The 115343-nt window shown below is 47.3% G+C and carries 88 protein-coding genes, 3 pseudogenes and 1 riboswitch (1 of these 92 running past the window's edge); of the genes and pseudogenes, 43 read left to right on the top strand and 48 right to left on the bottom strand.

What is annotated here, in order from left to right:
* The 3 genes in view from K5Q99_RS02620 to K5Q99_RS02610 are tightly spaced (each overlapping or abutting the next) and all read right to left on the bottom strand, a layout consistent with a single transcriptional unit that may run on beyond the window.
* On the bottom strand, positions 1-397 hold the 5' portion of the coding sequence (locus tag K5Q99_RS02620) for a lipocalin-like domain-containing protein (RefSeq protein WP_220775955.1). Its footprint begins 827 nt before the window's first position; the window shows 397 of its 1224 coding nt (coding positions 1-397); it begins with the start codon at positions 395-397; its stop codon lies off the left edge, out of view.
* Positions 397-3051 (bottom strand): ABC transporter permease, encoded by a 2655-nt coding sequence (locus K5Q99_RS02615; protein WP_220775954.1) that lies wholly within the window; start codon positions 3049-3051, stop codon positions 397-399. The genes K5Q99_RS02620 and K5Q99_RS02615 overlap by 1 nt, the downstream gene beginning before the upstream one ends.
* Positions 3041-3733: an ABC transporter ATP-binding protein gene (locus tag K5Q99_RS02610; protein WP_220775953.1), complete on the bottom strand. Its 693-nt coding sequence runs from the start codon at positions 3731-3733 to the stop codon at positions 3041-3043. Before K5Q99_RS02610 ends, K5Q99_RS02615 begins: the two co-directional genes overlap by 11 nt.
* A 463-nt stretch (positions 3734-4196) precedes the next feature.
* A riboswitch (glycine riboswitch) is annotated at positions 4197-4322 on the top strand.
* Between the two features lie 249 nt (positions 4323-4571).
* Between K5Q99_RS02610 and K5Q99_RS02605 the strand changes: the two genes are divergently transcribed.
* The 3 genes and pseudogenes from K5Q99_RS02605 (at position 4572) to K5Q99_RS02595 (ending at position 12503) form a co-directional block, all read left to right on the top strand.
* Positions 4572-5930 (top strand): alanine/glycine:cation symporter family protein, encoded by a 1359-nt coding sequence (locus K5Q99_RS02605; RefSeq protein ID WP_220775952.1) that lies wholly within the window; start codon positions 4572-4574, stop codon positions 5928-5930.
* Between the two features lie 141 nt (positions 5931-6071).
* Positions 6072-11444 (top strand): PAS domain S-box protein, encoded by a 5373-nt coding sequence (locus tag K5Q99_RS02600; protein ID WP_220775951.1) that lies wholly within the window; start codon positions 6072-6074, stop codon positions 11442-11444.
* A gap of 43 nt (positions 11445-11487) precedes the next feature.
* Positions 11488-12503 (top strand): annotated as a pseudogene (locus K5Q99_RS02595) (response regulator).
* 92 nt (positions 12504-12595) lie between these two features.
* Here the strand turns inward: K5Q99_RS02595 and ygfZ are convergent.
* Positions 12596-13558, bottom strand: a complete 963-nt coding sequence (gene ygfZ, locus K5Q99_RS02590; protein ID WP_220775950.1) for a tRNA-modifying protein YgfZ — start codon at positions 13556-13558, stop codon at positions 12596-12598.
* A gap of 176 nt (positions 13559-13734) precedes the next feature.
* Positions 13735-14964, bottom strand: coding sequence for a phosphoglycerate dehydrogenase (gene serA / locus K5Q99_RS02585; RefSeq protein ID WP_012088338.1), 1230 nt, complete (start codon positions 14962-14964; stop codon positions 13735-13737).
* 154 nt (positions 14965-15118) lie between these two features.
* Between serA and K5Q99_RS02580 the strand changes: the two genes are divergently transcribed.
* Positions 15119-15727, top strand: a complete 609-nt coding sequence (locus tag K5Q99_RS02580) for a DUF2238 domain-containing protein (protein WP_220775949.1) — start codon at positions 15119-15121, stop codon at positions 15725-15727.
* A gap of 396 nt (positions 15728-16123) precedes the next feature.
* Positions 16124-16789, top strand: coding sequence for a helix-turn-helix transcriptional regulator (locus K5Q99_RS02575; RefSeq protein ID WP_220775948.1), 666 nt, complete (start codon positions 16124-16126; stop codon positions 16787-16789).
* Between the two features lie 172 nt (positions 16790-16961).
* Here the strand turns inward: K5Q99_RS02575 and K5Q99_RS02570 are convergent, their stop codons facing one another.
* The 10 genes from K5Q99_RS02570 to sfsA all read right to left on the bottom strand — a co-directional run bounded on the left by K5Q99_RS02570 (position 16962) and on the right by sfsA (position 26543).
* Entirely contained in the window at positions 16962-18452 is a 1491-nt protein-coding gene (locus K5Q99_RS02570) for a curlin (protein ID WP_220775947.1), read from the bottom strand.
* 14 nt (positions 18453-18466) lie between these two features.
* The gene (locus tag K5Q99_RS02565) at positions 18467-18886 is read right to left on the bottom strand and encodes a curlin (RefSeq protein ID WP_220775946.1); all 420 of its coding nucleotides are present in this window, start codon (positions 18884-18886) and stop codon (positions 18467-18469) included.
* A gap of 561 nt (positions 18887-19447) precedes the next feature.
* Positions 19448-19975, bottom strand: a complete 528-nt coding sequence (locus K5Q99_RS02560; RefSeq protein ID WP_220775945.1) for a DUF4124 domain-containing protein — start codon at positions 19973-19975, stop codon at positions 19448-19450.
* A 407-nt stretch (positions 19976-20382) separates the two neighbouring features.
* A complete protein-coding gene (panC, locus tag K5Q99_RS02555; protein WP_220775944.1) occupies positions 20383-21228 on the bottom strand; it encodes a pantoate--beta-alanine ligase in 846 nt (281 codons plus the stop codon).
* Positions 21229-21255: 27 nt separating this feature from the next.
* Positions 21256-22050 carry a 3-methyl-2-oxobutanoate hydroxymethyltransferase gene (gene panB / locus K5Q99_RS02550; RefSeq protein ID WP_106649539.1) on the bottom strand — a complete coding sequence of 265 codons (795 nt, stop codon included), beginning with the start codon at positions 22048-22050 and terminating at the stop codon, positions 21256-21258.
* Positions 22051-22106: 56 nt separating this feature from the next.
* Positions 22107-22595 (bottom strand): 2-amino-4-hydroxy-6-hydroxymethyldihydropteridine diphosphokinase, encoded by a 489-nt coding sequence (folK, locus tag K5Q99_RS02545; RefSeq protein WP_220775943.1) that lies wholly within the window; start codon positions 22593-22595, stop codon positions 22107-22109.
* Entirely contained in the window at positions 22595-24154 is a 1560-nt protein-coding gene (locus tag K5Q99_RS02540; protein WP_220775942.1) for a polynucleotide adenylyltransferase PcnB, read from the bottom strand. The genes folK and K5Q99_RS02540 overlap by 1 nt, the downstream gene beginning before the upstream one ends.
* A gap of 19 nt (positions 24155-24173) precedes the next feature.
* Entirely contained in the window at positions 24174-25088 is a 915-nt protein-coding gene (gene gluQRS / locus K5Q99_RS02535) for a tRNA glutamyl-Q(34) synthetase GluQRS (protein ID WP_220775965.1), read from the bottom strand.
* 143 nt (positions 25089-25231) lie between these two features.
* A complete protein-coding gene (gene dksA / locus K5Q99_RS02530; RefSeq protein WP_006082967.1) occupies positions 25232-25675 on the bottom strand; it encodes an RNA polymerase-binding protein DksA in 444 nt (147 codons plus the stop codon).
* 163 nt (positions 25676-25838) lie between these two features.
* Positions 25839-26543, bottom strand: coding sequence for a DNA/RNA nuclease SfsA (sfsA, locus tag K5Q99_RS02525; RefSeq protein ID WP_220775941.1), 705 nt, complete (start codon positions 26541-26543; stop codon positions 25839-25841).
* A gap of 177 nt (positions 26544-26720) precedes the next feature.
* On the opposite strand from sfsA, the gene pepB reads away from it, so the two are divergent.
* The gene (pepB, locus tag K5Q99_RS02520) at positions 26721-28013 is read left to right on the top strand and encodes an aminopeptidase PepB (protein WP_220775940.1); all 1293 of its coding nucleotides are present in this window, start codon (positions 26721-26723) and stop codon (positions 28011-28013) included.
* A gap of 177 nt (positions 28014-28190) precedes the next feature.
* Positions 28191-28700, top strand: coding sequence for a GNAT family N-acetyltransferase (locus tag K5Q99_RS02515; protein WP_220775939.1), 510 nt, complete (start codon positions 28191-28193; stop codon positions 28698-28700).
* 470 nt (positions 28701-29170) lie between these two features.
* On the opposite strand, the gene K5Q99_RS02510 is transcribed toward K5Q99_RS02515, so the two are convergent.
* From K5Q99_RS02510 to K5Q99_RS02500, 3 genes are all read right to left on the bottom strand, one after another.
* Positions 29171-30058 (bottom strand): phosphoribulokinase, encoded by an 888-nt coding sequence (locus K5Q99_RS02510; RefSeq protein ID WP_220775938.1) that lies wholly within the window; start codon positions 30056-30058, stop codon positions 29171-29173.
* A gap of 90 nt (positions 30059-30148) precedes the next feature.
* Positions 30149-30394, bottom strand: a complete 246-nt coding sequence (locus tag K5Q99_RS02505; RefSeq protein ID WP_220775937.1) for a YheU family protein — start codon at positions 30392-30394, stop codon at positions 30149-30151.
* Positions 30378-31421, bottom strand: coding sequence for a hydrolase (locus K5Q99_RS02500; protein ID WP_012088344.1), 1044 nt, complete (start codon positions 31419-31421; stop codon positions 30378-30380). Before K5Q99_RS02500 ends, K5Q99_RS02505 begins: the two co-directional genes overlap by 17 nt.
* 200 nt (positions 31422-31621) lie before the next feature.
* On the opposite strand from K5Q99_RS02500, the gene K5Q99_RS02495 reads away from it, so the two are divergent.
* Complete coding sequence (locus K5Q99_RS02495) at positions 31622-32128, top strand: TAT leader-containing periplasmic protein (protein ID WP_220592084.1); 507 nt, start codon at positions 31622-31624, stop codon at positions 32126-32128.
* A gap of 69 nt (positions 32129-32197) precedes the next feature.
* Positions 32198-33793 carry a GMC family oxidoreductase gene (locus tag K5Q99_RS02490; RefSeq protein ID WP_220775936.1) on the top strand — a complete coding sequence of 532 codons (1596 nt, stop codon included), beginning with the start codon at positions 32198-32200 and terminating at the stop codon, positions 33791-33793.
* Positions 33794-33938: 145 nt separating this feature from the next.
* Here K5Q99_RS02490 and K5Q99_RS02485 read toward each other — a convergent pair whose 3' ends face one another.
* Both K5Q99_RS02485 and K5Q99_RS02480 read right to left on the bottom strand, forming a co-directional pair.
* On the bottom strand, positions 33939-34604 hold the full coding sequence (locus K5Q99_RS02485) for a cupin domain-containing protein (RefSeq protein ID WP_220775964.1): 666 nt from the start codon (positions 34602-34604) through the stop codon (positions 33939-33941).
* A 116-nt stretch (positions 34605-34720) separates the two neighbouring features.
* A complete protein-coding gene (locus tag K5Q99_RS02480) occupies positions 34721-35503 on the bottom strand; it encodes an SDR family NAD(P)-dependent oxidoreductase (RefSeq protein WP_220775935.1) in 783 nt (260 codons plus the stop codon).
* A gap of 102 nt (positions 35504-35605) precedes the next feature.
* Between K5Q99_RS02480 and K5Q99_RS02475 the strand changes: the two genes are divergently transcribed.
* Positions 35606-35941, top strand: coding sequence for a winged helix-turn-helix transcriptional regulator (locus K5Q99_RS02475; RefSeq protein WP_220775934.1), 336 nt, complete (start codon positions 35606-35608; stop codon positions 35939-35941).
* Positions 35942-36074: 133 nt separating this feature from the next.
* Positions 36075-36221 (top strand): annotated as a pseudogene (locus K5Q99_RS02470) (GFA family protein); the annotation flags it as partial.
* Positions 36222-36298: 77 nt separating this feature from the next.
* Here the strand turns inward: K5Q99_RS02470 and K5Q99_RS02465 are convergent.
* A complete protein-coding gene (locus K5Q99_RS02465) occupies positions 36299-36760 on the bottom strand; it encodes a TIGR02444 family protein (RefSeq protein ID WP_220592090.1) in 462 nt (153 codons plus the stop codon).
* 51 nt (positions 36761-36811) lie between these two features.
* The gene (locus K5Q99_RS02460) at positions 36812-38725 is read right to left on the bottom strand and encodes an ABC transporter ATP-binding protein (RefSeq protein WP_220775933.1); all 1914 of its coding nucleotides are present in this window, start codon (positions 38723-38725) and stop codon (positions 36812-36814) included.
* A 253-nt stretch (positions 38726-38978) separates the two neighbouring features.
* Here K5Q99_RS02460 and K5Q99_RS02455 point away from each other — a divergent pair, with 253 nt between their 5' ends.
* The 5 genes from K5Q99_RS02455 to K5Q99_RS02435 all read left to right on the top strand — a co-directional run bounded on the left by K5Q99_RS02455 (position 38979) and on the right by K5Q99_RS02435 (position 44763).
* The gene (locus K5Q99_RS02455; protein WP_012088350.1) at positions 38979-39182 is read left to right on the top strand and encodes a YheV family putative zinc ribbon protein; all 204 of its coding nucleotides are present in this window, start codon (positions 38979-38981) and stop codon (positions 39180-39182) included.
* A gap of 809 nt (positions 39183-39991) precedes the next feature.
* Positions 39992-40681, top strand: coding sequence for a S1 family peptidase (locus K5Q99_RS02450; protein WP_220775932.1), 690 nt, complete (start codon positions 39992-39994; stop codon positions 40679-40681).
* A gap of 439 nt (positions 40682-41120) precedes the next feature.
* Entirely contained in the window at positions 41121-41978 is an 858-nt protein-coding gene (locus tag K5Q99_RS02445; RefSeq protein ID WP_220775931.1) for a pirin family protein, read from the top strand.
* 326 nt (positions 41979-42304) lie between these two features.
* Entirely contained in the window at positions 42305-43681 is a 1377-nt protein-coding gene (gene dbpA, locus K5Q99_RS02440) for an ATP-dependent RNA helicase DbpA (protein WP_106651764.1), read from the top strand.
* A 305-nt stretch (positions 43682-43986) separates the two neighbouring features.
* On the top strand, positions 43987-44763 hold the full coding sequence (locus K5Q99_RS02435; RefSeq protein WP_246604363.1) for a hypothetical protein: 777 nt from the start codon (positions 43987-43989) through the stop codon (positions 44761-44763).
* A 199-nt stretch (positions 44764-44962) separates the two neighbouring features.
* On the opposite strand, the gene K5Q99_RS02430 is transcribed toward K5Q99_RS02435, so the two are convergent.
* On the bottom strand, positions 44963-46510 hold the full coding sequence (locus K5Q99_RS02430) for a DEAD/DEAH box helicase (protein ID WP_220775930.1): 1548 nt from the start codon (positions 46508-46510) through the stop codon (positions 44963-44965).
* Positions 46511-47093: 583 nt separating this feature from the next.
* On the opposite strand from K5Q99_RS02430, the gene K5Q99_RS02425 reads away from it, so the two are divergent.
* From K5Q99_RS02425 to cyaB, 4 genes are all read left to right on the top strand, one after another.
* Entirely contained in the window at positions 47094-48140 is a 1047-nt protein-coding gene (locus tag K5Q99_RS02425) for a DUF3626 domain-containing protein (RefSeq protein WP_220775929.1), read from the top strand.
* Positions 48141-48479: 339 nt separating this feature from the next.
* Positions 48480-50432: a heme ABC transporter permease/ATP-binding protein CydD gene (gene cydD / locus K5Q99_RS02420; protein WP_220775928.1), complete on the top strand. Its 1953-nt coding sequence runs from the start codon at positions 48480-48482 to the stop codon at positions 50430-50432.
* Positions 50429-52180: a heme ABC transporter ATP-binding protein/permease CydC gene (gene cydC, locus K5Q99_RS02415; protein ID WP_220775927.1), complete on the top strand. Its 1752-nt coding sequence runs from the start codon at positions 50429-50431 to the stop codon at positions 52178-52180. The genes cydD and cydC overlap by 4 nt, the downstream gene beginning before the upstream one ends.
* A gap of 93 nt (positions 52181-52273) precedes the next feature.
* Positions 52274-52861: a class IV adenylate cyclase gene (cyaB, locus tag K5Q99_RS02410; protein WP_220775926.1), complete on the top strand. Its 588-nt coding sequence runs from the start codon at positions 52274-52276 to the stop codon at positions 52859-52861.
* A gap of 330 nt (positions 52862-53191) precedes the next feature.
* Here cyaB and K5Q99_RS02405 read toward each other — a convergent pair whose 3' ends face one another.
* Entirely contained in the window at positions 53192-53368 is a 177-nt protein-coding gene (locus K5Q99_RS02405; protein ID WP_063883827.1) for a helix-turn-helix domain-containing protein, read from the bottom strand.
* A gap of 93 nt (positions 53369-53461) precedes the next feature.
* Positions 53462-54205 (bottom strand): DUF599 domain-containing protein, encoded by a 744-nt coding sequence (locus tag K5Q99_RS02400; RefSeq protein WP_063883826.1) that lies wholly within the window; start codon positions 54203-54205, stop codon positions 53462-53464.
* Positions 54206-54934: 729 nt separating this feature from the next.
* Between K5Q99_RS02400 and K5Q99_RS02395 the strand changes: the two genes are divergently transcribed.
* The 3 genes from K5Q99_RS02395 to K5Q99_RS02385 all read left to right on the top strand — a co-directional run bounded on the left by K5Q99_RS02395 (position 54935) and on the right by K5Q99_RS02385 (position 58981).
* The gene (locus K5Q99_RS02395) at positions 54935-56494 is read left to right on the top strand and encodes an OmpA family protein (RefSeq protein WP_220775925.1); all 1560 of its coding nucleotides are present in this window, start codon (positions 54935-54937) and stop codon (positions 56492-56494) included.
* 100 nt (positions 56495-56594) lie between these two features.
* The gene (locus K5Q99_RS02390; protein ID WP_220775924.1) at positions 56595-58127 is read left to right on the top strand and encodes a hypothetical protein; all 1533 of its coding nucleotides are present in this window, start codon (positions 56595-56597) and stop codon (positions 58125-58127) included.
* Complete coding sequence (locus tag K5Q99_RS02385) at positions 58127-58981, top strand: hypothetical protein (protein ID WP_106649563.1); 855 nt, start codon at positions 58127-58129, stop codon at positions 58979-58981. Before K5Q99_RS02390 ends, K5Q99_RS02385 begins: the two co-directional genes overlap by 1 nt.
* A 198-nt stretch (positions 58982-59179) precedes the next feature.
* Here K5Q99_RS02385 and putA read toward each other — a convergent pair whose 3' ends face one another.
* The 4 genes from putA to K5Q99_RS02365 all read right to left on the bottom strand — a co-directional run bounded on the left by putA (position 59180) and on the right by K5Q99_RS02365 (position 65404).
* Positions 59180-62374, bottom strand: a complete 3195-nt coding sequence (gene putA, locus K5Q99_RS02380) for a bifunctional proline dehydrogenase/L-glutamate gamma-semialdehyde dehydrogenase PutA (protein WP_220775923.1) — start codon at positions 62372-62374, stop codon at positions 59180-59182.
* 258 nt (positions 62375-62632) lie between these two features.
* Positions 62633-63181: a TIGR04211 family SH3 domain-containing protein gene (locus tag K5Q99_RS02375; protein ID WP_037391127.1), complete on the bottom strand. Its 549-nt coding sequence runs from the start codon at positions 63179-63181 to the stop codon at positions 62633-62635.
* A 227-nt stretch (positions 63182-63408) separates the two neighbouring features.
* Positions 63409-64698: an inorganic phosphate transporter gene (locus K5Q99_RS02370; protein WP_220775922.1), complete on the bottom strand. Its 1290-nt coding sequence runs from the start codon at positions 64696-64698 to the stop codon at positions 63409-63411.
* A 25-nt stretch (positions 64699-64723) separates the two neighbouring features.
* On the bottom strand, positions 64724-65404 hold the full coding sequence (locus K5Q99_RS02365) for a TIGR00153 family protein (protein ID WP_105251552.1): 681 nt from the start codon (positions 65402-65404) through the stop codon (positions 64724-64726).
* 231 nt (positions 65405-65635) lie between these two features.
* Between K5Q99_RS02365 and K5Q99_RS02360 the strand changes: the two genes are divergently transcribed.
* Complete coding sequence (locus K5Q99_RS02360; protein ID WP_220775963.1) at positions 65636-67132, top strand: CYTH domain-containing protein; 1497 nt, start codon at positions 65636-65638, stop codon at positions 67130-67132.
* Positions 67133-67267: 135 nt separating this feature from the next.
* Here the strand turns inward: K5Q99_RS02360 and K5Q99_RS02355 are convergent, their stop codons facing one another.
* From K5Q99_RS02355 to K5Q99_RS02320, 8 genes are all read right to left on the bottom strand, one after another.
* Positions 67268-68092, bottom strand: a complete 825-nt coding sequence (locus K5Q99_RS02355) for an ion transporter (RefSeq protein WP_106651766.1) — start codon at positions 68090-68092, stop codon at positions 67268-67270.
* Positions 68093-68243: 151 nt separating this feature from the next.
* On the bottom strand, positions 68244-68573 hold the full coding sequence (locus K5Q99_RS02350) for a hypothetical protein (protein ID WP_220775921.1): 330 nt from the start codon (positions 68571-68573) through the stop codon (positions 68244-68246).
* A gap of 101 nt (positions 68574-68674) precedes the next feature.
* On the bottom strand, positions 68675-69328 hold the full coding sequence (locus K5Q99_RS02345) for a DUF4178 domain-containing protein (RefSeq protein WP_220775920.1): 654 nt from the start codon (positions 69326-69328) through the stop codon (positions 68675-68677).
* A 161-nt stretch (positions 69329-69489) separates the two neighbouring features.
* Complete coding sequence (locus K5Q99_RS02340; RefSeq protein WP_106649569.1) at positions 69490-70179, bottom strand: PspA/IM30 family protein; 690 nt, start codon at positions 70177-70179, stop codon at positions 69490-69492.
* Between the two features lie 11 nt (positions 70180-70190).
* The gene (locus tag K5Q99_RS02335) at positions 70191-70604 is read right to left on the bottom strand and encodes a YjfI family protein (RefSeq protein WP_007645549.1); all 414 of its coding nucleotides are present in this window, start codon (positions 70602-70604) and stop codon (positions 70191-70193) included.
* A 78-nt stretch (positions 70605-70682) separates the two neighbouring features.
* On the bottom strand, positions 70683-72407 hold the full coding sequence (locus tag K5Q99_RS02330) for a polyamine aminopropyltransferase (protein WP_220775919.1): 1725 nt from the start codon (positions 72405-72407) through the stop codon (positions 70683-70685).
* 4 nt (positions 72408-72411) lie between these two features.
* The gene (locus tag K5Q99_RS02325) at positions 72412-73311 is read right to left on the bottom strand and encodes a DUF350 domain-containing protein (protein WP_220775918.1); all 900 of its coding nucleotides are present in this window, start codon (positions 73309-73311) and stop codon (positions 72412-72414) included.
* A gap of 13 nt (positions 73312-73324) precedes the next feature.
* On the bottom strand, positions 73325-74299 hold the full coding sequence (locus K5Q99_RS02320; protein WP_220592109.1) for a hypothetical protein: 975 nt from the start codon (positions 74297-74299) through the stop codon (positions 73325-73327).
* A gap of 238 nt (positions 74300-74537) precedes the next feature.
* Here K5Q99_RS02320 and glnE point away from each other — a divergent pair, with 238 nt between their 5' ends.
* A complete protein-coding gene (gene glnE / locus K5Q99_RS02315; RefSeq protein ID WP_220775917.1) occupies positions 74538-77393 on the top strand; it encodes a bifunctional [glutamate--ammonia ligase]-adenylyl-L-tyrosine phosphorylase/[glutamate--ammonia-ligase] adenylyltransferase in 2856 nt (951 codons plus the stop codon).
* A gap of 117 nt (positions 77394-77510) precedes the next feature.
* Entirely contained in the window at positions 77511-78482 is a 972-nt protein-coding gene (locus K5Q99_RS02310; protein WP_220592111.1) for a GGDEF domain-containing protein, read from the top strand.
* A gap of 91 nt (positions 78483-78573) precedes the next feature.
* On the opposite strand, the gene K5Q99_RS02305 is transcribed toward K5Q99_RS02310, so the two are convergent.
* Entirely contained in the window at positions 78574-79533 is a 960-nt protein-coding gene (locus tag K5Q99_RS02305; protein WP_220775916.1) for a sodium-dependent bicarbonate transport family permease, read from the bottom strand.
* A gap of 138 nt (positions 79534-79671) precedes the next feature.
* On the opposite strand from K5Q99_RS02305, the gene K5Q99_RS02300 reads away from it, so the two are divergent.
* The gene (locus K5Q99_RS02300; protein ID WP_220775915.1) at positions 79672-80670 is read left to right on the top strand and encodes a LysR family transcriptional regulator; all 999 of its coding nucleotides are present in this window, start codon (positions 79672-79674) and stop codon (positions 80668-80670) included.
* A 182-nt stretch (positions 80671-80852) separates the two neighbouring features.
* Here K5Q99_RS02300 and K5Q99_RS02295 read toward each other — a convergent pair whose 3' ends face one another.
* Positions 80853-82478, bottom strand: coding sequence for a methyl-accepting chemotaxis protein (locus K5Q99_RS02295; RefSeq protein WP_220775914.1), 1626 nt, complete (start codon positions 82476-82478; stop codon positions 80853-80855).
* 686 nt (positions 82479-83164) lie between these two features.
* Positions 83165-84460: a cell division protein ZapE gene (gene zapE, locus K5Q99_RS02290; RefSeq protein ID WP_220775913.1), complete on the bottom strand. Its 1296-nt coding sequence runs from the start codon at positions 84458-84460 to the stop codon at positions 83165-83167.
* A gap of 282 nt (positions 84461-84742) precedes the next feature.
* On the opposite strand from zapE, the gene K5Q99_RS02285 reads away from it, so the two are divergent.
* From K5Q99_RS02285 to K5Q99_RS02255, 7 genes and pseudogenes are all read left to right on the top strand, one after another.
* Entirely contained in the window at positions 84743-85546 is an 804-nt protein-coding gene (locus K5Q99_RS02285) for a bactofilin family protein (protein ID WP_012586906.1), read from the top strand.
* 592 nt (positions 85547-86138) lie between these two features.
* On the top strand, positions 86139-87419 hold the full coding sequence (locus K5Q99_RS02280; protein ID WP_220775912.1) for an OprO/OprP family phosphate-selective porin: 1281 nt from the start codon (positions 86139-86141) through the stop codon (positions 87417-87419).
* A gap of 12 nt (positions 87420-87431) precedes the next feature.
* Positions 87432-88385 (top strand): tripartite tricarboxylate transporter substrate binding protein, encoded by a 954-nt coding sequence (locus K5Q99_RS02275; protein WP_220775911.1) that lies wholly within the window; start codon positions 87432-87434, stop codon positions 88383-88385.
* Positions 88386-88395: 10 nt separating this feature from the next.
* A pseudogene (locus tag K5Q99_RS22855) lies at positions 88396-88862 on the top strand (tripartite tricarboxylate transporter TctB family protein).
* Positions 88863-88864: 2 nt separating this feature from the next.
* The gene (locus K5Q99_RS02265) at positions 88865-90385 is read left to right on the top strand and encodes a tripartite tricarboxylate transporter permease (RefSeq protein WP_011623841.1); all 1521 of its coding nucleotides are present in this window, start codon (positions 88865-88867) and stop codon (positions 90383-90385) included.
* A gap of 15 nt (positions 90386-90400) precedes the next feature.
* On the top strand, positions 90401-92014 hold the full coding sequence (locus K5Q99_RS02260; RefSeq protein ID WP_107402563.1) for an ATP-binding protein: 1614 nt from the start codon (positions 90401-90403) through the stop codon (positions 92012-92014).
* The gene (locus tag K5Q99_RS02255) at positions 92014-92694 is read left to right on the top strand and encodes a response regulator (protein WP_106649583.1); all 681 of its coding nucleotides are present in this window, start codon (positions 92014-92016) and stop codon (positions 92692-92694) included. Before K5Q99_RS02260 ends, K5Q99_RS02255 begins: the two co-directional genes overlap by 1 nt.
* Before the next feature lie 37 nt (positions 92695-92731).
* Here K5Q99_RS02255 and K5Q99_RS02250 read toward each other — a convergent pair whose 3' ends face one another.
* Positions 92732-94357 carry a M16 family metallopeptidase gene (locus K5Q99_RS02250; protein WP_220775910.1) on the bottom strand — a complete coding sequence of 542 codons (1626 nt, stop codon included), beginning with the start codon at positions 94355-94357 and terminating at the stop codon, positions 92732-92734.
* Positions 94354-95772, bottom strand: a complete 1419-nt coding sequence (locus K5Q99_RS02245) for a M16 family metallopeptidase (RefSeq protein ID WP_220775909.1) — start codon at positions 95770-95772, stop codon at positions 94354-94356. Before K5Q99_RS02245 ends, K5Q99_RS02250 begins: the two co-directional genes overlap by 4 nt.
* A gap of 217 nt (positions 95773-95989) precedes the next feature.
* Between K5Q99_RS02245 and K5Q99_RS02240 the strand changes: the two genes are divergently transcribed.
* Positions 95990-96817, top strand: a complete 828-nt coding sequence (locus K5Q99_RS02240) for an N-acetyl-ornithine deacetylase (RefSeq protein ID WP_106649586.1) — start codon at positions 95990-95992, stop codon at positions 96815-96817.
* Between the two features lie 94 nt (positions 96818-96911).
* Here the strand turns inward: K5Q99_RS02240 and K5Q99_RS02235 are convergent, their stop codons facing one another.
* On the bottom strand, positions 96912-97826 hold the full coding sequence (locus tag K5Q99_RS02235) for a L,D-transpeptidase family protein (protein WP_106649587.1): 915 nt from the start codon (positions 97824-97826) through the stop codon (positions 96912-96914).
* Positions 97827-98705: 879 nt separating this feature from the next.
* Between K5Q99_RS02235 and K5Q99_RS02230 the strand changes: the two genes are divergently transcribed.
* Positions 98706-100436, top strand: coding sequence for a potassium/proton antiporter (locus tag K5Q99_RS02230; RefSeq protein ID WP_106649588.1), 1731 nt, complete (start codon positions 98706-98708; stop codon positions 100434-100436).
* Between the two features lie 90 nt (positions 100437-100526).
* On the opposite strand, the gene K5Q99_RS02225 is transcribed toward K5Q99_RS02230, so the two are convergent.
* Positions 100527-101453: an LpxL/LpxP family Kdo(2)-lipid IV(A) lauroyl/palmitoleoyl acyltransferase gene (locus K5Q99_RS02225; RefSeq protein ID WP_220775908.1), complete on the bottom strand. Its 927-nt coding sequence runs from the start codon at positions 101451-101453 to the stop codon at positions 100527-100529.
* Between the two features lie 103 nt (positions 101454-101556).
* Between K5Q99_RS02225 and hldE the strand changes: the two genes are divergently transcribed.
* The 4 genes from hldE (at position 101557) to K5Q99_RS02205 (ending at position 105183) form a co-directional block, all read left to right on the top strand.
* Complete coding sequence (gene hldE, locus K5Q99_RS02220; RefSeq protein WP_220775907.1) at positions 101557-102987, top strand: bifunctional D-glycero-beta-D-manno-heptose-7-phosphate kinase/D-glycero-beta-D-manno-heptose 1-phosphate adenylyltransferase HldE; 1431 nt, start codon at positions 101557-101559, stop codon at positions 102985-102987.
* Complete coding sequence (locus K5Q99_RS02215) at positions 102984-103811, top strand: hypothetical protein (RefSeq protein ID WP_220775906.1); 828 nt, start codon at positions 102984-102986, stop codon at positions 103809-103811. Before hldE ends, K5Q99_RS02215 begins: the two co-directional genes overlap by 4 nt.
* Positions 103812-103962: 151 nt before the next feature.
* Positions 103963-104442, top strand: coding sequence for a TetR family transcriptional regulator (locus tag K5Q99_RS02210; protein ID WP_106649592.1), 480 nt, complete (start codon positions 103963-103965; stop codon positions 104440-104442).
* A gap of 156 nt (positions 104443-104598) precedes the next feature.
* A complete protein-coding gene (locus K5Q99_RS02205) occupies positions 104599-105183 on the top strand; it encodes a hypothetical protein (protein WP_106649593.1) in 585 nt (194 codons plus the stop codon).
* 87 nt (positions 105184-105270) lie between these two features.
* Here K5Q99_RS02205 and K5Q99_RS02200 read toward each other — a convergent pair whose 3' ends face one another.
* The 4 genes from K5Q99_RS02200 to K5Q99_RS02185 all read right to left on the bottom strand — a co-directional run bounded on the left by K5Q99_RS02200 (position 105271) and on the right by K5Q99_RS02185 (position 110445).
* Positions 105271-106593: an alpha/beta hydrolase gene (locus tag K5Q99_RS02200; protein ID WP_220775905.1), complete on the bottom strand. Its 1323-nt coding sequence runs from the start codon at positions 106591-106593 to the stop codon at positions 105271-105273.
* 217 nt (positions 106594-106810) lie between these two features.
* Complete coding sequence (locus K5Q99_RS02195; protein ID WP_220775904.1) at positions 106811-107203, bottom strand: hypothetical protein; 393 nt, start codon at positions 107201-107203, stop codon at positions 106811-106813.
* Positions 107204-107422: 219 nt separating this feature from the next.
* Positions 107423-108907: a Re/Si-specific NAD(P)(+) transhydrogenase subunit beta gene (gene pntB / locus K5Q99_RS02190; protein ID WP_220592128.1), complete on the bottom strand. Its 1485-nt coding sequence runs from the start codon at positions 108905-108907 to the stop codon at positions 107423-107425.
* Between the two features lie 11 nt (positions 108908-108918).
* Positions 108919-110445, bottom strand: a complete 1527-nt coding sequence (locus tag K5Q99_RS02185; protein ID WP_220592129.1) for a Re/Si-specific NAD(P)(+) transhydrogenase subunit alpha — start codon at positions 110443-110445, stop codon at positions 108919-108921.
* A 418-nt stretch (positions 110446-110863) separates the two neighbouring features.
* Here K5Q99_RS02185 and K5Q99_RS02180 point away from each other — a divergent pair, with 418 nt between their 5' ends.
* The 3 genes from K5Q99_RS02180 (at position 110864) to K5Q99_RS02170 (ending at position 115233) form a co-directional block, all read left to right on the top strand.
* Positions 110864-112663, top strand: coding sequence for an assimilatory sulfite reductase (NADPH) flavoprotein subunit (locus K5Q99_RS02180; protein ID WP_220775903.1), 1800 nt, complete (start codon positions 110864-110866; stop codon positions 112661-112663).
* A 97-nt stretch (positions 112664-112760) separates the two neighbouring features.
* On the top strand, positions 112761-114458 hold the full coding sequence (cysI, locus tag K5Q99_RS02175) for an assimilatory sulfite reductase (NADPH) hemoprotein subunit (RefSeq protein ID WP_220775902.1): 1698 nt from the start codon (positions 112761-112763) through the stop codon (positions 114456-114458).
* Complete coding sequence (locus K5Q99_RS02170) at positions 114451-115233, top strand: phosphoadenylyl-sulfate reductase (RefSeq protein ID WP_220775962.1); 783 nt, start codon at positions 114451-114453, stop codon at positions 115231-115233. Before cysI ends, K5Q99_RS02170 begins: the two co-directional genes overlap by 8 nt.
* Positions 115234-115343 lie beyond the last annotated feature (110 nt).

The following is a 115343-nucleotide window of genomic DNA, read 5'->3' as shown; positions in this document are numbered from 1 at the left end:
CACTTTTGGGTGTTGCATCAGTTGCTTGCGGAGTTGCTGTTTGTGGATCTGTTGTGTGTGGAAAGGTTGCTTGCAAATCTGTGGGGTTAAGGGCAACTCTAAACTGCGTCCACTGAGCGCCGAGTTGCTCACCTGTTTCTGTGGTTAAATTGGCGGTCAGATACCACCATTCTTGGCGAAAGTGATTGTGCGCTAAGTGATCCCGCGGAAACTTAAATTTATAGCCGGGAACAACAGGGGCAAAGGCCAAATCATCTTGATTAGTTGAGGTTTTCCCCACCACATTGGCCATAGATTTGGACTGAGTATTTGGGGGCGATGGTGTTTTATCACAGCCGCCGAGAAGCATTAAGCCCACCACTGCCCACATAATACTGTTCAGATTGAATGTCTTCATCACAGTGTCTCCTGTTGCAGACTGGCGACCAGAGGTTTACGGGTTTGCCAATATAGCGGTAAGAGTACGGCTAAGGTGCAGGTGGTTAAGGCAATCAGTATTGCTTTGCCATAGGCTTGCCAATCCCAAATCATTTTTATCGTCCAGCCAAAGGCTTGCAAGGTGATCTTGTTGATGAGTAGGTAACCTAACAGCGCGCCCGTTGGCATAGCAAGTAGACAAGTAATCAGCACCACAATCAGCATCTGCATAAATACCATAGCGCGCAGCGCATTACGACTCACACCTAAGGAGTACAGCCGTGCCAGTGGCGCCTGCCTTGCCTGAGTTAACATTAAGCAGGCACTAAAAAGGCCAATTGCGGCGACAATCAGCGTTAAACTATTCAGCACTAAGGTAATCGAAAAAGTCCGCTTAAACATGGCGATAGCTTGGGTTTTAATCTTAGTTTGGCTGTAGATTTCAGCTTGGGATAAACCTAACTCAGTCGCCAGCTGGGCTTGTAGTTGATCGAGCTGTGCTTCGCTTATCCTACTGCCTTGCTCATTGCCATGAAAACTCGCTGCCAAACTTACTGGTAGTAAAGGTAACTGTGCCTTTTGCCAAAGTGGCTGGCTGATAATCACCTCGTTGCGGGTATTGCCGTGGTCATAATAAATGCCGCCGATAATGGCTTGGCTGTTACCGGTTTGTTTAAGTGCATCCAATGACACGCTATCGCCAAGCTGCAATTGATATTTAATGGCTAAGGGCTCGCTCACTAAGATCACGGGAGCATTAAAGTAGGATTGCCACAGAGTCGGTAGGCTTTCTTTTAGTGCACTAGTGTGCCGAGTCGAAAATTCATCGCGGCTGAGTAGGCTCACCGGAATCGTCTGCTCGCTCGGATTATCCGTCGAAACTGGCAGTGAAAGCTGGGCTTCAATCTGCCACTGCTGATAAAGACCGCTGACTCTAGGATCGTGCATCAATTGGGTTTGAATCGTGTCGATACGCTGGCTTGGTGGGCGGATATAGAGATCGGCATGCAAGCGAGTTTCAAGCCAAGTTCGCAGGGTTTGCTCGAAGCTTCCCACTAGGGTGTTCATTGACACATTGGCACTGAGCGCCAGTAAGATCGCCATCATTGCAAGGGAAAGCGGTGCGATAAGCTCGCGGGTTTCGGCGAGCAGATATTGCCATAATCCGGGACGTGCCAAGGGCATTAACGCACTGACGCCCCAATGCAATAATTGCGGCAACAATAAGGGAATAGCGATAGCGACGATGCCGAGCAACACTAAGCTGATGTTATAGCTTTGACTGAAAGGAAATAGCAGCGCCGCTACGGTCAGTAAGCCGCAGGCTAAGGCAAATTGAATGCTATGGGTTTTGCGGTGCGCCTGCATTTGCTGATAACGATTCGCCCCTTGTGCCAGTGCTTGGCGGGTAAGATCTAAATACAAGGGCAAGCAAGCCCCGAGTGCGGCAATTAAGGTGAGGGCAATTGCTTCAAAAAGCCAAGTCCATTGCCAAATTCCAGGGAGTAAATGGGCGCCATACATTTGCTCTAGGGTCATGGCGACCATAGGTTGCAGCCAGTGGCTGAGTTGTAAACCACTGATAAAGCCCAAACTTGAGCCTATGACCACCAACAAAATTAATTCGAACATTAGCGCCGTCATCAAGGCGCGGCGCTCGATTCCCTGTTGTAATAACTGCACTAATAGTTTTTGCCGTTTCATTAGGCTGTAGCGCACACCATTGTAGGCGATAAAGAGGCCGACAACGAAGGCTAACATGCTCATGGCATTGAGATTAAGATGAAAACTGCGGGTCAGCGCTATCAGCGCTTGGCCTTGATCTTGCTGGCTAAAACTGGCCTTTTGCGGCGTGATGCCTAAAGCGTCGAGTTGGGATTTTAGTTGAGGTAAGTTTTCTCGCTCGCTGAACATGGCGATATAGCTTAATCGGCCTTGCATGTTCAGTAATTGCTGGGCGAGGGAAATATCGGCCAAGATGGCGCTGCCGAGGCCAAAATTATCATCAATTGCAATGACATCTAAGGTGCTATTTTCTAAAACAAGTTTACCCTCTGGCGCTACTTTGTCGGCTAGGCTGCGGCTCATTATCACTGTGGGGGCGCCGTTGAGCAGATCGGCAAGCGGCAAGTCATTCATCTGCGGCGAGGTGGTTGAGTGCGTTTCAGTCGAGGCGTAACTTCTCGATTTTTGTAGCGTTAATGCGGCAATCAGATCGCTGCCTTCCAGTTGCCAAAACTGACCATTCTTACCGGAGATTTTGCCATTAACCACGGCGAGACTCTGACTTAATCCGGCCCGTCTTAAGTCGAAATAGACGGACTCATCTAAGGTGTTTTGCGCTAGGGGCGGCGTGAGTAGTACATCGGCGCGTTGACTCAAAAGCTCAGTCGCATCGCTATAGCTGCGCACGGCATTATCGTTGGTCGCTTTAACCCCAATAAGTAGCGTCACGGCCAAGGCGATACCGAGCAGAATGGCTCCTGCTTGTATGGGCGCATGGCGATAATGGGCGATAAACACCTTTAGGCTGAGCCACGTCAGCCTCAGCCAAGTTTGCTTAAGTTCAGTTTGCTTAAGTTCTATCTGCTTAAGCTCTGTGGGAGTCGCCTTAGTGAGCGGTTTATTGTTCATAGATAGCGACTGCACCTTGGGATAAGTGCCAACGTTTTTGCATAAAGGCGGCGCACTCTTCGCTGTGGGTCACCATTAAGATACTGGTTTGGCTTTCTCGCGCCAGTTCACACAGTAATGCCATGACTTGCTTACCCGATACATCATCTAAGTTACCTGTGGGTTCGTCGGCTAGCAGCAAGGTCGGTTTATGGGCTAAGGCGCGGGCGATGGCGACCCGCTGTTGTTGACCGCCGGACAGGGCTTCAACTGGGCGATGAAGTAATGGTAAGAGCCCGAGTTTTTCAACCAGATAGTCACACCAAGGCGACCATGGCTGCGCGGTTAAACTTAAGGAGAAGGCGATATTGTCTTTCACGTTTAGGGGCGTGAGTAAGTTAAATTGCTGAAACACAACGCCCAAGGAATCGCGCCTGAAACGGCTCCACTCTTTATCTTGCCAAGTGGAGGTGGACGCTTGTTCTAGCAATATTTCGCCCGAGTCTGGTGTTTCAAAACCGGCGATCAGGTTGAGTAAGGTGCTCTTACCGCTGCCGCTGGGGCCTGTGAGTGCGACGGTTTCACCCCTGTGGATCTGTAGATTGACCGCTTGCAGCACTTGATGATATTGCTCGCCATCGCGAAAGCCCTTGCTGACTTGGTTAAGCTTGGCGACCGGATTTGGTTTAGCGACGTCGGCCATTGAGCAACTCCTTTATATCCATTGGCGGCTTATGTGGTAAGCAGTGTTTGCAACATATCCTGGCTGCAATTTAGCATTGCAATCCCGTGTTCAAGATAAAGCATTTTCTATTCAGATAGATACTGATTTTTCCTGTAATGGGATCATAAACGGGATCATAAACGGGATCACAAAACATAAATCGTCACTTGCCGTAAAAATAGTCAATTGAATTAAATCCTCGACGAACTGTGAGCAAACGGCTTGAGCTGACGCCGCGTTTGTTGCATTCTGTGCGTCCTGTTAGCTTGGGAGTTAATCTCAATCTAACAATCCGTTCGGATGAAGGTAGCAGGAGAGTGGGGAATTGACCCCACACCGACGAGGCAACTTTGGTTTTATTTGAAGCGACGGTTTTATTGAATCGAATCTTCCCATAAAAACAAAGCACTCTTTCAGGTGCCGATAGGCGTGGACTGTTACTGGACGAGCCTCTGGAGAGACTACCAGTTGCACTCATTGTGCAATCAGGTGGCGCCGAAGGCGAAAGTGTCGTGGTGTTATTGAACCGCGACGCGAAACGCTCAGGCAAAAGGACAGAGGAGAGGATGACTGCACAGTCCCTGTCGTTTGTCGTCGTGGGCTATTTTTACCCTTTGCTTGAGATAGCGCACTTTTGCATCTATTAAAAGCACTCGTTTAGAGGACTCGCTTGCTGCGCATTTCGCGTTCAGCTGGGGCGATTCTCAGTCGAGATTAAGTAAAAATAGTTTGCAATAGCGTCCGACTGCGGCGCGTCACAGCCATTTCTTTTCCTCCTCCGTTTATTAATTTTGTTGTTTAATATTCGAGGAATATCATGAGTTTTCAAGCTTTTCTTGCCAGTATTAATGGCATCGTCTGGGGCCCAATCACCCTTTGTTTGCTGGTGGGCACGGGGATTTACCTCACTGCACGCCTCAAGCTTATCCAAGTTTTTCGTCTGCCTATGGCGCTGGGATTGTTATTTAAACCGGCAAAAGGTCATGGGGATTTATCGTCCTTCGCAGCGCTTTGTACTGCCTTGTCCGCCACCATAGGCACGGGCAATATTGTCGGTGTGGCGACGGCCATCAAAATGGGCGGTCCTGGGGCGTTATTTTGGATGTGGCTGGCGGCATTTTTTGGCATGGCGACTAAATATGCCGAGTGTATGCTCGCAGTAAAATATCGCATGACCGATGCGCGCGGGCAGATTGCGGGTGGCCCTATGTACTATATCGAGCGCGGTCTTGGTCTGCCTTGGATGGCGAAATTGTTCGCTCTATTTGGGGTTGGTGTGGCCTTTTTCGGTATTGGTACTTTTGCGCAGGTTAACGCCATCAGCGATGCGCTGACGATTGCCTTTGAAGTACCGACTTGGTTGACGGCGACCGTGCTGACAGTGCTCGTTGCCGCCGTTACTTTAGGTGGGGTTAAGCGCATTTCTAATGTGGCGCAAAAGCTAGTGCCTGCCATGTCGATTGGTTATGTGCTGGCCTGCGTGTGGATTTTAGTGGGATTTTCTGAGCAAATTTTACCCGCCTTAGGTTTAGTGATTGAATCGGCCTTTACGCCACTCTCGGCAGCGGGAGGTTTTTTAGGGGCGACAGTGGCGCAGGCGATTCAAATCGGTATTGCTCGCGGCGTGTTTTCCAATGAATCAGGTCTTGGTAGCGCGCCGATTGCAGCGGCTGCCGCTAAGACCAATGAACCCGTTGAGCAAGGTTTAGTCAGTATGACGGGCACCTTCTTCGATACCATCATTATTTGCACTATGACGGGCTTAGTGCTGATCATCACAGGTGTGTGGAGTGGTGAAACTGCGGGCGCGGCGATGACGAGCGCGGCGTTTGCCCTCGGCGGCTCAGCGGTTGTGGGTCAGTATCTGGTGACCATTGCGCTGGTGTGTTTTGCCTTCACGACGATTCTAGGCTGGCATTATTACGGCGAGCGCTGTTGGTACTACTTAGTCGGCGAGCGCGGTTTACGCTTGTATCAAGTGGTGTTTTTGGTGTTGATCGCGGGTGGTGCTTTTATCAAGCTCGATGTGATTTGGTTGCTGGCCGATACGGTTAATGGCTTGATGGCGATTCCAAACTTGATTGCCATTGTGGGCTTGAGGCATATCATCATCGCCGAAACCCAAAGTTATTTTGCCCGTATCTTACCGAATCAAACTTTAGAAACGGCTTCTTAGAGACGGCTTATTAGTGTTGTTAAAACAATAAATTACTTCACATTATTTTAACGTTCGCATTGTCGTCACTGGTTTCTTGGTTTACTTTATATGCACTATTTAAAAATAGTGCATATAAAATCGAGGACTTTAAGGCGACGCATGGACAAAAGTAAACTTCGTACTTTTCGCAGCAGAATCTTATCCCACATAGCCTTGCCTCTCATTTTAATCATGGCGAGCGTTTATGCTGTCAATGCTTGGTTTAGTTATCTCTCCACAGAGAATCGGCTTTACCATAGCCTTACGCAGGAGGCGAGTCACTCGGCTTCGCGTCTGCAATTGTTACTCGAGCACGCACAAGCTAATACCCAAGGCCTTGCTGATTTTATTGGTTTTTTGTCAAGCAAAGAAGATATGAATGACACTGAGAGCGTTAAAAGTGTCTTGATGAATCGACTCAAACGTAATCCTGATTTCTTTGGCTCCGCAGTCGCGTTTAAACCCAACACCTTCCCCAATCGCAAACTCTTTTCTCCCTATGTTTACCGCGACACCAGTGGTAGCGACGATCTCCATTATCTCGATATTGGTGCCGAGGGTTACGATTATACCGATGGCACTTGGGATTGGTGGAACAATGCCATCAATCAAGCGGCGGGCTACTGGTCAAAGGCATACTTTGATGAGGGGGCGGGCAATATTCTGATGGTGACTTATTCGGCTCCCTTTGGTGAGGCCGAGCATTATTTTGGTGTCGCGACGGTTGACTTAGCCTTAGATGGCTTGCCAAAGCAATTAGGAATTGCGCCTAATCGGCTGGTGGTTTTAGACGATCAAGGGCGACTGATTTATCATGTCGATAGGGAAAAAGTGTTGGCCACGACTTCAACACAGTGGCTCGATAAAAATAAATACAGGAATGCTGACTTTTGGGCCTTACAAGCGAAAGGACTTGATGGTCAGGCAAGGTTTGTTGACGATAAGGATGTGGTTTACCTCGCGAGTATTGCAACCGTTCCGCAGCTAAAATGGCGCGTCATAGTGCTAGCGCCAGAGCAAGAATTATTCAGTTCCCTGCTCGATGATATGGCATCCATAATACTCAATTTGAGTTTGCTAACCCTTTTATTATTGTTGACTTGCTATCTGGCCGCTAAGCGGCTGACTCGGCCCTTAGAGCTACTCGAGTCGGGTATCTTGTCCTTTGGACAGGGTAAAACCCAGCAGCTCATTGTACCTAAAGGTGCTGTAAGTGAGATTGTGACACTGAGCAATACCTTCAATCAAATGGCGGAATTACTCGCCGAACGTGAGCAAGCCATTCTTGATTCCCGTGGCAACCGCTTTGCTCGTTTGATTGATGGTATGAGCGATAAGTCTTTCTATTGTTCCCTCGGTCCTGACGGCCAGCTGGCACAGGTGAGTGAGGGCGTGACTAAGGTGCTGGGGATCTCCCCTGATCTGCTCAAGCGCAAATATCAAAGACTGTTTTCGGCCAATCCCCTCAATGAGAAAAACTGGCAATACACTGATTTGGCTTTAAAAGGCCAAAATGTTCCTTCGCATCAAGTGGAAATGCTGGATGATCAAGGGCATTTAAGAAGGCTCGATGTGTTTATGCAACCATTAATGTCTGACACCAATGAGTTAATGTCGGTGGAGATGTTATTTACCGATGTCACAGAGCAGTTCTCGGCGGCGGTCTGGTCAAATGCGGTACTGGAAGCCGCGCCCGAGGCCATGTTGATTGTCGATGAGCTAGGGCAAATCGTGTTCACTAACAGTCGCTGTCTGCAGCTATTTGGATACGAAACGGGCGCTATGCTGGGGTTGCAGGTTGAGGCGTTATTGCCGCAAGAATTGGGAGAAAGGCATGTACTTGAACGGCAAACATTCCTGCGTGAAGGCCGTGATAGAAGTATGGCAAATGCCCGTCATGTGCGGGCGTTAAAAGCCGATGGTAATGAATTTATTGCGGAAATAGCGCTGAGTATTCTTCCCACCGCCTTTGATGGACAAAGGCAAGTGGCGGCTTCAATACGCGATATGACACAAAAACTGGCCGTTGAGCAGAAGATCCGTGATAGCGAACAGCGTTTTCGTGGGCTAGTGACGAATATTCCCGGCGCTGTTTATCGGACTCGCATCGGGGATGTATGGTTCATGGAATATATCAGTGACAATATTGCCGAGATTACGGGTTATGCAGCGAGTCAGTTTATTGAAAATCGCCAACGTACCTTTGCTTCGCTGATTTTAGAGGAGGATAGGCCTACCTGTCATTTGCATATTGATAGAGCACTCGCGCAGCAAGAAACCTTTGAAGTGGAATATCGTATTCGCCACCGCGATGGCAGTATTCGCTGGGTACATGAGAAAGGTAAGGCGAGTTATACCGAAGAGGGCATTCCACTCTGGTTTGACGGCAGTATCGACGATATTACCGAGAGTAAACTCGCGCTGGTACAGTTAGAGCAATCGCGTCAACAGATGACCAATATTACTGAGTCTATTCCTTGCACTGTGTATCAATTGCAGTGGCAATCGCCCACAGACCGAAGATTTACCTTCCTCTCTGGTGCGGCAATGAAGATGCTAGGGCTGCATCGCGATGATCTGATGAGTAATTTTGACATCATAGCCGAGCGGATTTTTGACGAAGAAAGGCCAGATGTTGTGCGGGCATTGTCGGGTCAGAGTGAAGACAGACTGCAATGGATACGCGAGTTTCGTTATCGCCACCCCAATGGCAGCATACGTTGGATGGAAGCGGGCGCGAGCGGTCATTTGGGTGAAGAGGGTGCCATCACGTGGAATGGTTATGTGATGGACATTACCCAACGTAAAACCATAGAGCAAGAGTTAGCCCTCAGTGAGGCGCACTTTAAGGCGCTGTTCGATGGGGCGACCATTGGCATAGTCAATGTGGATATTAAAGGCGTTATTTTAGATTGTAATGACCAATTCTGTGCAGATATGGCGCTGTCACGTAACCATTTACGTAATACTGCTATTTTTGAGGTTCTCAGTGAGCAAGATCAACCCATAGCCAAGGCGCAATTTCAGGAGTTGGTTGAAGGTAAAATTGATCATTATCGCGGTGAGCGCAGTTTTATTCGTCCTTCCGGTGCACCTTTGTGGATGACAGTCAATGTGTCGGCATTGCTTGATGCCCAAGGGCAATTTGAATCGGCCGTGATCAGTATGGTCGATATGACAGAACTTAAATTGCTCTCAGATGAACTACTACTCGCCAAAGAGCAAGCCGATGCGGCCAGTAAAGCCAAGGGCGACTTCTTGGCGAATATGTCCCACGAAATCCGCACCCCAATGAATGCCATTATTGGCATGTCCCAGCTGTGCTTACAGACCGAGTTAGATAAAAAACAGAAGAATTATGTGGAGAAGATTGAGCGGGCATCGCAATCTTTGCTGTCAATTATCAATGATATTCTGGATTTCTCAAAGATTGAGGCGGGTAAGTTAGACATAGATTCAGTCCCATTTCAGCTCGATACTATGTTGGAAGATCTCAGCGATATGTTCTCTGAGAAAGCCGCCCATAAGCAGATTGAATTATTGTTCGCCGTTGCGCCCAACGTGCCTCGTTATCTGTTAGGGGATTCGCTGCGATTAGGCCAAGTGTTGATTAACCTGATGAATAACGCCATTAAGTTCACCGAACGCGGTGAGGTCTTGCTGTCGCTCAGTTTAGTTGAGCAGCAAGATGATGATGTCGTGCTGCGTTTTAGTGTGCGTGACAGTGGCATAGGCTTAACTGAGCAGCAGCAAGCAAAATTATTTAAATCTTTTACCCAGGCGGATACTTCAACCACCCGTAAATACGGTGGCACAGGTTTAGGTTTGGCTATTTGTAAGCAGCTCGTCGAACTGATGGGCGGGAAGATAGGGGTTGAAAGTCAGTTCGGTCATGGCAGCACTTTTTATTTCACAGTTAAGTTGCACATTTCCGATGGTCAGAAATTAGTCCTCGAACAAGAGCTTGAAGGCATGTCTGTGCTGGTGGTCGATGATAACGCGACCGCCAGAGATATTATGCGCACTACACTCGAAAGTATGGGCTTTAGGGTCGATACAGTGCGCTCGGGTGAAGAAGCGATAAACCGCTGTTTATTGCAAGCCTATGAAGTGGCGTTAATCGATTGGAAAATGCCTAACATGGATGGGCTGGAAACCGCGCGTCAAATCCAATTGCAGGCTCAGACTCAGATTCAGACTCAGACTCAGTCGCAATCTCAAACACAACCTCAGTCTCAGCCCAAAATTTTAATGGTCTCTGCCCATGCGGATCATGAGTTCCTCACTCAAATTGAGCAACTGGCTTTAGCGGGATACATCAGTAAACCCATCAGTGCCTCACGCTTACTCGATGGCATAATGAATGCGATTGGCCGCGAAGGCATATTGCCCGTGAGGCGCCGCACCGAAGAGTTGGCTCCGCAGTTGTTAGTGCCACTGCAAGGAAAACGTATCCTATTAGTGGAAGATAACGAGATGAATCTCGAAGTCGCCAGCGAGTTTTTAGAGCAAGTGGGGATTATTTTATCCATAGCGACCAATGGTCAAATCGCCTTAGACAAACTGTCGCAGCAGCATTTCGATCTAGTATTAATGGACTGCCAAATGCCGGTGATGGATGGCTATCAAGCCACTCAGGCGATAAGAAAAAGGCCTGAGTTGGCAAATTTACCTGTCGTCGCCATGACAGCCAATGCGATGGCGGGTGATAGGGACATGTGCATCAGGGCGGGCATGAACGACCATATAGCCAAACCGATAGAAGTGAATGTTCTCTATCAAACCCTGTTGAAATACCTCGCACCCGCATCAGAAACGGCTGCAGTAGATACCTTTACTCAATCGATATTGAGTAACACTAAGGGTGAGGCAGGCAATAGTGCAGAACAAACCGTATTGCTTAAGTGGCCAGAGCATCCAGAGCTGGATATCGATAGAGGTTTGCAACTGGTGCAACACTCGACGCGGCTTTATCAACGTATATTTGATCGTTTTGTGAGCAGTCAGCGTAATGTGGTGGAACAGGTTCGCAAAGCCATCGCGGCGAATCAAGTCGAAGATGCGGTGCGTATTGCCCATACCCTTAAAGGCTTAGCGGGCAATTTAAGCTCGGCTAAATTGGTGGAGTTAGCGCGTTTACTTGAGTTGCATTTAACTGAGAATGCGCCCTTTGAAGATGAGTTAGTTCAAATTCAACCGCTAGTGGCTTCTATTTGCGATGCGATTGAATACGCCAAACCCGCAGCGGTAAATCAAGCCGAACCCCAAGCCGTTGATTTATTATCTGCTGAAGATTTAAGGGCGGCATTACAGGCCTTGCGGCAGAACTTAGATGATGCCGATGCCAGTGCAGTGGCAAAGATTGATGCCTTAAAGCCACAGGTGAGTAGTGCAATGTGGCAAGCGTTAAGCCCTGCCTTGTCTATGATTAATCAGTACCAGTTTGATGAGGCGATCGACTTGATTGATGATGTCATTGCTCAGTTAGGATAAAAAAGTAGCACACTGAATTCAAACGCATGAAGTGGAGTTGTTAATGGAAAAGGCAACAATATTAGTCGTCGATGACACACCGGAGAATATCGATATTTTGATCGGTATTTTGGGTGATGACTATAAAGTCAAAGTGGCGATCGACGGGCCAAGGGCGTTAGCCTTAGTGGCAAAGTCGCGGCCAGACTTAATTCTGCTTGATGTGATGATGCCGGGAATGAATGGCTATGAGGTCTGCAAACTGCTAAAGCAAGATCCGCTGACCAGCCATATTCCAATCATTTTTGTGACTGCTTTATCTGAATCCTCCGACGAAGCCCAAGGGTTTGCTTTGGGTGCAGTGGATTACATCACTAAGCCCGTGAGTGCGCCTGTGGTTAAGGCGCGAGTGAAAACCCATCTTGCGCTCTATGATCAAAAACGCCTACTCGAACAACAAGTTAAAATCCGTACCCACGAGTTAGAAGAAACCCGTTTTGAGATCATCCGCCGTCTCGGTCGCGCCGCCGAATATAAGGACAACGAGACAGGTTTACATGTGGTACGCATGAGCCACTACGCCCGAATATTGGCGATAAAGCTTGGGTTACCTAGTACTTTCTGCGACTTAATTTTTAATGCGGCGCCGATGCACGATATCGGTAAAATCGGCACCCCCGATGCTGTGCTGAAAAAGCCGGGTAAGCTTGATGCCGAGGAGTGGCGCATCATGCAGCAACATGCCGCTATCGGCGCCGAAATTATCGGGGAACATAGTGTCCGTTATTGCAGATGGCCCGTCGTATCGCCTTAACTCACCATGAGAAGTGGGATGGTTCAGGTTACCCTAATGGCTTGGTGGGAGAGGATATTCCCCTTGAAGGGCGTATCACTGCGATTGCCGATGTGTTCGATGCCTTGACTTCGCAAAGGCCCTATAAACAGGCTTGGACGATCGAAGCGACGATGGAGTTATTTGACAATCAAGCAGGAAAACATTTCGATCCTAAGCTGGTGGAAATGTTTAAAGAAATCCTGCCTGAGGCGATCGCTATTCGAGATACTTATTTGGAAAACTGATACTCGAATGCTTGAGTACAAGATAAGTTAAAGGCGCCATTGGCGCCTTTATTCTGTTTCAATCTCTAATAGTATTTTATTAAATCAAAGCCTTACGCTTCGTCTAATGAGTAGGGAAGAGCTTGAATGGTTAAGCTTGATTGCTCATCATCGGCAAAACGCAGTTTAGCATCGCTTTCGGTATCGTTGGCAAGTACTGCGGTTAACAACACTTGGTTGCTGCGCTGTACAAACTCAATAATATGGCCGCCACGGCGAAAGCCATCTTCCATCGCGATTTCAAGGCCAGACTCAAGGCTGATTTGCTGATCAGTATGGCCGCGCAGAATATACAGGGCGCGTTTATTACCACCGCGATACTTCATCCGCGCTATGGTTTCTTGCCCCATGTAACAGCCTTTATTGAAGCTAATGCCGTTAACCGCTTGTAGATTGCACATCTGCGGTACGTATTGGCTGGCATGGCTGGCGGCAAGGTTGGGATAACCCGCGGTGATTTCTAACGCTTGCCAAGCACTGGCATCAAATACGCTTAGCTTTGATTTGGCCACTAAAGCTGCGGCAGCCTCTGGGGTTAACATTAAAATGAAACGGTCAGCGTCTTTTAAAATCGCGCCATGTTCAATGGGCGTGAATTCTTGATGAATGTCGCCAAAATGTTCGTGTACAAACAGGCTTGCTTGTTCACCGGCGACCCCTAGTAGAGTCCATTCAGCGGATGCATTGCTTAAGGTGGCTTTGCTAAACACGGCATATTTTTGTAACTGGGGTAAATCGACTTCGATGGTATCCTTTGGCATCAGCATAAAGAGCGCATCTTGGATGGCAAAGGTTCTGAAACTGGCCAGCATTTTACCTTTTGGATCGCAATGTGCGCCCCAGCGCCATTGATTATCGGCTAATGAGCTGATGTCAGTGGTCACTTGGCCATGGATGAAACTGCGGCCTTGTTCTCCAACCACTTTGATAAGGCCCATATGAGATAAGTTGGCAAGCATGAGTGGAGGCAAAGAAGCGTCCAGATCCCAATGGGGCGTAGAAACTGAAATAGTCATAGCGAGATCCTGAAAATGAAGGCGATGTGAGAGGCTAGATTGTAACGGAATTCCTGTTGGCTCAAAAGCATAAGGCGCACATATCTATGAATGATATGTGCGCCTCAGTCTTTGTTCTTTAGCCAAAACGCTTAATGCGGTTGGGCTTAACTATTAAACAGCACGCGGGTACGCAGTTAAAACAGCACGCGGGTACGCAGTGTGCCTTCAATGGCCTTTAACTCAACTAAGGCTTCTTCGGCTTGGTGAGTGTCGACTTCCATGACCACATAACCAATCTCAGCGGTGGTTTGCAGATATTGTGCGGCAATGTTGATGCCTTTTTCCGAGAAGGCTTGGTTGATCTTGATCAGCACGCCTGGACGGTTTTGGTGAATATGCAGTAAGCGTGAGGTGCCTTTATGCATAGGCAGCGATACTTCAGGGAAGTTAACTGCAGATACGGTCGAGCCATTGTCTGAGTATTTAGCGAGCTTGCCAGCGACTTCGATACCAATGTTTTCTTGGGCTTCAGCGGTACTGCCGCCCACATGCGGTGTCAGCAATACGTTATCAAGACCTCGAAGTGGGCTGATAAATTCATCGTCATTAGATTGCGGCTCAACTGGGAACACATCAATTGCCGCGCCCGCAAGGTGGCGCTCTTTGAGTGCGACCGTTAAGGCCTCGATATCGACTACAGTGCCGCGTGAGGCGTTGATAAAGATGCTGCCCTTTTTCATCGCCGCAAATTCAGCTGCGCCTATCATGTCTTTGGTTTGTGGGGTTTCAGGTACGTGTAAACTCACTACGTCAGCCTGCGCCAGTAACTGTTCCATTGAATGAATTTGTTGTGCATTGCCTAGCGGCAGCTTGTCTTCGATATCGAAGAACACCACGCGCATGCCCAGCGTTTCAGCCAGAATTCCAAGCTGAGTACCGATATGGCCGTAACCTATTACGCCTAAGGTTTTACCGCGCACTTCGTAGCTGCCAGCGGCGGTTTTCATCCAGCCACCACGGTGGGCGATGGCGTTACGCTCAGGGATACCGCGCATCAGCATAATGATTTCGCCAATCACGAGTTCGGCAACACTTCGCGTGTTGGAGAATGGTGCGTTAAATACTGGGATACCAAGGGATTCGGCGGTGGCAAGATCAACTTGGTTGGTTCCGATACAGAAGCAACCGATCGCGATCAACTTCTCGGCACGTTTCAGCACCTCTGCAGTTAATTGGGTACGTGAACGAAGTCCCACAAAATGTGCATCTTTGATGGATTCAATTAATGCTTCATCGCCTAATGAGGCTTTATGGTATTCGATGTTGGTGTATCCCGCACGCTCAAGTACATCGACCGCAGATTGGTGGACGCCTTCCAACAGCAGGATCTTGATCTTATCCTTGTCCAGCGAATGTTTCGCCATGATATGGGTACCCTCTAATTAATAGAAATGTTTCTTATGATATGCTGACAACCTTCACCCACCAAAATAGCACTTTTTTTACTCAGTGTGGAGGGCTAGATGGCTAAAGTTAATATTCTAAATTAAGAACAATATCGCATAAGAGGAAGAAACATTGAATAACAAAATCGCGTGGTGTGCTATTTACCTCTTAGTGCTCGTTTGGTCGGCGATAAATCCCGCAGATCCTTTCACTTGGTGGCTCGAAGCGGCTCCCGCATTAGTGGCTGTACCACTGCTATTTTTTACCCGCAAACGCTTCCCGTTGACGCCGCTGGTGTATGTTTTAGTGTTAGCCCATTGCTGTGTGCTGTTTGTCGGCGCGCATTACACCTATGCTGAAGTGCCATTATTCGACACGATTGCCCATTGGATGGGTTCAGAACGTAATAATTACGACAAGTTAGGTCACTTTGCGCAAGGTTTTATCCCTGCCATGCTAGCGCGTGAAATTATGCTGCGTAATCAAGCGGTCAAACCCAGTGCTTGGTGTGCGTTTTTGGTCACATGTTTTGTGCTCGCGTTTTCGGCGTTTTATGAACTCATTGAATGGTGGGTTGCAGTGGCAACAGGTGAAGGCGCTGAAGCCTTTTTGGGTACCCAAGGCTATGTGTGGGACACTCAATCAGATATGTTAATGGCATTAATTGGCGCAATTGTCGCACTCGTTTTATTGTCTCGTTTTCAAGATAAGCAAATAGCAGCACTTAAACTCAGACGCTAGTGGCCGTGAGTTGCTGATTGTTTCAGCTTGAGTCATAAGTTCATCCTTCCATAAAGCTTCTAACATGAGTGTGATGGCATTTAGCTGTCACACTTTCTTATTGCCTGGGTGTTATTTTTGTGTTGCAACTTTCGATGGGTGTCTTCATAGTTTGAAAGTACTAGATTTCGTGAGTCGGTTAAACCTAATGGAGTTTTATGCTGTTATTCCAATTATCTTCCGTCAGTTAGTCGAACTTACTAGGATTAAAGAGGGAATAGTACATTTGGGTGATGTTTTTCAGTCTTTAACTAGTCAGAATCAACTAGGTTAATGGAATGTTTAAAAATCTAACTAAAGAGGCTGGTCAAACATACCATTTTGCTAATAGAAAATACTTTTCAGGGAGGAGAGTCATTGAGCACAATTAATGAATTAGTTTTTTTACATCAAATGGCGGCACCATGTCATTTAGCGTTACTCGCTGAATCCATAGGCTTGAAAACTCGTATCGTTAAGCATGCGGCGGAATTAGATTTAGATAAGAGTCGTCGAAGTTTTTATCTGATCACCCAAAAAGGCGCTGCACTCGATAACAAGGGGATCCCTTTACTGGCTTCGCGCTTAGTGTCACATTTTCCCGTGGCGCTGTATCAAGTCGAGCGAGACTCTTTAGATCAAGAGTCCGCTATGTTACTTGGCATTCGAGGCATTTTATTTGCCGATCAACGTATGGATTTGATGTTAACAGGTTTACGTAAAATGGTGGCAGAGGAGCTATGGTACGACAGAACACTACTGAGTAAGATGTTCCGTCGTGTAGTACAAAAGCTTGATGGCAACAATGAGATGCCCTCCGATACTGTGGCTATGCTGCAGATGCTAACTTCCCGTGAGCGCACTATCATTCAATTTGTGTCGAGTGGCGCGAGGAATAAAGAAATCGCCCACCGATTGTGCATCAGCGAACATACGGTGAAGGCTCATATTTCCTCTATCTTCCGTAAAACCCAGTCCCGTAATCGTGTTGAGTTGTTGCGTTGGGCACAAACCTATCAGACTCACTTTGAGCTGTGCAGCTAGGTAGTTAAAGATATTGATCGTTAGCTTTTCGCTTTGAGTGGTTAATGTTAATAATTACTGGTTAATCAGAATAGAAAAGCGGGAATGTTTATTTAAACATTCCCGCTTTTTGTTCAACACCCTTTTGATAAACCACCAAAGAGTGTAGCTGTGGTGGTTTTAACAGGATTGACTAGTATTGCACTACAGTAGCAACGTTCATATTACCTGATTGATTAACGCTGATGCTGTTGTTATTACCAGCTTGAGAACCTAGTACTAAGTTATCGTTACCTGTTTGAGTGATCAACAGGCTGTTATTATCACCGCTTACTTCAAATGAACTACTTGCGTCACCACCAATCCAGTTACCGTTACCTGATTGAGCAATTTGTGCAGTGTTTTCATCACCTTCGATAATCAAATCGATAAGGTTAAGATCGCCATTTTGCAGTGCAGTGACATCGGCATTATTGTTGCCAGCAATGGAAATGACGGCTTCGTTTTGAGCGCCATCTTGCTCAACATCCACTTCGTTATCGCTACCTACTGCATCGACATAGGCAAAGTTAGTATCACCTTCTTGGCTAACTTCAATACTGTTATCTTGACCATCAGCAAAGGCAACGATTTCGTTGTTATTGCCTTTAGAAGATAAATCGAAGTCGTTATCTGTGCCGTAGGCGCCAAAGGTTGCGAAGTTAGCATCGCCTTTTTGTTTCAAGTCAACGTCGTTGCTATCGCCCCATACTTGGAACTCTGCACCGTTGACATCGCCTTTTTGAGTGATAGTAATATCATTATCATCACCTTGGATATCAGCCACTAAAGTATCGCCGATTGTGTTGCCGCTGCCATTTTGGGTAATATCGACAGTGTTGTCATCACCCGTAGTCATAGCAAGATAAGCTGTGTTGCCGTTACCTTTTTGATCCATTGAAATATCGTTGTCGCTGCCAGCAAGAGCGTAAACGAAGCCAACATGGTTATCACCTTTTTGGACCATGTCTACTGTGTTGTTGTCGCCTGCAATACCTTTAGCCGCGCCAAAGTTATTGTTACCCGCTTGATTAACAGAAATGTCGTTGTTGTTACCCACGTTAGCGGTTAAATCAAGGGCGATTAGACCCGCTTGGTTGTTGTCACCTACTTGGGTAATTTTTCCGTCGTTGTTGTTGCCTTCAACGCGGAATACTGCAAAGTTAGCATCGCCTTCTTGCTCAACAAACACGGTGTTTTCAGCGCCAGTGATTTCAACTTGGCTTTCGTTGACTTCGCCTAATTGGTTAACGACTACTGTATTATCGTTGCCAGTAGCATCATTACTGCTTTGGTTAAAGAAACCGTCTTGCGACACATTTACAAAGTTGTTGTCACCGACAACATTTGCACTTGCCACATGCCAATCAGCTTGTTGCGTTATCTGGACTTTGTTTTCAACACCCGTTGAATTGATAACGGCTTCATGCCACACACCGTCTTGGATAACGGTTGCGGTTTGATCGTTACCTGTTTGCACAACCGCTGCAGCGTTAAGGCCACCCGTTTGTGAGACTAAGGTGTCTTGGGCTTGGCCTGACTGTACTACGCTAATTTCGCTCACTGTACTGGCAGCAAAGGCTTGACCGCTTAAACCTGTTGCAATGGCCAAAGCAATAAGTGATTTTTTAGCTTGTGATTTCATGTGACGCTCCCTGTTTAATATTGAGTTATTGAGATTGCAGCACCGTCTGCAATCTGTTGAATCGAAAAATTGCCGCTTCCTAGCTGGTTCAGTTGCACGAGATTGTCATTGCCAATTTGTGTTACTGAAGCCGTATTTTGACTGCCCACTTGCAGTAGTTGCACTTCATTGTTTGAACCAATCTGTGAGATTAGCGCATCGTTTTCATTGCCGACTTGTGTCACATCGGCTTTGTTATCGTTGCCTGATTGGAACAGTAATCCTTGGTTAGCATTGCCTTGTTGCACCAGTTCGATAAGGTTATCGCGACCGGAACGTTCCAGTAATGCCTGCAGGGTTATAGGTAACTCATTGACATTCAGCTCTTGTGCTGAGGTCATACAACTACAGAGCAGGAGCAGCGGTACCAAAAAGCGTATAGAGGTATTTGGCACGGGTGACTCCTTGCATCAAATATCTTGGGCTGTCTAAAACAACAGACACTCCAAATTCAGCCCTGAAGATACGAGTCCCGTTAACATGTCGCAATTGGCCAAAAGGGTATTTATTACGCAAAGGATTCACAGCGGATAAATGATGAATGTATTGCTATTTAATTGATTAATATGTTTTTATCTGTTTTCTAGATGGTGTTTGTTTAGGTAGGGTAGTCTAGTTGGTCTAGTAGTTAAGTCGTATTCGTTACTAAGCAATCTCATCATTTTTAAACAAGGGTGCAACAAAATTAAGCAATGCATCGACTGTCGCGTGATATTTTTCGGGGAAAAAAATTATAGGAAATATTGTGGGAATAGTGTTGTGGGATTGACTCAATTCAAGAGCTATTTAGCGGTATTACAGCGTGTTAAAAGGTGAACTAGAAGGTTTGAACTTCGGCTGTCCTTAAAGAGTGATGAAGAGTCCATGAGCGGTTTAATGAGTTAAAAAATTCAACCATAGTGGTCGAATTCCTTGGTGAATGAGTGACAAGCTGAGCACTAACCTTTTATATGAGATCAGTGTTTCTCTGGCTCCTTCGATTCTTCAGGGGAGACCTCTGCACTGATCTGGCTTTTTCTATCCTTCAGTTGCTGCATTGCGCTGTTATTGTTCACAGTCAGCGCATTGAAGCGAGTATTGATATCGTCCATTTCGTTGATGTATTCAGGATCGCTTTTTTCTTTATTTTGCCAATAACGTTTACGCTCTAGTTTTTGTAATTCACTGGCGCGCAGAATTTCAAAATAGCAGTTCTCCTGTTTAAGTCGATAGATCTCGCCATCGAGTAATTGCAGCAATTTTTCTTTAGAAATGGTTTGGCGATTCAGTAGTGCTTGCAGGGGATCGACTGGAATGTCCCTTTTATCTGAGTCGACTTCTGTGGTGATCCCCAACTGATATTCGATTTTATGTTGGCTAAATTCCTGCGGGCAAGCGGTTTGGCTAAAGACAATTTTGTCATCTTTACGGCATTTATAAATGGTATTTGCCTGTACTGCACTTGGCAAAATAACACAGATTAGGGTGAGTATCAGTCTTACCATTAGGCCACAAATCCTTTGTACACTTGCATAGCGATTATGATTTAGTTCTTTGATTACAATCGATAAATAGTAAGCTTAATGCTTGCACCATTAAGTCTATTCAATCAGTGATTTATGCCTCGTCCCATGGGACGTTGGTTTTTTGGGCCATTAAACCTAAGGTATTAAAGTATTAGCTATATATCAGTAAAGGGGCAAATTTACTGTGTTTATTGTAGTGGCCAAGATTTTACTTATCGCTAACATCTGCATCATACTATGGCGTAAGTTTAGGGATAAAACCAGTTTTTTGACGATTCAATTTTTTGGCGCTAAGGTTGATTCTAAACGATAAATTTAATGGTGCGCGGCAGATTCAAAGCATAAAAAAGGGAGCGAGAGCTCCCTTTTTTGATTGACGCTAAGTATCAGCGATCGAACCTTAAGTTATCGATAAGCCGTGCTTTACCTATATAGGCGGCGGCTAAAATCACTAAGGCTTGATCCTGATGTTGGGCCTGTTCTAGCGTGTGAGCGTGGCGAATTTCGAGATAATCCGGCGTAAAACCGGCCGCGATTAACTTGGCTTTTGCTAGCTCGGTCACTTGTTCAAAACTTTCACCTTGCTTGATCCCAGTGGCCATGGCATCTATGGCTTGTTTTAGTGCAGGCGCTGCGGCTTTTTCTGCGGCAGTGAGGTAACCATTGCGCGAACTCATGGCTAAGCCTGAGTCTTCACGTATGGTATCAATACCGATAATTTCAATCGGTAATGACAAGTCTTCAACCATAGTTTTGATCACTAACAGCTGTTGATAGTCCTTATTACCGAATAGCGCCACATCGGGCTGTACAATGTTAAACAGTTTACAAACGATAGTCGCAACACCACGAAAATGTCCCGGACGGCTCGCACCACAAAGCACGTCGGAAATCCCTGGGACTTCGACATAGGTTTGCTGCTCTAGACCCTTGGGATACATCACGGCTGGCGTCGGGGTGAATAACAGTTCAGCGCCAGCGGCGGTGAGGGCTTCACTGTCGGCGGCCAGTGTGCGTGGGTAAGCATCTAAATCTTCGTTCTGACCAAATTGCATTGGATTAACGAAAATTGAGACCACCACATGGTCACACTTGCTCGCGGCTTCTTTGACTAAAGTAATGTGTCCCTGATGGAGATTGCCCATGGTGGGCACAAAGGCGACGGTTTCGCCCTTGGCACGCCATGCACGCACTTGGGTGCGAATATCATCAATATGGGCGCTAGTGATCATTGAGCCTTACCTTGCATAAATCGGTTATTAATTAAAAGTGTGTTCGTCGCCAGGGAATGTTCCTTGGGCAACTTCGTCGATATAGGCGCGCACGGCCGAGCGAATTTCACCAGTTTGTTTTAGGTAGTTTTTCGAGAAACGCGGAATATAACCACTTGAAATACCTAACACATCATGCATGACCAAAATTTGTCCATCGGTTGATGCGCCTGCGCCAATCCCAATAACCGGAATCGTTAAGGCTTGAGTGATCGCCGTTGCGAGTGGCGCAGGAATACATTCTACAACCAATAGTTGAGCACCGGCCGCTTCTAATGCTTTTGCTTCGTCGAGAATGCGCTGGGCATTTTCGGCGTCGCGGCCCTGCACTTTAAAACCACCAAATACATGGACTGACTGAGGTGTTAAGCCTAAGTGAGCACACACGGGAATACCGCGTTCCGTGAGCTTAGTGACAGTTTCAAGCAACCAGTGGCCACCTTCGACTTTGACCATGTTCGCGCCAGCCTGCATCAACTCAGTGGCGTTAACCATAGCTTGTTCTGGTGTGGCGTAACTCATAAAGGGCATATCGGCGATCAGCAGGGCACGTTCGATACCGCGACGGACACAGCGAGTATGGTAAGCGATATCTGCTGTAGAGACGGGCAGGGTATCGTCATGGCCTTGGAGAACCATTCCTAGAGAATCGCCGACGAGCAGCACATCTACACCTTCGCTATCGAACGCGCTGGCAAAACTGGCATCATAGGCTGTCAGTGCCGTGAATTTTCTACCTTCCTGTTTGTATTTCAACAGGGTTGAGCTAGTAATTTTAGACATATGGATGATCTTCAAACCAAATAGAAGTGGTGTTATAAGCTAACTGGGGACGGACTTCAATGATCAATGCCCAGTTGTTGTAACTCGGCCAACATTTTTGTATCGATAAGACTGCCGATTGCAGTGTTGCACGGCAGAATAAGATTTGGTGCGATTGCAGCTAAAGGCACGAGCACAAAGCTGCGCTCTTTCATACCGTAGTGGGGCACTTTGAGTCTGGGAATGTCAATATTCTCATTGCCGTACAAGAGTAAATCGAGATCTAAGGTTCTGGGCCCCCAACGCTCAAGACGCACTCGACCTTGGGTGTTTTCGATATGCTGCAATGCATCGAGTAAGGCTAATGGCTCAAGATCAGTATCGAAACTGACCACCGCATTAACATAATCGGGTTGCACGACATCGCCCATAGGCGTCGAATGATAATAAGGGGAAACCAGTAGACTATTGCCTAAGGCTAATGCGGACAATGCCGTGACGGCATTGTCCAATTGCGCCTTGGGATCTTCAAGATTCGCGCCTAATGCGACGTAGACGCGGGGCATTATTCAGCCGTTTTAACTTTAGGTGTGCCACTCGCTTTAGGTGTGCCACTCGCTTTAGGTGCGCTCGTCGGCGCTGAACCATCGGCATTCGGTGCACGAGGACGGCGACGACGTTGGGTGGCATTACGGTTGCGGTTTGGCGATTTACTGCCGCTACGCGCTATAGCTAAACGTTCTGTTTCATCGGCTTCGACAAATTGTTGCCACCAAGCGGCACTTTTAGCGACATTACCCGCTTCGACTTCGCCCCTGAGTAAGAGTAAATCGTATGCGGCTCTAAACTTAGGATGTTCCATCAGTTTAAAGGCGCGAGTGCCTTGGCTACGATCAAAGCGTAACTGTAACTGCCAAATGTCTTTTGCTGGCGTACTAAAGCGGCGTGGAATGCTAATGGTTTGGCATTGCTGCTCCATCACATCGCCCATAGCGGCAAAGAAGGCATCGTATAAGGTCAGGCCACTTTCAACGGCAATATCTTCGGCGCGTTGACGCAGTGGATACCAGAGAAGCGCAGCATAGAAGAATGAAGGCGTCACCGGCTTATCTTCGTTAACTCTTTGATCTGTGCTCTTCATAATGGCTTGCACCATTTTCATGGTCGTGCCTTTAGGATCATCTTTTAGCAGAGCGGCCACTTGCGGAAACAGCGGCGCGAATAGCTTGTATTCTTGCATCAGTTCGAAGTTGGCTAAGGCTTTGCCTGCAAAGAAGAGTTTCAGCACTTCTTCGTACATACGCGCTGCGGGAATATCTTTTAGCAGTGGCGCTAATTGTTTAATCGGCGCAGCTGTTACTGTTTCGATACCCATGTTGAGTTTAGTGGCGAAACGCACCGCCCTTAACATACGCACCGGATCTTCACGGTAACGGGTTTCTGGATCGCCAATTAATCTCAACGTACCCGCTTTGAGATCGGCCATACCGCCGCCGTAGCTGCGGATCGAGTAATCGCTGATATCGTAATAGAGGGCATTGACGGTAAAGTCGCGGCGCTCGGCATCTTCGTCGATTTCGCCATAAACGTTATCACGTAGCAAACGCCCTTCGGCATTGGCTTTAGATACTTTCTCATTGCTTTCGCCATGGTGACCACGAAAGGTCGCCACTTCGATAACATCGCGGCCGAAAACAATATGGGCCAGACGGAAACGACGGCCAACGACTCGGCAGTTGCGGAACAGTTTTTTGATTTCTTCCGGTGTCGCATTGGTCACTACGTCGAAATCTTTCGGTTCAATCCCTAAGAGTAAATCGCGTACACCACCGCCGACTAAATAGGCTTTAAAACCTGATTTATTCAGTCTGTATAACACCTTAAGGGCATTTTCGCTGATTTGTTTGCGCGAGATGGTATGGGCATCTCTTGGCACTAACTCTAAGCTTAACGCTCCAGAACTTTGTTCAGGCGTTGTTGGTTCAATCTGAGCTGGAGTCGGAGCGGTCGTTTTAGGCGCGTCTTCAAATAGCTGTTTGCAGAATTGGCTGATACGGCGAAAAATGGGACACCTCGAAATATGATCTGTTATTTGATTAAAAATCTGGCGGCTATCATATACCAAATGTGGCCTAATGAGTATATCAGGGCTCGATCAGTATCTCAGATTGTTGCGGTATAGTGGATAATTGAAATTGCCCCACGGCTTGAGCGAGCATTTGTGCCACAGAACCTTGGGTCTCAACGGGTTGTTGGCCTAAAAATGCCAGCGCCGCATTGAGACTCGACTGCGGATTAAGCGTATCAATTGCCTGTGCATGATTTTGTTTTGAGAGCTTAAAACCTTTACTTAAACAGGCGAGTGGCAAGTGCAACCATTGCGGTGCCGCTAAGCCAAAATGTTGATACAAACTCAGTTGGCGACAACTGGCTTCGATTAAATCACAACCTCGAACCACTTCAGTGATGCCTTGATAAGCATCGTCGAGCACCACGGCTAATTGATAGGCGTACAGGCCATCGCTGCGTTTGATAATGAAATCCTCGGCGGCAAAATGGCTATCGACGCAAATATGCCCCATGAGGTTATCGTCAAATTGCTGCACTTGCGCGGTATTGACTATCCGCACCGCCCCAGACTTAACCACATTTCTAGCTTGTGTTTGTGGCAAGCTGTGACAGCGGCCATCGTAGACGCCGCCCATGGCTTGAATTTGCTTGCGACTACATTGGCAGAAATAGGCTTTATCTTGGGCGAGCAGCGAATCTATTTGTGCTTGATAGGCCGCGGTGCGCTGGCTCTGATAAAGCGGCACATCATCCCACTCAAATCCATAGGCTTCTAAGGTGCGTAAGATATCATCGGCAGCGCCTTTGACTTCCCGCGGAGGATCGATGTCTTCAATGCGAATCAACCATTTACCCTGTTGCGACCGCGCACGCAGATAGCTGCCAAGGGCGGCGATAAGCGAGCCAAAGTGCAAGGCACCCGAAGGCGAAGGTGCAAAACGGCCGACATAGGGGCGAGAAGTTGAAGTTAGAGAAGATAAAGTCGCCATAGTACTGAGTAAGCAGCTAGTGTCAGTCAAAGTGGGCGTATTTTAGAGGGATACAAGGATAAAAGCGAATCGGGGTAAATTGGAGTGAGCTTAGGAGTTGTTAGAAACAAATAGGCGGGGAAATCCCCGCCCAGTATGCTTGATTAACCAGCCATTTGTTTCTCTTTGATCTCTGCAAGCGTTTTACAGTCGATACATTGATCGGCTGTTGGACGCGCTTCGAGACGGCGAATGCCGATTTCGATACCGCAAGAATCACAGAAGCCGAAATCGTCCTCTTCAATTTTTTGCAGTGTTTTTTCGATTTTTTTGATCAGCTTACGTTCTCTATCGCGAGCACGAAGTTCGAGGCTGAACTCTTCTTCTTGTGCTGCACGGTCAACAGGATCGGGAAAGTTTGCGGCTTCGTCCTGCATGTGGCTAAGAGTACGGTCGACCTCTTCACGCAACTGATTGCGCCAAGCTTCAAGAATTGTCTTGAAGTGACCCAGTTGCTTAGCGTTCATATACTCCTCACCCGGCTTTTCCTGGTAAGGATTTACACCTGCGATAGCGAGTACGCCAAGTTTTTTGGTGCCTTCAGGCATAACGCATCTCCTGTAATCATTTGCGTTTGTAGGGCGTCCTTAAGAACGGCCGCTATCTATAGCAGAATCTTCACATCGAGGCAAACTTTTCATTCTGCTTTGATTGAATTTTTTGACTATGTTCGCTAATTCAAATGAAATCAAATTTAACTCAGCCTTAACATCATACTCGTACATCGCAGGCTTGGGCTAGGTGAATATCAGTCGGGGACATTTCGCAGCGATAGGCAAGCACTTCCACTCCAGCTAACACAGCTATTTTCAGTAACTTAGCATATTCAGGGTCGATATGTGCTGCGGGTGCAACACTGAATATGTCACTGTGCTGCACCACAAACAGCAATACAGCTCTGTGGCCTTGACTCACCATGTGCATCAATTCACGTAGATGTTTTTGACCGCGTAGGCTCACAGCATCAGGAAAATAACCTTGGCCATCTTCGAGCAAAGTACAACTTTTGACTTCTATATAACAGGCGGGTTTTTGAGCACCCTGTAGCAGGATATCGATGCGACTATTTTCATCACCGTATTTGACTTCACGGCTTAGGCTGTCATAACCCGTTAGTTCAGTAATGATACCTTTATTGATGGCTTCTTCGGCTAAGGTGTTGGCCTGACCCGAGTGGATACCGATTAAGCCAGCATTGGGCGTGGTCATCAGTTCCCAGGTATGGGCATATTTACGTTTAGGGTTATCAGAGGTAGAAAACCATACGGTTTCACCGGGATACAGGCAATTACGCATAGAGCCGGTATTGGGGCAATGTAGGGTGATCTCACTGCCATCGCTTAGCTGCACATCGGCCAGAAAACGCTTATAGCGGCGCAATAAAATGCCCTGTTGTAGTGGCGGTGTAAATTCCATCGGTAGACCTATATCGGCTGTTCTAGGCCGCAAAGCCTAGCAAATTTCGCAAATGTTTACAGATTTTACCTGAGTAACTTCAGCCAATCGCTTTGCGTCATCGCCTGCTAGCAGTAAACTGCCGCCATAAAGTTTGTTCTGATTGTTCTAAAACGAATCGAAAAATAAGGATCCCTAATGAGTGAACTAAAAGTAACAGAATTAATGAAAGTGCAATTAACCAAAGAAGCACCAGCCGCCCACTGGGGCAAGGCTGATGTGACTTATACTGCCGACGGTGCGCAAATTCATTTAGCAGGTGGCGATGAGCTACGCCAAATTCAAATGGCGGCCCGTAAACTGCGCAGCCAAGGCATTAGCAGTGTGGAATTAGCTGGGCAGTTTTGGGATCTCAATAGCCAGTGGGGGTTTGCCCAAGGTTTCGCGACGGCAAAACCTGGTTATCAAATCCATTGGTGTGGTGAGGAAGCTGTACAAGCTGAATTGCAGCGCAGACTCGATGTGGCAACTTTTGCCCGTCAACTGATCAACGATACGCCTGAAAACCTATCACCAGTGAAGCTTGCCCAACAAGCGGCGAAATGGTTGGCTGACGTTGGCGGTGACAAAGTGAGCTATCGGATTATCGAAGGCGAAGCGCTGCTGGAAGAACAGTGGATTGGTATCCATGCAGTGGGCCGCGGCAGTGAGCGTCCACCAGCAATGTTAGAGTTAGACTTCAACCCATTAGCCGCCGATGCACCTGTGTCTGTGGCGCTTGTGGGTAAAGGGATAACTTTTGATTCTGGCGGTTACAGCATCAAAGCCTCTGAAGGTATGTTAGGTATGAAATGCGACATGGGCGGCGCGGCGACTGTGACTGCCGCGCTCGGTTTAGCAATCAAATCTGGCCTAAACAAACGCGTTAAGCTCTTCTTATGTTGTGCTGAAAACTTGATCAGTGGCCGTGCTTATAAGTTAGGTGATATTCTGACCTACAAAAATGGTGTAACAGTTGAAGTGGTTAACACAGATGCGGAAGGGCGCTTAGTGTTGGCCGATGGTCTGCAAGCTGCTTCTGCGACAGGCGCACCTTTTATTATCGATGCAGCGACCCTTACAGGCGCCGCAGTGATGGCAGTGGGTTCTAACTACAACGCGATTTTCTCGCCACAGACTGATGTGTTGCAACTGGCCCAGCAAAAAGCCACGAGTGTTGCCGAGCGTGTATGGCCGCTGCCGCTGGATCCTTGGCACAAAGAAATGTGTCCATCAGCCTATGCTGACACAGCCAACAGCCGCGCAATGAAAGGCGGCGGTGCCGGTGGGGCTTCTAATGCTGCCGGTTTCTTATGGCGTTTCGTGTCACCCGAAGCTAAATGGTTACACGTTGATTTAGCGGGCGCCTTTGAAGATTCTGCTTCTGCTATGTGGGGCGCGGGTGCAACGACCCACGGCGTATTGACTATTAGTGAATTGATTAAAGGCTAAGCCTAGCGCTAAGACTAAATCAGATAAGTTAGCTAAGATCCATTAAGGTTCTGCAGACTGGATTAAAATCGCCTACGGGCGGTTTTTTATTGGTTGAAAGATTAGGCCAATAGTTTACTTGGCGTTTCAGCGGCTTCATGGCATGTTATGGCTGAGCGTTTTTAATCGGTAAACATGATGATAACTATACGAAAAGCAACGAAAGCGGATGCTCAGGCCTGCTGGGATATCCGCAATGCAGCCATCAATAAAGGCTGCGCCGGATTTTATGATGTGGGCGATCTGATTATTTGGACCGAAGGCGAACTGACCGAGCAATTTAGTCGTATCGTCGATGCACATTTTTATGTGGCAGAGTTGTCCTCTGACGAGTTGGCGCTTAAGACTGTGGTTGGCACTGCTATGTTGGATGAACCCTATGCCCAGATAGAGGCGCTGTTTGTTTCCCCCGATGCTATGGGGCTTGGGGTCGGTAAAGCGCTACTGCAATTTATTGAAACCATGGCTTTTAATCAGGGCATTGCTCAGCTGAGGTTGGAATCGACTTTGAATGCGGTGGATTTCTATCGCCACTGTGGTTTTGGTGGTGAAGGTTTAGAAGAGGAATCGATCTACTGCTCGCCTAGAGGCATAGCCTTAGAGTGCAGGGTGATGTACAAGAATCTCGTACGCAGAAAATCAGTTTAAAATACAGGCTGACTCAAATACAGGTATGGAGTTAACTGTTTATTAAGAGGTTGCTGACATACCCGAGGGAATCAACAGATCAAGCATGGATGCGGAATTAACTCTGAAGCTTTAGAGTTTAAGATAAGGTTGCTGACATACTTAAGGTAATCAACAGATCAAGCATGGATGTGGAATTAACTCTGAAGATTTAGAGTTTAAGAGAAGTTTGCTGACATACTTAAGGTAATCAACAGGTCAAGCATGGATGTGGAATTAACTGTTCATAAGAGGTTGCTGACATACTCGAGGGAATCAACAGATCAAGATGGGGGAATTAACTCCCAAGAGTATGCCAACTATCGTTCTTTCGCCTGAAATCCCGATGTCGACAAGATTAGCGCTAATGGCTTAAATCAAACTTAATCTATTGCAAAAAAAAGACTTTATTTCCTTAGCCTTTAGTCAAACCCGCCCCAATCCGCTAGGGTTTAGTTCGCTTCTGGAGTATTGAGTTGCTGGCGTTTTTCCATCAAATCTTTAATCAAAGGCGTGAGGATAAGCTCCATCGCCAGCGACATTTTACCGCCGGGCACGACTAAGGTGTTGACCCGTGACATAAATGAACCTTGGATCATATTGAGGTAATAGGGGAAGTCGACGTTATTGATGCCGCGAAAGCGGATCACTACAAAGCTCTCGTCTAAGCTCGGAATATCTTTGGCGCTAAAGGGGTTAGAAGTATCGACCGTTGGCACTCGCTGAAAGTTAATGTGAGTGCGGGAGAACTGTGGCGTCATGTGCTTAATATAGTCATCCATACTGCGCACAATCGAGCCCATGACTTTTTCACGGCTGTGGCCGCGCTCCGATGTGTCACGGATAATTTTTTGGATCCATTCTAAGTTGACTATCGGTACCATGCCGATCAGCAAGTCCACATGCTGGGCGACATTGGCATCCCCGGTAACCACGCCGCCATGCAGGCCTTCGTAGTAGAGTATGTCGGTATTTTCAGGTAGCGGGCGCCATTGGGTAAAAGTGCCGGGCATCTGGTTAAAAGGCACTGCCTCATCGAAGGTGTGTAAATAGCTGCGGGTTTCGCCTTGGCCTGTGGCGCTGTAATCTCGAAAGCATTGTTCCAAGCGGGCAAAGTTATTGGCCTCTGGGCCAAAATAGCTGAGGTTGCGGTTTTCAGCTTGAGATTTGCGGATCATCACTTCCATTTCGGCGCGGGTAAAATGATGAAAGCTGTCGCCTTCGACAAAGGCAGCATTGATCCCTAATTGGCGAAAAATATGGCTAAAGGCGGTGGTAGTCGTGGTCGTTCCCGCGCCTGATGAGCCTGTAACTGCAATAATGGGATGTTTTGCTGACATTTTTTCTACCTAGCTAGGAACCAAAAGAGCCGCTTATGGGGAAGCGATAAAAACGCGAGTACTATTTATACGGTACAGAGGTAGGACTGGTCAATCTTGCTGCTGTGCTATTTGATCTGTCGAGCGTATCGCGAAGGACTCATCGTCTTCACTGTACTCTAATTTCAGCTTACCTTGTTTAAGTGCTTGTTGACATTGGACTATCGCCTGCGCCAGTTCCTGCTCATCGAGACTGGCAAAGCTGCCATCCTCCACTTGACCGAAGAGATATTCGCGGATCAAATTGGCCAGCGTTTCCTGCGGGAGTTGTAACAGGGTTTCATAGGGAATGAGCATCGGTGCTTCCTTGGGGAATATTGTCGCCGTTGATAGGGTCTACGCTAAGTGGGTCAACACTTTGATCGCCGAGTAAAAAGTGTAAAATCCGTCGCTCAAGATAGAAGCGCGGTTTCCAAGGTGTACCGCCCTCGATAAAGCCAACATGACCGCCATAGGGATGCAGTTCGTATTCTACATAACCCGATAATTGGTTTTGCTGGGGGATCACTTCATCGGTCATAAAGGGATCGTCCTTGGCATGGATGATAAGCGTCGGTTTAGTAATGCGGCTGACAAAGGGTAAACCACTGGCACGCGTATAGTAATCGTCGACGCCGTCAAAGCCGTGCAATGGCGCTGTGACTTTATCGTCAAAATCATAGAAGGTATTTAAACGGTCGACCTGCAACTGGCTCAGCGGCATAGAGATGGCTAAGTCGGGATCGTTCAGCTTATGGCTGATTTTCTGTTGCAACTGTTTGATTAAATAGCTTTGATATACTTTCGAAAAACCATTTTCTAAACGTTTTGCGCAGGCGGACAATTGCAGCGGCGCCGAGACAACCACTGCGCGAGCTAATAAACTGTCATCCTGATATTCGCCCTGATACTTAGTCAGCACATTGCCGCCTAAGCTGTAACCTACGGCTAATAAGGGCGATTGCGGATACGCGCTTTTCAGTGTCGATAGACTAAACTGTAAATCGTCCGTGTCACCACTGTGATAACTGCGCGCGAGGCGATTGGCCTCACCCGAGCAACTTCTGTGATGGTGCACGACGGCTGCGAGTTGCTGTTCTTTACAGGCTTGCAGTATCCGCCGCGCATAATGGGACTGAGCACTTCCTTCTAAGCCGTGGATGATCACCACGATCGGTTTGCCAGACTGCGGAAAATCCTGCCAATCTAAATCGACAAAATCGCCATCGGGCAACTCTAAGCGCTGCCGCTGTAATGCTGGTTTGGCCACTTTAGTGAATACGGGTAAAATCGTTTGTACATGGGGACTCTTGGCCCACCAAGGCGGCATAAAGGAATTTGGCATGGGTGTTTATCTTGGTATCGGCTATTGCTGAAAATTAAAACGTGTGTTTAATTTATATCCAAGCGACTTCAAAATGCTGAAATTCTTATTTTGAGGTCGCTTGGATATAAACTCGTGGGCAGTGTAGCACAATTGTTTTTTATGCTGATATTTAGGCCGACATTTAGATTGATATTTAGATTGATATTTAGGAGATAGAGATGAAGCGACGAACCTTTTTGATGGGCGCGTTTGCCGGTACGGCGGCGTTAGCCTTAGGGGTCAATCTTTATTCTCCTGAGTTTAGTTTGCCCGAGGACAGCGAAGGCAAAGATTATCGCTTGTTGTTTAGCGTGCTTTTACCAGTGATGCTCGACGGGGCCTTACCCGATGTGGCAACCCACAAGCTCGCGGCGCAAAATCGCACTTTAGATGCGATCAAACAGTCAATTACTGTGTTGCCCGATGAGCAGCAGACCGAGTTATTTGAACTGCTCGATATGCTCGAAAATCGCCTCGGCTTACTCGTACTGACCTCAAGTATGACACCGTTATTGATGCGCTCTCCCGCCGAGTTAACCGACATGCTAGAAACCTGGCGCCACAGTTATTTTGCGCTATTACAAACGGCTTATCTCGGGTTGCGGGAATTAGTGATGGCCAGTTACTACGCTTGCCCTGAACACTGGAGTCGCCTGCATTATGCCAAACCTGAACTGTTCAACTAGCTCGCCCGTTTGTAACCGAATCAAACGCCCAATAATAAGCATCTTACCCGCGACAGTGGAGCACTCAAGTTGGCAATCATAGATCCTATAGTGAATGGTTTAAACTCTGGTTGGTTGCACACTGATGCGAGCCAATTGCAAGCAAACCAGCAGTTTGAAGCCGATGTGATTATTGTCGGTACAGGTGCTGGCGGCGGTGTGGCGGCCGAAATCCTTACTCAAGCTGGGCTAAGCGTGATCATGATTGAGGCGGGACCGCTAAAATCCTCCAGCGATTTTAATATGGAAGAGCGAGTCGCTTACCCCAACTTGTATCAACAAGCTGCGGCGATGAAAACCGCCGACAAGGCGATTGGGATTTTTCAAGGCCGCGCAGTCGGTGGCTCAACCACAGTTAACTGGACCACTTCTATTCGCACACCGACCGAGGCGCTAGCTTTTTGGGCGCAACATAAGTCGGTTGCTGGGCTTAATCGCGAGAGCTTAGACCCTTGGTTCGAGCAGATGGAGCAGCGGCTCAACATTCATGAATGGAACTATGAGCCTAACCGTAATAATGCCGCCCTGAAGCAAGGTTGTATCAATCTTGGCTGGGAATACACAGTGATTAAACGCAATGTGGCGGGCTGTTGGAATACTGGCTATTGCGGCATGGGTTGTCCGGTCAATGCGAAGCAATCTATGTTAGTCACCACCATTCCCTCGGCACTTGAGAAAGGCGCGCAGCTGATCAGTCGCGCTAAAGTGACTAAAATTGAGCACCATAATGGTCAAGTCTTTGCGTTAAAGGCGCAGGCGCTAGATGTGAATTTACGACCCACTGACGTTGAGCTGTTATTTAAGGCCAAACATTATATTTTGAGTGCGGGCGCTATCCATACGCCGACGATTTTGATACGCTCGCAGGTGCCAGATCCCCACAAGCTTTTGGGTAAACGCACTTTTTTACATCCGACTTTGTTATCCGGTGGCGTGTTTGCCGATTCGATAAATGGCCATAGCGGCGCGCCGCAATCTATCTATTCCGATGAATTTGTGTGGAAGAATGACGCCGATGGTGAGCTGGGCTATAAACTCGAAGTGCCGCCAGTGCACCCGATTTTAATCGCCTCTAAAACTTTAGGATATGGCGCGAGTCATGCCGAGTTGATGGCGCAGTTCAATCAGTTGCAAGTGACTATTGCCTTAATCCGCGATGGTTATCATCCCGACAGTCAGGGCGGTGAAGTCCACTTAACGCCTAAGGGATTTACCTTAGATTATCCCTTGACCGATGCTTTTTGGCGGGCCGCGAGACGCGCTTTTGCCAGTATGGCGGAGTTACAATTCTCGGCGGGCGCCTTAAAAGTCTTACCGATCAGTGATGGTATGCCTTACTTATCTTCGTGGAAAGACGCCAAAGAAAGCATTGCGCAGATGTCACTCGCGCCACTGCGCACTATCGTTGCATCGGCGCATGTGATGGGCGGTTGTCCCTTCGGCGAAGATGAAAAGCTTTCTATGGTAAACAGTTATGGTCAGTCGCACTATTTAGAAAACTTGTCTGTAATGGACGGTTCTATCTTTCCGACCAGCCTTGGCGCTAACCCGCAGCTGTCGATTTATGGCATCACGGCACGTAATGCCACCGCACTCGCGCAAAAACTCACCGACGGCAAAGGGTGATGTTACCTTAGCCAATGATTCTGATGCTGAGTTGCAGAGAACTCAGCAGCAGATTAAGTTGCTGAAACGTATGCCGCAGCAACTTATGCAGACGTAATTTATGCTTGTAGAAACCTACGTTGCCTAAGACTATGCTCGCTGTGGCTTAGGGCTGAATCGCGCTAACAGGCAAATGACCTGTTTTCACTAAGATAATGGTTTCCTCTTCGACAAAAGGATAATGGCCGCTCATGTGCGGACTGCGTATCCAAGTGTGGCGCGGATATTCCCCTTGCTCATCTTGAAACTTGCCCGATAACACTAATATTTCTTCGCCGCCAAAATGCCGATGGGGTTGAAAGGTTTCACCCTTAGGCCATTTCACTAGCGCAGTATGTTCATGCTCGAATTCGTGTAGCGGCATCACTTGTAAGCCGCCTATGCCTTGTAACCACTCTGTCTGCAGAGTGTTCATCTTGACCACATCAAGATCTCGCGGATCGAATTGATTGAGTTTGACTAAAATAACGCAGCCTTCGTGGCTAAACGGCGCGTGTTGGCTCCCTGGTGGATGGCGAAGATAACTGCCTGCTGGGTAATCGCCGTTTTCATCGGAAAATACCCCTTCGAGTACAAAAATTTCCTCGCCTAGCGGATGCTTGTGAGTCGCAAACTGCGACCCCGCGTCGTATTTCACTATGCTGCTGGTGTGTCCAGACTCTTTAGCCTCCCGCTCGAGTGGTTTGCGCCAAACGCCTTGAGCAGGGCTTGGCAGCCAGGGTTGCTGCTGTGTATCAATAACGACACGTTCGCTAAAGTTCATATTGAGCATAGTGTTAGACATTATTTAACCTTAACTTAGAATTATGATTGTTTACTGTGTTCGTTGCGTCTTACTGCGCTCTGCGATGTTAGCTGTGTATTAGCATACTCGCTTTGTCTGCAATATTAGTTGCGTCCAGCCATCACGCCGCCATCAACATCCCAAATCGCGCCGGTCACCCAGCTGGCGTCGTCAGATAAAAGAAAACAAATGCTGTTTGCCACATCTGTCGGCGTACCGACTCGACCGATTGGGTGAAAAGTGTTGAAGCTTTCAATCACTTGGTCTAGCTCTGCCTCTGGGATAAAAGCGTTATAGATGGGCGTATTGACCACGGCGGGTGAAACCGCGTTGACGCGAATATGCTTATCCGCCAGTTCCATCGCTAAATGCTGGGTTAATGCGTGTAATCCGGCTTTGGCCATGGAATAGGCCGATGACGGCGTGGCTTTAACCGCTTGTTTTGCCCACATAGAACCTATGTTCACTATACTACCGCCGCCCGCATCGATCATCTTGTGGGTCACGGCTTGGGTGATCCTGAACAGGGCTTTATTTAACGCCATGTAGAGATCGTAATCAGCCTCTGAGTGGTCGATAAAAGATTTGGGATTAAAATAACCCGCTGCATTGACGAGGTAGCCGACTTTTTGCTCAAGCTGGCTGATGTGTGCGGTCAATCGATTAACATCCGCAGCTTGGTAAAGGTTGGCTTGAAAACCGTCGACGCGTAACTCGGCTGCTGGATGGGCATGTTTGATTGCAGCGACGGCTGCGGTGAGTTTATCTTGCTGATTGCCGACGATGAGCACTGATACGCCTTGTTCGGCTAATTGTTTCGCCGTTTCGAAACCTATGCCGCTGCTACCACCGACAATAATGGCGAGATTTGAGGTATTAAATTGCATTTTCTACTCCTAAGTATTATCAAGGTGGTAATCTTAAGAACTCAATAACTGTCTGAACAGTAAGTACAAATAGGTAAGGCAGGTACTTTTTGGTACATCTTTATGAATAGCAATGAAAAAATTATTTCACGCAAATCGCCCCCTGAGCGTTCTGCGCGTATGGTCGAGACGATTTATGGCTGTAAGTGGTCATTAACGGTTTATCAGCTGTTGGCCAGTGGGGTACAAAGACCGGGGGAAATGGTGCGCTGCGTTGAGGGACTTTCAACTAAGGTATTGAATCAATGTTTAAAAAAGAACATTGAATTTGGCATCTTAGATAAGGTCATTTATAACGAGCTGCCGCCGCGTGTCGAGTATCAAGTGACTGAGTTTGGCCAAAAATTTCTACATATTTTGGATGAGCTGGAAAAGTTACAGCAAGAAATCGATGCTTAGTTAACTTTCTTTTGTAGTGGCTTAATTTCGACAAGGTAAATCGCAGCGGTTTATTTTATCGAGATGAAGTGCTACTTGATGGAGCACTACTCGATAAAGTCTGCGGCTGGTCGGAAATGGGAGTGTGTATGCCTATCCCGATTACTCGACCTTGAGCATAGCGAGTCTGGACGATGCTAACCAAGTTCAGCCTAAGTACCATATTTACACTGAGAGCCAGCTGAACTGGTTGGTGATTGAGGATAACTGTCAACGCTATCCACAAGGCCGCAGCCGTTAGCGATTTGATGATCACTGGGTTGATTTGATCGAGCTAACTTTGCGGTGCTTGATTTAACGTGATTTGTTTGGATTAGATCAGGGGGCGATTAAGCCGATTTCGTTGGCGTCAATGTCACTGAGTCCAAACAGGCTTAAGTAGCTCACGAGATTTGTCGCTTGGCCGCTTGGGCTGAGTTCATTGAGTTTATTCAAGATGGTTCGCTGCGCTTTACGTTCCATCATTAGCTCAACGGCGAGCATCTGCTGATACTCTTGCTCATTTAGGCTGGACTTAGCGAGTTTACGTAATTTGCGGTAGGGCATGAGAAATCTTTCATCCCATTCACCCACAGCGCTCATCAGCGATTGCCATTGGTCCGTGCTGTATTGCTGCGGCCCAGACACATCCATAGTGATATCTAAATATTGTGCCAGTAGCAGTAGATTGACGTTCACTTGACAGCTATTTTGCAATTCGAGACAGAGCGCTTTGTTTTGCGCATAGCTCATATCACACCATTGCCAGAGTTGACTGTCGAACTGAGTTAAAACCGCCATACTATTTCCTTGTATTGCTGCTACTGACTTTTATGTAAAAGAACGCTGGAGTTATTGTTGCTCCATGACCTCTTGCTCCATTGCATCTATCTCTTCTTGCAACTCGAGCCATTGCATTTCACTGTCTTCTAAGGTTTGCGTCAAGCTCGTTCGTTCGGTTAGTACCGAGGTTAGCTTGGCTTTGTTATCTTGATCATACAATTCGCTATCGGCCAGCAAGTGTTCTAGCTCGGCGAGGCGTTCGCTCAGCTTTTGCTGTTCGGTTTCTAACTTAGTTTGTTTGCGCTTGAGCGGCGATACCTTTTGGCGGATTTCGGCCTCGAGGCGTTTTTGCTGCTTTTTATCGGCGGCAGGTTTGATCTCGTCGCTGGTGCTGTTTTGATTCGCGTTGGCTTTCGCCGCATCGAGCAACCATTGGTGATAATCGTCTAAGTCGCCATCAAAAGCACGCACTTCACCTTGATCCACCAGATAATAATCGCTACAGGTTAAACGCAGTAAATGCCTATCATGCGAGACAACAACCATCGCACCTTCAAAGGTTTGCAATGCCATGGTTAGGGCGTGGCGCATCTCTAAGTCTAAATGGTTAGTGGGTTCATCGAGCAGCAATAGGTTAGGGCGTTGCCAAACTAATAGCGCTAACACTAAACGGGCTTTCTCGCCGCCAGAAAAGGGGCGTACAGGTGAGAGCGCCATATCGCCATTAAAACCAAAACCGCCTAAGAAGTTACGCAACTCTTGTTCGCGGGCATTGGGCGCAAGACGCACTAAATGCTGCATAGGCGTATCGTCGAGGCGTAAAAATTCGATTTGATGCTGGGCAAAGTAACCGATATTGACGCCAGGATTAGGTTCATACAAACCTGTCATTGGCGATAATTGGCCCGATAACAGTTTGATTAATGTCGATTTACCTGCGCCGTTACGGCCAAGCAAACCAATACGCGCACCTGGTACTAAGTTTAAATGCACTTTGCTCAGGATTGGCTTGTCGCCATAGCCTATTGCGACTTGCTCCATCTTAATCAGCGGATTGGGTAGGGCTTCAGGAGCACGAAACTCCATATAAAAGGGGCTATCGGCTTGAGACGGCAACAACTCAGTCATGCGCTCTAATGCCTTTAAGCGGCTCTGCGCTTGTTTGGCTTTACTTGCCTTGTAACGGAAACGGTCAACGAAGGACTGCATATGTGCACGTTCTTTTTGTTGGCGTTCAAAGGCAACCTGTTGCTGCGACATACGTTCGGCGCGAATACGTTCGAAGGCACTGTAATTGCCTTTGTAGAAATTGAGTTTTTGATTTTCAACGTGGACGATTTCATCAACGATTTCATCGATAAAGTCCCTATCATGGCTGATTAAAATCAGCGTGCCTTGATAGGACTTAATCCAACCTTCGAGCCAGTACATGGTATCTAAGTCTAAGTGGTTGGTCGGCTCGTCGAGGAGCAATAAGTCAGAGCGGCACAGTAGCGCTTGGGCTAAGTTGAGGCGCATACGCCAACCACCCGAAAAGCTTTTCACTGGATTGCTTTGCTCGGCTTCACTAAAGCCCAGACCCGCTAACAATGAACCCGCGCGCGAATGAATTGCATAACCACCGATAGCGTCGATTTTGCCGTGTAAGAGTGCGATGGCATTGCCGTCGTTCTCTTCTTGGGCCTGGTGTAATAGGGCTTCTAATTGGCGATATTCGCTATCGCCATCGATCACATATTCCAGTGCCGAGACGTCGAGCGCAGGGGTTTCTTGGGCCACAGTGGCAATTTGCCAGCCAGAAGGCAGACTAAATTCACCTTTATCTAGGCTTAAGTGACCTAAAATTAATGCGAGCAGTGAAGATTTGCCTGTGCCGTTAGCACCGACTAAACCGACCTTATGGCCGGGATAAATCGTCAGAGAGGTCTCATCTAGCAGGGTTTTGCTGCCACGGATTAATTGCGCTTGGTTGATGCTGATCATTGACTACAACTTGGTTAGAACGTGAATTCGTCAGGGCACAGATAATAGCGTACAACCCCGTATCAAACCACAGACTTCCCCGATAACTCGGACAATTATTCGACTTTTCAGGACGATCTTAAGCGAATCGCATCACATCGACCTAAGGCCTCATACTTTCAGGTAACACTGGTATTCAATCATCAGTGTGGCAAAATAGCGGCAATTTCTTCGGCCGAGTCCCTTGGCCCTGCTATCTGGTCCTTTATCTATTATGACAAACACTAAAATCAAAAAGCGTTTCGTAGCCGGTGCTAAGTGCCCAAAATGCAGCGCCAAAGACAGCATTTTACTCTACAAAGAAAACGGCATCGAAACTGTTGAATGCACAGAGTGTGATTACCGTGAACAGCAAACCGATGAGAAGGTCACAGAAAAAGCCACCGGCGCTGTAATCGGCGTGTTTAAACCAGATTAGGTTAGAGTTTTAATTAGGTTGCTTTGATAGAGGACGCCTGTCCTCTATATTATTTTCTGCTTATACCTTTGTGAGTCAAGTTGTGCAAATCATTAATCACCCGCATTCCAGTGACTCGCCGTAAATATATCCCTATAGGCTCGACGGCGGCATCCATGCCGCCAACGGTCACCTTCATACGAGTGCTTAATTCAACTTATCCCTGAGTACACCAATCCTTAAACTAGCTCCCAAAAGGATTAATGTGTATCAGGCTCCTTGGTTTTTAATTAATGGCTGCCGCCATAAAAAGTTAGCTCTAATCTATCAGTCATTACGTAAACCGCAGGCCAAATTGGATAGACCTTTCGCCAAGGAGGAGCGCTCGTGCCTTGTATTAAATGTTAGTAAGGTCATTTGCCATTTTAATTGGGCTGATAAGGCGCAGTGGTTAGTGATGATTAACAACCAATATCAGACCGTACGCATGTCAGAATAGCCACGGCGCGAAGGGCGTTGCAGCAAATGTAGAAGCTTGTCTTATGGGCGTAAGTCGATGAGGGAGTGTTAGCTTGAATCTTGGCTGGAATACAGTGAACTACGTGAGTTAGTCATTTAAACGTGAGCCTAAAAGAATGATAAAGCTAAAGCAATATCAAGTGATTACCCATAAAGTTGTATAAAAAACAGCTACCGCAAAAAAGCAAATTCCTATAGCATCATTCACACCAATTTACACGGATATGGCAGCTGCTAAGTCCAACAAGCGATTTATGCCCTGCAAACAGCGCAGCGCATAAATACTAAGACGTTAGCACTCAAGGATGCATATGAATTACGGTGAGTATCAAATTCCTCTATTGATAGCAAAAATGCGCAACGAAGGTAACACACTACATTTCGACGTAGATCGCTATGCTGGTGTGGCATTTTTCATTGACGGTGAACAAGGTAAGATTGTCACTTGCAAACATATTGTTGAAATGGTTCAAGAGGGAGAGGCTTTACTTGGCAAAAATCTTATTTCTGGTGAAGTAGATGTTATCTACAATATTAAAGCACATCCATTATACGACTTTGCTACAGCTAGTTTTATAAAGCATCATTCATACAAAACCTTCCCACTATTGGATAGAGAGTACAATCCCGGACATGATGTAAGAGCTTTCGGTTTTACTAATATCGGTCGAGAAGGCAGTAATGTTAGAGTAAGCGCTCGTATGCTAAAGGGGTATATTGTCAGTCATGCGGACGAATCAGAACACCCTCAAGCAAGAACCACGAATGAGCTTTCGTTTCCTTCTCTTAAAGGGTTTAGCGGTAGCCCTTTGGTAAGCGAAGAAAACGGCGCGCTAGTTGGTATGTTATTCAGTAATCATGAGTCATCTATAGAAGTCCACTCTTTTATGGATGTAGAAGATAATGGTGAACAATTTAAAGAGAGTATTTATAGAATCATCGAGCTAGGATTGGCTCATTCTGCTAAAGATTTGATTCAGTTCATAGAGGATTTAGGCTAGTGCTAACAAACCAAATCAGTCGGATTTGCTACGATCTCCGCTGTTTGGAGCGTTAATACATAGAAATCTTAATCCGAAACTCACTAATTCGAGCTAGAAATCTAACTCGGAGATGTCTCAAAGTGTGCAGCCTAAGGCTTTTAAATCTACAGGTTACGCTAAAGCCAAAACGGTGAGCTAGGGTGATTAGTGAGACGACCGTCCGCCCCATGGACGGACTGTCTGTGAGTTGACGAGTCAATGCCATGGCAAACCTGTGTGAGTGGGTATCAACTGTCTACCGTTCTATTTTTTCGAATATTTAGGCCGTGATTTCGCGTTATTCTTTTGTAAACTTCCTTGTTATTCTGCCTCCATCAGCAAAGCGTTTGCGTCTTGTGTTAGCAGTATGATTTTGGCGTTTCACGCACCGCTTTGCTCAACCGATAGGAGAGCAGCAATGAAAGTATTAAGTCAGTTTTCCGCCAAAGCCGCGATGGATGGCGATGGGGTCAATATTCGCCGTGTCGCCGATTTTGTGACGACTAAATTTGATCCTTTCTTGATGATCGACGAAATTAAATCCGATGATGAACAAGATTTTATTGGCGGCTTCCCCGCACATCCCCACCGCGGGATGGAGACCTTCACTTATATTCGCAAGGGTGGCTTCGAGCACCGTGACCAAATGGGCAATGTGAAGGCGATTCGTGCCGGCGATGTGCAGTGGATGAGTACTGGGTTCGGGGTAGTGCACTCTGAAATGCCGCTGGCCGATGCGGTTGATGGTCTGCATGGATTTCAAATTTGGGTCAACATGCCCGCGAAAGACAAGCTGCGCCCCGCTAAGTATCAAGATACTGCGGGTAGCGTGAGCGTTGAAGCGGCCAATGACACGGGCGCTAGCTTAAAGGCCTTAGCGGGTGATTGGGGCTTTAAAGATCAACCACTGATTAGTGCGGCTATCCAAGGATTGGCTGGTGAGGCGGCGATTGCCGACTTGATGATAAACGCGAATGGTGAAGCGCAGCTCGATTTATCCAAACACGAGTTTGTCGCCTTGTACTTGTACCAAGGTGACTTAAGCAAGGGTGAAGATTCACAGTGGTCATATCATCAGGGCGAATTTTTAGTGCTCGATAGCCAAAGTGTGCTTAAGCTTAAAGCCGATGAGCGCGGCGCAGGGATGTTACTGTTTGCGGGTAAACCTATCCGTGAAAAAATCGTCCAGATGGGTCCCTTTGTGATGAACACCCAAGCGGAAATTCAGCAGGCGATTCGCGATTATCAAGAAGGGCGTTTCGGCCAAATCGCGTAATTTGTTAAATCAGCCGCGCTGAGCGAATTCTAAACCCAAACCTAAATTAGCCCTAAGCCCTGTATTCCTACAGGGCTTTTTGTTGCTGTTCACTCCAGCTATGTCTATTGCTTAAGGACTTGAGGTAAAAGCTGCGCTTTGTTGCTACAATAGCCGTGCTTTTGGGTTGAGCGAGCATAGCGCTTTATTCTTAACTCAAGCTAGCCTGAATCTTGATAGACCAGTTAAATCGATAAGTAACGCAATTTCAGTAACCTAGCAGCCGCTTCGTTACCCACCACAGGATATTCACCTTGAGCAACTCTGATACTAAGCCTAATCCATCAATGGCTTTTTCGACTCTTAAGCTAAAACCCGAACTGCTTGAGAACCTTTCTTCTATGGGCTACAACGAGATGACGCCAATTCAGGCGCAAAGTTTGCCACCCATTTTAGCGGGGCAGGATGTGATAGGTCAGGGTAAAACTGGCTCGGGTAAAACGGCCGCCTTCGGCTTAGGATTACTGAACAAGTTAGACGTTAAACGCTTTCGCATTCAAACCTTAGTGTTATGCCCAACCCGCGAGTTGGCCGACCAAGTGGCGCAGGAAATTCGTACCCTTGCCCGTGGTATTCATAACGTTAAAGTACTGACACTTTGCGGCGGTGTGCCTATGGGGCCACAAGTCGGCTCGCTGGAACACGGCGCGCACATTATTGTGGGTACGCCGGGTCGTATCGTCGATCACTTAGATCGCAATCGCTTAGATTTAAGCAATCTCAACATGTTAGTGCTCGATGAAGCCGATCGCATGTTAGAAATGGGTTTCCAACCCGCCCTCGATGCGATTATCGAACAAGCGCCACGTGAGCGTCAGACGTTGCTATTCAGCGCGACGTTCCCAGAGCAAATTCAATCGATTGCTAAGCAAATCATGTATGACCCAAGCATGGTTAAAGTGGAAGGTAATCACGACAGTTTAAGCATAGCCCAGCATTTTTATCGCTTAGACGATGACAAGGCGCGTATGCAAGCGCTGCAATTATTGTTGTTAGAACATAAGCCTGAAAGCGCAGTAGTGTTTTGTAACACGAAACGCGAAACCCAAAAAGTGGCCGATGAGCTTGAAGGTTTAGGCTTTAGCGTATTGGCCCTGCACGGTGATTTAGAGCAAAGAGACAGGGACGAAACCCTGCTACAATTTGCTAACAAGAGTGCCTGCGTATTGGTGGCGACCGACGTTGCTGCCCGTGGTTTAGATATCGATGCGCTGGATGCCGTGTTTAACTATCACGTCGCCTACGACACCGAAGTGCACATTCACCGTATCGGTCGTACTGGCCGTGCGGGCAGTAAAGGCGCCGCTTATACCTTCTATAACGACCAAGACGGTTACAAGATTGCCTTGTTAGAAGAGTATTTAGAGCGCGAAATTACCAGCGAATCACTGCCATCTGAAAGCCTGCTCGGCAACACGCCTGCAGCGCCAACCATGATCACTTTGCAGATCGATGGCGGTAAGAAAGAAAAACTGCGTCCAGGGGATATCTTAGGCGCGCTGACGGGCGAAAACGGTATCGAAGGCTCGCAGGTGGGTAAAATCCAAGTGACCGATTACCGCGCCTATGTGGCCGTTAATCGTAAGGTTGCCAAGAAAGCGCTGAACAAAATTACTGGCGGCCGCATTAAAGGGAAATCTTACCGCGCTTGGCCAATGAAGTAAGCTTGGCTTAGCTTGAGTTGAATCGTACCTCGATTTAATTCGCTCTATTTTTAAAGGGAATAAACTCAAGTTTATTCCCTTTTTTATTGGGTGATTAATGCAGTGACTGAGTCTGTTTGTTTTGTAAATGTTAATTCTGGCGGGGGTTAAGTAACACTTTGTATTTGTCTGCTGAATTGATATGCCCCTCAGCTTGCCTGTGGTAGAAGTGATTCTGAGTAAAAAATAAATGAGCAGATTAACGACTTTGTCAGGTGATAAGGCCTGCATCGGTTTGGAGTATTTATGTTTCGATAGGCAAAAAATTGTGGATCCAGCTGCAAGAGAAATCCTTTACGCCCAGAGTCAATGTGCCTCAGTATTTACTTGATGATCCGATTTATCAAGGCGGTGTGTTGAAGCAAAGCATGCTGAGCGCGCCAGAGCGTGATCCTAATAAACCTGTGACGGATGATGAGTATGGCTGGTCTGCCAAAATGTGGGAGCCTGCAGTACGTGCGCGTTATCAGCAATTGGTACGCCAGCTAGGCCAAGAGTTTGATGGGAAAATTGCGGGCATTAACTTTAGTGAAAGCTCAATTGATGTGGGGACTGAAAACGCCGATGGAACAACGACGTTCCCCAGTGATTTTAATCCTAAAGCCTATATCGATGCGATTGGCGAAAACATGCAAGTATTAGCTGAGTCATTTCAGCATTCAACCGCTATGGTGTATTTGAACTTTTTACCAGACGAATGGCTGCCATGGAATGACAAAGGCCATATGCGAGGTTTGTTTGCGCAAGCCAAAGCGCTCAATATGGGCGTAGGTGGCCCAGATTTAATGCCATATCGTAAAGGCCATATGGGACAGAGTTACGCCTTTATTAAAGAATATCCAGCGGCATTGGTGAAAGGCATGGCGGTGCAAGACGGTAATTTGCGGCAGATTAATCCCAAAACAGGTAAAAAGAATACTGTGCCTGACTTGCTGGATTTTGCACAAAACTACCTAGGGCTAGACTATATTTTTTGGGTTGAAGATGAACCCTATTTTACGGATGAAGTCCTGCAGCAGTTGCCCGATATTAAGGCGAATTAACTTAGGTTGCTGTTTAACGTTTTTTTTAGGTTGTTGTTTAAAGCGACGATTGTTCAAGCGAGTTATTGATCAATGTGTGGATAATGCGCTAAGCATCAATAAATAAAGACAAAAAAAACGCCCAATTCCTGACGGAGTTGGGCGTTTTTTTAGGGCTTAATGCGGCTAAATCGCCAAGCGAGTTCGCTCAGCGGGTGCATTAATCCTGTGAATGTCTTGGACGACTCGCACCGTTATTTGGGCGACGGGTATTTTTCTTTGGGCCATTGGCGTAAGGGTTCTCACCCGCTTGGCCACGATTTTCGCCAGAACCTGAACGGCTTTCACTTGGACGACTAGCGCCTGCGCTATTCGCACGGCCATCGTTTGAACGTGGTGGACGTGGTTTGGCTGAATCAGCACGAGGTGCGCTACTGGCTTCACCGCTGTGTCTTGGGTTCTTGTCGTTTGGCTTGTGGCCGCGCGCGACGTCACCGCTGCGTTGACCATCTTTATGCTCTGCGCTTCTTGGGGTGCCATCGCGTGAGCTAGGTTGGTTTGAGCTGCGGGTATTTCTACGGCTTGGTACTGATTTACCGCTGCTTTTTCCGCCGCCACCTAAACGTGACTCAGGCAATACATGGTTAAAGCCTTCAACCATTTCTCGGTCTAATACGCGATTGATCAAACGCTCGATATCGTTCAGCAGTTTGATTTCTTCGTTGCTCACCAGTGACACGGCTTGACCCGATGCGCCAGCGCGGCCAGTACGGCCGATGCGGTGCACATAATCTTCTGGCACGTTCGGTAAGTCGAAGTTAACCACTTGTGGCAATTGGTCAATGTCCAAACCACGGGCGGCGATATCGGTCGCAACCAGTACGCGAGCTTGGCCATTTTTAAAGTCGGCCAAGGCTTTAGTTCGCGCAGTTTGGCTCTTGTTACCGTGGATAGCGGCGGCTTTAATGCCCGCATCTTCAAGGCTTTTTGCCAGACGGTTAGCGCCATGTTTAGTGCGCGAGAATACCAGCACTTGTTGCCAATCGTTTTGCTTGATGAGTTGGATCAAGAGTGCCGATTTCTGGCTCTTATCGACGGGGCAAACCCATTGTTTTACTGTGGTCGCCGCCGCGTTACGTGGCGTGACCGAAATTTCGACCGGATTATTCACTAAGCCTTTTGCCAGCTCACGAATTTCATCGGAGAAGGTGGCTGAGAGCATCAGGTTTTGGCGTTGCTTAGGTAAAATGGCCAGGATCTTACGGATGTCGCGGATAAAGCCCATGTCGAGCATGCGATCGGCTTCATCTAATACTAAGATTTCAAGCTGGCTGAATTTCACCGCTTTTTGATTGTACAGATCCATCAATCGACCTGGTGTGGCGACTAATACGTCGACACCGTGGCGCAATTTCGCGATTTGTGGATTGATAGGCACGCCACCAAATATCACCGCTGAGCGCAGTGGTAAATTTTTACCATAGGTTTCAACACTTTCTGCAACCTGAGCCGCCAATTCGCGTGTTGGAGTTAACACTAATGCGCGCACTTGGCCTGCTTGGGCACGGTTACCTTTACTCAGGAGTTCGAGCATAGGTAGGGTGAAACCTGCTGTTTTACCTGTTCCTGTTTGGGCGGCCGCCATCACATCTTTGCCTTGAAGCACAGCTGGAATGGCTTGAGCTTGGATTGGCGAAGGTGTGTCGTAGCCTTGTTCGGCAACGGCTTTAAGTATCGGGGCCGATAAGCCCAGGGAGGTAAAACTCATAGATTGGTCTCTTGTGGCAACGCTTTGCTGCATTTATGGTCAATAGCCAGGTCTGCTGGCGGGCGTGCAGCTTACAGGATCGGGGCCCTAAGTGCCATCGAATAAAGACTTTTACAGCGGGTTTCATTCATATTGGCACATAAATCGCTTGTCAGCGGCTTTCACTCGGTCTCGCATATCTTTTAGGCGCAAGTTTCCTCAGTCGAGTTTGAGCTTATTGAGGGCGAATCTGCATTCGGTTAAGTGCTGTATTGTACTGGCAGAGGCTTTGGGGTCGGACTTTTACTGTTATTTTGGGGTGCGGTTGAGCCTAATGGACTCACCAAATGTACAGTATGGCTATCAGGCTGATTCAATCAGCTAAACAGGCCGGTTTAAAGTTAACTCGTCGACTCTTTTTATCTAAAAGTTAGAGTGAGTTAGCGCTAGATCACGCTAGATTAATTTGAGTGGTATAAACTCAAGGCGATAGGAGTAGAATTCATCAATATCTATTTTCTGCATGCTTGCGATGAGTCTCGTGTTTATTTTAGGATGAGCCAACGCGGGAAACGGTTAAACGCCTCTCATTTATAGGTGGATTATGACAGCGATACAGCATATTGAACGCCTTGCTCGAGGACGCAGTGAACAGGCCGTCGCTGTGATTAAAAATGTGCAACAGATGTCGAACATCCCCATGCATGAGATGCAACTCGCCCTCAAACAATTGCTCAACTGTGGCCGAATTGCGCTGCATTTTCACCCTGATAGAATCGACAGCCGTGGTATGACAGTAGCCGAAGGTTTGCTGCGCGATGGTCAATACCGCAGTCAGTTTGAGACCCATATTTCCAACGGTCAGTTATCCCCTGAGTTAGGTGGCCCAAGGGATCACTGGGAAAATCAGCTGTTTGGTGATGTGTATAAGGGCACTAAATCTCGGCCTAAATATGGCGCACTCGATCTAGGCATGTGGCAGGACGGCCCCGCGCCGCGTTTTGGTAGCTGCTATTTGCTGACCCACGCCAGCGTGTTGGCACGTTCGACCTTTTGTTATCTCGACTCGTACCGCAATCCGAAAGAGAAGGGCACGCTATCATGCTTCGATGATATTTTAGCGGCGCTACTGACCGAGAGTTTTGAGCGTCACTATGCCTTAGGCAAATCTGACTTTAAGCCGCTAAATGTGATTCATTATTTGGGACATCAGCTCAATACTTCCTTGCTGTCACGATTCGAGCGGCCGTTATCGAATAATCTCGATCATTATATCGAGGCGCAGATCCACGGTGATGTTTCCCTCGATGAAGATATCGCCATGCTGGTGGCCGATCCAAGTTTTAAAGGCACTGATATTGGCGCCAGCTTAAGTAAAATTTGCGACAGATATGATATCGAGCTGCAATATCATGATGGTTTTAGCCTACATACGGCGCAGATCCCGAGCGATTTTCGCGGGCCAACTATGCCATCGCTGGCTAATCGTATCGCCATAGAAGACAGAGTCGATGCCCATGCCATAGGTGTGGCCGCGCGGGATTTATATCATTCACCCCAGCATTGGCGCGACCGCGGTAACCGTGCCCAAGTCGCCCACGAACTTAAGTTACTTTGGCATGTGTTAGTGAAATACGGCGCAGTGCAGTGAGGGTTAAGTTCTGAATGCAAACTACAAGCTAACTTAAGGTTTGCTTGTGGCTTTTTGAATACTGACTGCTGCGATTTACTGAGCAGGGTTAAATACTTTAAGTTTCCCCAAACAGGCTAGTGCTAGGGAAAGTTCCGTTAACTCAGGGATTTGTTTATCTTTAGCTCGTTTTTGTGAGTCCGCTAGCAAAAGTCTGTGATAGGGTTTCATCTGTTGTAGATGCCTGCGATACTGCGCCCCTATCGGAACTTTTTAGCCGTTGCAAGCCCCGTAAACTGAGTCGTTATCGATAGCCGATCCTCGCTACGAGTCGCTTAATTGTTTTCTTGTTGGAGCACCATGGATAAGTCGTTAGAAAAATCCCTTCTTGTTTGGCTTAAAGCCCAGAAAAAAGCCTGTGGCTTGTTCCTTAAATTGTCGTTATGGCTTGGGATGATAAGCGCCGTCGCTATGGTGGCGCAGGCTTATATTATCGCGACGATTCTCGATGGCGTGATCATGGGGCAGCAAGTCATGCCGCTCACTGACAATGTCCAGATGGTCAGTTCCAGCGTGAGTATTGATACCTATACACCTCATTTTATTGCGTTAATCGCATTGATGTTACTGCGTGCCTTGCTGGCTTATGGACGTGAACGCGCCAGTTTTGAGGCGGGTAAGCGTCTGCGTGGTCATATTCGCGCGGCAGTAATGGACAAGTTGACTAAGCTAGGTCCGGCGTTTATTAAAGGTAAACCCGCAGGCAGTTGGGCTAGCATAGTGTTAGAGCAAGTCGAAGATTTACAAGACTTTTATGCCAGATACCTTCCGCAAATCAGCCTTGCTGGTTTTATTCCCATCCTCATTTTAGCAGCGGTATTCCCGATTAACTGGGCGGCAGGCTTAATCCTGTTACTCACTGCGCCGTTAATCCCTATGTTTATGATTTTAGTTGGCATGGGCGCTGCCGATGCAAATCGCAAAAATTTCAGTGCGCTTGCAAGATTAAGCGGCCACTTTATGGATAGATTAAAAGGCTTAAGCACCTTGAAACTCTTCCTCCGTGGTGATGCTGAGCTAAAGGTGATCGCCACTGCTTCGGAAGAGTTCCGTAGCCGCACTATGTCGGTACTGCGCATGGCTTTTTTAAGCTCGGCGGTATTAGAGTTTTTTGCGGCGGTTTCGATTGCTGTGCTGGCGGTTTATTTTGGTTTCAGTTATTTAGGTCACTTAGATTTTGGCTACTATGGCGCCCATGCCAATATCAGCTCGAGTACAGATCCTCAAATAGTCGGTATTCCTTTTAGCCTGTTTACTGGGCTGTTTATTCTGATTTTAGCCCCTGAGTTTTATCAACCGCTGCGGGACATGGGCACCCATTACCACGCTAAGGCGCAGGCCGTCGGCGCGGCGGAAGCCTTGATTACTTTGCTCGAACATCCCGAACCTGAGTTTGTCGGCCAAGTGCGCATCGATAGCATAGAAACCCTGAGTGCCGACAATCTTGAAGTGTTCAGTGTCGATGGCACACGTTTACTTGGCCCGTTGAGTTTTGAGTTAAATGAGGGTGAACGCTTAGCCTTAGTTGGCCCAAGCGGCGCGGGGAAAACCAGTTTACTCAATGCCTTATTGGGATTTCTACCCTATAAGGGACATTTGCTGATCAATGGCCATGAGTTATCCGCATTAGACTTAGCCCATTGGCGCCAGCATTTAGCTTGGCTGGGCCAAGAACCGCAGTTATTCCACGGTACTGTGCGGGATAACGTTGCTTTAGCCGACCCCACTCTGCCCGATGATAGACTGTGGCACTTGCTGGCAGAGGCCAATATCAGCGACTTCGTTAAGGCGCAGCCATTGGGTTTAGATGCCCCAGTCGGTGAACAATCCTCCGGTTTATCCGTTGGCCAAGCTCAACGTATTGCCTTAGCAAGGGCGCTTGGGCAGCAGGCGAGTTTGTTTGTCCTTGATGAACCCACAGCCAGTTTAGATAGCCAGAGTGAGCAGGCGGTGAGTTCTGCGCTGAATCGCGCCATGGCGGGTAAGATGTGCATTATGGTGACCCACAGATTAGATCAGTTAGATCAAATGGATACTATTCTTGTGCTCGATAAAGGCTTGATAGTGCAGCGGGGCGATTACACCACTTTGTCTGACACAAACGGCTTATTCCAAACTTTACTGCGTGAAAATATTGAGTCCGTGGCGGATATTGAACTTGTACCGTTATCGGCCAGCGCCAGTGAGACGCAGCTTGATAGTGACGCTCCACTTGACATTGCCGCCGAGCCCACTAAAGGAGAGGCCCAATGAAAGTGCTAATCCCCTTTATTCGATTGTTCTCGCGCCAGTGGCTAATGATGTCCGTGGGCTTGCTGCTGACCATTATTACCTTGATGGCTGGCATAGGTTTACTGTCACTTTCGGGCTGGTTTCTTTCCGCTACAGCGGTCGCAGGTTTGACGATAGTCACGGCGCAGTCCTTTAACTTTTTCACTCCTGCTGGCGGGGTACGTTTCTTATCCATTGCCCGTACTGCTAGTCGTTATGGTGAGCGTTTAGCGACCCATGAGGCAACCTTTAAGTTGCTGACTGAGCTTCGCGTTTGGGCGTGGCAAAAACTCTTACCGCTAAGTGCTAAAAATCTGCAGGGGCTACGCCGTGGCGACATGCTCAATCGCTTAGTGGCCGATATCGATACCCTAGATCATCTATATCTGCGACTGCTCACGCCTATGGCGGCATCACTGCTGATGACTGGGCTCTTGTATCTGTTTCTTGCTTGGTTCGATGCCAAGTTGGCCCTGAGTCTCTGCCTATTTTTAGTCGCCGTTTGGCTGGTGATGCCACTGCTATTTTATCGCCTTGGGCACATGCCGAGCCGCACTATGCTCGAAACTAAGCGCCATTATCGGGTGCTGTTGCTTGATATGCTGCAAGGCCAAGCCGAACTCAGCCTATTTGGCGCCAATGACAGATTCAGGCAAAAACTAAACGAGGCTGAGGCAAATCTGTTTAAAAGCCAAAGTGCGATGGCCAATATCACAGCGCTCAGCCAAGCCATGTTGATCCTCTCCACTGGCTCAGCCTTGATCATGATGCTTTATTTAGCCGCTCAAGGCGTGGGTGATGCTGTGCCGCCGGGCCCTATGTTTGCGCTTATGGTGTTTGCCACTATGGCCTGCGTTGAGATGATGATGCCGATCGCGGGCGCGTTTCAGCATTTGTCTGGCTGTGTATTGGCGGCGACACGGATTAACGAAATCACCGAACAAGAGGCAGATATTCAATTTGTTACCGATACTGGCCTTAAGGCAAAATCCGGCGCATTGCAGATTGAAGATATCCACTTTGGTTATCGAGACGATCAACACGTGCTGCAAGGTTTGTCCCTTGAGATAAAAGCGGGGCAAAAAGTCGCGCTACTTGGGCCAACGGGTTGCGGTAAGTCGAGTTTACTGGCGCTGATTACCCGCGAGTGGCAAGCGCAGCAAGGGCACATAAAGCTCGATGGCCATGCACTTGCAGAGTACAGCGAGCGCGGGCTTAGGGATGCGATGACTGTGATTAGCCAACGCATCTATTTGTTTGCGGGCACTTTACGGGAAAATTTAGTAATAGCCTTACCAGTTATCGAAGGCGAGAAACGCACGGCCCACGACGCACGTTTGATTGATGTGTTACAGCGGGTTGGGCTTGGCGCTTTACTCACGGGTGATAAGCCGCTGGACAGGTGGATAGGTGAAGGTGGACGTCAGCTTTCGGGTGGCGAGCAGCGCCGTATTGGTGTTGCTAGGGCACTGCTGCGTGATGCGCCGCTGCTATTGCTCGATGAGCCAACCGAAGGGCTAGATAAACGCACCGAGCGAGAGATTTTAAGTTTACTGTTTGAATTTGCGCAGGATAAAACCTTACTGATGATTAGCCATCGTTTAACTGCTATGGCGAAGATGGATCAGATTCATCTACTCGGTCAGGGTAAGATTATTGCGTCTGGCACTCACCAGGGCTTAATTGAAAACAGTGCAGAGTATCAGGCCTTATACCAAAGACTCGCTTAAGCCTGCTGTATTCAAGGCGTTAATGCTCAAACCTTTGACGCTCAATATGATGAATAGCGATATATTTTACCCATTAAAAGCGGATATAAATCGATGAACTCTGCGATGCCTGAAGCGTTAGCCCCACAAATTAATGCTCATTTTAATGGTCAATTTGAGGTCGAGCTTAAATACCGCTTATGGGATCGCCACGCTTTTTTCGCTGCCTTGCAGATGAGAAATCCTGAGGTCATGCTCGAAGATAACCTTGAGCATGACTGTTACTTTGATCTGCCATCACAGTCACTTAAAGGTGAGCACAAGAGCTTGTGTATCCGTGAGATGCAGCCATCGGGGATTATGCTGTGGATAGTAAAGGGGCCAGAGAAAGACCGCTGTGAAGCTGTGAATATCACCGAAGCGACCAAGGCAAAAAGTATGTTGCATACCTTAGGTTATGAGTGCGTATTGGAAATTAAAAAGCGCCGCAGCATCTATTTTCTGGGTGAATTTCATTTAACAATCGATCATATCGAAGGTTTAGGGGATTTTGCTGAACTCGCGATTATGACCAATGATGAAACCCTGTTGCCTAAGTATGAAGTTCAATTGCAACAACTCGCTGCCGATTTGGGCTTAAGTGAAACGCAGCGGGAGTGGTTATCCTATCGGCAGTTGCAGCAGGCTTTAAATAATAAGTAATGGTTCAATCTTTTGGATTAACAGCTTGAGGCTTAATAGCTTAAAGTTTCATCGCTTAAGTTTAATGGCTTGCACCGCTAAATTCGGCTAACCAATCCCTTGCAACAAACCGGAATGGCTTAGTTCAAATCCCTTTGAGTTTTACTGTCCATGTTGTATTCATAGGTTGTTTTCATTCGTTATCGACGGCTTAAACTTAAGCCTTGTCATTAAACTTAAGCATCACCTTTAAAATTCAAGCTACTTTCAAAAACTTAGACTCAAAATTAAAATCAAACGATTTAAGCAGCGGTTACCCCGCTTTACTTGCCATGACTTGCCTAATGCGTTTTAGCCTAAGCGTTGTGAAAAGGCGAGATAGCGTTTCACTTCCGCTTCAGGGAATTTTAATTCGTCACCTTCTTGAACACTCGAGAGTAAATTCTCCCGAGCGAAGCGTTTGATGGTCGCAGGTGTTTTATCTAACATTTTGCACACTTCATCTAAGGTTAATAAGTTATCGCTCATAGCACTCTCCCAGTATTTCAATAGAAACATAACCCAAAGAGTATAGAACAATAATTTCAACCCAGATGACGCCTGCAACCTAAACCGCTAAGGTTATGACTCTATTTTGTGGTTACGAGCCGCTTCCCGGACTTGATTCTCTATTTGCAGATGGCCTTTTGCCGCAGTAATAGCTTGAACCGCGCGGGACTTAAATTCGCGGCGATATAAGGTCGCGACCACAAATAAGCTGGCCGAAATAAACAGTATCGGGTGCACAAACCAGCACAATACCGCCATCGAAAAGTAATAGGCGCGTAAGCCATAGTTATAGGAGTGCGCCGCTTGATCTTGTACCGTCGCCATCTGTCTTGCGTAGGCTTTGAGATTGTCGTTCGAGCCATCGCTGTCTAAAGGACCCGCGCCTATCATCACGTTCACAAAACCGTATTGGCGCATCGACCAAGTAAACTGGAAGAAAGCCATCACAAAAATGCCGACTAACAGCGCGAGTTTGACTTGCACCAACGCATGATTCGGTGGCGTGGCGAAGGGAATGGTGGCAATAACACTTTCTAGTCGCTCAACTTGTGCAAATAAGGTCAGCACACCCGCGAGTACAAACAGCGTAGTCGAGGCAAAAAAGGCTATATTGCGCTCAAGGTTGGCCAGCAGCGCCGCATCACCCACCCGCACGCCGCGGGTCATCACCTCAAGCATCCAGTAAATTCTATGCTTATGCAGACCACGGGCAATACAGTCGGTATCTTTCGCCTTACGACGAGCAAAGGCGGTATAGCCAGCCCAAGAAACGATAAACCACACCAATGCAGAAATATCTAATAGCGAAAATGTCATAGTTGCCTTGAGAAAGTGACTTTGAGAAAGTAAAAAATCGGTTGATTGAGTGCGATTATGAAGGTTTTTATCTCTTAGGCGCAATCCCCTGGTATCACTTTGAAATCCATCCTATTAACAATTTGAAGCCGCTCACATTGGTTTGAAGCCTCTCGCTGAGTGATACTCAGTTTTGAGGAAAATTCTTGTAAGGTAAGTGAGTGATAAGAGTGTGTTGGGGCACATTGAATACTCACCAAGGTTGTTGTAAACGATGAATAAATGGCTCAGTCCAACCAGTGTAAGCCGAACATGCCAAGGATAGGGTAACTTAATCCGCATGGGTGTTTCACATTAACAGGCGCAGTGGTACGGATTTCATTAGGGGCGCAGCCAGACTGTTAAGTCCGTATATATGGCAGTACAACCGCTTTTAGCGGTAATGAGTCACATCAATAACAATGGTAGGAGTAAAGCAGTTAAACAGAAAACTAAGGCCAAAAAGCCTTCGGTGAGCAGAGTATTGTCTTGGCTCATTGGGAGCGTCCATATATGGCGTTAAATTGTGTTAAATTGAGTAATTTAAATATCTTCGATATAAAGTTGCTCATAAATTTCAGTCTTAATTAATATTTCGTTTACACCAGTATCAACTTTAGATTGACTTTTTAGGGTTAATTCCTTCTAATTCTTACTTAATTTATTGCATCTAAAATTCAATTTTGAATTTTTAAAAGGTTAGGGATGACTATGAAGTCAAATTTGAAATCCATATCGCTTGCCGTTGCTGGTGTATTATCTCTTAGTAGTTGCGCTATTACTCAATCTGTCGAAGACAATAAAGAAACCGTTATTGGCTGTGCAATTGGCACGGGTTTGGGTGTGCTTATTGGTAACTACTTAGGTGGAAAAGAAGGAATGGTGTATGGCGGTGCCGCTGGTGCCGCGATTGGTTGTACCGTTGGTTATGATTTCCAACAAAAGCGTGAAGCATTAGAACAGTTAGCGAAAACAGAAAATCTTGATATTCAATTTACTTCAATCAGCGCTTCGAAAGCATCCAATGAGCAGCAAAGTAGTTTACTGATCAGCTCAACCGAACAAACGATGTCGAAGGAAGATTCAGATAAATACGCTAATTACCAAGTTGTAGGGATGGCTGCAACTGTTTCGAGCAATAGTGAAGTGATGTTTACTTCAGGATCTTCAGAGGCTACGCCAAAAGCTAAGCAAAAGTTTCAAAAACTCGCCGCCATTTATAAAGACTCAAAACAGAATATCCTGATTACAGGGCATACCGATGCCAGTGGTGGAGAGGCCTTAAATCAAGAGCTCAGCGAGGCAAGAGCTCGTTATGTGGCTACCCTATTTAATCAAGCAGGTATTCCTACAGAGCGATTATTCTTCCAAGGTGCGGGTGAATCACAACCTGTTGCCGCTAACAGCGATGATGCTGGCAAGGCAAAAAATCGTCGAGTAGAAATTATTGAGATCGATGGTAAACCTGATCAATTACTGGCTTATTCTTATAAGCAGAAAACTAACATAAGTTATTTGTCTCGCCGCTCACAGGATAAAGTTGCCACAGTCAAACCCACTCAAGTGGTAAAGCAGCCTACAACTCAGTCAAGCAAACCGAGTATATCTACCTCCGACCCCGTTCAAATACAAATGACTCAGTCGGAAATCGTAAAATTGCTTGAGCCAGTTAAGCTGCAAAAAGCCTTAGTCGATTTTGGCGGTAAAAAAATGCTCGACCCATCGACGAATTTCACCCAGTTAGTGGGTGTTAAGAAAGAGAGCGGTTTTGCATTGTTCAGCAAGGCCTATGCATCTGAAGTTTCGAGCTTAAACTGCGCAGTTGAAGGACCTCGGGTTACTGGTGATGTGAAGAGTTTAGCTACGGGTGAGAGTTACAACCGTAATGACTACAACACTGCTGATTACTTACCGGGCATGAACGGTACCGTTTGGGTAAATAAAGTGAATGGTCACTATATTGGCTTAACCCCTGTGGCTGTCATTAAAGACACTGGTACGGCTGTTTCTGCGCCTAAAGTGAATATTTGGAAGAACTACAAAGGTTCAAGTAAAGATGCGCCTAACTATCAGCTCACTAGCCATGTAGAAACTTATTATGGTGATAAAGGCTTGTTATATCGTGTTTTTACAACAGAAAAAGACTCTCCAGTGCGCTGTATGGATGTTGTAATGCCAATTGATCGTTCTGCGACCGCGATTGCTGGCAAGTTGTATTATGAAAAGAATAAAACGGTTTATGAAGCCGATTTTGAACCTAAATTGTTATAAGTAATACGCCTAGGAGTGGGAAATGGATTTTGTGTCTATGTTGTTTAATGAGTATCGCGCGCTAGTGTCGCTGTTACTTTCGTTGATGGTTCTTGTGGTCGTGATTATGGTTTGGTGGGATAAAGTCAGTTTTTGGTGGCTTAATACCTGGTATGCCTTTCCATTAATCGGCAAGGAAAGTCGCTTAGCGAAAGATTATGAAACACAAGTTAAGATCTACGACAAGGACTGGTTAAATACAGAAGTCGCACTTTGTACAGATTTTGCTGCTCATTATGAGAAAGTGAATAAGGATGAAGAGCTTTTCAGTAAAAGCCAAGATTATTTAGGCAAAGTGACTGAAAACGGCCGTAACAACTTACATATTTTTGGTTGGATATTGATTGCAGCTTTAGTTTTTGTAGAGGCTATGGGATTCAGTTATGTACTTTCTGGCTTTACCATCCCTGGTGCATCGGAAAAACTCCAGCAACAAGGTGCCGTGGGTATTGCCTTTATCATTTCGGTTTTACTGGTTGGTTTGACTCACTTTACTGGGCACGAGCTGCATGCGAACTCGCTTATTAAAAAGGCCAAAGTATGGTGGAAAAATGCTAAAAACCGCGATAAGACTACACCAGAGTTAGCGCCTAATACTCGTATTAATTTAGATAAAACCTTTGAAGATGATGATGAACCGCAATATAAGCAAGTCATTAATCGGATTTCTACTAATGCTGAAGTTAAGCCTCGCTATTTCATTACAACAATTACTGCTATTGCGATTTTAGTGATTGCTGTATTGGCAACCTATGTACGTGGTCAAGTACTTGAAAAGATGCATATTGACGAAGTTAATATCCAGCAAAATAGTGGGCTTTATCAAGAGCAAGACCCTTATGCCGAAGCTCCGCCTGCATTCTTAGTGGAAGAGTCTAAAAGTGCCGATGCTAAAACCGATACTGACATATGGGAGCGTGAGCAGAAAGGCGGTTGGGGGACTTTTATATTTCTTGCCTTCCTGTTCATTTTATTGCAAATTTTCGGTATTTTAATCGGTTTTAAAACGGGATTTGCTGGCAAACATTCTAAAGATGCCCGTAAAGAAATTGGTAACTTTAAAAGTGAGCGCGAGTTTAAGACACACTATTCTCGTTTAAAGCAACAAGTCGCGCGCGTGGCCCAGAAACGCTTAACTAACTTGCAGCAAAGAATGAATCAAAAAGCCGAAACTAATTGCCAAGATCCTAAGGTTTTAGAGGTATTGGAGGCATGTGGTGATCGTTCATTCCTGACGTATATGGAAGATTTAGGTAATGCAGAAAGCCGATATGATCAATCTGTACGTTTACGCGAGCATCAAACGTTAGCTAGTCATCAGGCGATGAAGAGTACACCTGTAGTCGCAACGACGAATGCTGTTGAGGCAGTAGAGGCTCCTGAAGCAGTAGAAGCGATGGAAGCAAGATTGAAAGCAGAGCTTGTGGCAGAAGCGAACGCTAAAAAGGCCGCTGAAACCGAAACGCCAGAACAAGCTGAACAGCGTATTCGACAAGAATTGCTTGCTGAAATCGCTCAGCAGAAAAAGCCTGTCGAAACTGAAGAGCAGATGCGCGATCGTTTACGCAAAGAGATGCTTGGAGAGTTAAGTTAATGCCTGAAATGACAAAGCTCGCTAAGTTAGTGCTTACAGGAATGTTTGGCATACTGGCTATGTCTATGTGTCTGCGTACCGTAGCTGCCGAGAGAAATGACATTAAAAGTTGCTACGAATTTGCAAAAATTGACCCACTGACAGCGACGAATGTATCTAGTCGACACTTGTTTGTGGCGATTGATGGAACTTTCTCACCAGATATTAATATTAAGAAGCTAGTTCATGAGAAGGTGCATCTCTTTCTTCAACCTGGGGATAAGATCACTATCATCAGCTTTAGTGCTTATGTGAAAGATTTTTATACCGATGTCTTGTTTAGCGGTAGATTGGATACTGATATTGCTGACAGAGATGATGTATCGAAGAAAAACCTAATGACCTTTGATAGCTGCATGAATAAACAGGCCCAGTTCGTTAGAAGTAAGATTGATGCCCATATAAAACATGCCTTTAAACCTAATGATGTGGATTTGCCTAAAACTGAAATCCTCAGCAATTTATCGCAGGTTATTGCGCCGCAAGTGGCTGCTGATACCGAAGGACGTCGGGTATTGTTACTGGTGTCTGATATGGTTGAGAATTCAGACGTGACTAGTTTTTACAGTAAAAATACCTTAAAAGTCATCGAGCCTGAGCAAGAAATGCTGAAAATCCAAAACGCAAATATGCTGAGTGACTTTAAGCAGGCAGATATTTATGTATTAGGTGCGGGTTGGGTACCTGCAACGTCAAAAGGATTTAGAGGCGGCCAAGTGATGTTGCCATTAAAACAGTTTTGGCAGCAGTATTTTGAGTCCTCCCATGCTGAACTCAAAGGTTTTGGTCAACCTGTCTTAATGACGGATATGTAATATAAAAGCCAGACTCGGTCTGGCTTTTAGTGTGTGTAATTGTAGAGTTATATTGTTATTTCAAAAAATGGCCTATTTGGTTTATTAAGATGAGGCTATGACTTCACAGCCTCATATTTGATTTTCAGACGAGACAAAGCCGAATAAAAAAAGCCAGACTCAGTCTGGCTTTTGTTCAACTCTCACTGGTGAGCGATATTATTCTTCGCTATCACCCAGTGACAGCAGGGTCGCATTACCACCGATAGCGGTGATGTTGTTGGTGCGAGTCTTTTCAGTCACAAAACGGGTTAAGTAGTGTGGGCCGCCGGCTTTAGGACCAGTGCCAGATAGACCTTGACCGCCGAAAGGCTGAACGCCAACCACTGCGCCGATTTGGTTACGGTTGATGTAGACGTTACCCACGTTCACTTTATCTGCCACTTCAAGGGCATGGCCTTCGTTACGGCTGTGGATACCTAAGGTTAAACCAAAGCCTGTGCTGTTGATTTCATTGATCACTTGGGCAAGTTCAGATGCCTTGTAGCGGATAATGTGCAGGATTGGGCCAAAGTGTTCTTTCTCAAGCACTTTAATCGAATCGATTTCAACCGCCGTTGGCGACACAAAGTGACCGTTCTCAGTGCCAGTAGGAAGCGGCATTTGCTTAATAAGCTTACCGACTTGCTTGATGTGGTCGATGTGCGCATCTAAGTTGGCTTTGGCGGTAGCATCAATCACTGGGCCTACGTCAGTTTTCACTGAGCTTGGGTTGCCAATCACTAACTCATCCATTGCGCCTTGCAGCACTTCGATCACGCGATCGGCGATGTCTTCTTGGAGGAAGAGCACGCGCAGTGCGGAGCAGCGTTGGCCCGCGCTGGTGAATGACGATGAAACCACATCATTAACCACTTGCTCAGGTTGTGAGGTTGAGTCCACCACCATGGCATTTTGGCCGCCCGTTTCGGCGATTAATGGAATAATCGCGCCTTCGCGGTTGGCGAGTGTGCGGTTAATCAGTTTTGCTGTGCCAGTTGAACCGGTAAAGCACACGCCACCGATACGTTCATCGGCCGTAATTGCGCTACCCACAGTCGCACCAGTACCCGGTAGGAATTGCAGCACTTCGACAGGAATACCCGCTTGGTGAGCGAGTTGCACCGCACGGTAACCAATAATCGAGGTTTGCTCCGCGGGTTTTGCGATGACTGTATTACCCGCCGCTAATGCCGCAGAGACTTGACCGAGGAAGATGGCCAATGGGAAGTTCCATGGGCTGATACACACGAACACACCGCGGCCTTGGAGGAACAGTTCGTTCAGCTCTCCCGTTGGGCCAGGAAGCAGTTCAGGCTTCGCCATCATCTTCTTGGCTTGTACTGCGTAGTAACGACAGAAATCAACGGCTTCACGTACTTCGTCGATACCGTCTTGAATGCTCTTGCCCGCTTCACGGGTGCACAGGGCGATCAATTCTTCGCGGTTTTCTTCTAATAAATCGGCTAACTTTTGTAGTGCAGAGGCACGGGTTTCTACTGGCGTACGTGCCCAAGAGGTAAATGCCGCTTCGGCGGATGCTAGTGCTTGTTCTATGGCTGCGTCATCGGCAAAGGCCACTTGACCCACAGTTTGAGTGGTATCGAATGGGCTAACAACTGTTTTGTGTTCGCCAGTTAAAGTTTTACCGTTAACCAGAGGACCCGCTTGCCATTGGGTATTTTTAAATTGTTCTAAAGCTGCGAAAAACGGCTCAGATTCGGAAATGATGTTCATATTGAGTCCCTTGGAATTTTTGCGTTCGCTACCGAAAATATCGGCAGGTAATACGATTTTGTTGTTAGCCAGGGTTTTATAGCCCGTCAGCGTTTTTAGCGGATGCACCACTAATGACTCGATGGGGGTTTTAGGATCGACAAGCTTATGGACGAACGACGTGTTAGCGCCGTTTTCCAGCAGACGACGGACTAAGTAGGGCAGCAGATCCTTATGGGCACCGATAGGCGCATAAATACGTACCGATTTGGCGCCAGCTTCCGACAGAATAGTGTCGTACAGCTCTTGTCCCATGCCGTGTAAGCGTTGGAATTCATGGTGACGATCGCCCGCCATATCGGAAATCGCCGCTACAGTTTGCGCATTGTGGCTAGCAAATTGTGGGTAGATAGCGCCGCGAGTTGCATCCGATAGCAAGTAGCGGGCGCAGGCGAGGTAAGACACGTCAGTACCTGCTTTGCGAGTGTAAAGTGGGTAAGCGGCTTCGCCCGCTTGTTGCGCCCATTTCAGTTCGCTATCCCAATAGGCGCCTTTTACCAGACGTAAGGGGATTTCATCGCCTTGCTCTTTGGCAAGACGCGTTAACCAAACCAGTACGGGCAGGGCACGCTTAGAGTAAGCCTGCACGACTATGCCGAGTAATCCCCAGCCTTTTGCTGCATCTGAATTAAACAGTTTTTGGAACAGTTTAAGTGACAACTCGAGGCGATCGACTTCTTCAGCATCAATAGAAATACCGATATTTAAGCCGCGAGCCAGTTTTATCAGGCGGATAACTGTGTCGTACAGTTCAGTTAAAACGCGGTCTTCATTGGCCACTTCGTAACGTGGGTGCAATGCCGATAGCTTGATTGAAATCGTTGGGCGCGGTGATTCATTTTCGTTATAGCTTTGAGCACCGAGCTCGGTTATCGCATTGGCGTAATCGGTATAGTATTTTTCGGCATCTTTGCGCGTTAACGCCGCTTCACCCAGCATGTCGTAGGAATGGGTATAGCCTAACTTACGCTTGTCTTCGCTGTTCTTCAGGGCTTCTTTCATGTTGCGGCCCAGCACGAACTGCTTACCCATGATCTTCATCGCGGCCATCATGGCTTGGCGGATCACGGGCTCGCCGAGACGATTAACTAAGCGGCTCAGTAAGTTGCTTGGGGTGCCATCGATTTTTTTATCGAGTTTAACAATCTTACCTGTGAGCATTAAGCCCCAGGTCGATGCGTTAACGAGTACAGAGTCACTCTTACTCATGTGCTCATCCCACTTAGCGCCTGAAAGCTTATCTTCAATCAGTGCATCGGCAGTGGCCGCATCGGGAATACGCAGCAGCGCTTCGGCTAAACACATCAGGATAATGCCTTCCTGTGTTTCTAAGCTGTACTGTTGCAAGAAGGCATCAATGCCGACCATCAACCCTTTTTTATCGAATTGACGAACCTTGTTAACCAGTTCGTGGGCACGACGAGTGACGCGCTCTATGGCTTCATCACTGGAGGGAACTAGTTGGATCAACTCTGACAAGTATTGTTCTTCATCGACAATGTAGTTGTCGCTGATCGCTTTGAACAGTTCGTCGAGATTGGCAGAATCGTAGCGGCCTGCCAGCACTTCACTCGCTTTGAACATAGTTATCGCTTCCATCTTGGCCGTTATTGGGGCGCTATTGTTGAAACAAATTGGGAGGCGCTAAACGCATTTGATATTTTGTATACAATATGAAGGTTTGCGCGCGCCGATTATACAACCAAAATGTGACGGACAACACTGTAGCGTGAAAGATTGTGAAGCTTGTTTGATTGGCTTGTTAATAAGTCGATGTAACGCTTGATTGACAAAAAAGCCAGTGTTTGAAAACACTGGCTTTTGGAAGATAAATTAAGACTTTTTTGCAGGTCAGACTTACATCCAACGTTTTTTACTGCGACGTTGTGGTCTGGGTAAATATACTAAAATAATGCCTAGGATTAACCCCATACCTGCAATTAATCCGCCTTGGCGCCATAGTTCAAAACGCTCATCTTGGGCTGAGCGATCAACCGCGACTTTAAGTTCATCACGTTCTTGAGTGGTTTTGGCTAGGTTTGTTTCTAACTCGCTTAGTTTAGCCTTCAGTTCGGTCACTTCGTCGGCGTGGTTATCAGTCGAACTTAATACTTCCGCTAGTTTAGCTTTAGCTTGTGCAAGCTCAGTGGTTAATGCTGGCACTTGTTCACGGAAACTTTGAGTCGAGCTGATTAGGTTAGTTTGCACCCAACCTTCGCGGCCTTTATGGTCGATGATCTTAGAGTAATCGCCTTGGGTTTCGTTGAGCAGTGTCACAGGTTGACCGGCTTCAATTGATCCAAGAATTCGGAACTCAGTACCTGGGCCACCTAAAAGATAAAGGAACACGTTATCCGAGATGTAACGGGATTGGCCTTCGGCCAGCAGGTTGGAAGACAGTAACATCATTCCTACCAGAGTCAGGAGTCTAAACACTTTTGTATTCTCATCAACGAAATAGTCTGCACATGCTAGGGATTTGAGGCCTGTAATGCAAGAGGGAAGTCATAGACTTCCCTCAACTTTACTGCATCCATGCTATGACCATTCCCATTTCACTCTATCTTTCCTAAGACCTTCTAGTCCTAGGCGCTAATATTACTTAACTTCAGTAACTTATTTAGCGAAACCTCTTAATTAAAGATACCTTTAATCATAAAGAAGAAGATGATTGATAGGCCTGCGCCTGCAGGTAGGGTCACAACCCAAGATACGACGATATTACGCACCACACCAATGTTAATCGCTGCGATACCACGGGCCATGCCCACACCTAATACCGCACCGACTAAGGTTTGAGTGGTAGAGATAGGTAAGCCTGTGCCCGATGCGATAACCACTGTCGAAGCCGCTGCTAATTCAGCTGCAAAACCACGACTTGGCGTCAGGTGAGTGATGTTTTTACCTATGGTTTGCATCACGCGCTGACCAAAAATAGCCAGACCCATCACGATACCTACGGCACCTAAAGGTAGAATCCACCAGACTAATGGTGATTTTGATGCAATTTCACCGCCGCTGTTAACGACAGAAACCACCGCTGCTAAAGGACCAATCGCGTTGGCAACGTCGTTTGAGCCATGGGCGAAAGCCATACAACAGGCCGTCAGTACCATTAAGATCGCAAACACTTTTTCAACGTTTTTGAACTGGGTTTGACGGTCGTTTTTATCGCTCATTTGTAAACGTGAAATGGCCACTTTACCAAATAAACCCACCACAACTGCGATAGCGCCCGCTAACAGGTAAGCTTCTGCGCCACTTAAGTGAATACCCACATGGGATAAGCCCTTAAGAATGGTCACTAACGACATGATAAAGCCAGCGAATGCCATATAGAAAGGCACATAACGCTTAGCATTGCTCAATGGGTCGTCAGTGTTGAAAATAAGCTTTTGTACGCTTTGGAATATGATAAAAGCCATAAAGCCTGAGATTGCAGGGGTAATCACCCAAGAACCTACGATACCGCCTACTTTACCCCATTCGACCGATTCAGTACCGACACCGATTGCCGCGAAACCTATGATGGCACCGACGATAGAGTGAGTTGTTGATACTGGCCAACCTAAAGCTGACGCAACCACTAGCCAAATACCTGCCGCTAAAAGCGAACCTATCATGCCGTAAACCAGCAATTCTGGGGTGTTTGTAAAGTAGCTTGAATCAATGATCCCATTACGGATCGTGCTGGTGACTTCGCCACCGGCTAAATATGCACCCGCAAACTCAAAGATCATCGCGATAATAATCGCTTGTTTGATCGTAATTGCGTTTGAACCTACAGAGGTTCCCATCGCATTGGCAACGTCATTGGCGCCAATACCCCATGCCATGAGAAAACCAAATGCAGCCGCAACGGCAATAAGCCACGGGCCATTGGTGACTAAGACGTTAGCCACCTCAATACCTGCATCAACCATATTGATACCTTGATAACCTTATTTGTTAAACGCGAGCCAGCATAAGCTCAAGACGTGAACCGACGCGTTCGGCAAGATCTGCAAGACCACCGACCCATTCAATCGTTTTGTAGAGGAACATCACATCGACAGGATTCAATTCAGATTCCATGGCGAATAACTGACGGCGTAACTGAATTTGTAGATCGTCAGTATCTTCTTCGATGATATCGAGTTCGTTGATCATTTTTGCCACTAAGTCGACTTCACGACCACGGAAACCTGTTTCTAACAGATCTTCGAGTTCATTAATGACTTGTTTTGCTAGTGCTACCGCATCGATACAGCGTTGTAGATAAGCAATAAAAGGGACTTGCATGACCTGAGGGATTAACAGCTGACGGCCGATAACACGACCAGAAATATCTTTTGCTTTGTTGGCAATCTTGTCTTGTTGAGTTAAAAGTTCCAATAAATCTGTACGTTCTACTGGCATAAACAAACCGCTTGGCAGAGTCAGGCGGATTTCACGCTTCAGTGAATCTGCTTGCTTCTCGGCTAAACTAATTTGCTTACGTAATTGAACTGCACTGTCCCAGTTACCTGTGATAGTGGCTTCGAAAAAGGGGACGAGTAACGATGCGCAATCGTGTACTTTGTCCATGTGCTCTTGAAGAGGCTTAATTGGCGATTTTGCAAACACGCCCAAAATAGAGTTTACTGGCATTGCCGTTTACCTATTTAGATTGTTCCATTATTGGAAAAAGCGGGCGCATGTTAACCTATGCGTCCGCGTATTGAAACTGTGTTTTTTCAGAAAAAACGACAGGTTTATTCTAACGGGTTATATACCAACTGCAAAACCAAATCCTACGGGATTTTTATGACAAATTTGTGACATTATGAACTAAAGATGACGCATCGATGAATATTTGATGACAAAATGAGCGGTTACGCAATGAATGCTGAGATTGAATTAAAACTGTTTTTCCTGCCGATATATCAAGAATCCCTGATAAATAAGTTAGATAGTCTCGATAATGCCGTACCTCAAGGTCAACGTCGTTTGACGAATGGTTATTTCGACACCCCTGACTTACAACTGCGTCAGTGGGACATGGGTTTGCGGGTGCGCGGTTACGATGCGCACAGGGAGCAGACCATAAAAACCGCAGGACAAGTCGTGGGCGGCATTCATTCGCGGCCCGAATATAATGTGACTATCCAAGCCGATAGCCCAGATTTAAGTCTATTCCCAGCCAGTATTTGGCCCGCCGATGCCGATTTAGCGGCCACTCAAGCCCAGTTGACTTGTATATTTCACACCGATTTTTATCGCCGCGCTTGGCATGTTCAGATTGATAATAGCGTGGTTGAAGTGGCGTTAGACATAGGTGAAATCACCGCCAATGGTCAGCAAGAAGCGCTGTGTGAACTCGAGTTTGAACTCCTCAGTGGCGATACTGAGGCACTACTTAAGCTGGCGATGCAAGTGGCGAGCGTGGTGCCTGTGCGGTTAGGTAAAGCCAGTAAAGCACAGCGCGGCTATCGATTAGCGGGTAAAGCTAAGCCGCTCGATTTAAACGCATTGGAATTTTTGCCACTGACTGAGTCACATGATTCTTCTTCACAGGAGTTAAGTGCAAACTGCCAAATCCTGCTTGAAACCGCGCTTGAGCGTTGGCAATTATTAGAAAGCATGATTGCAGAGGAAAGCGAACCCGAAGCCTGTGTGGCACTGTGGTGGCGAATGCGTGCCTGTATTCGTTTGCTGCGTATGACCTTAAGTCAGTTCAAGTTATTGAATGTGAAACTCTCTAGTCAATTCATGTCGATTGAAAAACAGCTCGATTTTATCGAGCAAGCACAGGCGCTAACCGCCTTGCTTGGAAGCCAAAGGGGCTTGTTCGCAAAACTTGGCCAACATGCCCAAGTTAACGCGCGGCTTATGGTGCAACTGACAGAGATGAATCTGAAGGGACGTTTACTCTCCCTGTGGCAACAAACTGAATATGGTCAATTACAGCTGGCGATAGTTGAACTATTGCTTAAGATCAGTGCAGGTGAAGTCGACATCAGTAATCAGCCTAGCTTACGCCAGCATGCCGACCGCGCTCAGCAAGCCTCTTGGGTGGCAATCCTTGATGTCATGCCACTCAATAGTGTCATGACCAGTGCAAATTACCTGCAAGTAGCTGCAGTGCTTGATGAGAGTATCTTAGTCGGTCATGCCTATGGCAGTTTGTATGAGGCGAAATCACGGGATGCATTTCGTGCACCTTGGCAAGATCTGGTGCTCGGGATTAAAACCTTAGCCTGTTACCGTGCGGTGCAGGATGCGAGCCGAGCGTTGGATATTGATTTAACGGAATGGCTGGAAGATAAACAGCAAAGTTTGTTATTTGCCATGGAGTCGACACGCCGTAATGCGATGCAACAACAGGCCTATTGGTAGGGTTATGTTTATAACGTTGAACTGATGCTAAGCCGTTGACTGGCGTAGCGCTGTTCCTAACTCGGCCCTATAATGCTAAGGGCTCAATCCATATTGGATTGAGTCCTTTTTATTATTAGCCAATTATTCGCTAAATCAGTTGTTTCTGTTTTCGATAACTTGCTTCAGCTCTGCAATTTTTGCGAGCATTTGCGCTTGGTTCTGTTCCATCTTTTGCTGGTTTTCTTCCATTCTCGCTAAGGCTAATTCGAGTTCTGACTTTATTTCGGCTTTATGGGCCTCTTGGCGCTCCTGTCGCTCAGTTTCATCGGGTGCGACAAATACCGACGCCATATAACCTGAGATCACCCCAAAAAAGCTCACGCCGCTGACAATCACAATACCGCCTATGATATGGCCAGCTGTCGTCACCGGATAATAATCGCCGTAACCGACGGTCGAGATAGTGACTAACGCCCACCAAATCGCTTGTTCTGCGGTTTGGATATTAGCGCCTTCGGTGCCACTCTCGACGATCAAAATGATCACAGAGGCTAAGGTTAGAATCGTCACCATGGCGACCAGCAAACTGGCTAAGGTGGCTTGTTTACGTTGTTTGATCAGTGGAAGCAGCAGTGAACGACTCATGCGGATCAGGCGGATTACCCGCAGGATTTGGAACAAGCGTGCCATCCGCAGGGCTTCAATTGCCGGAATGCTGGCAATAAAATCAATCCAATGGTGTTTAATGAAAAAGCGTTTATCGCGAGCTCTGAACAACCCAATGAAGAAGTTGATCATGAAAATCATACAAATGCTGGTATCGACGAAAAAGAGTAAGCGGTAGGTTTCGCTATCGAGGCGGCCGAAGGTCATGACGAGCACTATGATCACCGACAGCAAGGATAGCAACATCATCGCCATTTCGAATGGAGAAGGGCTGCCAAGGGTGCGAAGTGACCATGGGGTTTTATCTGTCATGCCAAACATGATCCCTGTTAAGTGCGGCGAATGTCTCAACTAAAGTAAAAGACTTTAGGCTGTGAGTAAATTGTCTAAGCCAATAAAATCGAATTTCGTCAATTAATTGCACAGGCTATATATTCAATAGCCTGTGCAATGTTTGTGGGAGTTATTTCTTATCTACAAATTGAACTAAATCGTCGAGGACTCGGCGTTTAATTTCTAGCTGCGAATCGGCGCTTAAACCATATTTTTCTGCCAGTTGTACATAGTCATCGGCATTGAGTGACACAGTAAGACGTGGACGCGTTGGTCGTTTCGACACGCTTAGGCCCAAAATCGTGCGAATTTGATCCGAAGGGCTCACACCTGCATCCAACGCGGCTTTACGAATTGAGTATTGAAATTTTTCATCGAGATCAAAGGCGACTTGCGTTGCTTTCGCGGCTTGTTGGTTCTTTAACCATTGCTCGGGGAGAGGGTGTTTGGTCTTACTCATGGCGTATTACCTATTGCTATCAACCGTTTCTAGCGCTTATCTGTGAGATTGTATTGGGATTATCGATAAAGTGCGAGCGCGCACTTTATCTTATTTTTGGCTTATTTCGCTGGCCAGTATTCCCGAATATCCGTCAGTGGGCGATATAAGGTCAAGACAACATCTGTATCGCCACCTTCGTAGACTTCCACTTCGACGGCGCGGCTTTCATCGTCATCGAGCAGTAAATAGTACTCGAAGGGCTCACCCGTGGCGCCATTGGCGTCTTGTGGTGGCCTTTGGCCGCGGTAGTCCTGACGATGGAAATAGCCAAAAGCGGCAAACGTCACTTGGTGATATTGCTTTCCAAGCCATTGCTGCAGTTTTTCAGCTAAGTCGGCTGGTAATTCTTTCGTGGTTAACTCGGCATGACCCGGTTCATCGAACAGGGCGCTGAACTGCTCAAGATCGAATAATTGTTCCACTTGGGCGCGGGAAATTTTAATCGAGAAGGCGAGATAGGTTTCGTCGTCTTCTTCGATGCTTAAAAAGAGAGTGTCGCTACCATGGCCTTTAAGTAACCATTCGGCTTGCTGATTACGTTCAGACTCATAAGTATGTACGGCTTCTACCCTCAATTGTTGACCACGAAGTTGTGGCGGCAGGGCAAAGCTGTCATCAATTGAGATCATGTCGCCCACATTGAGCTGGGATGGGTGATTGAGCTCGCGCTGTGGCGCTGCTTTCTTACCAAAAATACTATTGAAAAACCCCATAGTGACTCCTGCTGACTATGCTCGCGTGCGGCTTCAAATCGATTGGCTGCGGATCGTAACGGGCAATAGTGGTCAATTATTTTATGCGGATGAAACAAAAAATGCCGAGGTCAGTAGGGGGTGATGATCCCACTGAGACTCGGCATTCGGTCAATCATTGCTTAGCTTTTACGTGCTTTAATTCGGTCTAGCACAGCATTTGCATTCGACTTTTGCTCACCAATACCGGCTTCGGCTAGCTTAGATTGCAGTGACTTGTCACTGTTTTCATCGGCTAAGGTTTCTGCCGCTTTCAGGCGGTCGTCAAACTGTTGCTGACGTGCCTTGATGCGCTCAAGTGAATCTTTAGCGTTCAGCAGCTTAGAGTTGCTAGACGCGAACGAGTCAGTAATGGTTGCCGTGGCTTTTTGCACGCTTTCAGTGGTTTTAACCATGCTCAGCTGACGTTGATAATCAGACAGTTGACGCTCGGTTTTCTTCACTAAGTCTTTCAAACGTGCTGCATGGGCGCTAAAGCTATCGTTGGCAGTTTGCTGCTCAGCAAGCTCTTGATCGAGCTGGGCAATTTTTTCAGCGACTTCAATTGCTAAGGCTTCATTACCTTTGTCCAATGCTTGAGTCGCATACCCTTCGTGCTCGGCAATCGAGCGTTTCAGGCGGTCGATTTCACGGCTGGCTTGCATTTCTTTCGCCATGACATCGGTCAGTTCACGCTTAGCGTTGGTTAAATGTTTTTCGGCGTCGCGAATTTCCTGTTCGAAAATACGCGTTGAGTTTGCGTCAACGATGCTTTGGCCAACTTCGGTGGCACCACCGCGAAACGCTGTTAAAATTTTATTCAGAATGCCCATTTTGTGGCTCCTTATTTTAGATAGTCGACCATTTCATCGATAACTTCTAAACAGTTATCGGATAAAACTGCTAATTCTTGCTCGATTTCGAGCATGCTAGATTGCAGTGAAAGCGCGCCGTAAACTACGTATTTGTCATCAATTTTCGCAAAGGCTGACAAGGGCATCGGAATGTTGAGTTCTAGCATGGTTTCAAACATTTCGCTGCGACGTTCTTGGTTTACTTCGTTCTCGCCCCACAGGTAACTGATGCAAAGAATCTGGTTATCCGTCACCGATACGAATACCGGTATTTCTTCACGGCCAACCACATTCACTTGCAGTACTTCGACTTCGCCATCAATAGGATAACAATCGAATTGAAAGCCGGTTTGGCTATTATTGCCAAGACTGTTGAGGTGATTGGCAAGGGTATGGATATTCATATTTGTCCTTATTGACATATTATGTCTGCGTTCAAAGATAGCACCGAGACATAATATGTCAAGCACTATCTTGTCCTATTAAAAAAGATTCAGTCCCTGATTCTCGGACCAATCTTGCAAATGGTAGTGATACAGCTGCAATGAACCCAATTCATTGGGTTTTATGTTGGCGGCATCTTGATAAAAATTGGCTGGAAACTCAAAGGCGCCATCCACTAAACCTAAAGTGAGCCAGTCATCTTTGATGGGCAACTCAGTTAACTTCGATAATCTGTGTTGTGCATCGAGCCCACCTGCGGTGGCTATACTCCAACCCCATTCGCCAAAACTGGGCACATTATGATGGTACTGTTTGACGTCAAATCCCGCCAATGCCAAGGTTTTTGCTACCGAAATAAAGGCCTTAGGGGCATGGTAAGGCGATGTTGACTGTACTGTCAGAGCGCCATCACTGCTCATAAGTTCCTTTAATTTACGGTAGAAATAGTCCGAATACAGTTTATTAAGATCGGGATGGCTCGGATCGGGCAAGTCTACGATAATCGCATCGTATTTCACGCCTGTGGCAATCAGTTTATCGATACCATTAAATGCATCGTCGTTGATCACTGTGACACGGGGATCGTTCAGTGCGTTGCCATTGAGCGCCAACATAGCGCGACTGAGACTATCGGGCATATCCGTATCGGGCGACTTAAATAATTGCACTAGTCCTACATCGAGATCGAGCAGCGTCACTTGCTCAGGCTCCCAGCGCAGCACTTGCTTAAGACCGAGTCCATCGCCACCGCCAATGATCAACACCTTGTTATGGCGAGCACTGGCGGCGAGTGTGGGATGCACGAGAAACGCATGGTAGATGTGTTCGTCTATGCTCGAAAACTGTAAGCGACCATTGATGTATAACGCATAAACGGGCGGCAGACCGTTACCGCGCAGTCGCTCGGTGAAGGTCAGCTGTTGGAAACGTGTCGCCTTGGCGTAAACCACTTTGTCTTTATAGAGCAAATTATTGAATTCTTGCTCCCAGCGTGGGCCGTGGATGGCTAACACGAGTAAAATGCCAGTCACGATAAAGTGCCCAGTCAAAAGCAGTTTAGGGCGGCGGATTTTAGGCCAGAAGCGCCAGATAAACACAAAACCCGCCAACAGGTTGAAACTGGCTGTTAAGGCGGCGGCGAGTTGGATATCAATGGCAAGCATAAAGCCCACCCAAATGGCGGCACCTATGCCTGCGCCTATGTAATCGGCGCCGTAAATTGTTCCCGCATTGTGCAGCAAATGCTCGTCAGAGAGTGATTGGCGCACCCTAGCAATCAGCGGGATCTCCATACCTATCATCAGGCCCAGTAACACGCCCCACACATAGGGTAAGTATTCGCTGAGTTTTTGCAGCGAGCCTATCATGCCGCCTTCGGGCAGTTGATCTGGTGGTAAACCTAAGGTGTTGGCAATCATCAAGGGCAGTTGTTGGCCGAAACCAATCACTGCCGCTGTGATTAAAATGGCGAGTGAGCCACAGAGTGCGACTGTGAGTTCTAAAATCACAAAACCGGTAAAGGCATCACGGATCTTACGGGCGGCGAAGGCACCTAGCCCCATGGAGACAATCATTAAGCCTATCATGGTGTAAATGGCGGCTTCTAATGCGCCTAAAATGCGCCCGGCATAGTGGGATAAAAGATATTCGTAAATCAGGCCGCAGCCTGCTAATACGGCCATGATGCCCAATAAGAGGACATCGTCGAACCAACCTAGGCGGCTAGGTTTAGCCGCCGAGGGGGTTAAGCTGGTTTCTTGCATTCGATTAGGCCATCAGTGCCGTGAGGATAAGTGCGATAGCGATACTGATCGCCATTTCAACGGCGGCGATACCGATATTGTGTTGTCTTTCCACTTCATCGGCTAAATCGATACGGGCTAATACCAGTTTCTTCACGACGAACAGCAGTAAGGAGAGTGCGATCAGCATGATGACTGAGAACACTAACCAACCGATCACGTTAGTCACATAAGCCGTTGGATTGAATATAATAAAGTGGCTGGCAGCGTTAAAGCTCAGCGCCATGGCTATCATATAACCGGCATGACGCAGTGCTAATGCCGTATGACCTTGTACTAAGGCTTGCTGCATTGACGAGTCTTGATTGCGGCTTGCAAAACGGTTTTCGCGCCAGCGTGTCACTAGCACTAACATCAACTGCGAAATTGCAAAAGCACTGAAGATAGCGATAAAAGTATCTAGGGTTAAGTCTTCTGCCCATAACAACACGGCGCGGATGATAATCGCAGTGGCGATGGCAGCACTGGCATCGACAATCGCGACAGACACATTACCTTTGATGATTTGCTCGTTCTTATCAAACTCATTTAACGCAATCTTATCGTGGAGGAAGCGGCCCAGTTTTATTAGCACTAAGCCGAATAAACCATAGCAGCTCATACCAATCGCTTCGGTAAGATAAGAGTGCGCTGCAGCGCCTGTGATAGCGCCCGTGAGCACTATACCCAGTGCCGCAACTGCGCCCGCGGTACTGATGCCGAAGGCAAAGTTATCACGCTCCGCCAGTTCCTTACTGCTGTTAACTTTAACGCTCCAACCTTGCAAATAACGCATCAGCGTTAGCAAAATTACGGCTATGGTGAGATCGATAGCCAGAATGATGGCTAGCTCTGGTGTGATACCGAAATCCTGAAATAGTGTCATTGGAAATCCTTAGTTACTTGCCCCGGCGCACACTGCGGGTCGTGCGATTACTGGAATTACGGAAACTGCTGTCTTTTGCATAGTTAGAGCGGAACTTACTATTCGAACTCTTGCTTGCGCTTGTGGTGTTGCTAGCCTTAGGGGCGCTGGTACTTTCACGGGATAACGCCGTGCCACCGGTACGCGGTTTGGCATAAGGGCTGTCGAAGCGCTTGCCTTGGGAGTCGAAACGTTTTTTTGTTTGTTCGAAGGTCTTATTTTGCGCATCCGCTTGTTTAGGTGAGGTATAGCGATAACGGCCTACGTCATTGTAATAGCTGTAACCTCGGTTACCCGACCAACGATCGTAGGAAATCGGGCGATTGAACACATTCGAAAACATCGAATACATGCCATACCAAGCCCAAAACGAGGTGCCGCTCGAATCGGTTTGCCAGCTACCATAAGATGGATTACCAACCAGTTGACTACCTGGACCAAAATCTTCACCGCCATTGGCTAATGTTGCGGCCTCACGGCTAATCGCATTCACGCGGGCCAGTTTGCCGTCGGACATATCGGCGACCACGTTGACAGGATCTGACAACATATCGTTAAACAGACTGGGATCAGCAGCTTGATAAAGATTTTCCGCTTCGGCTAGCTGTTGATCGAGATCGGCAAAGTTACTCGCCACTTTCGATTCATCTAAACGACGTTTCAGCGAGGTATACATGGGGCCTTGGGTACCAGAATCCTTTGCTAATTCATCGAGTAAGGGGGCTAAATCGGGTTTCTGCTGCTTTAACAGTGTGGTGTATTGTTTTAAGAGGTTAGCGTTACGCAACTGGCCGTCATCGATCATCGTCGTGAGCGTAGCGAGGCGTTGCTGCGTGAGTTGTTGATACTTCGCGATTTTATCCGGTCTGTCATCGCCACAACCCGTCAGCGATAGCGTAACGGTTAAAAACAGTATCGATGTGAGAACACGGGTTAGCATTCCTGCCATGTTTTCTCCAAATGGTAATGAAATAAAACTCAAATACTTGCAGGCAATAATAATCTGCTTGCCCAATATGCCTGCCGCGCAGGTTATAGTACCCTTAAATGCCACAGATAAAAGGGGATACCTTTATTTGTGTGCTACATCAGGTAGCTGCAAGTCTCGTCGAACATAACATGATGTGGCGTCAATCTATATCATTTACGACATAATATGTCGATAGCTAAATTTGTTAGGGATTATTATGACCATGCAAAAAGACAGTAATAAGTCATTGTCTATTCTCGTTAATCAAACCGCTGAGCACAATTGGCTGCGGTTAGAGGAAGTATGGTCCGAAGGACTCGCACAATTAACACCTGCCCAGCAGCAAGAGCTTAAAACGATTCTTGGACTCAGTGATTACGTGGCGGCCCAGCTATGCCGACATCCTGAATGGATTAATGTTCTGCTTGCTGGCGAGTTAAGCCTGATTGAGCGTAAAAACTTCGATCTTGAGTTACACGAAGTCCTAAGCCGCGCCACAACTGAAGATATGGCAAAAGCCAGCTTGCGGCGGTTTCGTAATTATCAAATGGTGCGCTTAGCTTGGCGTGACTTTTTAGGCTACGCCAGTTTAGAAGAATCTCTGCTCGATCTGTCGGCGCTTGCCGAAGCGTTAGTCATTTGCGCCCGCGATTGGCTCTATAAAGATATGTGCGCCCAATACGGCACGCCGATGGACAAAGAAGGCAATGCACAGCCATTGCTGATTTTAGGCATGGGCAAATTAGGCGGCCGCGAGCTCAATTTCTCCTCCGATATCGATTTGATTTTCACTTTCCCTGAGCATGGTGAAACCGTTGGTGGGCGTCGCAGTTTAGATAATCAACAATTTTTTATCCGCATGGGACAAAGACTTGTGAACTTGCTCGACCAAGTTACCGTCGATGGATTCGTGTTCCGCGTGGATATGCGTTTGCGCCCCTATGGTGAAAGTGGCCCGCTGGTGGTGAGTTTTAGTGGCCTTGAGGATTATTACCAAGAACAGGGTCGAGATTGGGAGCGCTATGCCATGGTCAAGGCGCGTGCGCTCGGACCTTGGAGCCATTTCTCCGATGAATTACACAGCCTGCTTAGACCTTTTGTGTATCGCCGCTATATCGACTTTTCAGCGATTGAATCCCTGCGAAAAATGAAGCAGCTCATTGCGCAAGAAGTGCGTCGCCGTCATTTGACCGACAATATTAAACTCGGCGCGGGCGGTATTCGTGAGGTCGAGTTCGTGGTGCAGAGTTTCCAATTAATTCGTGGCGGCCGCGAGCCTGCGCTGCGCCAGCAGAGTTTATTCGGTGCTATCGATACGCTCTATAGCTTAGGGCAGTTTGAGTATTTGGCTGTGGATGAGCTTAAACACAGCTATTTACTGCTGCGCAGAGTGGAGAATTTACTCCAAGCCATAGATGATAAACAAACCCAAACCTTGCCGAATAATTCGCTGGATTGGGCGCGATTGTGTCATGTGCTCGATATGGCCAATGAGGTCGATTTACGTACCCATATTGAAGCAGCAATGAGCAAAATCCATCGTCATTTTAAAGCGACTGTGGGCGGTGAAGAAGGCGAAGAAAAGGCCGAACACTGGACAGCGCAGCTGTGGCATATGCAAGATGTTGATGATGCCGTCGCGTTATTGGCCGAACAGCAAATCGACGATGATAAGCTCAGTCCTATGCTCAGCAGCTGGCGCGAAACAGTGACTAAGCGTTCGATTGGTCCACGCGGGCGGGAAACCTTAGATAAATTAATGCCAAGATTATTGGAAGAGTTGATTAATCAGCAGAGTCCATCGTCGGCCTTTGAACCCGTGTCTAAGGTGCTGGAGCAGATTTTAACTCGCACCACTTACCTTGAGCTTTTGTGTGAAAACCCTGGCGCGCGGCAACAGTTAGTGAGCCTGTGCTGTGCCAGCCCTTGGATTGCGGCGCAGTTGGCTAAGTTTCCCATGCTGCTCGATGAGCTTATCGATCCGTCGCAGCTTTATGACACAACCTCCATCGATGATTATCCGAGCGAGCTGCGCCAGTACATGTTGCGCGTGCCAGAGGACGATATGGAGCAGCAGATGGAAGCGCTGCGACAATTTAAGCTTTCACAACAACTTAAAATCGCCGCCGCCGATGTCACGGGTGTTTTACCCGTGATGCAAGTGAGCGATCACTTAACTTTTTTAGCCGAAGCTATTATCGAACAAGTGGTGATGCAGGCGTGGCAACAGGTTTCAGTGCGCCATGGGGTGCCCGCTCACCTTGAGGGCAGTGACACAGGCTTTGCCGTTGTCGGTTATGGCAAGCTCGGCGGGATTGAATTGGGTTACGGCTCCGATCTCGATTTAGTTTTCTTGTGTGAAAATAAAACAGAGAACGGCCTGACCAATGGTGATCGGCCGATTGAAGTTGGTCATTTTTACCTCAAACTTGCCCAGCGCATTCTGCATTTATTCTCGACTCGCACCACTTCGGGGGAGTTGTATGAAGTGGATATGCGGCTGCGTCCTTCTGGCGCCTCGGGTTTGATGGTCAGTGAGATTGAGCGTTTTGGCGAATACCAAGCTAATGAGGCGTGGACTTGGGAGCATCAAGCCTTAGTGCGCTCGCGTTTTGTTTTTGGCGACAATAGTTTAGCGGTCAAATTTAGCCGTATTCGCGCTTCTGTATTGGAAAAGCCGCGGGATAAAGCTGAGCTGCAAAAAGCGGTGCGTGAGATGCGTCAGAAGATGCGCGATCACTTGCTTAAAGTCGGCGATGGCATGTTTGATTTAAAACAGAGCCCAGGCGGGATTGCAGATATTGAGTTTATTGCCCAGTACTTAGTGCTGGCTAATGCCAATGAGTATCCAGAGCTAACGATTTGGTCTGACAATGTGCGGATTTTCGGTGTGTTAGCTGAACTTGAACTTTTACCTATAATGAGTGCCCAGCATTTAACTCAAACCTATTGCTTACTGAGGGATGAGAATCATCGTCTGACTTTGCAACAAAAGGCGGGGCAGTTACCTGTGTTAGACGTAGAGGAACATGTCGAGCGAGTGTTAAACATTTATCGCGCTGTGCTTGAGTAGTATAGTCATCTATACAGTCATTTAAAGAGGGTAAGGCTGGAACGAATATCAGCCTTAACTCCGCAAGAATACGCAATTTAGGCTAGAGTTTAATGAAAGCAGTTAGCAGAGAGCATAATGCAATTACCTACTATCCCTGAAAACGAGCTGCAACGTTTGGCCACGTTACGCGCACTCAATGTGCTCGACACCGATGCCGAGGAACGTTTCGATCGTATTACTCGGCTGACGCGCAGAATTTTCTCTTTGCCAGTTTGTGTTGTGACCTTAGTGGATGCCGAACGGCAGTGGTTTAAGTCTCGCCAAGGATTGGAGGTGACTGAAACACCGCGGGAAATTTCATTTTGCGGCCATGCGATTAATCAACACAGTATTTTAATCGTAAACGACGCCCTCAAAGATCCGCGTTTTAGTGACAACCCACTGGTGACGGAGCAGCCGCATATTCGCTTTTACGCTGGCTATCCTTTAACCATTCACGGGCAATATCGGGTAGGAACCTTGTGTGTAATCGGCACTGAACCGCGGGAGTTTACGGCTGAAGATATTGAAACCTTGACGGATTTAGGACAAATGGTGGAGGCGGAATTACTCTCTATCGCGCAAAATACTTTAGATCCTTTGACGACGATTTCGAATCGGCGTGGATTTGAGTTACTGGCCCATCAGGCGCTGGCGAGTTGTCGGCGTACCGAATCTGAGGCGGCATTACTCTTCTTCGATCTCGATTTTTTTAAGGAAGTGAATGACAACTTTGGTCACCTCAAGGGCGACCAAGTGTTATACGATTTTGCTCATATCTTGATGACCGCTTTTAGGGAGTCGGATGTGATTGCAAGGCTTGGCGGTGATGAGTTTGTGGTGCTATTAAGTTTTGTACATAGCGATACAGTCAATCGTGTCATCGAGCGTTTTAAGCTGTTACTTGAACAATATAATCAACAGCATCCTAAGCAACATAGCTTAGCGACCAGTATTGGTATCGCCCATTGGACGCCAGATTCTGAGATGAGTTTAGAGGATCTATTAGATTCCGCCGATAAGGCCATGTATCAGGATAAAGCCGCCCACCACAGTGATGCGCCTTAATTGATGTGTGCTTAAGCAAGATGAAAAGGGAGACAATTATGTCTCCCTTTTCATTGATTTTTATTCAACCAAGAAGTACTAAGCTACGCCATTAAGCCGTAATGAGCATCACCCAGTGTTGATATAAAGGTAAGCCAATTAACACATTAACTGGAAACGTAATGCCGAGTGAGGCCAGCATAGCCAGTCCAATATTGGCCTCGGGTATTGCGGCTCGAATAGCTGCAGGCGCTGCGATATAAGATGCACTGGCACTTAATGCTGCTAGCACTAAAATGCTGCCAGAAGGTAAGTCGAGCCATAATCCTACCGCAATACCACACCAAGCCAATACAAAGGGCGTAACGGCGGCGAACACCAATAAGCGCCATTGTTGCAGTGGTAGCGGCAAACACACTTTAGCCGTCACTAAGCCCATTTCCAGTAAAAATAATGCCAGTAAAGTTTTGAACCCACCGAGTAACACAGGAGTGAGCGGCGCAAGCCCCGTTGGACCGTAAAGCCAACCTATCACCACACCACCAACGAGTAGTACAACGCCGCGGCTGGTTAACGCTTCGTGCAATACGCTCGATTGTGTTTCATTTTTGGGTGATGATTCAATTGCTTTTTTGGCGCTTAAGTACCTGTGTAGCCAGAGCATTACGACGATCGCAGGCAGCTCCAGCAGCACGAGATAGAGGGTGGTTTCGGGTCTTAATATCAACCCTGATTTTTCCACCATAGCCATCACCACCGCAAAGGTTCCCGCGCTAACTGAGCCGTAATGGGCGGCAATGCTAATAGCATCTGTGTGACCAATGCGAACCAGCCGAGTTAACACTGGGTATAAGGCTAAGGGGATAATAAAGCCTAAAGCAACAACCGCTAACAGCTCAGTGATCACTAAGTTTTGGGTGTGACCGTGGAGCGCCATTCCGCCCTTTAGGCCCAAAGTGAGCATTAACAGTATGGATAGGGTTTCGTAGATAGCAGGGGGGACTTTAAGATCTGACTTCACTAGGCCGGCTAACAAGCCTAAGGCGAAAAAGGCAATGACAATATCGGGCATAAGTATCTCATTAAGTTTGATTTTTAAGCTATGCAGAGCAGGCTTAAATGTCGGGTGGTCCTGATGGCTGGTGATTTTGGACCTAATTGGTTATATTGAAAAATAAATTGTTTAACACTTAGGTATAGATAATTGTCTATGGATAAGCGTACGTCATCGACTCAACTTAAATTGCGGCACTTGAGTTTTCGGTTACTGCAGGTGTATGTACAAGTGGTGCGGTTAGGCAATATTTCCGCAGCGGCGAGGGCCTTGCATTTAACCCAACCCACAGTGTCATTACAGCTTAAAAAGCTGGCCGATGTGTTGGGTGAGCCGTTACTCGAGAGTCGTGATGGCCGTATGTTACCGACCTTGATTGGCAATGAACTCTACCGCGCCGCCTGCGATACCTTGAGTCGTTTTGAGGATTTCGATGCCTTTATGCAGCAGGCCAAAGGTGGCAGCGTTGGGCATATTAATATCGGTATCGTCACTACCGCTAAGTACGTACTCCCACGAATTCTAGGGGCCTTTTATCGGCAGTTTCCGCAGGTTAAAGTGACCTTAAATATAGGTAACCGTGCCCATGTATTAGGTCGATTTGAGCGCCAAGAAGATGATTTATATCTGTTTAGTCATCCACCTAGTGGCGATAATGTGCTATCTGCGCGGATCATTAAAAACCCGTTGCAGTTGATTGCGCCAAAGGATCATTGGGCGGTGGGCCGTGAACAAGTAAGTTTTAACGATCTCAAAAATGAGCGTTTTATCGTGCGCGAGCCAGGTTCAGCCACCCGCTTGATGTTCGAGTCTTGGTGCAGCGGTCAAGGCATCACGCTCGGTGACACTATGCAAATCGAGAGCAATGAGGCGATACGCCTAAGCGTCGCGTCTGGCTTAGGCTTGTCGGTGATTTCGGCGCATACGCTGCAAGAGGGCCGTGAAAAACCGGCTATTTTGCCGGTAACGGGTTTTCCGCTTGAAAGTAACTGGTATCTAGTTGGCCGCAAAGATCGCCGCTTGCCCTATGCTGCCATGCAGCTGGTGGACTTTATGGCGGCGCATTTGGCCGAGTGTATCGAGCCAGAATGGGTTGCTGCCGATATCAGTGAACTGGCTATGCACTTTAATCAGGCGCCGCAAACTCGGTCTTAACTGAGTGCATATTTTTGATACTGAATAATTTTATTAAGTTAGAGATGTGGTTATACATTGAGGGTAACGTCTTTTAGCACATCTTGTGCGTTACCCTCTGGTTCCATTCTAAAACGAGATTTGGCTTCAAATCGAAAAGCGAGGCTTTTTGCCTTAAATCGAGACGACTTTACCAGGCGACTTTACACCTTAAAGCGCGTCAGTAGGTTGTTCAGTTCAACCGCTAACCTGGATAGTTCATGCGCCGAGGCACTGGTCTGCTGCGCTCCCGCGGCGCTTTGGCTGGCGAGATCGCTAATGTTCACTATGTTTTTATCGACTTCACGGGCGACTTTCGCTTGTTCTTCTGCGGCGCTTGCGATGACCATATTGCTGTTGTTCATCGTACTGATTTGAGTGTTGATCGTGTTCAGTGCGTCCCCAGCGAGCCTTGCGACAGCGAGTGCTTGCTCTGCCTTTTGACCACTGTGCTGCATCGATAGCACAGCGGTTTCAGTGCCGTGCTGGATCTTGTTGATCATGTCTTCAATCTCGCGGGTCGACGACTGAGTGCGGTGGGCTAGCGCGCGCACTTCATCGGCAACGACCGCAAAACCACGGCCAGTATCGCCTGCTCGCGCCGCTTCAATAGCTGCGTTGAGGGCCAGTAAATTCGTTTGTTCTGCAATCGCGCGGATCACATCTAAAACTTTACCAATATCGATAGCTTGCATGGCTAAGGTTTGGACAATTTGTGAACTTTGCGTCACATCCTGATTCATGTCGATAATGGCTGCGACGGTTTGATCTACCTGTTTTTTGCCTAATTCGGTATTGCGGGCGGTTTCTTCTGAGGCCTCTGAAGCGAGGACTGCGGTATTAGCGACTTCATCCACCGCCGAACTCATCTCGGTAATTGCGGTTGCAGCCTGTTGTATTTCATCATTTTGTTGCTGTATACCGCGGGATGCATCTTCAGTTACTGAATTGAGTTCTTCGGCGGCGGAGGCGAGCTGGTTAGAGGAGTTTGCGATGTGGGATAGGGTATCGCGCAGGTTCTGTTGCATTTTTGCTAGTGCTTGCATCAGTTGACTGGTTTCATCTTCGCCATCGGCACTAATTTTCTGTGTTAAATCACCGCTTGCGACTGTCACTGAAATGTCTACCGCTTCTTTCATTGGCTGCACAATGCTACGGGTTAATAATGTGGCCACGACAAATGCGGCAATCAAGGAGGCTATTATCACTACGCTGTTGAGTAGCTTACTTTCTTCGTAAGCTTGTGCGGTGAGTTCGCCTTGTTTGCCTGCATATTCGGTATTTAAGTCGCCAATGCTGATAAGCGTTTTAGTTATTTTATCAGCTTGTAACGTCATCACTTCATCCATGATCCGTTTAGCTTCGGTCGTGTCATTGGCCTGCAGCTTACTGATCATTTGATCTTGATTCTGTAAATACAGCTCTAAATTATGACTAAAATCCTGATAGAGGGCTTGCTCACCAGGCAAACTAATTAAAGGCTCGTAGGCCTTTTGATCCGTTTCAATGTTCTCGCGAATTTGCCTTAAGGTTTCGAGCCCTTTGTCACGCTCAGCAGCTGAATCGGCGAGTAACAGACGAAATGTAAATACCCTAGCGCGCATCACGTTAAGATTGATGCTAGAAAGGGTGACGAGTGTAGGTAGGGTATTTTTTTCAATTTCTTCAGAGGAGGCGCGCATGGATGACATAGTTTGCAGCGACATGAGCCCCTGAAGTAACAAGACTAGACCGAGTAAGCCAAACGCAATAATGAGTCGTGAGCCAATCTTAATTTGTCGTAGCCACATAAATGAATCGTCCCTGTATTTAAATGAGTTCCGTCTAAGGTCGTTCTTACTGCTTTTAAACTAATGCTTTTAAACTAATGCTTTCGAACTACTGCTGTCGAGCCATAAAGTTCGAGTAAATAAAGTCGAACTTATGCTTCCTAACTTTAAAACTAAGCGTTATTGCGCAGAGTCGGAACTATGAGTCTTTGGTTTAATACACTATAGATTATATTTTTAAAATTTCTTGTCGTAGAGTGTAAATTTAATTGATTAAAACCTATAGGGCGTAAATTAGCATAATTGAAACTAAGTTATACCGTACCTTAAATATCGAGGTTAGCAAACCGTATTGCTGAATTGAGTGGAGTAATGCCTCTGGTTTTATTAAGGTTAGTAGTCTAAATAAAGGAGTGAGCTGTGATTAGTTTTTTGATTCTAAATGGTTAAAGTGAAGTTTTGTGCTGATTTGATAAGGTTTTAGATTTGCAATCTAGGTCTTTAGACTCATGTGTCATGTCAGTTGTTTTAAAGGTGTTATTCAAGCTTTTACTATTCTTATTGTATAAGTGACTTCGTAATCCACTGTTCCTTTGGACGTTTTTATTTTTTTGCTAATGATTGTTCAATAATAGTTTGAGCAAAATTTTGGTACTTATTTCTTGTCTCTTTCCTTGTCTCTGCAAAGCGATAAACAATCAATTTTTTTACGCTAATTCATGTCGGCTCATTTCTATTAATCGGCTGTAGGTGCGGCGGAATTCAAAACTAAGTGCGCCACCTTGGTAGAGTTCGCTCAGTGGCACGTCGCAGCTGAGATAAAGGCTGACATTTTGATCGTACAACTCATCAATTAAGCTGATAAAACGTCGCGCGGGGTCATCGTTGGCGGCGTAGGAGAGTTTGCGCTCGCCCGTAGTTGCGGCTTGGTTTTCTCCTGTGCCGTCCTCCGTGCCGCGGGCACGGATCCAGCCTTTCACTTCGCCGCCTAATTTGGGAACGCCGCTCACCATTAAGATCTTAAATCGACTGGCGATTTCGATGTAATCGAGTTGGGATCTCGGGCCGTCACACAGGGCATAAAAGTCGAACCAAGCAACAGCGTTGTCTGTGGGCTCTAAAGCTGCGCGGATCACTGGGATTTCACGGTTACAGATGGTGAGGCTAGCATTGCTCATTTTGCTATCACTAATGTGAGAACCGCTAATGCCAATAGCACTCATACTGAGCGCATTTGGCGTTAACCCATTCACTAGCTTGTCAAAAATCTGCTCAAAATCGAGTGTTCCGGTAATGCCGATATTGCGGGAAATCGATGCGTTAACTTCAGCGCTATCAATGCCAATCTCGTTGTTTAATACAGCATTGATGGCGTGCATCCTGTGGTCTTGGTTGCCATCGAGATGCAGCATTTGCGTGTGCGCTTGCAGCAGTTGGATACAAGGTAAAAATCTGTGTCTGGCTAAGCCGTTTTCATATAAGCGCTCAATAGGAATATTAGAGGTCGCGACCAGCACCACACCTTGTTCGAATAGGCACTCAAATAGCCCTGCGAGTATCATGGCATCGCCAATGTCTGAGACAAAAAACTCATCGAAACACAGCACCTTGCACTCTTTCGCGAGATTTTTAGCAATCAGGGTTAGTGGATCGCGTTTACCCGAATGCTCACGCAGTGCATTGTGTATCCGTGCCATAAAGCGGTGGAAATGCAGTCTTAACTTGCCATCACTTGGCAAACAATCGAAAAACAAATCCATCAGAAAGGTTTTACCCCGACCGACATCACCCCACAGATACAAGCCTTTGATGGATTGTGAATGGGACAGGCGAGCTGAATAGGCTTGTGGCATCAACTGTTTAAATAACATATCGAGCGCCAACACCGCCTGTTGCTGCGCCGGATCGTCAACTAGATTTTCGCTCACTTTGGCGCGATACACTTCCAGTGGCGTCATCATTGGCGTTATCGATTGCGAGCTAGCGGAGTTTGAATGAGCCATGTCGGGGTCTCGTTGGCGGTTGTTTTAGGTGTTTATTGCAGTCAGTGTGTGCTTTAGCTTTGATTAAGTGCGATATCAGTACTCGCCTTTTGAGGCTTCATGCTACTCATGCTTAGGTACTCGGGAGCCATATTGCAAGATGCTCAGGGTAGCATAGTCGCTGGCGTGACTTAAATCCCGCTCTGAGGCTTAGGTCAAATACTAAACGAAACCAGTGCTTTATTCTCGGGGACTTTTACCTTAACATCTTTATCACAAAAATAATGATATGGAATGAATCCTATGGCTAGCAAAGGCAATGGCATTACTTTTATCAGTGCACAAACCTCGATTGAGGGTGACATCCAGTTAGAGAGCACGGCATTAATTGCGGGTAAATTGCAGGGCAAGATTGGCTCAGCGGGACAAATTAAGATCGAACTTGGCGGCGAGATCTCCGGTGAAGTCAGCTGTGATGAGTTGCGGGTGTGCGGCGTATTTAGTGGTCGAGTCTGTTGTAATAAGTTGATTATTACCAGTTCTGGAGTGGTTGACGGTGAAGTTGCTAGCCATCAGATGGAGATTTACGAAGGCGGCCAGTTTATTGGTCAGCGCATTAAAGGCCCTGAGCTTGATGCCTTGCCTGACATGCTAAAAGCGATCGCCCCAGCGGCTCAACGCTCGGATGCGCACCTATATGCCAGTGAGAGCGGTTCATTAAGAGGCGATAATCGGGCGATTCGCCCTTGGTTGTATGTTGCTGCTGCAACTGTCGTCATCGCCTTGGGCTTTAGTTTTGGACCCGAGCCATTGCGTGAGTGGTTACCGAATGTGAGTGATAGTCCGCTCAATACTGAAGTGTCTCCCGTGGCACAGGGGCTAGATGCTGAAAAGGCTGCCAATCCATTACTGACTGAACAAACGACTGCACCAGATACCGCGAATGCCGACAATACGGCGGCGTTATCCGCAGATCCCGATCCGCTGGCTTTATCGCAGGATTCGGCGATGGAAGATTTACAGCAGATGGAACAAGGCCATGCACAGATGGCGCAGGGTGATAATGGCACCGCGCCCGCCAGCGAGAATGCAGGCAATAAGCTCTGATTGCTAAGCGAAAGCTCGAATCTATTAGCTTGAATCAATTGGCTCGAATAAATAAGTACTCGCATCCTTGGGTCGAGCATTTGGTGTTTTTTGTTCGACTATTCTTATTTGCTCATCGTTGCTAATGCTTATCACCGAAATCCAGCTCAATCCTACTCAATATCTCTTCAAGTATTGGTCCAAGTTCCTTATGAAGCGCTTAACGGCGCTTTGCTTTTATGGATGGCTTCTATGCTTAATTTAACGTTCTAAGGGTAAATCCGTCCTATTTTTATGCTATTTCACTCATCTGTTAACATTCAGCGCCAGCTAATATTCCTGTCATATTTTCATTGAGTTATCTCTCATTCTTACCCGTTTTGTGCACTTCAAGCCGTTTCCCTTGAGTTAAGTTCATTTTGTTCATGAACTTTATGATTTTTAGTCACCTTAAGTCCCTTAATGAAGATTAAGTGCGTTAAATATCTTTAACGAAATGTTAACGATACATTTCATCCTCTGGGCGAGGAAGTAGTCCGTCACAGACCTGACACAATTCTAATAACACAGGCATTCCCAAAGGGAATGGCAGACTGCAATACAGGAGGCATTGATGCCTAGATTGACCTTACTTGCCGCGGCAACCGCTGTGGCTTTTACTGGTTTTGCGTATGCGCAAGACTTAACGCCACAAGAGCTTCAAGCACAACTCACCCAATTGACTCAAGAAGTTAACCAGCTAAAACAACAGCAGGCAGCGAATGCCACTGCGACTTCATCTAAGCCTAGCGCGCCAGCTTTTGAGATAGGGGGTCGCATTCAACTCGATTACAACCTCTTCAATGGTGCCTATAACGCCGAACATAACGGCAGTGGCGCGCAGGATATTTTCCCCCGCCGAGTCCGTACCTTTGTTGAAGGCGAATTACAGGATTGGGATTACAAGCTACTGCTTGAATTTGCTGAAAATACCGCTGAAATCGTCATGGCTCGGATGCGTTACTCGGGTTTTGAGAATGGCCCTAAACTGCAATTTGGTAAGTTGCGTGAGGATATCAGTCTCGATGCGCTCACCAGCAGTAATCACATTGCGCTGATTGAACGTTCTAGCCTTGCCGATACTATGTCGCCGTACTTCCGCTGGGGTGTTTCTGCCTATCAATATTTCCCCAGCACAGGTTTACGTTACGCCTTGGGTGTTTATAAAAACGATGCCTTTGGTAGTGATGGTAAAGATGAAACCGATGATTTGAACTATGCCCTGAGCTCGCGAGTGACTTGGTCACAGGTCAAAGAACCGGGCCAAGTGCTGCATGCTGGCTTGTGGTACTCAGCGCGTCAAATGGGCGGCGATGACTTGTCAGCCAGCTTTGCTCGCGGCGAACTGCGCGAGACTAATACTCGCCTGATTAACTATGTCGCCGGTGGTGAAACCGCAGCGATTGATCATCTAAATCAAGCGGGTTTAGAGCTGGCATTTCAACATAATGCCTTGTTGTTGCAGGGCGAATACGCCCAGCGCAGTTTAAACACCCAAGATCCTCAGTCAGTGCTCGATGGTGAGCGTTATCAGGCGTATTACCTGCAGGCGAGTTATTTCTTAACGGGCGAACAGCGCAGCTATTCCAAGGGCAGCGCGGTGTTTTCTCAGCCTAAGGGCGTAACCGATGCATGGGAATTGGCGGCACGTTTTTCTAGCGTGGATGCGAGCTCCGACTTCCAAGGTACTAAAGCTCAGACCTATACCTTAGGCGTGTCTTACTACTTCAATCCAAAAATCAAAGTGATGGCTAACTACATCCATTCTACTGTCGATGGCGCAGGCACGATTGCCTTAGTCGGCAATGAAGATGTGGGCGATGCCTTTGCTGCCCGTTTGCAATACGTGTTTTAGGAGCAATGAATCATGTTGAAAATGAAATCTTTAGTCATGAGTGCGCTGTTACTCGGTGCCTCTGGCATGGCGAGTGCTGATATCCACTTTATCATTCCTGGCGGTCCAGGCGGTGGTTGGGATACCACAGCGCGCGGCGTCGGTGAAGCTTTAGTGAAGTCGAAAATCGATGGTAATGCCTCTTTTGAGAACCTCTCGGGTGGCGGTGGCGGTCGTGCGATTGCCTCTATGATCAAATCGAAAAACAAACAGGGCGATATTTTACTGGTTAACTCGACTCCGATTGTGCTCCGTGCACTTTCAGGACAAATCCCGTTTAGTTATCGTGATTTAACGCCGGTTGCAGGCATAGTCGCCGATTACGGTGCCTTTGTGGTACGTAACGATTCACCGTTGAAAACCTGGGACGATGTGTTGGCGGCCTTTAAGGCGGATCCACAAAGATTCAATATCGCTGGCGGCTCGGCGCGCGGCAGTATGGATCACTTAGTTGCGGCGCAAGCGATTGTGGCGGCGGGCTTAGATGGCGGTCGTTTACGTTATGTTCCCTACGATGCGGGTGGTCAAGCTAAGGCTGGCTTACTCTCGGGCGAAGTCGATTTATTGTCGACGGGATTCAGTGAAGCGTTAGAAATTGCAGGCAGTGGTCAAGGGCGGATCCTTGCTATGACGGCACCTGAAATCGTTGCCGAGCATCCAGAGGTTCCGACGATTAAATCTCTCGGTTATGACATGACGTTTACTAACTGGCGCGGCTTTTTTGCGGCACCCGATACGCCTAAAGCCAAAGTTGATGAGTATGTGGCCAAGTTTGCGGCGCTGATTAAGACGCCAGAATGGGAACAAGTGCGTGCCCGTAATGGTTGGATCAATTTGTTTGAACCCCAAGCCGAATTCATTAAGTCATTGGAAGCACAGGAGCAACAGCTTAAAGCCACTATGTTGCAACTGGGCTTTATTAAGTAAGGAGTGACAGATGTTGAATCGTGATCTGATTGGTTCCTTGCTATTTGTCGCCGTGTTTACCGGATATGGCGTGCTGGCATGGCAAATTCCCTTATTGCCGTTTGAAGAATTTGAAGTCGTGACATCTTCCACTATGCCGAAGATTTATGCTGCCATGGGATTGATGTTTAGTCTGTTTTCTCTGGTTGCCGTCTTGCTGAAAGGAAACACGGTTCAACAGCGGGGGCGCTGCTGACAAAAGCCGCCTTACAACAAACCGCGGCGCTGATTGTGCTGATGGTCTTGTATGCCGCCGGACTCGAACCGTTGGGGTTTGTTGTCGCTACCTTATTGTTTTTGGTCGCTGGATTTTGGTTGATGGGAGAGCGCCGCTTTAAGATTTTGCTGCTCGCCTCTGTGCCCGTGGTGTTGGTGTTCTGGGTGTTGATGACGCAAGTCTTAGGTATTTACTTGGCCTCAGGTTCTCTTTGGAGTTAACTATGTTCGATGCAATGTTTATTGGTCTATCGACCGCGTTTGAATTGCAAAACCTCATGTATGTGGTCTTAGGCTGCTTGGTCGGCACAGTGATCGGTATGCTGCCGGGATTAGGGCCGATCACAGCGATCGCCTTGATGATCCCTGTGACTTACAGCATTGGCCCCAGCTCAGGCATGATCTTAATGGCGGGCGTGTACTACGGCGCTATTTTTGGTGGGTCGACTTCATCAATTCTGATCAACGCCCCGGGCGTGGCAGGAACGGTTGCGACGTCATTCGATGGTTATCCGATGGCGCAAAAAGGCATGGCAGGTAAGGCATTAGCGATTGCGGCCTATGCTTCGTTTACCGGCGGCACTATCGGCGCCATTATGTTGATGGTCGCGGCGCCATTATTAGCGCAAGTATCACTGAGCTTTCAATCGGGCGATTATGTGGTCTTGATGTTCCTCGGTTTGACGGCCATTGCGGCGTTTTCGAATCGTGGCGACTTCCTCAAGGCCATGATGATGACTCACTTAGGTTTGTTACTCTCGTCAGTGGGGATCGATCCTTTCTCGGGGATGGAACGCTTCACCTTCGGTCAGCCTGATTTACTCGATGGCATCAGTTTTCTGTTAATCGCCATGGCGACTTTTGCCCTCTCGGAAGCCTTAATGAATGTGATTAAGCCGCCTAAGTCGACCGAAAACATCAACTTTTCGGCGCAGCCGATTGGCAGCACTCGCTTAACCAAAGAGGAAGTGAAAGAGATAGCGCCTGTGATTGGTCGCTCGTCGATTTTCGGTTTTTTGATTGGGGTATTACCGGGCGCAGGCGCAACGATTGCCAGCTTTATGGCCTACGGCACTGAGCGTAATTTATCCCGCGGCGCGAAACGCGATGAGTTTGGTAAGGGCTCGATTCGCGGTGTTGCGGCGCCTGAGTCGGCTAACAATGCGGCCTGTACTGGCTCATTTGTCCCGTTATTGACCTTAGGTATTCCGGGGTCGGGTACCACGGCCATCATGCTCGGTGCATTGATCGCTTATGGTATTCAACCTGGCCCTATGTTGATGCAAGAGCGTCCAGACGTGTTTTGGTCTGTGATTATCTCTATGTATTTTGGCAATATTATTCTGCTGGTGCTGAATTTACCGCTAATCCCTTATTTTGCCAAAGTGCTGGCTTTACCTAAGTCGATTCTGACTGTGATGATTTTGTTCTTCAGTTTGATTGGGGTGTATTTAGTCTCGTTTAACACCTTTGATCTGTTCTTGATGATAGGTTTTGCGATTGTCGCTGTGGTGCTACGTTTGCTGGCATTTCCGATGGCGCCGCTGCTACTGGGCTTCATCCTCGGTGATATGATTGAGCGTAACTTCCGCCGTGCTATGATCGCCTCCGATGGTTCTTTGAGCTTCCTGTGGGAACGCCCGCTGACACTGACTATCTTGATTGTGGCAATTGCGATGCTGGCTGTGCCATTGATCGGTTTTATTCGTAGTCATCGTAGTGATAAATTGGCGAAAGCCTCTTAATGTAAAGGTACGCTAATGAGACGCCCTAAGCGCTTAGAAACGTGGTTAATCAGTGGGGTGACTTGCCTGAGTTTGTTGCTGTGCGCCTTATTTGGCGGCATCAGCTATCAAATTTTGAGTCGCAGTATTACTGAGCAATCGGGCGCTAAGGCATTAGGGCTGGCCCATGCGGTCGCGACACGGACCGATGTGATTACGGCTTTGCAGACTGGGCATTCGAGTCCCCAATTACTGGCCGCGATAGAAGGAATACGTCTAGCGTCTAAGGCCGATTTTATCGTGGTGGGCGATACCCATAAATACCGTATCGTGCACCCAGATTCAGATAAAATTGGCAAGAAGATGGAGGGCGGTGATAGCCAAGCGGCATTAGAAGGGGAGTCTTATATCTCCGAGGCGCAGGGCAGTTTAGGTCGTTCTATTCGCGGTAAAGTGCCAGTGCTTGACGAGCAAGGCGAAATTATCGGCTTGGTTTCTGTGGGCTTTTTGAGCCAGTCCGTGGGCGCGTTAATCGATAAGCGTATTCCTGAAATCATCATGACAGTCCTAGGGGTGTTATTGATGGGCGTGCTGGTGGCTTTTTGGATGGGGCGGCAAGTACGGGAAATGTTGTTCGGCTTGCAACCTGCTGAAATTGGGCGTTTATTCGTCGAGCAGGACGCGATTCTTAACACAGTGCGAATGGGCGTGGTGGCATTGGATGCCGATGGCCGTATCCGCAAGTTGAATCAAAGGGCGCGGGAGATTTTAGCTTTATCTCCGACCTGCCAACCTAATACTTTGATGCTGAGTGATTTATTGCCGCAGCACGCCGATTTTCTACTGACGAATCAAAATAAAACCATCAGGGGATTCGAGTTATTTGCCAATGAGCAATGGCTGGTGATGTCGCGGGTGCCGTTTCAGGTGCGGGATCAAAATGATGGCTTGCTGCTGACGATGCGCCCCGCCGATGAAATTGAGCGCTTGAGCCAGCAACTCGCCAAAGTGCAAGAGTTTGCCGAAATGCTCAGAGTTCAAACCCATGATTACTCGAATAAACTCCATACCCTAGGCGCATTATTACAGCTCAAAGCCTACGACAAAGCGGTCGAATTTATCGGCCAAGAAAGCCAAGGTTGGCAGGCTCAAATCCATTTATTACTGTCGCAAATCCATGAGCCGACGATAGCCGGATTACTCTTGGGTAAGTATCACAAGGCGAAAGAGCTCAATATTGAGTTTCAAATCAGCCCAGATAGTCAACTCAGTGATGTGCAAGACGCCATTATGCTAGAGCGGATGGTGTCGATTATGGGCAACCTTATCGATAATGCCATTGAGGCCGTGCACAGGGCGAACAATCATAAGCCCCGCCGCGTGGTCGTGACCTTAGATGAAACCGCCTCTAACCTGATTTTTGATGTGGAAGACAGCGGCGATGGGATTTCTAAAACCGAGTACAGCACGATATTCGATCCAGATTACAGCTCTAAGCAGGGGGCGCAGCACGGAGTGGGCATGTATATCGTCAATACTTATCTGTGTGCCTGCCATGGCAGTTTAGAGTTCGCCGACTCAGATTTAGGTGGCGCGCGTTTTTCTGTGTATATTCCCACTAAACCTTTACCTGAAGTCGGTACCGTTTAATGCATACAGTGATCATCGTTGAGGATGAAGTCGAAGTTGCCCATTTGGTCGCGCAATATTTGTTCTCGACTAATCGTTACAAAGTGATTGGCATGGCCAGCGATATCAATACTGCGCGGTCTTTATTAGGCGCAATCACGCCGGACCTCTTACTGTTAGACGTGTATTTACCCGACGGTAATGGTTTGAATTTGCTGGCAGAATTACGCAGCCAAGGGATCAGTAGCGAAGTGGTATTGCTCACTGCGGCCAAGGAAGTGCAGATTTTAGAAAAGGCCATGCAGCTCGGCGTGTTCGATTTTCTGGTAAAACCTGTACTCTTGAGCCGATTAGACCAAGCTTTGAGTCGATTCGAGAGTCGCCAGCTCAAACTTTCTGCCACCGAAGAGCTGACTCAATCCGTGGTCGATGCCTTTATGGAAGTGCCGACAGGAGCGACTAAGGCCGCAACCCGTTTGCCAAAGGGGGTCGATCAATTGACCCTACAGAAAATCCGCGAAGTGTTTGATGCTAAGCCGCAGGATAAACTCACGGCGCAGATGGTGGGTGAAAAGTTAGGTGTTAGCCGTTCTACCGCGCGGCGTTATTTAGAATTTTTGTTGGAATGCAATGAGCTGGCGGCGGATCAGAGTTATGGTTCCATCGGCCGTCCCGAACGTTGCTACCACAGAGTGCGCTAGTCTATTTGTTCAGCTTTTACTTTTTTGCATTCAGAATTTAATCCACTTTTACCCTTTCAAGCTGCCACTCTGGTAGCTTAGAGGTTAAGTCTGGGATTATTTTATCGATATCGCCCCGCAAGATAATCAATGGCTCACCGCTAAACGCCCCGTTGGCTAACTGCTGCAGCCTTTTTGGCGTTAGCGCCTGCAACTCTGCATTCAGCTTTTGCACATCAACTTGAGTTAATCCTGTCGCAATTTGTTGGAGATATTGGTTTTCACGCTGAATGCTGTTGTCTTGGCTGAGCACATCCTCCCCCATCAAATAGGTTTTAAGTGCATTGATTTCGCCTTGGCTGGCACTTTGGGTTTTAACGAGCGCGAGGTGATCGAGTATGCCCGCCACAAACGCGCCTGTATGTTCTATGGCTGTACTGCCGTAAAACTTGATGCTGCTGGACAGCGGTGCATTGGCGCACTGGCCGTAAATGCCATAGGTGAGACCGCGCTTTTCCCGTAAATCATAATAGAGTCTGCCCGAAAAACTGCGCCCCATCAGCGCGGATAAACTGCGACAGCCTAAGGCGACTTCCTGTGAACTGAGTTGACTCGTCTCGGACGTATCGCCTAATTCACTATCTACGGTATGACCTATGGCATGATTTATGGAATGGTCTATGCGATAGCCTATGCGATAGTCTATGCGATAGCCTAGGCGGACTTGGGTCTGCACGCTGCCCGGCGCATCGATAAGGTAAATCTTCTTGGTTTGCTTAGGTGTGGTTGTTTCTAGCTTATCTGCGTGCGGTGACGATTTAGACAAGGATTTAGGCAAGGATGTCGTCAACATAGGCCACTGTTTGATGCTGGCTTGAAGATCAAACTCGACGTTTTTAGCCTGCGAGTTGGGTAAAAAAAGATGCCACTGTGCTTGCGATACCGCCTGCTGCTGGATCTGTTGCAGTTGCTTTAGGCTGAGTGAATCGAACAGCTCATCATTATTGAGCACTTTATTGTAGGGATGTTCAGGCCCGAGCAATTTCTCGCGCCACACTTTATCTATCTCGGCGCCACTAAAGGCATTCAAGTGCTTATTGAGCTTGAGTTGGCGGCGAATATTGTCAATATCGACGGGGGCGGTTGCCGCATCAACAAAGGCATCTGACTGCCAAAATTGCACTAGTAAGCCATAGATATGATTAACATCGTCGGGGCAGGTGAGGCTTAGATTTATGCTATGCAAGCTGACGCGAATACTGAAGGTCTCAAGGCAGGGGTCTGCGAGATGAATGGCCAGTGCGCGGGCTTTCTCTTGCAAGGCAAGCTGTAAAATATCGGGATTATTGAAGGAAGTCTGTGGACTTATCGCCGCTAAACTGATCCTGTTTATCGCACTGCTATTGCTTTGGACTAAGGCAAGTCTATGTAACTGATAGGGTAAATCCAACTCGGTATGCACTTCATCGCTAAACATTGGATCCGTTACGGGGATGATGACGCCGCTTTCGGGTAAATGAGTGCTCAAAGAGTTAGGTGTGTCAAAGCTCGCTAAGCTCGGCGGTTCGGTCGGCGTAAAGACGATTTGCGTTTGCTGGCAGGCGCTCAGTAATAACGCCGCTGCGCAGCACATTAAGCTGTGTAGTTGCTTAGGTCCAAGAGATACAGCGGTGAGATTCATCATAATACCGCATCCTCTAGGCTGTCGCTTACATCACCAGGCAGCCATTCCAGCAGTGTTTTTCCCCAGCGAATATACCAAGGTGGCAGTAGGTCGACCCGTACATAGTCTTGAGTAAAATACTGTTTTGCGACTCTTCGGATATCGCCTGCCGTGACCGCATTAATCCGCAGCCACTGCGCGCTAAAGGGATGGTCTTTATCTTGAACTGAAGTCGCCGAAAGCTGTGTGGCTAATGCTTGGGTGTCACTGAGTTGTTGTAATCGATTGTTTAACCACACTTGTTTAAGTGTGCACAGGCGAGTTTCATCCAGAGTCTCTTGCTGTGTTTGTGCGACAAGTCCGAGTACTTTTTCCACTAAGGTATCCAGTGAAGTGCGAGCGCGAGGAACCAAGACAATATTGGCAATCCCATGATTTTCTAACTCAAAGGGCAGGGAATAACTGAGCATTTGCGCAGGATTATGTTGGCTCATTTTAGCAATTGCACTGGCGCTATTTTGAAATAAATAGCCTTCGAGCAGTTGAATCGCCGCCGCATCGGGATGATCTTTACCTACGGTATGCCAAGCGAGCAATAATCCAGGCCAAGGCCCGCGCTCATCGACCAACTCAGCATGTACTTGTTTAGGCTGGATGTTCAATTCAGTGAATCTAGGCTCAGTCGTCGTTGGTTTAGGCCAAGTCGCAAAATTTTGCTCAATCCATTGCTGGGTTTGTGGACTTAACTTGCCGACAAGGGAAAGCTGCATGGCGTCGGGACGATAATAAGCACGGTGAAAGGCAGTGAGACTTTCAGGTGTGGCTTGCAAGATATCTTCACGACTACCAATAATACCGTGGCCGTAGGGTGTGCCTTGCACTTGCTCGAGTAAGAACGCCATCGCACTGCGGACATAGGGTTGATTATCTATGGTTTGCGCCATTTCCTGCAGTACGGTTTCTTGCTGATTTTTAACGGTAGTGGCATTAAGGCTAGGGCGGATAAAGCGGTCGGCCTCAAGATACAAGCCCAGTTCTAATGCTAGGCTTGGCAGCGTCACATAGTAATTGGTGTAGTCAAAATGGGTGCTGGCATTAAAACGTGCCCCTAATGCACTGAGCTGCTGGGCATAGGTATCGCCGGGGGCATTCTCACTGCCCTTAAATAACATGTGCTCAAACAGATGGGCATAACCGCTCTGGCCCTCAGCTTCGTTGCGGGCGCCTAAATTAAATTGGCTGGCGATGGTGACTGTCTGTTTATCAGCCATGGGCAGTAAGCGCACCGTTAGGCCATTTTCGAGAGTGTAGGTTTTTAGGTTCGCTTCGAGTGTGTATAAGGCGCGTGCATCTTGCTCGGCGCGGCATTGCGCCTGCAGCGTATTGCTAAAAACACTGGTCGCAAGGGCAATAAAATAGGCGATGTGAGTTCTCATAAGTGCATCCTGCCGAGCATATTGGTTGAATTCGTTAAAAGATTCATCGAAGCTGAATGCCGTAACTCAGTGATGATTAACCCTACAACAGGTATCGATACCTATTGCGATATGGTTAGCGACTGCTCGGATTTCATCGAAATCAGTTGAATAGCATTCAGTTTTTAAAAAGAACTGCTATGATGGCACAGTTCTTTTTCTGGCATAAGTACAAGATATGGTAAGCAGATCTCCGTTCGAATCCTTTCAGTGGAAAAGCGATATTTTTAACTGTGAAAGCACTGATATTGATAATTTTTATCTGCTGCTTGAGCAGGAAATGACCCGTTTGGGCATGGTTGAGAAGAATTTGGGTGAAGTCGGTAAATACAAGGTTAGCTTGTATCAGTCTCCCGCCGCTAAGTCAGGCTTACCTTCTTTATTAATCAGCGCAGGATTTCATGGCGAAGAATCTGCAGGCCCTTGGGGTTTGCTGCATTTTTTGAGTGAAGCTTCAGCAGACTTATTTGAACGGGTGAACTTGAGTTTATTGCCCCTCGTTAATCCAACCGGATTTAGCCGCGGCCATAGATTTAACAAATACGGCGAAAACCCGAATCGCGGTTTTGTATTTGAGAATGGTAAACCTAAAGCCAACGAACATACGTCGGTGGAAGGTAAGTTGTTGTTAGACCATGCACAGTTACTGCTTGCTGCGAGTCGAGACGGTATTTTAACTTGCCACGAAGATGTCTTGAGCCGTGAAGCCTATGTGTATTCTTTTGAGCCAAGCCAAGTGCCAGGACGCTTTAGCCTCGATTTGCGCGATACCTTAGGCGGTTATTTCCCGATTGCTGTGGATGGCGAGATTGATGCGTGTCCAGTGAAGGATGGCTTGATCTTCAATCACTTTGATACGTCGTTTGAAGCGTGTTTAGTGCGAAGCGGTGCCCGTGTCGGTGCTTGTACTGAAACCCCTGCGCTGCAAAACTTCGATCAACGCGTATTGGCAAACAGTGCTGCTATGACTCACTTCTTAGCCCTATGTGCGCCATTATGTGATTGATCTTGTTATTCTATTAGGTGTTTAATCGCCTGATAAATGACAAAAAAATACCCGCAGATAGCGGGTATTTTTTTAGGTGATATTTGCCGGTGAATTATTGATTAATTCGCATTGGCACACCGGTACGCTCATCGAGCAGCTTTTTGATCACAGAAGAATTTGTGTCAGCTTTAGCGATAAACTTGGCGATATCTCTAGGTAATGAAATCGCGACTGGCTCATTGGATTCAAACTCAGCCACAGTACGAGACAGAGGTTGATGCACGGCTAAGTAGCGCTTACCGTCTGGCTCTTCGGTTGCTTTAATCGGCTGGTTCACGAATTGTACACGGGTGCCCACAGGTACGTTCTTGAACAAGTGCTCGATATCATCGTGGCGCAAACGCACACAACCTTGGCTGACACGTAAACCGATACCGAAACTCGCGTTAGTACCGTGAATCGCATACAAGTTGCCGATATACAGCGCATACAGTCCCATAGGGTTGTCTGGACCCGCTGGCCATACTGCTGGCAGGATTTCACCCTTAGCAGCATATTCTTTACGAATGCGCGGTGTCGGGGTCCAAGTTGGATTGGCACGCTTACGTTGTACTGAGGTCACCCAGTTTTCTGGTGTGTCTTTACCAATTTGGCCAATACCAATAGGCAGGACTTCAACTGTTTTTTTGCCTTTTGGATAGTAATACAAACGCATTTCGGCCACGTTGATCACTATGCCTTCACGGGGAGCGTTAGGCAGGATCAGTTGTAATGGAATTAACAGTTGGCTACCTGGCTTTGGCAGAAATGGATCTACACCTGGGTTAGCTTCGAGTAAGTTACTAAGACCGAGCTGGTATTTGGCAGCAATATCTTCGAGAGTGTGTTTACCCTCTGGAACCGTATAATACTGGTTCTCGCCAATTAGCCTGCTTTGGGCGGCTGGTAAAGGATATTCCGTTGCTAAAGCGGACAGACTAGGGAAAACCAAAGTCAATAATAAAGCTGTGGTGCGAAGCATACTCATAAGCGGATACTACGATTCCTGTTAATAAAAAAGCGTGTTTAACGCAGCTTTCTCTGTTAAAACGAGAGCGGCAATTTGACGAGCAAAATGCACTGGCGCGCGAAGCTCGCATCCTTCCTTATTTTGGACATTATTTCAACTGAAATATGATCCGTACAGCGTATTTATCGCTTAATTTTTGTTTTAACGGTTTTCTTCGATGACTGAGGTTGTCAGTATTTAGACTTACCGTTAAACCCTCTGCCTACTTTATCGCCCTATGCGCTGCAATCCCCTGTTTTAGGCTACTGTGCTGTAGTGCTTCTATGATGGTCGCTCAGCCAAAAATGATGGCTGAATGGATTGGTTTTAAGAAAATAGCGTGCGTGCACTTGCTTAAGATACTTTTTGAACTAGGTGATGCTCAATCTGACAAAGTCCGCCGAGTTGAATTGATTGTTAGATAAATAGTGTGAAAACAATTAGCTTGAGAGTGATGTTCGAATATTCGCCGTTTCACTCGACATTGTTTTATCTGGTGCAGAATTCACTATGATACCCTTAGTTTATACAGGTTTATCAGCCTGGTTTGGCTTTAATGATTTAAGTTTATGTTGAGTTCGTTGTTTTTAACTATCTGATATTCATTTATTTTAATTTTTATAAGTCGTGTGGAAATGTTCTGCTGTTATTTAGGTTTTACGTTAGCCTTTATCTCAAGGTTAATGCAAAGTGACATTTATGGCATTTTCTATGTAGATGATTGAAATTTAATATTTAACGCTCCAATAATTCGCTATTTTTGTGCTAATATAAAATCATAAAATTGTAAGTTGAGTCATTTTTAACCTCGGTGATTTGTCTATCGTTTAACTAAACAACCTGTATAAGGAGGCGTTTGTGGATGCAAATTCCATCAATAGTTTTTTTCTGATTGGCGCCTTGCTTACTGCTGTGAGTGTTTTACTCAGTCCCATGTCTTCCCGTTTGGGTATCCCGATTCTTTTGATCTTCCTTGCCGTGGGTATTTTGGCTGGTGAAGATGGCCCTGGCGGCATACTGTTTGATGATTATTCCACTGCTTATTTAGTCAGTAACTTAGCGCTAGCTATCATCTTACTCGATGGCGGTATGCGCACCCGTGTCGCCAGTTTTAGGGTGGCGCTGTGGCCTGCATTATCCCTAGCGACCTTTGGTGTTGCTATTACCACAAGTATCACAGGCATGATGGCCGCATGGCTATTTGACTTGCATTGGTTGCAAGGTTTGCTGGTGGGCGCGATTGTGGGCTCGACTGATGCCGCTGCGGTATTCTCTTTATTGAAAGGGCGCAGTCTCAACGAGCGGGTTGGGGCAACCTTAGAAATTGAGTCCGGCAGTAACGACCCTATGGCGGTATTTTTAACTGTGACGCTGATTGCGATTCTTGCCAATGTGGACACTGAGCTGTCCTTCAGCTTTATGTTTATCAGCTTTATTAAGCAATTTGGTCTGGGGATTTGCTTAGGTTTAGGCGGCGGCTGGATGCTGTGGAAGCTGGTTAATTTGAGCAAATTAGCCGACGGTCTGTACTCTATTTTAGTCTTAAGCGGTGGGCTGATCATTTATGCGGCGTCCAACAAACTTGGCGGCAGTGGTATTTTATCGATTTACTTAGTCGGGCTTTTCCTCGGCAATAAGCCGACCCGTGGCCGCCATGCGATTTTGAACGTGTTGGATGGTATGACATGGGTCAGCCAAATCGGCATGTTCTTGGTATTAGGCTTATTGCTTACCCCTTCCGATTTAGTCGATATCTTGATCCCAGGTTTTGCGCTGGCATTTGGGATGATTTTATTTGCTCGTCCTGTCGCTGTGTGGATCAGCCTATTGCCCTTTAAGAGCTTCAGCAGTCGCGACCGCTGGTTTATTTCGTGGGTAGGATTACGCGGCGCTGTGCCTATCATCTTGGCGGTGTTCCCTATGATGGCGGGCTTACCGGGCGCTCAGTTGTACTTCAACTTAGCCTTCTTCGTTGTACTAGTCTCGTTACTGGTTCAAGGTGCGTCTTTGACCACTGCGGCGCGTTTAGCTAAGGTGGAACTGCCCCCAAAGCCGTTGCCCGTTTCGCGTTCGGGAGTTGAAATTTACCCGAGCAGCGAATGGGAAGTGTTTGTTTATCGTTTGAGTGAAAGTAAGTGGTGTATTGGTGAACCGTTAAAACGTTTAGCTATGCCAGATGGAACACGAATTGCGGCGGTATTTAGGGATGACACTTTACTGCATCCATCGGGTAGCACTCGCCTCGAAGCGGGCGATATACTCTGCGTGCTGGGTCAGGAGCGCAGTTTAGAAGCCTTGAGTAACCTCTTTAGCCAAGCGCCAGAAAATAAAGAAGTACAACGTTTCTTCGGTGATTTCTTTATTGAAACAGACGTTAAACTTGCGGATCTCGCACCAATTTATGGCTTGAGCTTAGATAATCTCGCTGACGATATGACAGTTGCCGATCTGGTGGTGTCACAGCTTGGTGCAAACCCTGTGCTGGGCGATCAGTTCCAATGGCAGTCGTTGCATTGGGTGGTGGCGGGGCTGTATGAAGGCAAAGTCACTAACGTGGGTATTCGTTTACCGACTGAGAATGCGCTCTAATTCTATGTGCTAGATGGTCCTTACCATCGAAAGTCACCATAAAAATGCCAGCTTATTTGCTGGCATTTTTGTATTTAAAAACTGAATGAGTTACTGATATAAAGATTTGTCCGTTGGATCGGGACGGGTCTTAAAGCGGCGATGTAACCACATATATTGGGCGCGGTTCTTATCTATGATGCTCTCAATGATTTTGTTACCGCGAATAGCATCGGCTAATTCATCTTCACCGGGGAAATTATCCAGCGGTGGCATCACTTCAATCCGATAGCCCTCATCGCCTTCGGTACGTTCCACAAAAAAGGGCAAGACTTTGGCTTTGCCGAGTTTGGCTAACGTGGTGGCACCCGTAATGGTTGCCGCATCTGGCATGGCATAAAACGGAATAAATACCGCGCTTGAGCGGCCAAAGTCTTGATCGGCCGTGTACCAAATGACATCGGGATTACGCAGGCAGCGCACCATTTGGCGCAAGTCGCGTTTAGAAACCAGCCCTTTATTCGAGCGTAAACGGCCTTTAACTTGGAGGTATTCCATCACAGGATTGTTGTGTGGGCGATACACTCCCACGCCGGGTTGGAATTGGCCGAAGATACGTGCGCCCATTTCCAGCGGTAAACAATGCACGGCAAAGAGGATGACGCCGTGGCCTGCATCGAGAGTGTTTTGCACGTGTTCTTTGCCTGTGATGCTCATGTGCTGCTGCACTTTTTCATCGGACCACCACCATGCATTGATGGTGTCGAAAATGGCTTTGCCCGTTTCTTCAAAGTTACGCTTGAGCAGGGTTTCTCGCTGTGCTTCTGACATTTCAGGGAAGCAAAGGGCCAAGTTACGGCGCGCCGTATGAGTGCGACTGCCTGCAAATTTCATCACTAAGCGACCTAAACCTTTACCCAGTTTCATCTGCCATGAGAGCGGTAGAAGCTGAGTTAAGCGCATCAAGAATACGCCAAACCACATGGGCCAATGCTTAGGATGATATAAAGAAGATGAAAACTCGGCTTTCTCGACCACAAAAATACTCACTACTTTTGAAAATTACTGCTTATTCTAACTCAATTTTTACTGAAAATTAGGTACAATCACGGTTTAATTTCTGCATAAAGATAAGAGCACTATGAAGGTTTCTCTGCCAGCATTTGAAAAAGCCAGAGTGTTAGTCGTCGGCGATGTGATGTTAGACCGCTATTGGGTTGGCCCTACGGGACGTATCTCCCCCGAGGCCCCCGTACCTGTGGTGAAGATTAATCAAGTCGAAGACAGACCCGGCGGCGCGGCCAACGTGGCGCTCAATATCGCGACCTTAGGTGGTCAAGTCCAACTTGCAGGGCTCGTCGGTCAAGACGATACCGCCAACGCCCTAACGCTCGGCGTGCAAACCTTAGGGGTTGAACCCCAATGGTTAACCATTGCAGACAAGCCAACCATCACTAAGTTGCGGGTTTTATCGCGTAATCAGCAGCTTATTCGACTCGACTTTGAAGAAGCCTTCGACAAGGCCGACAGCGTGCGTTTGCTCAAGCAATCTGAGGCCTTACTCGATTCCGTCGATGTGGTGGTGTTGTCAGATTATGCCAAGGGCGCTATCGATCAGCCGCGAGATTTTATTGCTTTAGCGCGTTCAAAAGGTGTGACGGTGTTAGTCGATCCTAAGGGCAGTGACTTTGGTCGTTATCAGGGGGCGTCGTTGATCACCCCGAATATGAGCGAGTTTGAGGCGGTTGTGGGCACTGTGACCTCAGAAGCGGATCTGCTGGAAAAAGCCCGTGGCTTACTTAAGCAACATCATTTTGATGCCATCTTAGTCACCCGCTCTGAAAAGGGCATGACCTTAGTGACCGCTAATGCGCCCGAGCTGCACATTCCTACCGTTGCCCGTGAAGTCTATGACGTGACCGGCGCTGGCGATACTGTGATTTCGGCCTTAGCAACCTCATTAGCCGCGGGCGCCGATTTACCCCAAGCTTGTGCAATTGCGAACACAGCCGCTGGCGTGGTGGTCGGTAAACTTGGCACTTCTACCGTGAGCCGCATTGAGCTTATTGAAGCGTTAGCTTTGCACCATGGAGAATCGGGTTTTGGAGTGGTAAGTGAAGATCAACTCGCCTATGCCTTAGAGCAAGCCAAACTGCGCGGTGAGCGTGTGGTGATGACCAATGGTTGCTTTGATATTTTGCATGCGGGCCACGTGAGTTATCTCAAACAAGCCAAAGCCTTAGGCGATCGTTTGATTGTGGCAGTAAACGATGATGCCTCGGTTAAACGCCTAAAGGGTGAGGGTCGTCCGGTCAATCAGGTGGATCGTCGTATGGCCGTGTTAGCGGGCTTAGCCTCTGTCGATTGGGTGGTGCCTTTTAGTGAAGATACGCCGCAGCGCATCATTACTCGATTGCTGCCAAATCTACTGGTTAAAGGCGGCGACTATAAGCTGGAAGATATCGCAGGCGGCGCTGAAGTGATTGCCGCTGGCGGTCAAGTGCAAGTGCTGGGATTTGAGGATGGCATTTCGACCACGGCGATTATTCAAAATATCATGGCGAATCAGTGAGCTTAGTTGCTCTAGTATTCGCATCTAGCCTGTCTTGGACGCCCATCGCCGATAAGCAGGCTTTGATTTGCCCTTTATCAGAGCTGGGCGCTTGCTTGGCATTATTGCCTAAGCAAGTGTTGGCGCAGCTGCCCGCTACGTTAGATCAATTTAGGCGCGATTTAGGCCAGCGAGGCGCCATGGTCATGCCCGTCGATGACAATAAGATTGCGGGCCTAGTCTTAGTCAACGAGTTGCAGTCGCCGCAAGTGCAGTTAGCCAGTGTCGATCTGGTGACCTATCAATTACCTTTGCTCGAACAGCCGCAATTAACCCTATGGCATGAGCTCGGTCATTTGGAGAACCTCGCCCTACAAGGCACAGTATTACCGACTCAATTGAGCGCATATCAGCATGAATGGCTAGCCGATATTTATCTGGTTTGGCGTATCGCGCGGGAGCGAGGTGATTTTACCTTGGCATGGCAGCAATACCATAGACGCAATCTCGATGCGTTAACAAGTCCGCAATACTTGTCGCACTGGAGTTCGCCTATGCTGATACAAGTGTTGCGCCACTATAAGGTGGCTCACGTGGCGAGTTTTGCCGATTATCGGGATTTTTTGGCGGATTTTTATCCTAAAGCCGAGCAATTAGCGCCGAGGTTATTAGGCGAGTATTCGAGCTTAATGCAACGCACTTTTGGCGCGAGTGTGTTGCAACCCCTTCCTGAATATCTATTTTGGCGAAAAGCCGAACTTGGACATTATCTACAACCCACCTTCGTTTTACTCATGGGCGAGGAAAAAGCGCATAACTGGTTGGTACAAAATTCAATGTTATGAAGGTGTTAATGAATTCTATGTTTAAGCCTGTTTTAAACTGAACCCTAGCTGAACAAAAGCGAAATACGCTGGTTGCAGCCGAGTGAACAGCAGTAATCCCTGAGCGGCTTTGGTAAGCTTTCCCCCTAAAAATAAGAGGGGAGACTTTACTATGGCTAAGCGCTCGCGAGTACAAACTGAGCAAACCATAAATCAGATTATGGATGAAGCGTTAAGACAAATTTTGACTATCGGCTTTGAGACTATGTCTTATACCACGTTATCTGAAGCAACGGGGATTAGCCGCACAGGTATTAGCCACCATTTTCCACGCAAGAGCGATTTTCTCGTTCGTTTAGATAGCCGTATTGGTAATCTATTTGTTGCGGCTCTGGATTTTTCTAGCCAAGAGGCATTAGAAACATCATGGATGCAGGCTATGCAGGAAGAGCATTACCGCGCAGTATTGAGACTGTTCTTTAGTCTTTGCGGTGGTGCCAACAATGAAATCACTCTCTTTAGAGCGGTGAGCACAGCACGTCAACAAGCGATTGCTGAGTTAGGCTTAGCGGGTGATCGCACGATCAACCATCTAATAGGCCGTACTGCTATGATGTTGTTGTCCAATTTTGATGTGGCAAAAGCAGCATAAAAGACTGACCAACAAATATAAAAATGGAGCCCGATGGCTCCTTTTTTATGGGGGAAAATCGTGATTTTTACTGAGGAAACTCATTCTTTTGTCATGTAAGATAGGCCCTTTATTGCGTTATACCGCTTTTTACTCTTGATTTGACAGGATACACATATGGACATGAACCCTAGCCCTAATGCCGCCGATGCTCCCAAACGTAACATCAAGCTCGATAATACAGAGCTCATCAAAACCAGTTTTTGGGTGAGTCAGGTCTTTATGATCATTGCGACGGTTGTCGGGGTGTATTTAGCCGCGCAAGAAGGTTTATCGCAGGCGATTAAGTTCGATAACTTAAGTAATATGCAAAACAACTATCATCTGCGCCATGCGCTCTATGATGAAGTGAGTGATAACGTGGCCACTTTGAGCCGTTATGTCGACATGGTTGAAACGGTGAGCGGTAATAGCTTAGTGAAAATGCGCCCGCAAATGGGACTGTTTGTTTGGGATAATATGCGCTATTCAGCCAATGCCCTAGAGACGCCGAGTCATATCTTGTCCGATATTCGTCGTTTTTATTTAGAGTCTGAGCAGATCATCAGTAATATTGAAACCCGCCACTACAGTGTTTCCTACGGCAAGGGCCTGCTACAAAATTTACTGAGTAAGATCCAAGAAGATACCTTGCCGAAGCTTAAAACGAATTATGAAACCCTGTCAAAAGAGCTTAACGATAACGACATTGCTGTAGATTAATCCATTTATAAAGTCGATGTTGGCCTTAGCTAAGCACAGTTAAAGGGCACGTTTGCCCTTTAACTGTGCTTGAAGTATTTGCATGCGCTAAGGTGCCAGTTCCCACCATTCCCAACTTTCTAAACCTTGTGATTTCGCGAGGAAGAGTGCGCGTTGATGCGCTTTTAGAGCAGCATCTTTATTACCGAGTGCGGCATAGCTTAGGCTCATCTGTTGCTGCCAATCGGCGCTTAGCTCACCTTCTGTTTTTGCACTGAGTAATATTTGCTGCGCTTTATCAGCCTGTTGTTTATAAATAAAGACTTTCGCGAGCCCAATACATAATTCGGTATAAGATGCTGGTAATTGCTGTTTGGCATCTTTTAGGAGTTGATCAATTTGCCCTTCTTGTTTTGAAATAAACACATATTTAGCGAAGGTATAAGCCTGTAACCATTCGAGTTGAAATCCTGCCCAAGTTTGTTGTTTAGCGGCAAATAAATCGAATACATCGGCGTACTTTGGCAATTTCACTAGCTCATCAAGGTCGATAAAATACTGGGGTGAAAGAAAAGCCAGAGCATCCAATAGTGCAGGCATCGCTGTAGTGTAGTGGTTTTCATCCGGAAACTGTTGGAACTGCCAACGCCACTGTTGATTTGCAACTAACTCGCTTGCTATGGGGTTAATCGCATCGACCATCTCCACCACGCCCATACCTTGTTCGTTGGCTACAGATAAAAACAAGGGCGGCAGCTTAGATTTGTCCTGCTGTTTTTGTTTGAGATATTGAGTGAATAGGGCGTTGCTGCTGTAGTTGTCGAACCAAACGCTTGGGCTCATGGCAAGATAGGCGTTAAAGGGCGTATTCTGCTGCATCATGCTATACAAGGTGAATAAGCCCCCAAGAGAATATCCTGCCAAGGCATTGTTACCTGAAGTGCGAAATTGCTGATTGATTAAAGGAATGAGCTCCTGAGCTAAATAACTCTGCAACAAAGCTGCACCACCATATTCTGGATTATCCTCTGCCGCCCACGTGGTGCTTTTTATATAATCTGCTTGGCCTTGCAATGCGATTCCGACCACTATCATTGGTGGGATTTTACCGACGCGGGCGAGATTGTTGACCGCTGCTGATACGTGGCGAAATTGAAAATCTCCATCGATGATATAGAGCACCGGATACTGACGTTGGGTCGCGTGATAGCGTTCAGGCAGCGCCACCATATAGCGACGTTCGGCGTTATATAGATTGGAGTTATGGGTAAAACTTTGACCGTAAACTAAGTTGCTTCTCTCGGATACTGGCATTGTGTGAGTCGGACTATTCTCAGCCTGAACTGGTGAGATAAGGAAAATGCACGCTAACAAGGCGATGCGATTAATCTGGTGTCTAAGGGCTAAATATAATCTCAGTTTGCAGTCCATTGAGGTGATCCTTGTGATTCTGAGGTGCCTATCGAGAATCTTCTACGTTATGGTTAGGGGATGTTTAGAGACTTGCAGGAAAATTATCTATTCCCTTGAATGGTTTTAACTGATCCAGCGTAAATAGAAAAGATAAGTCTGCGTGCACAGGCAGCATAAATTGTAAGTAAAATAGAACAGAGTGAACGGGTTAACTATGGTCTAAATGGCATTTAGGTCATTTAGCGCCTTTTCTAAGTTGCTGCGGGTAAGGCGTTTTTATTTTTTGTTGCTGTAGATAAATACCAATAGCCATAAAAGTTAATACGGCAGCAATTGTGGCGCTGATGATGTGGTGAAACACTAAGTGACTTATCAGAAATGTGGGCAAGTCTTCTAAGCTGTCGATAAGTAAAAGCTTAGTGATTAAGCCGATATAGACCAGAAGATGCAGAGCCGCAGCTGTGATGAAAAGGCGTCTAAATTTACCAATCAGTTTGATATCCAAATTGAAATGAAACCAGCGACAAAATAGATACCCACTGAGGCCGATGGCAATCGATATCCAGCCAAGCCCGAGTAATGAGGCTTTGATTAATACGCCAGACAGGATAAACAGTCCAAGCAACATTCGCTCTTTCCTTTAAATAGCGTTAGATTCTACTTCGCATTTTGACCTGCGAAAACGATGGGGATTGTGGGCATGTAAAGCCTCACATCCTATGGGCGCGGAGACTAGCTTAAAAGGCTTAAAGAAATGTGAAATGAAAAGGGAGCCTAAGCTCCCTTTTATCATTGAAACTGGGTGTTTCGCCTAAGCGATTGCCACTCTGCTGAAGTTACATCAGACTCAAAGTGCTTTTAAAATCGCTTCGACACTGGCTTTTGCATCCCCAAACAGCATTTGGGTATTTTCTTTGAAGAACAGTGGGTTTTGCACGCCGGCATAACCTGTGTTCATCGAGCGCTTAAAGCCGATAACGTTTTGTGCTTTCCATACTTCGAGCACAGGCATGCCTGCGATTGGGCTACCTGGATCTTCCATTGCTGCAGGGTTAACCGTGTCGTTGGCACCAATGACGAGTACTACGTCGGTGTCGTTAAAGTCTTCGTTGATTTCGTCCATTTCCAGCACGATATCGTAGGGGACTTTCGCTTCCGCCAGCAGTACGTTCATATGGCCGGGTAGACGGCCTGCAACTGGGTGGATACCAAAACGGACTTTTACGCCGCGATCGCGTAGCTTTTGAGTGATTTCAGCCACTGGATATTGCGCCTGTGCCACTGCCATGCCGTAACCTGGGGTGATAATGACAGAGGTGGCATTTTTCAGCATATCCGCCACATCTTCAGCGTTGGTTTCACGGTATTCGCCCATTTCTTCATCGGCTGTCGAGGCTACACCATCAGTGCCAAAGCCACCTGCGATAACCGAAATAAACGAGCGATTCATCGCCTTACACATAATGTAAGACAGAATTGCACCCGATGAACCCACTAATGCGCCGACCACAATCAAGAGGTCGTTCGACAACATAAAGCCCGCTGCCGCCGCTGCCCAACCTGAGTAAGAGTTCAGCATAGACACCACCACTGGCATATCCGCGCCGCCAATGGATGCCACTAAATGCCAGCCAAAGGCGAAGGCGATCAGCGTCATCAACAGCAGAGCTGGCATAGTGCCGCCCGTTTGGACGAAGTAAACCAGTAGGGCGAAGGCCACGAGTACTGCCACTAAGTTCAATTTGTGACGATGTGGCAGCATCAAAGGTTTTGATGAAATCAGCCCACGTAACTTACAAAAGGCCACGATAGAACCTGTGAAGGTGACCGCACCGATGAAGATCCCGAGGAAGACTTCGACTAAGTGAATGTTAAGCATGGCGCCAGTGAGATGCTCTTTGCTGGCAGCTTTTGCTGCTTCACTTAGGGCATCGTGCACTGCGGCGAGCGTCGTATTGATATCGCCACCGACAGCCACGACGACTTGCGATACTTCCTGTGGGTGCAAGTCGATAAAGCTGTTAAAGCCCACCAATACAGCGGCCATACCGACAAAGCTGTGCAAGATGGCAACCAGTTCAGGCATTTCAGTCATTTCGACTTTTAATGCTAAACGGATACCAATCGCGCCGCCAATCACCATGGCGATTAAGATCCACGCAATACCGTTAGTATCAGGGTTGAAAATGGTAGCCAGTAGGGCGATTGCCATACCAGCGATTCCGAATAAATTGCCGTGTTTTGCCGTCTCTTGCTTCGACAGTCCCGCGAGACTGAAGATGAAGAGAATGGCGGCAATAATGTAAGCTGCTGTTACCAGTCCTTGAGACACGTTAAACCCCCTTAATCCTTACGGAACATCTTCAGCATGCGCTGAGTGACGGTGAAGCCACCGAAGATGTTAATACTGGCGATCAGCACGGCGATAAACGCCAGTACAGTGACCAAAGTTGAACCCTGACCGATTTGCAACAGGGCGCCGACCACGATAATGCCTGAAATCGCGTTTGTGACTGACATCAAAGGCGTATGCAGTGAGTGGGACACGTTCCACACCACGTAATAGCCGACGACGCAGGACAGCAAGAATACCGTGAAATGCGACAGGAACTCAGGTGGTGCAACCGATGCCACGGCTGCAAATCCAGCAGCGCCTAAGGCGGCGAGCACGTACTTGAGCTTAGATGGCGCTTTCGGAGTGGTGTCTTTAGGCGCGATTTTCGCGGCAGGTTTTGCCGGCGCCGCAGAAACCGAAATCGGTGGTGGCGGGAAGGTCACTTCACCTTCTTTGATCACAGTCATGTTGCGCATGACCACATCATCGAAATTGATGCTGGCAGTGCCGTCTTTTTCTTTACACATTAACTTCATCAGGTTGACTAAGTTAGTACCGTAAAGCTGTGACGATTGTGCAGGCAAGCGACCGGGAAGGTCGGTATAACCAATCACTTTTACGCCGTTAGGAGTAACAAACAGCTCACCCGATTGGGTGTATTCGCAGTTACCACCCGTTGCAGCGGCTAAATCAACAATCACTGAGCCGCTCTTCATGCTATCGACCATAGCTTTGGTGATGAGCTTAGGCGCAGGACGACCCGGGATCAGCGCTGTGGTGATGATGATATCGACTTCTTTGGCTTGCTCGGCAAACAGCGCCATTTCGGCGGCAATAAATTCATCCGACATGGTTTTAGCATAACCGTCCGATGAGCCACCTTCTTCGTTACCAAAATCCAGTTTAAGGAATTGGCCGCCCATAGACTCAATTTGCTCGGCCACTTCTAAGCGGGTATCGAAGGCGCGCACTATGGCGCCAAGCGAACCTGCAGTACCAATGGCAGCAAGACCTGCCACACCAGCACCAATCACTAGCACTTTAGCGGGCGGCACTTTACCGGCAGCGGTAATTTGACCGGTAAAGAAACGGCCAAATTGATGCGCGGCTTCAACCACGGCACGATAGCCGCCAATGTTGGCCATAGAGGAGAGGGCATCGAGTGACTGGGCACGGGAGATACGTGGCACCATGTCCATCGCCATCACGTTGATTTTGCGTTTAGCTAACTTCGCAACCAGCTCAGGGTTTTGTGCGGGCCAAATAAAGCTGACGACAGTTGCTCCGTCTTTGATTTGTTCGATTTCAGCGTCGTTTGGCGCATTGACCTTAAAAATCAGATCGGCTTGCCAAACATCAGTTGTCACTTTCGCGCCTGCAGCCTCAAAGGCTGCATCATCGAAGCTTGACAGTTGACCCGCATTGGCCTCAATAACAACTTCAAAGCCGAGTTTTTTAAGCTGCTCAACGGTGGCTGGGGTCGCGGCGACCCTAGTTTCACCGGCGAGACTTTCTCTCGGTATTCCAATCTGCATGACTACTCCCTGATGGTTTATATAATCGTTGTGCCTGCTGTGCTTCCTTCATCGTACTCAACTGCACAATCTGTCATCGCCAGCATTTACTCAGCTGGTGATTCGAGCCAGTTGGGGCATTCAATCTAGGATGGACACTTTTGTTTTAAAAACAAACTATTCTGTGGGCAACAGAAATTACTGTTCGACAGGCTCATGACCATTGTGGCAATACTTTAGCTTGGCACAAGTGCATATTTCTCAAGCAGGCCGTTTCTGCACTGGTCGGATCAAAAACTTTTAACCAGTGCACACTTTTGTAGCTTAAATTTTGCACTTTGTATATTCCAAAATGGAATTAAAAATCCGATTTTATTCTTTTTTGCTTTTCTTAAACCGCGATAAGCTTGTGGACATTACACTGTCATAGGGCCGTCTCATGTTGTTAAAAGAACTTTCATCGCTGGCTTCGCCATTGTCTCAAGGACAAGTCGAGAAGCTAAAACAACTCACTTCTGAGTTAAGTGCTGTGCAACTGGCTTGGGTGAGTGGCTATCTTGCTGCCACCGCCAATGCTGGCCAATTAGCGCCCGCCGCAGAGGCGCAAGCGGCTCAAACCGTGACGATTCTTTATGGCAGCCAAACGGGTAATGGCCGTGGTGTCGCTAAAGCGCTCGCCGATAAGGCGCAGGCGCAAGGTTATGCGGTCAATCTGGCTTCAATGGGCGAATACAATGTTCGCCAATTGAAGCAAGAAACTGTGCTCTTGCTGGTGGTCAGCACCCATGGTGAAGGTGAAGCGCCGGATGATGCGATTGAATTACATAAGTTTTTAGCCTCTAAACGCGCGCCTAAGTTAGACCATTTACATTACTCAGTGCTGGCATTGGGGGATTCTAGCTATGAATTTTTCTGCCAAACCGGTAAAGACTTCGATGCCCGCCTAGCAGCACTCGGTGCTAAATCACTGTTACCTTTAATTGAATGCGATGTGGACTATGAAGCTGCTGCGGGTCAGTGGCACGCCGATGTGTTAGAGGCCGTTAAGCCGCTGATCGAAACCTCGTCCGCCAGTGTGGTATCTATCGGCACCGCTAAAGCGATTGGCGAAAGCGAATTTACTAAGCAAAATCCCTATAGCGCTGAAGTGCTTGTGAGCCAAAAAATTACCGGTCGCGGTTCGGACCGAGACGTGCGCCATGTAGAAATTGACCTTGGCGAATCAGGTCTAAGCTACCAAGCGGGTGATGCCCTCGGTGTGTGGTTTAGTAATAACGAAGTGTTAGTCGATGAAGTCTTAGCGGGTCTGTCATTGGCCGCCGATGAGTTAGTGACTCTAGGCACAGAATCCTTGACCCTTAAGCAAGCCTTGGTCGATAAGAAAGAGCTGACTCAGTTATACCCTGGATTAGTCAAAGCCTGGGCCGAACTGAGCGGCAGCGCTGAACTGCTGGCATTGAGCGAAGATAAAGAACAAGTACGTCAGTTTATCCTTAAGCATCAATTTGCCGATTTAGTCACTCAGTATCCGTTATCCAATGGTGCTGTGGCCTTAAGCGCGGCAAAACTACTTGAATTACTGCGTCCATTAACGCCAAGGCTTTATTCAATTGCCTCAAGCCAAAGCGAAGTCGAAACTGAAGTGCATTTAACCGTGGCGTTAGTGGAAGATGAGCGTCACGGCGCGGCCCGTTTTGGCGGCGCGTCACACTTCTTAGCCTCTGCGCAGGAAGGCACTCAGGTTAAGGTTTATGTTGAGCCTAATAAGCATTTCCGTTTACCTGAAAATCCAGAAACACCAGTGATCATGGTTGGCCCTGGCACAGGTGTTGCGCCGTTTCGTGCCTTTATGCAGGAGCGCGTAGCACAAGGGATCCAAGGCGATAGCTGGTTATTCTTCGGCAATCCTCACTTTGAGCAGGATTTCTTGTATCAAACTGAGTGGCAACAGTATTTGAAAAATGGCGATTTAAGCCGTATCGACGTGGCATTCTCGCGCGATCAAGCCCATAAAATATATGTGCAGCACCGTATTAAAGAGCAAGGCCAAGCCCTGTGGCAATGGTTGCAAAACGGTGCGCATCTGTACATTTGTGGTGATGCTGAACGTATGGCAAAGGATGTTCATCAAGCCTTGATTGAGGTGGCTGTCGAAGTCGGTGGTTTGAATACCGAAGCTGCGGAAGCCTATTTTGAAACCCTGCGCAGCGATAAGCGTTACCAAAAAGACGTGTATTAATCTCAACCGTTGCGCAGATAAGAAACGCATAAGAATAGCCAAAGCTGCACACGTGATGACCTGTGCAGTCAGCGAACCGAATTTAAGAGGCAGTTCCATGAGTGAGCAAAAGTTAGCGTTAAACGAATACCTAAAGACCGACAGTGATTACCTGCGCGGGACCATCAAAGAAGGCTTAGATTCTGCGGTAACCGGCAGTTTCAGTGACGGCGATCAGCAGCTGATCAAATTCCACGGCTTCTATCAGCAGGATGACCGCGATTTACGTAACGAACGTAAAGAGCAAAAACTCGAACCTTTATACAGCTTTATGTTGCGTGCCCGTGTACCTGGCGGTATTTGTTCTCCGCAGCAATGGTTAGGTGTGGACAAGATTGCCTCGATGCTCACCAGCTCGAACAGCATTCGTTTGACGACCCGTCAAACCTTCCAATACCACGGTATTCCTAAGCGTAACTTGAAGACCATTATTCAAGACTTAGATCGTGAAGCGCTGGATTCGATTGCCGCTTGTGGTGACGTTAACCGTAACGTGATGTGTAATCCTAATCCGGTGGAATCGAAACTGCACGAGCAAGCCTATGCGGTGGCGAAACAACTGTCAGATCATCTGTTGCCCCATACGCGCGCCTACGCCGAAATTTGGTTAGATGAAGAAAAGTTACTTTCGACCGAAGATGAAACCGTTGAACCTGTATATGGCAAAACTTATCTGCCACGTAAGTTCAAAATGGCGGTTGCGGTTCCTCCCGATAACGATGTTGACGTTTACACTAACGATTTAGGCTTTATCGCCGTTGCTGAAAACGGTGAGTTGGTTGGCTTTAACTTAACCGCTGGCGGCGGCATGGGCTCGACCCATGGCGAGGTGGAGACTTTCCCACGTCTGGCTGACGACTTTGGTTTTATCAAAACTGAAGACGTGATGAAGTTTGCCGAAGCTGTCATGACAGTGCAACGCGACAGGGGTAATCGTGTTAACCGTAAACGTTCACGCCTTAAATACACTATCGTCGACCATGGCTATGAGCAGTTTAAAGCCGAAGTCGAACTGCGCGCTGGGGTGAAGTTTGAGCCTAAGCGTGATGTTGTGATTGGCGATCGCGGCGACCGTTATGGTTGGGTTGAAGGCGTTGACGGTAAATGGCATTTAACCTTATTTATCGAAAGCGGCCGCATTAAAGATTTACCGGGCCAAACCCTGCAAACGGGACTGCGTGAAATAGCTAAGATCCACAAAGGCGATTTCCGTATGACCTCGAATCAAAACATGATCATCGCAGGTGTGGCGGCAGAAGATAAAGCCACCATTGAAGGCTTAGCCCGCAAACACGGACTACTGGGCCAAGTGTTGACGCAAACCCGCGGTCATTCGATTGCCTGTGTGGCTTTGCCGACGTGTCCATTAGCGATGGCGGAAGCCGAGCGTTATTTCCCTGAGTTTATCGATCATATCGATGCGCTGCAGGCAAAACACGGCATTAGCGAGCAAGCGATTGTCGTGCGTATGACGGGTTGTCCTAACGGTTGTGCTCGCCCATTTGCCGCTGAAATTGGCCTTGTGGGTAAAGCGCCGGGCCGTTATAACTTGTACTTAGGTGCAAGTTTTGAAGGGACTCGTCTGAACAAGATGCACAGAGAAAATATCCAAGAGGCGGACATTCTCGCCGAATTGGATACCTTGTTTGGCCGCTACGCCGTAGAGCGTGATGCAGGCGAAACCTTTGGTAACTTCACCGTCCGCGTGGGCGTTGTGAAGGCGGTTATTGATGCCGCTAAGGATTTTCATGGTTGATCTTGAGCAAAAAACCAGTGATACAGTGCCGACTGTGGTCAGCACGGCCGAGTTAACGGCGCTATTGAGTGCGCCCAAGACCGAGCAAACGATAGCGCTTGAGCGCATCAATCAGTTCTTAGCCGGATTGAGCGCACAAGAGCGAGTGCTATGGGGCTTAACTTATTTGCCCGGTAATCATGCGCTGTCGTCAAGTTTTGGGATTCAAGCCGCTGTGATGCTGCATATGGTGAGTCAGGCACAGGCGAATATTCCGGTTATTCTTACGGATACAGGGTATTTGTTCCCTGAAACCTATCGGTTTATCGACGAGCTGACAGAGCGTTTGTCACTGAATGTAAAAGTGTATCAAGCAGTGATCACAGCTGCATGGCAAGAGGCACGCTTTGGTCAATTGTGGGAGCAAGGGTTAGACGGGTTAGAGCAATACAACCGTTTAAATAAAGTTGAGCCTATGCAACGTGCTTTGGCCGAGCTTGAGGTCGGTACTTGGTTTGCAGGGCTGAGGCGCAGCCAAGCCAGCACCCGTGAGGCGCTGCCGATACTGGCGATTCATGGCTCTCGCTTTAAGTTACTGCCGATTATCGAGTGGTCGAATAAAGATGTGCACCTCTATCTGACTCAATTTGACTTGCCGTACCACCCACTTTGGGACCAAGGCTATGTTTCTGTGGGGGATACCCATTCGAGTAAACCACTCGAATTAGGCATGACAGAGGAAGAAACGCGCTTTAATGGGCTGAAACGTGAGTGTGGTCTGCACTACGAAATTTAGTTTCCGCATTGAAGTTTAGTCATCTTATTGATTTAAAATATTAAACGCCTCAATTACCATTGGGGCGTTTTTATTGCAGTTAGATAAGTCTTTGGTTGAATTTAATACTC

It is taken from the genome of Shewanella hafniensis (assembly GCF_019655335.1).
Taxonomy (GTDB): domain Bacteria; phylum Pseudomonadota; class Gammaproteobacteria; order Enterobacterales; family Shewanellaceae; genus Shewanella; species Shewanella hafniensis.
Note: the sequence above shows the minus strand (reverse complement) of the source record. Positions and strands in the feature narration are given on the sequence as shown.

Excerpts from the sequence above, each read along its gene's own strand:
- K5Q99_RS02395 (WP_220775925.1), top strand. The coding sequence starts at position 54,935 with ATGAAGTCAAATTTGAAATCCATATCGCTTGCCGTTGCTGGTGTATTA.
- K5Q99_RS02185 (WP_220592129.1), bottom strand. The coding sequence starts at position 110,445 with ATGCAGATTGGAATACCGAGAGAAAGTCTCGCCGGTGAAACTAGGGTC.
- K5Q99_RS02320 (WP_220592109.1), bottom strand. The coding sequence starts at position 74,299 with ATGGCAGGAATGCTAACCCGTGTTCTCACATCGATACTGTTTTTAACC.
- K5Q99_RS02570 (WP_220775947.1), bottom strand. The coding sequence starts at position 18,452 with ATGAAATCACAAGCTAAAAAATCACTTATTGCTTTGGCCATTGCAACA.
- K5Q99_RS02500 (WP_012088344.1), bottom strand. The coding sequence starts at position 31,421 with ATGCCAAATTCCTTTATGCCGCCTTGGTGGGCCAAGAGTCCCCATGTA.
- K5Q99_RS02350 (WP_220775921.1), bottom strand. The coding sequence starts at position 68,573 with ATGAGTAAGACCAAACACCCTCTCCCCGAGCAATGGTTAAAGAACCAA.
- K5Q99_RS02615 (WP_220775954.1), bottom strand. The coding sequence starts at position 3,051 with ATGAACAATAAACCGCTCACTAAGGCGACTCCCACAGAGCTTAAGCAG.
- K5Q99_RS02255 (WP_106649583.1), top strand. The coding sequence starts at position 92,014 with ATGCATACAGTGATCATCGTTGAGGATGAAGTCGAAGTTGCCCATTTG.
- panB (WP_106649539.1), bottom strand. The coding sequence starts at position 22,050 with ATGTCTAAAATTACTAGCTCAACCCTGTTGAAATACAAACAGGAAGGT.
- K5Q99_RS02365 (WP_105251552.1), bottom strand. The coding sequence starts at position 65,404 with ATGCCAGTAAACTCTATTTTGGGCGTGTTTGCAAAATCGCCAATTAAG.
- K5Q99_RS02335 (WP_007645549.1), bottom strand. The coding sequence starts at position 70,604 with ATGAATATCCATACCCTTGCCAATCACCTCAACAGTCTTGGCAATAAT.
- K5Q99_RS02275 (WP_220775911.1), top strand. The coding sequence starts at position 87,432 with ATGTTGAAAATGAAATCTTTAGTCATGAGTGCGCTGTTACTCGGTGCC.
- K5Q99_RS02385 (WP_106649563.1), top strand. The coding sequence starts at position 58,127 with ATGCCTGAAATGACAAAGCTCGCTAAGTTAGTGCTTACAGGAATGTTT.
- K5Q99_RS02240 (WP_106649586.1), top strand. The coding sequence starts at position 95,990 with ATGGTAAGCAGATCTCCGTTCGAATCCTTTCAGTGGAAAAGCGATATT.
- K5Q99_RS02495 (WP_220592084.1), top strand. The coding sequence starts at position 31,622 with ATGAAGCGACGAACCTTTTTGATGGGCGCGTTTGCCGGTACGGCGGCG.
- K5Q99_RS02610 (WP_220775953.1), bottom strand. The coding sequence starts at position 3,733 with ATGGCCGACGTCGCTAAACCAAATCCGGTCGCCAAGCTTAACCAAGTC.
- pepB (WP_220775940.1), top strand. The coding sequence starts at position 26,721 with ATGAGTGAACTAAAAGTAACAGAATTAATGAAAGTGCAATTAACCAAA.
- K5Q99_RS02345 (WP_220775920.1), bottom strand. The coding sequence starts at position 69,328 with ATGGGGTTTTTCAATAGTATTTTTGGTAAGAAAGCAGCGCCACAGCGC.
- K5Q99_RS02260 (WP_107402563.1), top strand. The coding sequence starts at position 90,401 with ATGAGACGCCCTAAGCGCTTAGAAACGTGGTTAATCAGTGGGGTGACT.
- K5Q99_RS02235 (WP_106649587.1), bottom strand. The coding sequence starts at position 97,826 with ATGAGTATGCTTCGCACCACAGCTTTATTATTGACTTTGGTTTTCCCT.
- K5Q99_RS02310 (WP_220592111.1), top strand. The coding sequence starts at position 77,511 with ATGCAATTACCTACTATCCCTGAAAACGAGCTGCAACGTTTGGCCACG.
- K5Q99_RS02325 (WP_220775918.1), bottom strand. The coding sequence starts at position 73,311 with ATGACACTATTTCAGGATTTCGGTATCACACCAGAGCTAGCCATCATT.
- gluQRS (WP_220775965.1), bottom strand. The coding sequence starts at position 25,088 with ATGGCGACTTTATCTTCTCTAACTTCAACTTCTCGCCCCTATGTCGGC.
- glnE (WP_220775917.1), top strand. The coding sequence starts at position 74,538 with ATGACCATGCAAAAAGACAGTAATAAGTCATTGTCTATTCTCGTTAAT.
- K5Q99_RS02285 (WP_012586906.1), top strand. The coding sequence starts at position 84,743 with ATGGCTAGCAAAGGCAATGGCATTACTTTTATCAGTGCACAAACCTCG.
- K5Q99_RS02425 (WP_220775929.1), top strand. The coding sequence starts at position 47,094 with ATGACAGCGATACAGCATATTGAACGCCTTGCTCGAGGACGCAGTGAA.
- K5Q99_RS02205 (WP_106649593.1), top strand. The coding sequence starts at position 104,599 with ATGGACATGAACCCTAGCCCTAATGCCGCCGATGCTCCCAAACGTAAC.
- K5Q99_RS02170 (WP_220775962.1), top strand. The coding sequence starts at position 114,451 with ATGGTTGATCTTGAGCAAAAAACCAGTGATACAGTGCCGACTGTGGTC.
- K5Q99_RS02280 (WP_220775912.1), top strand. The coding sequence starts at position 86,139 with ATGCCTAGATTGACCTTACTTGCCGCGGCAACCGCTGTGGCTTTTACT.
- K5Q99_RS02605 (WP_220775952.1), top strand. The coding sequence starts at position 4,572 with ATGAGTTTTCAAGCTTTTCTTGCCAGTATTAATGGCATCGTCTGGGGC.
- K5Q99_RS02485 (WP_220775964.1), bottom strand. The coding sequence starts at position 34,604 with ATGCTCAATATGAACTTTAGCGAACGTGTCGTTATTGATACACAGCAG.
- K5Q99_RS02195 (WP_220775904.1), bottom strand. The coding sequence starts at position 107,203 with ATGTTGCTTGGACTGTTTATCCTGTCTGGCGTATTAATCAAAGCCTCA.
- K5Q99_RS02600 (WP_220775951.1), top strand. The coding sequence starts at position 6,072 with ATGGACAAAAGTAAACTTCGTACTTTTCGCAGCAGAATCTTATCCCAC.
- K5Q99_RS02405 (WP_063883827.1), bottom strand. The coding sequence starts at position 53,368 with ATGAGCGATAACTTATTAACCTTAGATGAAGTGTGCAAAATGTTAGAT.
- K5Q99_RS02245 (WP_220775909.1), bottom strand. The coding sequence starts at position 95,772 with ATGAGAACTCACATCGCCTATTTTATTGCCCTTGCGACCAGTGTTTTT.
- zapE (WP_220775913.1), bottom strand. The coding sequence starts at position 84,460 with ATGGCTCATTCAAACTCCGCTAGCTCGCAATCGATAACGCCAATGATG.
- folK (WP_220775943.1), bottom strand. The coding sequence starts at position 22,595 with ATGCCCCGCGTCTACGTCGCATTAGGCGCGAATCTTGAAGATCCCAAG.
- K5Q99_RS02460 (WP_220775933.1), bottom strand. The coding sequence starts at position 38,725 with ATGATCAGCATCAACCAAGCGCAATTAATCCGTGGCAGCAAAACCCTG.
- K5Q99_RS02265 (WP_011623841.1), top strand. The coding sequence starts at position 88,865 with ATGTTCGATGCAATGTTTATTGGTCTATCGACCGCGTTTGAATTGCAA.
- cydD (WP_220775928.1), top strand. The coding sequence starts at position 48,480 with ATGGATAAGTCGTTAGAAAAATCCCTTCTTGTTTGGCTTAAAGCCCAG.
- K5Q99_RS02445 (WP_220775931.1), top strand. The coding sequence starts at position 41,121 with ATGAAAGTATTAAGTCAGTTTTCCGCCAAAGCCGCGATGGATGGCGAT.
- K5Q99_RS02200 (WP_220775905.1), bottom strand. The coding sequence starts at position 106,593 with ATGGACTGCAAACTGAGATTATATTTAGCCCTTAGACACCAGATTAAT.
- K5Q99_RS02355 (WP_106651766.1), bottom strand. The coding sequence starts at position 68,092 with ATGACAGATAAAACCCCATGGTCACTTCGCACCCTTGGCAGCCCTTCT.
- cydC (WP_220775927.1), top strand. The coding sequence starts at position 50,429 with ATGAAAGTGCTAATCCCCTTTATTCGATTGTTCTCGCGCCAGTGGCTA.
- dbpA (WP_106651764.1), top strand. The coding sequence starts at position 42,305 with ATGGCTTTTTCGACTCTTAAGCTAAAACCCGAACTGCTTGAGAACCTT.
- K5Q99_RS02455 (WP_012088350.1), top strand. The coding sequence starts at position 38,979 with ATGACAAACACTAAAATCAAAAAGCGTTTCGTAGCCGGTGCTAAGTGC.
- K5Q99_RS02180 (WP_220775903.1), top strand. The coding sequence starts at position 110,864 with ATGTTGTTAAAAGAACTTTCATCGCTGGCTTCGCCATTGTCTCAAGGA.
- hldE (WP_220775907.1), top strand. The coding sequence starts at position 101,557 with ATGAAGGTTTCTCTGCCAGCATTTGAAAAAGCCAGAGTGTTAGTCGTC.
- K5Q99_RS02560 (WP_220775945.1), bottom strand. The coding sequence starts at position 19,975 with ATGGTAAGACTGATACTCACCCTAATCTGTGTTATTTTGCCAAGTGCA.
- K5Q99_RS02250 (WP_220775910.1), bottom strand. The coding sequence starts at position 94,357 with ATGATGAATCTCACCGCTGTATCTCTTGGACCTAAGCAACTACACAGC.
- K5Q99_RS02340 (WP_106649569.1), bottom strand. The coding sequence starts at position 70,179 with ATGGGCATTCTGAATAAAATTTTAACAGCGTTTCGCGGTGGTGCCACC.
- panC (WP_220775944.1), bottom strand. The coding sequence starts at position 21,228 with ATGATCACTAGCGCCCATATTGATGATATTCGCACCCAAGTGCGTGCA.
- K5Q99_RS02370 (WP_220775922.1), bottom strand. The coding sequence starts at position 64,698 with ATGGTTGATGCAGGTATTGAGGTGGCTAACGTCTTAGTCACCAATGGC.
- K5Q99_RS02430 (WP_220775930.1), bottom strand. The coding sequence starts at position 46,510 with ATGAGTTTTACCTCCCTGGGCTTATCGGCCCCGATACTTAAAGCCGTT.
- K5Q99_RS02475 (WP_220775934.1), top strand. The coding sequence starts at position 35,606 with ATGAATAGCAATGAAAAAATTATTTCACGCAAATCGCCCCCTGAGCGT.
- K5Q99_RS02400 (WP_063883826.1), bottom strand. The coding sequence starts at position 54,205 with ATGACATTTTCGCTATTAGATATTTCTGCATTGGTGTGGTTTATCGTT.
- K5Q99_RS02210 (WP_106649592.1), top strand. The coding sequence starts at position 103,963 with ATGGCTAAGCGCTCGCGAGTACAAACTGAGCAAACCATAAATCAGATT.
- cyaB (WP_220775926.1), top strand. The coding sequence starts at position 52,274 with ATGAACTCTGCGATGCCTGAAGCGTTAGCCCCACAAATTAATGCTCAT.
- K5Q99_RS02295 (WP_220775914.1), bottom strand. The coding sequence starts at position 82,478 with ATGTGGCTACGACAAATTAAGATTGGCTCACGACTCATTATTGCGTTT.
- sfsA (WP_220775941.1), bottom strand. The coding sequence starts at position 26,543 with ATGGAATTTACACCGCCACTACAACAGGGCATTTTATTGCGCCGCTAT.
- K5Q99_RS02360 (WP_220775963.1), top strand. The coding sequence starts at position 65,636 with ATGAATGCTGAGATTGAATTAAAACTGTTTTTCCTGCCGATATATCAA.
- dksA (WP_006082967.1), bottom strand. The coding sequence starts at position 25,675 with ATGCCTGAAGGCACCAAAAAACTTGGCGTACTCGCTATCGCAGGTGTA.
- serA (WP_012088338.1), bottom strand. The coding sequence starts at position 14,964 with ATGGCGAAACATTCGCTGGACAAGGATAAGATCAAGATCCTGCTGTTG.
- K5Q99_RS02480 (WP_220775935.1), bottom strand. The coding sequence starts at position 35,503 with ATGCAATTTAATACCTCAAATCTCGCCATTATTGTCGGTGGTAGCAGC.
- K5Q99_RS02305 (WP_220775916.1), bottom strand. The coding sequence starts at position 79,533 with ATGCCCGATATTGTCATTGCCTTTTTCGCCTTAGGCTTGTTAGCCGGC.
- K5Q99_RS02515 (WP_220775939.1), top strand. The coding sequence starts at position 28,191 with ATGATAACTATACGAAAAGCAACGAAAGCGGATGCTCAGGCCTGCTGG.
- K5Q99_RS02300 (WP_220775915.1), top strand. The coding sequence starts at position 79,672 with ATGGATAAGCGTACGTCATCGACTCAACTTAAATTGCGGCACTTGAGT.
- K5Q99_RS02465 (WP_220592090.1), bottom strand. The coding sequence starts at position 36,760 with ATGGCGGTTTTAACTCAGTTCGACAGTCAACTCTGGCAATGGTGTGAT.
- cysI (WP_220775902.1), top strand. The coding sequence starts at position 112,761 with ATGAGTGAGCAAAAGTTAGCGTTAAACGAATACCTAAAGACCGACAGT.
- putA (WP_220775923.1), bottom strand. The coding sequence starts at position 62,374 with ATGGAAGCGATAACTATGTTCAAAGCGAGTGAAGTGCTGGCAGGCCGC.
- ygfZ (WP_220775950.1), bottom strand. The coding sequence starts at position 13,558 with ATGACTATTTCAGTTTCTACGCCCCATTGGGATCTGGACGCTTCTTTG.
- K5Q99_RS02330 (WP_220775919.1), bottom strand. The coding sequence starts at position 72,407 with ATGCAAGAAACCAGCTTAACCCCCTCGGCGGCTAAACCTAGCCGCCTA.
- K5Q99_RS02510 (WP_220775938.1), bottom strand. The coding sequence starts at position 30,058 with ATGTCAGCAAAACATCCCATTATTGCAGTTACAGGCTCATCAGGCGCG.
- K5Q99_RS02375 (WP_037391127.1), bottom strand. The coding sequence starts at position 63,181 with ATGTTACTGTCTTCCAACCTGCTGGCCGAAGGCCAATCCCGTTACATC.
- K5Q99_RS02505 (WP_220775937.1), bottom strand. The coding sequence starts at position 30,394 with ATGCTCATTCCCTATGAAACCCTGTTACAACTCCCGCAGGAAACGCTG.
- K5Q99_RS02450 (WP_220775932.1), top strand. The coding sequence starts at position 39,992 with ATGAATTACGGTGAGTATCAAATTCCTCTATTGATAGCAAAAATGCGC.